Here is a 115,343-nt window from a genome sequence, read left to right as displayed (position 1 = left end):
ACCTCTCCCCGTCCGTTTTTATCTTCCCTGCATCCAGCAGTAATCGAATAGCTTCAATACGCTCCTTTTCGGTACCGGTTTTGAGGTTCGTCACCAGCTCGCCAATGTTCTTATGTTCCATGGATAGCGATTCGACGATCTCGGCAGTGATGTTCTCGGAGGTTTCGGCCTTGTTCTTTTGGCGCTTTTCTTCCAGGCAAACGTCACACACGCCGCATTTAGGGGCGGTTTCGTCAAAATAAGCCAACAGCATCTGGCTGCGGCATTTTTTATGTTCGGCGTAGGCAAAAACGGCTTCCATTTTATTGCGGTAAACGATTTTGCGGTTTTCGATATAACGCTTATTGATGATCAGCTCGTTATGCTGTAACCGTGGCTGTAGCCAGGTAACCTGCGGCAGATCGGTTTGCTGCAGGTAGTGCAATATCCCTTCTTTTTCCAATTGCTTCAGGCCCTCTATCACCTGTTGTACGCTTAGGTTGGCGCGCCTTGCCAGGTCGAACTCCCGCAGGCGCACATAATTCTCAAAAGCCCCGCCGTACGACCGCAGCAGGGTTTTGATGAATGGGTCCCAGCCGGAATTTTGTACCTGGAAATTATACAGTTCCTCATTCCGCACCTCGAACCGGAACCGTGACGGCAGAAAAACGCTCTCGTTAAAGGCCAGGTATTCATCCTGCTCCAAAAATTTAAGCGCATTAATGGTTTTGGTGGGGTCGAGCTTATTACGCGTACAAAAATCTCCCAGGTCAAGGTCAAAGCTTACGCCCGCCCCGGTGCCATAAGCCAGCTGAAAATAGCTTCCTAATTGATGATAAACCTGCCTGATCTCATCCACCGATGGAAAGCTGGACTCGAACTTCTTTTCATTTTTCAGGCGGTCGGCATAGTTGTAAAGCAGTACCGCATAGGCCTTTTGTTCATCGCGCCCTGCCCTGCCGGCTTCCTGGTAATAAGCCTCCAGGCTTTCGGGCATATCCTTGTGGATCACAAAACGGACATCCGGCTTATCTATCCCCATCCCGAAGGCGTTAGTGGCCACTATAATGCGGGTATGATTCCTTTGCCAACTATCCTGCTTCGCTGATCGTTGTTCCATCGTCAGCCCGGCGTGATAAAAATCAGCGCTTACATGGTTCTCGCTATAAAATTTGGCTATTTCTTCGGTTTCCTTGCGGCTGCGCACATAAACTATGCCGCTGCCTTTAACTCCGCGTGGGATATCCAGCAGTTTGCGCAGCTTGTTTTCCTCGTTCTGCACCACGTAGCTGATATTACGCCGTTCAAAGCTTTGCTGGAAGATATTCTGTTCTTCGAAAAGCAGCTTCTGCTGTATGTCCTCCCTTACCTCTGCCGTTGCGGTTGCTGTTAAGGCAAGCACAGGAGCATCAGGGTGCAGCTCTCGCAGCTCAGCAACATGCAGGTATGGTGGTCGAAAATCATAACCCCATTGCGATATGCAATGCGCCTCGTCAACAGCTATCAGGTTCACGTTCATGTATTTGATCCGCTCGCGAACCAGTTCAGACAACAAACGTTCGGGCGACAGGTAAAGGAATTTAAAACCGCCGTAAACACAATTATCCAGTGCGATATCTATCTCGCGCTTGCCCATCCCGGTTACGATGGATATGGCCGGAATACCTTTCGCTTTCAGGTTTTCCACCTGGTCCTTCATCAGGGCAATAAGCGGCGAGACAACAATGCATAGTCCCTCTTTCACCAGCGCCGGCACCTGGAAACAAACCGACTTGCCCCCGCCGGTTGGCAGCAAAGCCAAAGTATCGCGCCCCAATAAAACAGATTGAATGATCTCCTCCTGCAAAGGCCGGAAGTGCTCGTATCCCCAATAGTGTTTTAGTGTTTCCTGGATGGTCATACTGAATGTTGAATGTCGCCCGCAAGTTGGCGGATCGAAATTTTACGAAGCTAAGATAAATTCGAAATCGAACATTCAAAATTCGAAATCCGCCGAAATGCCTCAATATTTCTAACTTCGCAGCGTTAACTTTCTATCATTATGAAATATATTCTCGCTATTATACTCCCCTTCCTAACTGCCAATATCCTTTATGCCCAAAAATGGAACGTGGAAAATCCGCCCGGCCCATCAAAAAAAGTCACCATAACTACCGATGAAGGTACCTGGATGGACCTGGATGTTAGCCCAGACGGGCAGAATATCGTTTTTGATCTTTTGGGCGATATTTATACTATCCCCGTAAAGGGTGGAAAAGCGACTACGCTCAGCAGCGGCAAAGCATGGGAAGTACAGCCACGTTACAGTCCGGATGGTAAGATGATTGCCTACACCAGCGACAAAGACGGCGGCGATAACATTTGGGTAATGAACAGCGATGGCACTAATAAGCATCCTATTACCAAAGAGACCTTTCGGTTGTTGAATAATCCGTACTGGACACCCGACGGGCAATATATTGTGGCCCGTAAACACTTCACCGGCACCCGCTCGTTGGGAGCAGGCGAAATGTGGATATACAACATCAATGGCGGCGACGGGATACAACTAACCAAACGCAAAAACGACCAGCAGGATGCCGGTGAACCCATTGTATCGCCCGATGGAAAATATATTTACTGGAGCGAGGATATGACCCCTGGCCCCGATTTTGAATATAACAAAGATCCAAATAAGGGTATTTATGCCATCCGCCGCTTAAACAGGGAAACCGGGAAGATAGAAGAAGTAGCCGGTGGCCCAGGCGGGGCATGCCGCCCGCAAATATCGCCCGACGGAAAGCTGCTTGCGTTTGTTAAAAGGGTGCGGTTAAAATCTGTCCTTTACCTGCAAAACCTGGCTACGGGCGAAGAATGGCCGGTGTATGACGACCTGTCTAAAGATCAGCAGGAAACATGGGCTGTCTTTGGGGTGTACCCAAATTTCAACTGGACGCCCGATAGCAAAAACATCATTTTTTACGCCAAAGGGAAAATATGGAACCTGGACATTACCACACTTAGCGCCGAACAAATACCTTTCGAAGTAACAAGCCAGCAAAACATTACCGAAGCGCTTCATTTTAATCAGAAGGTTTTCCAGGATGAGTTTACTGTAAAAATGATACGCCAGCTTACCACGTCGCCCGATAGCAACCTGGTCGCCTTTAACGCCGCAGGGCACATTTATACCAAGACACTCCCGAACGGGGTGCCCCAGCGGATAGACACCCTGAACGATTTTGAATATGAGCCGGAGTTCAGTCCTGACGGCAAGTCGCTGGTTTATGTGGATTGGACCGACGAACTCAAAGGTTCGGTAAACCGCGTCGACCTTACAACACATGCCATAACGCGGCTTACGGTCGATAAAGGCTTCTACTACTCACCAAAGTTCTCGCCCAGGGGTGATAAAATAGTTTACCGCAAAGGTGAGGGCAACGAGGTTTTGGGTTTTGCCTTTGGAAAAGATCCCGGCATTTATATGATACCTGCTATGGGCGGGACGCCTAAAATGGTGCTTGACCACGGTATAAGGCCGCAGTTCTCGGCCGACGGTTCCAGGATATATTTCCAGGGATCGGAAGGCGAAAATAAGGCTTTCAAAGTGATCGACACTACCGGGGCAAACGAGCGAACGCTTTATACATCAAAGTATACCACACAATTTGCTCCCAGCCCTGATGGCAAATGGATGGCTTTTACCGAATTGTATAACTGCTACATCACCCCCATGGTAAATACAGGCAGCCCTCAGGATCTGTCGGCCGCAAACAAGGCCATACCGCTGAGTAAACTTACGCGCGACGCCGGCACCTACCTGCATTGGAGCAAGGACAGCCAAAAGCTGATGTGGACCCTGGGGCCAAGATATTTCGTGCGCGATATTAAAAATGCTTTCCCATTCGTGGATGGCGGGAAAGACAAGACCCCTGTTATCGACACCGTAGGAATTGACATCGGCCTTAAATTAAAAACCGACGTACCAACCGGCAAGATCGCCTTTAAGAATGCGCGGATCATCACCATGAAGGGGGATGAGGTGATCAGGAACGGCACCATCGTTATCGATAAAAACAAAATAGTCGCTGTCGGCAAAACTGAAGACGTGCAAGTGCCGGCCGACGCAATGGTTTATGACGCCACAGGTAAAACCATTATGCCGGGCATTGTGGATGTCCATGCGCATCTGCACCCCAGTCCCGATGGAATATCGCCGCAGCAGGATTGGAACTATTATGCTAACCTGGCATTTGGGGTAACTACCGCCCACGACCCTTCGTCCAACACTGAAATGGTATTCAGCCAGTCGGAAATGCTGAAAGCCGGGAACATGGTTGGCCCAAGGGTATATTCAACCGGTACAATATTATATGGCGCCGACGGCGATTTCAAAGCAGTCATCAACAGCCTTGATGATGCCCGGTCAAACATCCGCAGGCTAAAGGAGGTGGGGGCATTTTCTGTAAAAAGCTACAATCAGCCCCGCCGCGAGCAGCGTCAGCAAATTATTGAAGCTGCCCGCGAGCTGCAAATGGAAGTAGTGCCCGAGGGTGGTTCGACCTTTTTTACTAATATGAACATGATCCTCGACGGGCATACCGGTATCGAACATAACATACCGGTTGTGCCTATTTATAAAGACGTAAAAGCTTTATGGAACGCCAGTAAATCGGGCTATACCCCTACGCTTATCGTCTGCTATGGCGGTCAGTTCGGTGAAAATTATTGGTACGACCGTACAGAGGTATGGAAGAACGAACACCTGCTGAACTTTACCCCAAGAACTATCGTCGATTCCCGCTCGCGGCGCCGGTCTACATCGGAGTATGGTGACTACGGGCACATCGAGGTATCAAGATATGTAAAGCAGATAGCTGACGGCGGCACCAAAGTGAACCTCGGTTCGCATGGGCAATTACAGGGCCTTGGCGCACATTGGGAGTTGTGGATGCTGGCGCAGGGCGGCATGTCGCCTATGCAGGCTATACGCTGTGCAACTATCAACGGTGCTTCTTACCTGGGGATGGAAAAGGAGATCGGTTCGCTGGAAACAGGTAAACTTGCCGACCTGATCGTGCTGAATGATAATCCGCTGGAAGATATACGCAACAGCCAGAAGATCAAATATGTGATGCTGAACGGCCGGCTTTATGATGCAGATTCGATGAATGAAATTGGCAACCGCGAAAAACCGCGGCTGCGTTTCTGGTGGCAAATGAACCGTGGCGAAACGGTAAATTTACCGGTCGGCAACCTGGAAACCTATCAATTTACCAGCCAGGACGGCGATTGACAGCCCACACCCCAAACCCTCCCCTTGCAGGGAGGGCTCTTACTACTTGAGCCGGCAATAAGCATTGGATGTTTAACGATGGCTTAACCATTGATAAAACGCGGGAAAATCCCCGTTCCATTGCTTCTCGTTGTGTTTGGCTCCTTTTACCACCACTTCGGGAGTATTTTGTTCGCTTATCCCCTTGGCGCGCACAAGGCCTGCCATTTTCTTCATGTCGGCAACCATGCTGTCGCTCTCTGAATCGCCGCATACGAAATATATCCGGGTATATTTTTTCAAAGACCTCAGTTTTGCATAGTCGTATATAGCAGGCGGCAGCCAGAACGAAGGTGAAAATACGCCCGCATTACCAAACACATCCGGATATTTCAGGATAGCATACATCGATATCAGCCCTCCCATTGAACTGCCCGCTACGGTTGTATTACGCGGGTCTTTTTTAGTACGATAATGCCCGTCGACATAAGGTTTTAGCGTCTTCGCCAGGAAATCTGCATACCCGCTCCCTTCGCCTTTGCCATATTTGGTGTCATAAGGGTCATATTCAGAAAGACGATGCTCGCCGCCATGGTCGACACCCACAATAATGCACTGATCTTTTACCGGCAGCTTATCCATTATCTCATCCACGCCCCATTCGCCATAACCCGAGGTATAAGCGTCAAAAAGGTTCTGCCCGTCCTGCATATAGATAACCGGGTATTGTTTATGAGATATTTCATAATCCGCAGGCAGGTAAATCCACACGCGGCGCTGCCTGGCTAACTGAGGTATCTCAAATTTTTCGCTAAGTATATGCACATTCGCACTTGCTGTATGTTTCTTCTCTTCAGCCTTAAAGTTGTCCTGCCAGCCCGCAATGCTGATGGTTATTGTAGTATCGTGTTTTAATGTAAAACTGCGGTTATCAACGGGCTTTCCATCGCTTGTACATTCCACGGTTTGCCAGTTCCCCCGGGTGACTTTAAAGTTAATGATACCCGGCTTCATCGTCGTGGTAACCGCGAAATTTCCGTTGCCTTCAGAGGGTATTTCATAACGGGCATCAGAAGGGTTCCAACCATTAAAATCACCGGCCAGGAACAGGTGTACACTAGGGTCTTTGGATAATGGTATTTTATTGATTTTAAAGGTAACCCGTAACTGTCCAAACAGCAAAAAGTTTTGACAAAAAAGCAAAAACGCGCAGAAAAATATTTTTTTTATCATTTTAAATTGTCTTTTTAACAGTTATTTCTCCGGGAACGTTCCCGGGAACGTTTTCATTAAAGTAAAATTATTAAATGTGTAATTTTGACACTTATATTCGCCCGAAAAGTCATTTTATTTATAAAATTTCGCACAATTTTTGAAAAAAAGCCAATAAAAAACCACCCCTAAAATATTTCTCTAAAGTTAAATTTTCATCGCCTAATCGGCCGAAAATTATCTCTAACATAAAATTTGGAATTATTACTTCTTAGTGTAAATTAGTCACACGCTGTTAAAGCGAAGTTAACAAACCAATTTTACAACGGGCGATAACCGCCGATTTTATTCACACACAATAAAAGTATGAGAAAAAATTACTCAAAAAAGTATTTGCTTCTTTGTGCGTTTTTAATGATGTCTGTCATGGCATTTGCACAAAAAGGAAGCATAAAAGGCAAGGTGCTGGACGAGACCAGCCAGCCCCTTCCCGGTGCCTCGGTAAGCATTGACGGCACCACGCTCGGCGCCACTACCGACGCCAACGGAAATTACACTATTGCAAGTGTAAACCCGGGCAATTACACCCTAACCGCAAAATATATCGGTTATGTGCCCGCTAAGCAAACCATTACAGTAGGTTCATCCGTACTTACTGTAAATTTCGGTTTGAAAGCTGAAAGCACAAACTTGAACGAAGTGGTAGTTATCGGTTACGGCAGTCAGCGTAAAAAGGACCTGACCGGTTCAGTTGTTGCAATTACTGCCAAAGATTTCAACCAGGGGCCCGTTACAACTCCCGAAGCTTTGATAACCGGTAAAGTTGCCGGTGTCGAAATCACGTCGAACAGCGGTGCACCCGGCGCAGGAAGCACCATTCGCATCCGCGGCGGTGCTTCGATTACAGCCAGCAACGACCCTCTGATCGTTATCGACGGTGTTCCTGTAAGCAATTCCGGCATAGCTGGCATCGATAACCCTTTGGCAACCATCAACCCGGATGATATCGAATCCTTTAACATCCTGAAAGATGCTTCTGCAACGGCTATTTACGGTTCGCGCGCATCAAACGGGGTTATCATCATCGTTACCAAAAAAGGTAAAGCCGACAATAAGTTGAGAATCAATTTCAGCACTGTTAACTCTTTGTCAAAGATCACTAAAGAAGCACCGGTATTAACTGCCGCCCAATTTCGTGATGTAGTTAACAGCCCGCAGGCTAATTTAAATGCCGACCAGATAGCCGAGTTGGGAAATGCAAATACCGACTGGCAAAAGCTGATTTACCGCCAGGCTTTCTCTACAGACAATAACATCAGTTTTAGCGGTGGTGTCAAAGGGCTGCCCTATCGTTTATCCATAGGTTACCTTGATCAGGATGGCGTTCTTAAGAGAGATAATCTGAAAAGGACCACCGTAGCGCTGAATGTGAACAAATCATTTTTGAATAATAGCTTAAAGATAGACCTTAATTTAAAAGGCACCTACACCGACCGCTTGTTTGCTGCCCAGGGAGCCATAGGGGCTGCAGTAAGTTTTGATCCTACTCAACCGGTTTATTCGGGCAACCCCGACAAATTTGGAGGATACTACGAATGGCTCGATGATAATGGCAACCTCAATGGTCTTGCAGGTAAAAACCCTGTAGGCTTGTTAAATCAATCTACTGGTCATGGATATACCAAACGCGGTTTAGGAAGTGTGTCATTTGATTACACCTTCCCATTCCTGAAAGAATTGGAATTTAATGCTACTTTCGGTGGTGATGAAAGTGAAGGTATGGGGAATAACACGACTGCCCTTTCCGCAGCATCAGCTACTACAGCTACTACTACCGGATCTTATTCTCAATATTACAGTAAAAATTACACCTACAATGCCGATTATTATTTAAAGTACTCCAAGGATTTTAAATCGATCAGTACTCACGTAGATGCACAGGTAGGTTACTCTTATCAGTATTTCCATTTCTTTACCAGGCCCGAGGCCACTTATGCAGGCGATAAAACTACCGTGATATCGCAGGCCGCCAATATTTTCCCTGGTCAATATTATATCGAGTCGCCGTTTGCACGCTTAAACGTTAGCGTTATGGATAAGTATTTGCTTACAGCTACTATCCGCGATGACCGCTCATCACGCTTCTCCAACCTTAACCGGAATGGATATTTCCCTTCTATAGGTTTGGCATGGCGGATTAAGGAAGAAGACTTTCTTAAAAGCGTCGATTTCCTTTCTGATTTAAAACTTAGGGTTGGCTATGGTATAACCGGCCAGCAGGACATTGGTCCGCTATTCGGTTATTTAGCAGTTTACGAACCAAGCAATAACTCGGCTCAGTACCAGTTTGGCGATACTTATATCAATACATTGCGTGCCGATGCTTACAACCTGGCGTTAAAATGGGAGCAAACAGCTACTACCAACGTCGGTATCGATTATGGCTTCCTTAACGGACGCATCTCTGGCGCCATCGATTATTATTATAAAAAGACCAAGGACTTGTTGTTCGACACACCTGTGCCCGACGGTACTAACTTAACCAACCACGTTATCGCCAATATAGGTAACCTGCACACCCAGGGTATTGATTTTGCTATTACGGCAGTACCGGTGGATAACAAAGATTTTAAATGGACCTTCGGATACAATATCTCGTTTAATAAAATTACTGTCGATAACATTTCAGCAACAAAGGATCCTAACCAAATTATTCCTACAGGTGGTATACCAGGTGGTGTAGGTAATACCATCCAATTGCTTAAGGCAGGATATTCTCCCTATGCTTTCTATGTATATCAACAGGTGTATGGCACCAACGGAATGCCGCTTAATGGTGTATATGTTGACAGAAATGGAAACGGATCTACATTAGACGACAAATACCTTTACAAACATCCGAACCCTACCGTATTTATGGGCTTCAACAACAATATAAACTATAAGCAATGGGGCCTTGGCTTTACTATGCGTGCAAACCTTGGCAATTATGTTTATAACGCTGTACAGGCAAGCAACGGTGCTTATGCCGGGTTAAAATTTCAGGGATACCTGAATAATATTCCTAATAGTATTTTGAAAACCAATTTCCAGCAATATCAGCTGTATAGCGACTACTATGTAGAAAATGCTTCATTCCTTAGGATGGACAACGCTAACTTGAGCTACAATTTTGGTAAGGTTGCAAAAGTTGCGTCACTAAAGGCAAGCTTTAACGTAGAGAATGTATTTGTGATAACCAAATACACCGGACTGGATCCTGAAATTTCTTCAGGCATAGATAATAACATCTACCCGCGTCCGCGTGTCTTCTCTTTAGGGGTTAACTTAACATATTAATATAAAGATATTTACAATATAAATAAATCATGAAAGTAAGAAACATCAAACTACTGGCGGCTACTATGGTAATAGCTGGCTCAGTAACTATTACTTCGTGTAAAAAGAATTTGGAGCCTATTGGGCAAGTAACTACTGCAAGCGTTTATAAAGACTTCGGTAATTATCAGCAGGTGCTGGCCAAATTATACACGGCGTATGCATTAAGCGGGCAACAGGGCCCCGCAGGAAACCCTGATATTGCTGGTATCGATGAAGGCTTTGGCAACTATCTGCGCGAGTATTTCAACATGCAGGAATTGACCACTGATGAAGCTCAGATCGTGTGGAACGACGGAACAGTTCATACCCTGCATGATATGAACTGGAATAACCAGTGCGAATTTATCCGTGCAATGTACGACCGTATCTATTACGAAATATCTCTTGATAACGAGTTTATCCGTAATACCACTGATGCCGAATTAGCTAAGAACGGGATAACAGGCAGCGACGTAGCCACAGCAAAACAGTACCGTGCCGAAGCACGTTTTTTGCGGGCACTTAGTTACTGGCATGCTATCGATCTTTTCGGCAGCGTTCCAATGGTTACTGAAGCCGACAATGTGGGCGTGTTTTTTCCAAAACAGGCTTCGCGTACTGATGTTTTTAATTACATCGAGAGTGAATTAAAAGCCATTGATGGAGACCTGGGCGCCCCGCGATTCTCTTACGGTCACGCTGATAAAGCAGCCGCCTGGACACTGCTTACAAAGCTTTATCTGAATGCTAAAGTATATACAGGCACCGACCGCAGTACAGACGCAATTACTTACGCGAAAAAAGTGATCGACGAAGGTGGTTACACGTTGGAACAGCACTTTAAAAACCTTTTCCTGGCCGACAACAATAATTCAAATGAGATCATTTTCCCTATCGAATCCGATGGCCTTCATACGCAAGGCTATGGCGGTATGACTTACCTTATTCATGCTTCGGTAGGCGGGAAAATGAACGTGGCCGACTTTGGCATCAATTCACAATGGTCGGGCTTGCGCACTACCCCTCAGTATGTTGCGCTGTTTTCCGATCCAAGTGGCAATACTGATAAACGCGCCATGTTTTTTACAGACGGTCAGAAAAATGACATAGCCGACGAATACACCTTTACGGATGGATACGCGATCACCAAGTTCAAAAACCTGACCTCGACCGGTGTAGCGGGCAGCGACCCGACCGGAAATTTCGTGGATACCGATTTCCCGATGTTCCGTCTTGCGGACGTGTACCTGATGTATGCCGAAGCTGTTTTGCGCGGTGGTTCAGGCGGTGATGCAGCAACAGCGTTAAATTATGTAAACCTGGTGCGTACCAGGGCTTATGATGGCGATACTGCAGGAGATATTACCGCCGGTCAGCTTACTTTGCCATTTATGCTGGATGAAAGGGGCCGCGAGCTTTTGTTTGAGGGTCACCGCAGAACGGACCTTATCCGCTTCGGTAAATTTACCTCGGGCGATTATACATGGCAATGGAAAGGTGGTACCCATACAGGTACAGGTGTAGAAGATTACCGCAACCTGATGCCAATACCGTCAACTGATATTATAAACAACCCTACCTTAAAGCAAAATCCGGGCTATAATTGATCGGGATCATAAACAGGTAAGTGTTTTAAATTAAAAGAGATAAAATGAAAACATTATTAACGAAATTTTTAGCCATCTGCAGCATCGGGCTGCTGGTGCTGCCGGCCTGCAAAAAAGATGAGAAAAAGGTGTATGCGACAAATGTAGCTACATCGGGGTTGCAGGCGTCGTCAACCACTATAGTGTTGACCAAGGCTGATCTGACAAAAACCGCGGTAACCTTTAACCTGACGCAGGCCGATTTTGGGTACTCTGCAGCGATAAATAACGTGTTGCAGATAGACGCTCCTGGCGATAACTTTGCCAATCCGAAAGAGTTTACTATTAGCGGTAAAACTGCTACGCAGGCTTTTACAACGCTCGATTTTAATAACCTGGTATTGGCGTTAAACCTGCCAACCGGAGTTGCTTCCCCGGTTCAGGCACGTATTAAATCTTCTATAAGCGCAACGGTTGATCCGGTTTATTCGAATGTAGTTTCATTAACTGTGACCCCATTTGCTTTGACGGCATTTATTTATGTTCCAGGAGCATATCAGGGTTGGAACCCGGCAGTGGCCGACAGTTTGGAATCTGCGACGGGCAATGGCGTTTATACCGGCGTGATCAACTTTACCGGAGGCGACTTGAATTTCAAGATTACCTCTAACAGGGATTGGAACCATACGAACTATGGCGATGCAGGTGGTGGTTCAGTTAGCTCATCTGGAGGTAACTTGGTGGCACCTGCAGGTGGCAATGTTAAAATAACTATCGACCTGAATGCCAATACGATCGTAATGACTCCCACTCAATGGAGTATCATTGGTGATGCTACGCCAGGCGGTTGGGGAGGCGATACCGATATGCAGTTTGACAATGCACATCAAATGTGGGTGGTTACTGCGAACCTTACTGCTGGTGGTAATATTAAGTTCCGTTTGAATCACGATTGGGGTACTAACCTCGGTGGTGCTGATGGAAGTCTGTCTCTTAACGGTGCAAATATTCCCGTTGATGCAACCGGCAGCTATAAGATCACACTTGATGTGAATGCAAACACCTATACTATTACAAAACAATAAGATAATAACAGAGAGTTGATTGATTGAAGCCCGTTCCCGGTTATACCGGGGCGGGTTTTTTGTTTGAACACGCTCACATTACCTGGGATCTTCAACATAATGAATGCTAAATGAAAAGGCTCCCGAAGTTTAAAACTCCGGAAGCCTCCTTTATAAATTTAATAGGCTATGATTTGTAAACCATCAGCCATGAACTAAAATTACCGGCTCTTTATATCCACATACTCCCTGTTCACCTGCCCTACATATATCTGGCGCGGGCGGCCAATAGGTTCCTTATGTTCCTTCATTTCTTTCCATTGCGCTATCCAGCCGGGCAACCTGCCAAGGGCAAACAACACGGTAAACATATCTGTCGGGAAGCCCAGCGCACGATAAATAATACCCGAATAAAAATCGACATTAGGGTAAAGTTTACGTTCGATAAAGTAATTGTCTTTTAAGGCTACCTCTTCCAGCTTTTTGGCTATCTCCAGCACCTCATCATCTATGCCCAATTTTTCCAGGATATCATCACAGGCCTTTTTAATGATCTTCGCACGCGGGTCAAAATTCTTGTACACGCGATGGCCGAAGCCCATCAGGCGGAAAGGGTCATTCTTATCCTTGGCCTTTTTTATCCATTTATCGGTGTCGCCTCCATCTTCTTTTATCTTTTCCAGCATTTCTATCACGGCCTGGTTGGCCCCGCCATGCAGCGGTCCCCAAAGGGCCGATATACCTGCCGATACCGACGCATATATATTCGACTCGGACGAGCCTACAATGCGCACGGTTGAAGTAGAACAATTTTGCTCATGATCGGCATGAAGGATAAGCAACGTATTCATGGCGCTCACGATAACCGGGTCAATCTCGATCTCTTCTGTACGCTGGCCAAAGGTCATGTGCAGAAAGTTGGTTACGTAATCATATTTGTTCCGGGGGTAAATAAATGGGTGCCCCAGGGATTTTTTATATATCCACGAAACTATCGTAGCCATCTTGCCCAGCATTTTGATAATGCTCAGGTCGAGTTCCGCTTCGCTTTGGTTCGATTTTAACGACTCGGGGTAAAATGCCGATAGCGAACACACCAGCGACGATAATTGACCCATTGGATGTGATTTTGACGGAAAGCCATCAAAAAACTTCTTCATATCCTCGTGCACCAAAGTATGGCGGCTGATATGAAGCTGAAAATCTACAAGCTGCTTTTCGGTTGGCAATTCGCCATAAATAAGCAGGTAGGCAACCTCTATAAAACTGGACTTTGAAGCAAGCTGCTCAATAGGGTAACCGCGATATTTTAAGATGCCAAGCTCGCCGTCCAAAAATGTAATGGCGCTTTGCGTGGCACCGGTATTCTTATAACCAATATCAAGCGTTACGTAACCCGTTTGATCGCGCAGTTTTGAAATATCGATGGCTTTTTCGCCTTCGGTTCCTTCAATAACCGGGAAATCATAGGTCTTATCTCCTATTTTTAATTGTGCAGTTTCCGACATAGATGTTTTCTTTAGCGTAGCAAATGTAAATAAATCCGTGTTATATACGGCCGGGCAAGGTTTACTAATTGTAAAAAAGTTGATTGGCAACAGGCTGAAAGTCCGGACGTCCGAAAGTTGCCTTTTTTAATAAGCATTACTTACGAAGCTCGGCCTTGTGCACACTTTCGGACTAATTGGACCTTATGGCCTCAACAGGATCGAGCCGCGAAGCCGAATAAGCAGGTATGATGCCCGAAATGATACCAATAATGGTCGAAGTGCTCATACCAACAATAATATTCTTTACATCCAGCACTACCTGGATATCAATGGCCGCCTTTACGGCAAAAGTGGCCAGGTAAACCATCCCCAAACCTATAGCGCCGCCAAGCAGGCAAAGGATAATAGCCTCGAGCAGAAACTGGAGCAGGATGAAGTAATTTTTTGCGCCAAGCGATTTTTGTATGCCGATGATATTAGTACGTTCTTTTACCGACACAAACATGATATTAGCTATGCCGAAACCACCAACTAATATTGAAAAGCCGCCGATTATCCAGCCCGCGGTATTTAGCACACCAAATATCTGGTCGAGCTGGTTGGAAATCAACGTAGCCCTGTTCAAAGCAAAGTTATCCTCCTGCCCTGGCTGTATGCGCCTTATGGAACGCATCAATCCTTCCAGTTCGCTTTCCACGTCCAAATCTGTCAGGCCGGTTTTGCCCTTGACAATAATGGTGGGCTGATATTGATTGGCTTGCACGTCTATTACATCCCTGGCAAAATTGAGTGGGACTAATACCGAATTATCGTCCGAGTTGCCGAACATATCCTTACCCTCCTTGGCGAATACACCGATCACCGTAACATAACGGCCCATAACTTTTATTTGCTTGCCGATGGGACTGCCAGACGGAAAAAGATTAGAGGCAATATCATAGCCAATAATGGCGACAGGTGCACCGGTACGTGAATCGATCTCGGTAAAATAACGACCTTCATTCAGGTCAAAGTTCCACACCTTGTCATGATCTTGCGTCACAGCGTTTATTTGCGCTCCCTCAGCGGTGTGGTCCTGGTATTTAATGGTGCGGTCGCCGATGCCGATTTCATAACTTATAGCCAGAGCGGTCTGACTGCGGCGCTGCAGCTGGTCAAAGTCCCTCAGCTTGGGATCGGGGCGCTGAAGATACTTCCACCAGGGGAAATCATCCCCACCTATCCAGGGCCATTTTTGCACGTAAACACTGTTACCACCAAGTTTGTTGACACTCTTTTGAAGATTAGCCCGCAGCGTATCTACAGCTGACAATACACCGATGACCGTAAAAATGCCTATGGTAACCCCCAGCAGCGACAACAGGGTGCGCAGTTTATTTTGCCTTAAGGCATCAAATGCAAAACGGAAACTTTCCCGCGAGAGTTTTAAAATGATCATATAGTCAGTATTACACCGATTTTATTTTGATTACACCTATCATGTTCCTGGCATGATTGTGTTTATTGTAAATCAAATTTGAAAAAATGCTGTTACTTATTTAGACGATGGGTTGCTAATTAAGTTACACAAGTATATACTTTAGTTTTAAATAACCGGTTTAAGTTTTAATAACCGGTTTAAAAAATCGGGTGTAATCAATACTATCGTAATTGGTGTAATCCTTAAAAAAATAATCAGCGAAATCGTCAAATATATTCGTACATTTGCGCCCTAAAAATCCATTAGATAAAGCATGAAATTATCTCAATTTAAATTCAATCTCCCCGAGTCATTAATTGCCCACACACCTGCCGGTACACGCGACGAAGCGCGCCTGATGGTATTACATAAAGATTCGGGTAAAATTGAGCATAAAATATTCAGGGATGTGCTGGACTATTTTGATGATAAGGATGTAATGATCCTTAACAACACCAAAGTATTCCCTGCACGCATGTACGGTAATAAAGAAAAAACCGGTGCTACTATCGAAGTGTTCCTGCTAAGGGAACTGAACAAGGAATTACGCCTGTGGGATGTACTGGTTGATCCGGCACGTAAAATACGCGTAGGTAACAAACTTTATTTCGGCGACGACGATCTGCTGATAGCCGAAGTTGTGGACAATACCACCTCGCGGGGCCGCACAATCCGTTTCCTGTTCGACGGGACCGATGAAGAATTTCGTCGTAATGTGGAAATATTGGGCGAAACACCGCTGCCAAAATACATTAAACGCAAAGCAACTCCCGAAGATAAAGAACGCTATCAGACTATTTTTGCCAAGCACGAAGGCGCAGTTGCAGCACCTACCGCAGGATTGCACTTTAGCCGCGAGCTGATGAAACGCCTTGAACTGAAAGGTGTCGAGTTCGCCGAAGTTACATTGCACGTTGGCCTGGGAACTTTCCGCCCGGTTGAGGTAGAGGACCTGACCAAGCATAAAATGGATTCGGAGCAATTTATTATCGAGCAAAAACAGGCTGATATCGTAAACCGGGGTATAGAAGCGAAAAAACGCATCTGTGCTGTTGGGACTACTTCCATGCGGACCATTGAGTCGGCGGTATCTGCCAGCAAAACTTTGAAACCTGCTAACGACTGGACCAGCAAATTCATCTTCCCGCCGTACGAATTCAGCATTGCAAACTCGATGATCACCAATTTCCACACCCCTGAGTCAACTTTATTGATGATGGTTTGTGCTTTTGGCGGTTATGAAAACGTGATGCATGCTTATGAAGTGGCCGTAAAAGAGAAATACCGCTTTTACAGTTATGGCGATGCCATGCTGATGATATAATTGGTTGATCGGTCATTTGTCATTGGGTATTTTTTTAATTAGCTTAACACGGTTATTGTCGCGAATTGACTAATGACTAATGACTAATGATTAATGACCACAAATACTACGCTATAATAGTGGCAGGTGGATCGGGCACCCGCATGCGATCTTCGGTTCCCAAACAGTACCTGTTATTGAATGGCATTCCCCTGTTAATGCATACTATTAACGCATTTGATGCATGTGCCACAAAACCGGGCATTATTTTAGTACTGCACCCCGATTCGCACGACTACTGGAACCAATTATGTGAAGAGTATAATTTCACAGTTCCGCACCAATTGGTAAGTGGCGGCGAAACACGTTTCCATTCTGTAAGGAACGGGATAAATATGATAGAAGACGACGATGCTATAGTCGCTATACACGATGCTGTGAGGCCTCTGGTAACTTGTGCTATCATTGATGAATCGTATGAATGCGCAGAAAAGTACGGTAACGCTATTGTTGCGGTTAAAAGCCGCGATTCGGTCCGACAGATCCGGGACAACCGCTCACAAAGCCTTAACCGCGATAATATTTACCTTATACAAACGCCACAAACCTTCCAGGCAGCCCAGTTAAAAAACGCATACAAACAGGTTTACCAGGAAAGCTTTACCGACGACGCCAGCGTTGTCGAACAAACCGGCGTTAATATCAACCTGATTGGCGGTAGTCATCAGAATATTAAGATAACTTTTCCGGAAGATATTGCTATTGCAGAGTTCCTTTTAAAACAATAGCCACTCCCCTGTAAAGGAATGGCTATCATTATTTTGCCGGCGCCCGGTCAGGCTCGCCTGATGACGCCAAGCAGCAACGCGATGATTGCAATAACTAAAAGCACGTGGATTATTCCACCAGCTGAATAAGCAAAAAATCCTATTGCCCAACCTATTATCAGGATGACGGCAACGATGTACAATAAACCTCTCATAGTATAAATGTTTTGATTAGATAATGTTTTTATCATAAACTCAAAACATTCCAAAAGGTTTTATAAAACAAAAAGCCCCGAAAGTTCAGGGCTTCGTTAGTCATACCGGGATATTAGTATTCGTCTTCGTTGAAGAAAAAGTCGTCTTTTGTTGGGTAATCAGGCCATATTTCCTCTATATTCTCATACGGTTCACCGTCGTCTTCCAGTGCCTGCAGGTTTTCTATAACCTCGACAGGCGCCCCGGAACGGATAGCATAATCGATCAATTCATCCTTTGTTGCCGGCCATGGTGCATCTTCGAGGTGTGATGCTAATTCAAGTGTCCAATACATATATTTAAATCTATAAGGTTATATTTTAAATTTTGGCAAAAGTATAATATTTTTAAATTGATTATCAAATAAATTTTTCCAAAAATTTACACACGGGGTATCCACTGGTTTTCGGGTATTTTTTGCTCATTCCCTATCTTCCTGCCGAGTGTAAAAAGATAGTCGCTCAACCTGTTCAGGTAGATGATCACCTTCTCGTCGACGCTGCTCTCGTTAGCCAGGTGCACAGCAAGCCTTTCGGCCCGGCGGCATACACAGCGCGCAATATGGCAAAACGAAATGGCATTATTGCCACCAGGCAATATAAAATGACGCAATTCGGGTAATCTCTCGTTCATCGCATCCATCTCTTGCTCCAGCAGTTCAATATCTGCCAAATGCAGGTCGGGGATCACCATTTTTGATTTTTCCGGGTCCGATGCCAGCGACGATCCGATGGTAAATAACCGGTCCTGCACCTGTTTTAGCAATTCCTTGTCATGTTCGGCTATATCCTGGTCGCGTATCATCCCGACATAGGAGTTCAATTCATCCACCGTGCCATAGCTTTCGATACGCAAATGGAATTTAGGCACACGCGTACCACCGATGAGCGATGTTAACCCTTTGTCGCCTGTTTTTGTGTATATCTTCATTTTGATTTCGAAATCCGAAAGTACAATTTCCGGTTTACTTATTAAATCTGTTAGCTATACGATTGAAAACTCTTAAGAGTTATTAATGTTATTAAATTTGATGCTTTTAAATACTCCTGTTGAAGCAGTTTGTCCCATGAAAGTATTCCGATCTGTATATAAGCCCACTTTTTTATTACTGCCCGCGCTATTTTTTCTGAGCTTTAAATGCGGCGGCGACGATCGCACACCAATCGTGGCGGCCAACATTCCGGTTCGAAGTTTCCTTAGTGAGAAACAATTTAACGATCTGTTTCCGCTTCGCGACAAATTTTACACCTATGCTGCTTTTATGAGAGCCATCAATAATATGGGGGCTATCAAAATAAAAGTTGCCAAACGCGCAGTATCGGTTTACCAGATCACTCGTACGGATAAAAAAACGGGCAAATCCGTGGTAGTGCGGCAGGATGAGGATTGGAACGAGGATTGGGCAAAAAAGAAGCCTGATAGTATTTACTTAATCGACTATGGGAATTTCTGTAGCGAAAAAGACCTGCGAACGAATAAAAAAGAACTGGCGGCCTTCTTTGCCAATATCGCCCATGAAACACGCCATGGCGAGAACGGCAAATACAACGATGGCCTGATGTACATTCACGAGAGCAATACCTCATTGCCTTACATTGCCGACAACGATAATTACCCACCTGTGGCCGGTAAGAAATATTATGGACGCGGACCGCTTCAATTAAGCTATAACGGTAATTATGGGTACGCGTCCGACTGTATTTTCGGCGATAAAAAGATTCTTTTAAATAATCCCGATCTGCTTGAAACCGACCCGGTGGCAGCATTTGAAGCAGCTATTTATTTCTGGATGACGCCGCAAACCTATAAGCCCTCGGCGCACGATGTAATGTTAGGTAAATGGCAGCCCAAAGCCGATGATAAAGCCAAAAACCGTAAGCCCGGTTTCGGCATGACCATCAACATCATCAATGGCGCAGTAGAGTGCGGACAGGGGGAAAATGTGTTCAGCATGAATGACCGTATCAGCTTTTATCAATATTTCCTGAAAAAATTGGGGGTTAGCGATCCTAATTGCGCCTGCTCATGCGGGAGTATGGCGGCATATAAATAATGACTATGCCGGAAAATTAGGAAAATGAGCTCTGAATACTTTTCTTAATACTTGATCCCCCATGATGTCACTATGGAGTCAGCTTGTTTTACGGTGATCTTCGTATCTTCCTCTGAGGGCGAACCATCTATCGGGTTCCGGGCGCCTTTGAACATACAACCCCATTCACTTATTTGTTCTTTTTCGTTAAAATAACAGGAAATGTATACTTCTTCATTGTAGTCGACACCGTCTCTGCGGTACTTTTTAGGGCCCTCGAAACGGTTTTCTTCACCATAGATTTTATTATCCTTTATCGTTATTTGTTTATGGATGAAACCCACACCAGTTAAACTTTCTTCCGGCGCCCATCTAATGATCCCCTGATCGTCCTTAACCAATTTCCAATTGGATTGAAGCGCAGGCAGTCCCAATTCTTGCCTGTTTTTATTAAAATCAGTGCCATATTTTTTTTCAGGGTTGTCAGAATTGCAGGATGCAAAAAGGACGATTAACAAAATTACCAGGTATGGTTTCATTGTGACAGATAATTTAATATAAAATACCCCCAACGCTTTCTTCTTCAAACCGATCAGTTTAAGCGCCTCGGCTTAAATTAACAACAAATCCTTTAAATCTCAAAATCGTGTCTTATACTTGTGTATGAACTACCCGTTTGATACCGTCGGCCTCAATAGCGAAACCATCGACATGTTTGATGAGACTTACAAGCTGTTGAAGTCAAAATTCAAGATCGAACTGACTGGCAACATCGACTTTCGCTTGCAGGATTTTGAAGTATTTAGAGGATGTAATAACGTCAATATCCGGGGCTCCTATGTTATCAAAAACTCACGCACTGATTGCTATATACTTTTTGTTGAAATCCATAAAATAAAAAAGGGCGGTCTCGGAACTGTACCACCTACATACGATTATTACGAATACCAAACCTGGGCGCTGGCCTATGTAAAAAAGGACTTTGGCCGTGTCTTTATCCGTCCGGAAACATTAGCCGATAAGATAGTCGAGTTGGTACACCCAGTAGAGCTTGATTTTGCAGACGATAAGGCTTTTAGTGATATATTTTACGTATTAGTGAATGACCGGTGGAAGGCCGAATCAGCAATGGACCGTAATTTCAGAAATGCAGTAATGGATGTGCGGCACGAAGACATTCTTATAGAGATTATCGATCATACCCTCATCATCGGGCACCGGCACCAGGTATCGCCCGAAAGCTCGCAGCAATTAGCCGATTTTGTAGCAAGGATTTGTTCAACCTGCTGATAAAAAAATCCCGGCTACTTTTACGTAACCGGGATTTATATCAATAACAGCTCACGCCTTAATTATTCAGTTTGATCAGGTTAATCGTCAGTTTCTTTTGTTTCTTAAAATAATTAAACTGCATAACATAACCAGCTTTCGCCGGGAACAAGTGTGAAAGATCCGCTTTTTCATTTTTGATGGGAATTTTATCAGAACTAAATTTACCATCCTTGTACTTTATCTGCCCAAAATTATCGGTTGCTTTTGCATCGGCATCGAGTTTATCATGATCAATAAAGCTGAACGTCAACTCTGAACTATCTTCATTTTTTAACGTGTACATATAATCCATCCAGCCCCACGATTCGGCGGCCATAGCTAAAAGATATGGGGACATTAGGCCTATGTAAGACGGGAAGTGCCCCGTACTGGTCTTGCCTTTGGGTATCTCCTGCGCTTGTAATACATTGCCATCCATATCAATTTCCATAACAACCATATTTTCAAGCTGCAGTTTGATAGGCCCGCCCGCTGTGCTCCGGGCAAATGCCGAAAATGCCGCCATAGCTATGCCACCAGCATCTGTACCCTTTTTAAATTTCTCGGCCACAACAATATTGGTGTTATTTTTTGTGCGTACAATGTCATGAATGTAGATATAATAGTCATCCTGTAAACGGTGATCAGCAATTGGCAAATATTTTCCCAGTGATTCCTCGAACGTTTTAAAATTGCTTTTCAAAAGCTTTCCCTGTTTATCTACTTCAATAAACGCCAAACCATCCGGAGCGGTTGTATAGGTTTTTGCCGTTTTATAGTTCAGTCCCACAATTACAATTTTATCTTTTTCAAAAATTGCATTAATTGGTACAACATGATTGTCTCCGAATTCGGTCGACATATCAAATAAGACGTGTCCGTCTGCTGTGCTGTTGGCCAGGATGGAATGATCAGTCTTTGTATTATACATTCCCTTCTCAACCCGTGATACTCCGGTCAAAATCACATCGTCGTTTGCGTTCAGATACCCGGGGATCATAACTTTGGATTTCCCTTCAGGCTCATAGGTTTGCTGCCACACTTTTTTTGTATTCCCGTTTATATAGCTAACGATAAAAGCATTATTGGGGTCATTAAATACATAATCGACAAAACCATTATTATTGGCTATGTTTATTTCGGGAGTAGCCATTGAACTGTACTTCTGATAATCGCCGCCGGTTGGTTTATAATTTACCTTTATGGTGCTCGAAGAAATTTCTTTGGCTTGCTGATCGTAAACTTTTAATTCAATCGTTTTTGTCTTTTCATCCCAAAATTTAAAACAAAAATTGTTGCCGTCAAATCCGCTGCTAACCAATTCCCATTCTTTAGGTCCGAGTATATCTTTGGCACCCAAATCGTTCAGATTAGCGTCAACCAGGTTTAGCCGGTATAGTACAGTTTTCCTGTCAACCTTGTCAAATTCGTAGAAACTGAAGTATCCTTCAATCACATTATTCTTTTTAATGACGCCAATATTACGTAGCGTGATGTCCTTTACGCCGTCGAATGCTTTGGATGCATCCTGGCCAAATCCCTTAAAGCTTAACAGCATAAGGGCCATAATAGCGAGTTTTATTCTCATGATCAATTGTTTAGGGTGTTGTAATCGTTAATAGTTTGTTTGGGGGCTGTGATTAAAGCTTTATTGTTATTGTAATAAATATAAGTAATACGGATCAACTTATCCAGGCTTATTCTATCCAATAATTGCAGCAGTTTGGCATATTCGTCTTTGTCATCATCTGTAGCATACGGACTGTTTACCACCGTGTACAAGATATGTGAGCGCTGATACTTACAGAGTGAAACCAGTGTTTCAAATATTGCCGTTTTAATGTTATTATCTGATGGAAAGATGGCATCGTTTTCTATAAGCTGGTACAAATAAAATCCGTAATTATCTTTTTCCTTCGAATAAGCGGCTTCATCAAAAAGGGCTATTCGTTTAATAGCTGACAGCCTTGAGATATTTCCGGTAACAAATTCCGCTCCGGGCTTTGGATTATCATTGAACGAAGCCAGCATGATCGCTTTACGGCTTGCACAGTCGGGATGTGTTTTCAACGAATCCGCTGTTTCCTTCTTTTCATTCCCGCCGAATCTCATTTGCTTTACCGGTTTAAACCAGCCGGTGTCCAGGTCCATTTTTTCCTGGTCAAAAAATTCTTTTATGGTACATGCTGTAGTTTTATTTTCAGCTGAATCGAGCAGATCGAACAACCGGGCGACATTTTTACCACTATAACCCGTATTGCGGAACAAGATCATTCCCAACGAATCTGCCGCCCGTTCCTGCGAACGCGAGTGCCTTCTGCGGTCGAATACATCAGCCATTAGCAATCCCTCCAACTGAGTATTAACACCGTAACGCTGTTTTTTTATTGCCTTTACGCGGGCTAAAAACTCGGGCGAATTAAGCTTCTCCAATTGTGCTACGATAGCTTTATTGCAGTGCTGCAGCAGGCAATGCCCAAGTTCATGACAGAATACCATAGCCAGCTGATCTTCGTTTTCTATTATACCAAGCAAACCAAGGTCGCAAATGACGGTTCCATCTTCATAACTGTAAGCGTTAACCTCGGCCGACCGGTCGATAAAAAAGTGATACCGGCTTTTATCCAGCGAGTTCTTTTCAAGAATGTTGTTTAAAATGGAATTAAGGTACGGGTATGCTTGGGTATCGAAAAGAAAGCCCTTTTCATTTAGCTGCTTTATCAATGCAGAATTTTTTTCTTCAATGATCTTGCTGTATTGTTTTTGCAGCTTCTTGTTTAGGCCCGATGTGTTTTCTAATGCGGTCTGCGCTAAAAAAGCCTGGTAACCCTCAATATTTGTATAAAGGTAAGTATTGCTTTGCGCAGTTGCACACAGGCCAAACAGTGCAAACAAAGCAAATAAAAAGGCTCTCTTTAAGAGGGAAATATACAATTGTGATGCTGGCTTTTTATCACGGTAAAAATATCATTTTTTTGTCAGATAGCCATCATACATCATAAAATTCCATTGTTAAGCAGGTTCGGTATGCCTTTGCACCCGCTGAATATTCGGATTAGCATAATCATTCTCGATCAGGCCATCGCGCATCCTCACAATGCGGTGGGCATGCAGGGCAATATCTTCCTCGTGTGTCACTAAGATGATGGTATTGCCTTTTGCGTGAATATCTTCCATTAGCCCCATAATTTCTATGGATGTCTTGGTATCGAGGTTACCGGTAGGCTCATCGGCAAGAATGATAGACGGGTCATTGATCAGGGCCCTTGCCACTGCAACGCGCTGGCGCTGCCCACCCGAAAGTTCGTTTGGTTTGTGATCGATACGATTACCCAGGCCTACATTTTCCAAAGCATGTTTAGCGCGGTCCTGCCGGTTTGCTTTATTTATACCTGCATATATTAAGGGTAAAGCCACATTATCTAACGCCGTGTTACGCGGCAGCAGGTTGAAAGTCTGGAATACAAAGCCTATTTCCTTATTGCGCACATCGGCCAGTTCATTGTCGGTCATGTGGCTCACGTTGGTTCCGTTAAGGATATAATCGCCCTTGGTAGGTGTATCGAGGCATCCGAGAATATTCATCAGGGTAGATTTTCCTGATCCGGAAGGGCCCATCAGGGCTACAAATTCACCTTTATTAATGGTTAAGGATACCGATTTAAGCGCATGAATAGTCTCTGCACCTATCACATATTTACGCCCGATATCTTTAATAGTAATTAATGGCTCCATCCGTTTTTATTTGCTTTGACTGTAAGGTGGCAGTAAATGTTACAATCTTTTTTAGCCAAAAGTCCTGATAGTATCCCAAATCTGACTTTCGGACTTATGCGGACTTTCGGACTTGCCGACTTACTTCTCGATCACCTTAGCAACCAGGAAATAATTCTCATCATGCTTTGGCGCATTCTTCAAAGCCTCCTCATGGGTTATTTCCTGTTTCACTACATCCTCCCGCAGCACGTTTATCTCATCGGTCATATAAACTAAAGGTTCCACGCCAGATGTATCGACCTCGTTCAATTTGGCCATAAAATCCAGTATCTTGCCCATATCCTCCATCATGGCTTCTTTCTCACTCTCCGCCAATTCCAGCCTGGCCAGATGGGCCACCTTATCTACCGTTTCCTTATCAATGGTCATGTCCAGTCAATTTTTGATTGATGATGTCGTAAACTTTGTTTCTTAATGCATCCGCGTCATCAGGGTTCATTCCCGCTGTTTCTATCGGCTTGTGAACAAATATATGACAAATACCCGGCCTGCTGCCAAATTTCAGGCCGGTATCCCACAATATATGCCATGCGTCGGTTATCGTTACCGGCACTATAGGCACGCCAGCCTCAATAGCCAGCCGGAACGGCCCGTTCTTGAACGGCTGTAACCGGGGCGGGTAATCGTCAGCAATACCTCCCTCGGGGAAGATGATCATTGTCGTTCCCTCAACCAGTTTTTCGGCAGCTTTTTTAAAAGCGCGATAGGCCGACATTTTACTTTCGCGGTTAACGGGAACATCTATCGTCCTGAAAAACAAGCTGGTAACGGCACTTTCGCTTAACTCTTCTTTTCCCATAAAGCTGCAATCGCCGCTGATCATGGCACACATGGCCGAAATGTCGATACTGGCTGCATGGTTGGGGCATACCACGTAAGTTTTATTCCAGTCGATGGGCACCTCATATTCAAAATGGTAAAATATCCCGGCAATAGCCGAACTTACAGTAGCGATAACGCGCCGCATCCTGACAATGGACCGGTACCGCCGCGGGTTCCGTGCCAGGAAATAGAGATAAGGATAACATATCATGTAGAAGAGACCTACAGCAAGCCTGTAGAAATGTGCATGCGCCTTCTTCAATATCAATTTCATCGGTACCAAAAATATAAAAAATCCTTACTTTCGCCCCATTATGGAAACTGTCGTTAGTGGTATTCGTTCAACCGGGAAATTGCATTTGGGAAATTATTATGGAGCTATCCAAAACTTCGTAAAAATGCAGCACGAGTATAATTGCTATTTTTTTATTGCCGACCTGCATTCGTTAACTACCCATCCTACCCCTGCCGACCTGCATGGCAACATCAAACAGGTTTTGGTGGAGTACCTGGCGGCTGGTATCGACCCCGAAAAGGCGACGATCTATATCCAGTCGGATGTGCCGGAAATTGCCGAGTTGTACCTGTATCTGAACATGAATGCTTACCTGGGCGAATTGGAACGCAGCACCTCTTTTAAAGATAAAGTGCGTGCGCAACCGGATAACGTTAATGCAGGCTTGCTAACCTATCCTGTTTTAATGGCAGCGGATATCATCATCCATAAAGCAACCAAAGTGCCTGTAGGAAAGGACCAGGAGCAGCACCTGGAAATGGCCCGCACCTTTGCCAATCGCTTTAACCGCTTGTACAACAAAGAATATTTCCCCGAGCCGTATGCTTTCAATTTCAGCGATAAACTGGTAAAAATTCCAGGGCTTGACGGCAAAGGTAAAATGGGCAAATCCGAGGGCGATGCTAACGTTGTGAATTTAGCCGACGAGCCGGAAGTTATCCGCAAAAAAGTTATGCGCGCGGTTACCGACAGCGGCCCAACCGTCGAAAATCAGGAAAAGCCTGTCGAGATCCAAAACCTGTTCGACCTGATGAAGGTAGTTTCTACTACCGATACTTACGAGTATTTTGACAAGCTATACAACAATTGCCAGATACGCTATGGCGACCTGAAAAAACAATTGGCCGAGGATATGATAGTAGCCACCGCCCCTATCCGCGAAAAAATAAACGCCATTGCTGCCGATGCGCCTTATTTAAGGCAGGTTGCCCGCCATGGTGCTATTAAAGCAAGGGAAAGCGCTTCCAAAACCATTAAGGAAGTAAGAGAGATCATTGGTTTCCGGAGTTTCTGATAGCTTATAGTTCATAGATGATAGTTCATAGTAAAAATACCAATTGACAAGCAGCAGCAATGAACCATCAACTATTATCTATGAACCAAAAAATGTATATTCGTCAGATTAGTTAACTGAATTTTGGTTCCGTGAACCATCCACCATCAACCATGAACTAAAGGATGCACATAGCAGTTGTAGGAAATATCGGCGCCGGGAAAACTACGCTCACCGAATTACTGGCAAAAAACTACGGGTGGACGCCCCTGTACGAAGCGGTGGATAACAATCCTTACCTCGAGGATTTTTACAGCGACATGAAACGCTGGAGCTTTAACCTGCAGATCTATTTCCTCAACAGCCGCTTTAAACAGATCATCGATATTCAAAAAAACGGCCGCGACATCATCCAGGACCGCACCATTTACGAAGACGCCTACATATTTGCCGAAAACCTGCACGATATGGGCCTGATGACAACCCGCGACTACGAAAATTACGAGGCTATATTCACCAATATTACGTCGTTCATCAAACCGCCAGATCTGCTGGTTTACCTTAAAGCATCGGTACCTACCCTGGTTAATAATATACACCGCCGCGGCCGCGAATACGAGATAGGCATCCGGCTCGACTATTTATCCAAACTAAATGATAAGTACGACAAATGGATAAAAAACTACAAGCTGGGCAAATTATTGGTATTAGATAAGGACAAGCTGGATTTCGCCAACAATACCGAAGACATGGCGACTATAGTCGAGAAGATTGAAAGGGAAATAAACGGCTTATTTTAATTTTAGATTTTAGAATTACGATTTACGGATATCTTCAAATAGTAATTCAAAATCGTAATTCGTAACTCATGAAAATCCTCGGCATCATTCCCGCCCGCTACGCATCCACCCGCTTCCCCGGTAAGCCGCTGGTTGATATTGCCGGCAAAAGCATGATACAGCGGGTTTATGAACAATCAAAAAAGTGCCATTTATTAACTGATGTGATCGTAGCCACGGATGACGAACGCATCTATTACCACGTAACCGGGTTTGGGGGCAAGGCCGTGATGACTTCGACTGAACATCAAAGCGGCACCGACCGTTGCGCAGAGGTAGCCGGGAAATACCCGGAGTTCGATATTATCATCAACATACAAGGCGACGAGCCTTATATCAACCCGGAACAGATCAGCAATGTCGCCTTATGCTTCGATAACGCTGATACACAGATAGCCACGTTAGTCAAAAAAATACAAACTGAGCAAGAACTGTTTAACCCTAATTCACCTAAAGTAATCCTCAATAAAAATTCAGAAGCTATTTATTTTTCACGCTCTCCCCTGCCGCATATCCGTGGGCACGAACAGGCTGACTGGTTAAACCACTTCGCTTACTATAAGCATACAGGCATTTACGGTTACCGGGCCGATGTATTGCAGCAGATAACCAAACTACCCATATCATCGCTGGAAAAAGCCGAAAGCCTGGAACAACTGCGCTGGGTTGAAAACGGCTACCGCATTAAAGTTGCCAAAACCGAACTGGAAACCCATGCAATAGATACGCCGGAAGACCTGGAGAAATTGTCTGAACTTTGACTTGAATGATTGAATGAAAGCTATGACTCGGGTGGCAGCGATAATGTTGCGAATCACAGTCCGTCAAAAAATCAATACAACCATAGTTCAAGAACAATCATAGTTCCGACAACATTTCCACATCTCACAACCTTTTCAACAATTACAACCAATCCAACTATTTTTCCTACTTTTGTATCCCGTACACAAACATTCGGTACAGGCATAAAAACCGGTACTAAATACAACTGATCATCATGACTAAATACATTTTTGTGACGGGCGGCGTTACTTCGTCGTTAGGTAAAGGCATTATTTCAGCCTCGTTAGCCAAGCTCCTCCAGTCCCGCGGGTATCGCGTAACCATCCAAAAATTCGACCCCTATATCAACATTGATCCGGGTACGTTGAACCCTTATGAACATGGCGAATGCTATGTAACTGAAGATGGTGCGGAAACCGACCTGGACCTTGGGCACTACGAGCGTTTCCTGAACACCCCTACTTCCCAGGCCAACAACATTACTACCGGCCGTATTTACCAGAACGTGATCAATAAAGAGCGCGAAGGTGCTTTCCTGGGTAAAACCGTACAGGTAGTGCCGCACATTACCGACGAGATCAAAAGAAACATCCGCATTTTAGGCGAAAGCGGCAATTATGATATCGTAATTACCGAATTAGGCGGAACGGTAGGCGACATCGAATCGCTGCCGTATATCGAAGCTGTGCGCCAGTTTCGCTGGGAAATTGGGTCGAGCAATTCGCTGGTTATCCATTTAACCCTGATACCCTTCCTGGCCGCTGCGGGCGAACTGAAGACCAAGCCAACCCAGCACTCCGTTAAAATGCTGCTGGAATACGGGATACAACCCGACATCCTGGTTTGCCGCACCGAACACCCTATAAACCAAGACATCCGCAAAAAAATAGCCCTTTTCTGCAACGTAAATATCAACGCCGTTATTGAATCGATCGATGCGTCGACAATATATGATGTTCCGTTACTGATGCTGAAAGAGCAACTGGATAAAACCGTATTGACCAAATTAAAATTATCACATTCTACTGAGCCCGACCTGGAGAGTTGGAAAGATTTTTTGGGACGGTTAAAAAACCCTACGTCAGAAGTACGCATAGCCTTGGTAGGAAAATATGTAGAGCTGCCCGACGCTTATAAATCCATCACAGAATCGTTCATTCACGCCGGATCAAAAAATGAGTGCAAAGTAAGGGTGGAATATATCCCATCGGAACAACTGACGCCGGCAAATGCTGTGGAACGCCTGCGTAACGTGCATGGCGTGCTGGTTGCACCCGGTTTCGGCGAGCGCGGATTTGAAGGAAAAATTGAAGCGATACGTTATGTACGCGAAAATAATATCCCATTCTTTGGCATCTGCCTGGGTATGCAATGTGCGGTGGTCGAATTCGGCCGAAATGTGCTTGGCTTAAAAAATGCCAACAGTACCGAGATGAACGAAAATACGCCGCATCCCGTTATCGCGATGATGGAGGAGCAGAAAAAAATCAAGAACAAGGGCGGCACCATGCGCCTTGGCGCTTATGCCTGCGAATTAAAGAAAGGCAGTAAAGCTGCTGCAATTTACGGCAAAACACATATAAGCGAACGTCATCGCCACCGTTACGAGTTTAATAATAAGTACCTTAAGCAATACGAAGAGGCCGGTATGATACCTTCCGGCATCAACCCGGATAACAACCTGGTTGAGGTTATAGAACTAAAGAAACACCCGTTTTTTGTAGGTGGGCAATTCCACCCCGAATTAAAATCAACAGTTGCTAATCCTCACCCACTTTTTGTTAACTTTGTCGCCGCTTCGCTGGAGTATGCCCGCAGGAAGTAATAAAGTACGATAACAATAAAATGGATAAAAATACATACACAGGTTTCTTCCTGATAGTTTTAATAGTGATAGGCTCTTACTTTTTGTTAAAGCCTTCCGACGCCGAGATAAAAAAGGAGAAACTGCTACAGGATTCGCTAAAAAAGGTAGCCGCAGCCACCGTAAAAACACCGGCTAATACCTTAAAAGCCGATACTTCAAAAACCGCAGCAAAGGTTGACACAACAGCCTTAAAAGGTGTTCCTTTTGGAACGGCTTCTATGGGTACCGAAAAATTCGTCACCATTGAAAACCAGGAACTACGCGTAAAATTAAGCACTAAAGGTGGGCGTGTTTACTCCGTCGAACTTAAAAATCATAAGACATTCGATAAAAAACCGCTCATCCTTTTTGATGGCGACAAAAATGCTTTCGGATTGACTTTCAGGGCACAAGACAAGCCTATCAGCACCACCGACCTCTATTTCACATCAACTTCGGAAGGGTTTACCGTAGCCGAAAAGGACTCGTCGTCGCTTACTATGCGTTTGAGCTATAGCCCTACACAATATATTGATTATATATATTCGTTAAAAGGCACCGGGTTCAAATTAGGGCTTACTATCAAAACTACAGGTCTCGATAATATAATAGCCAATAGCAATACCCTCAACCTGGGTTGGTCTGCCAGCCTCCATAAACAGGAAATGGATATGAAGCAGGAGCGGCAGTATTCTGAGATCTATTACAAAAATTCTGAAGATGAGATAAACGATTTTGGGGATACAAAAGATGACCAAAAGACGGTTGCCGATAAAAAATTAGATTGGGTAGCATTCAAAGATCATTTCTTCTCTAATGTCCTGATAGCGAAACAGGGGGCTATCGACAAATCGGACATGGCTGTAAATACCGATGTAAACAGCGCTACCGACGTAAAAGAGATGAAAGCCAGCCTGGTATTTACCCGCGGCACAGATGGCAGCATTCCTTTGGAATTTTATTTTGGGCCAAACCAATACAATCTGCTAAAAGATCAGGGTAATGACCTGGAAAAGATCGTTAACATTGGCTGGGGGCCCCTGAAATATATTAACAGGTTTGCTACAATACCTATTTTTAACCTGCTGAAAAAATTCAACTGGAATTACGGCCTTGTTATTCTTGCACTCACGTTAATTTTGAAGTTGGTGCTGTCGCCGCTCACTTATAAGTCCTATTTATCTATGGCCAAGATGCGTATCCTGAAGCCGGAGATGGACGAGATAAAGGCCAAGGTTGGCGAAGATAACCCCACCCTGCTACAGCAGGAATACATGAAATTGTATAAAAAAGCCGGCGTTAACCCACTGGGCGGATGTTTACCTTTATTATTACAAATGCCGATAGTGCTGGCATTTTTCCGGTTTTTCCCAAGTTTGTTTGAACTGCGGGGACAAAGCTTTCTGTGGATGCATGACCTTTCAACCTATGATTCGGTTATCACTTTTTCACCTATATTCGGTACGAGTCACCTCAGCTTAATGTGTTTGCTGATGACCATATCTACCCTGGTTTATACTTATTTTAACAACCAGATATCAGGCGCTACGGGCCAGATGAAATATATTGGTTACATCACTCCTATTATCTTCCTGGTTACGCTGAACAATTATCCGGCTGGTTTGAACTACTATTACTTCCTGGCGAACATGCTGACATTTACGCAGCAATACCTCATCAGGCTGATGGTAGATGACAAAAAGATACATGCCCAGATACAGGAAAACAAAAAGAAACCCGAAGAGAAGAAAAAGAAAACCGGTTTCCAGGCACGTATGGAAGAGATGATGCGCCAGCAGCAACAAGTACAGGGGAAGAAGAAATAGGTTAGTCAGCAAGTCGGAAAGACCGCAAGCCCGAAAGATATATAAGACCTGGTTAAATGCCGGGTCTTTTTTGTTAACTTTCTTTCGGACTTTCTGACTTATGCGGTCTTTCGGACTTTAAAAAATCACTAAATTTGGCCCTATGTACGCCATTGTGGATATCGAAACTACAGGGGGGCATGCCAACGCAAACGGCATTACCGAGGTAGCGATATGCCTGCACGATGGCAATAAGGTAACACAACGTTACAGTACCTTAGTAAATCCGCAAAGGGATATTCCGGTGTACATCCGCGCACTGACAGGCATTACCAATGAAATGGTGCAAACGGCCCCGCCGTTTGAAGACGTGGCGGCAGACATTTATCACCTGCTGCACGGCAAAATATTTGTTGCACACAACGTCAATTTTGATTTTTCCTTTATCCGCCACCATTTGCAGGTGGCCGGGTACGATCTGCAATGCAATAAGCTTTGCACCGTAAGGCTGGGGCGTAAAATAATGCCAGGGCTGCCTTCTTATAGCCTCGGCAAATTATGTCATTATCTCGGTATCGAAAATGACAGCCGTCACCGTGCCGCCGGCGATGCCGAAGCTACGGCTACCCTATTTTCGCTATTGCTGCAGAATGATTCGGAAAATCACATTACTCAGGCGCTGAAACAGCGTTCGCGCGAACAGGTGTTGCCACCTAACCTACCTAAGCAGGATATTGACAACTTACCCTACGCACCCGGTGTTTATTACTTCCATGACGAAAAGGGAAAAGTAATTTATGTGGGCAAAGCAAGGAATGTAAAAAAGCGCGTAGCAAGCCACTTCAGCGGGAACAATGCAGGCTACCAGCGCCAGGAATTTCTCAGAAACATTCATCACATCTCCTTCCAGGACTGCGGCACCGAACTGGTTGCCTTTGTGCTGGAAGCGATAGAGATCAAACGCTTGTGGCCAAAGTATAACCGGTCGCTAAAACGCTATGAACATGCTTATGGCATTTATGCTTTCGAGGACCAGCGCGGCTACATGCGTTTGGCGGTCGACAAACGACGTAAAATGGCCGCCCCGCTGTACACCTGCAATTCGCTGCTCGACGGCCGTAATATATTAACCCGGCTAATAGACGATTTTGAGCTTTGCCCGAAATTGTGTTTTATACAAACCAACCATGAGCCTTGTACGGGCGCCGGGGGGCATGTATGTGCTTGTGAAGGCATAGAAAACCCCGACAGCTACAACCAAAAAGTGCAGTGGGCCATTGATAAATTAAGGGACACTTTACCGACTTTTGCTATACGCGATGAAGGCCGGCGGAACGACGAGCATAGCTGCATACTGATTGAAAAAGGTCAGTTTTACGGGATGGGCTATATTTCCCATTACTTTGACGCCGATAGTCTGGACCAGCTTAAAAACCACCTTACCCCCTATCCCGGCAATGATTATATACGGAACATGGTTTCAAACTACGCCATGAAATATCCTGAGCGGATGATGGTTTTTGCCTGATTTAAAACTATATTGTTTAATTCATATCCTTTCACACAATATCTTTTTCCGCGGGTTTATAATAGACATTAACCAATAAACATCCTATTATGAACAGCATTAATCAACAGCAAATAGAAGAAAACATCGAAAATTTAGAAGGAACCGCAGCCATCGATAAAATAAAAGAACTGGTTGGCAAAACTTCCACCTGCTTCTTTTGCAGCAACATTAAAACCGGCATTCCTTTTTCAACCCGCCCAATGTCTGTGCAAAAAGTGGATGATGATGGAAATCTTTGGTTTCTAAGCGCCGATGATAGCAATAAGGACATGGAACTGAAAACCGACCCGTTTGTTCAGTTGCTTTTCCAGGGTTCACCACATTCCGATTTTCTAAATCTTTACGGGATTGCCAGCGTCAGCAAGGACAAACAAAAAATAGAGGAAATGTGGGAGCCTATTATGAAAACCTGGTTCACCGGAGGCAAGGACGACCCGCGTATTTCCGTTATCAGGGTAGAACCTTCAGAGGCTTACTATTGGGACAATAAACACGGTAACGCGGTTGCATTTTTGAAAATGATGGTTGGCGCGGCCATCGGCAAAACTCTGGATGATTCGATTGAAGGGAAATTGGAAGTTTAAAAGAATCAGGAGTTGCAGGAAACTTTCGAAGTTTTGAAAATTTCGTGAGTCTTTCCAATCCTGGTTCTCAATTAAACTACCCCGGCTTTTTCCAGCTCCGCTGCCATCTGTTGCTGAACTTTCATCGCCTCGGCCCGCGCCGCTTCAGCAAAATCCTTTCCATCAGAGGCGTAGATGATAGCCCTGGAGGAATTGACGATGAGCCCGCAATCTTTGGTCATACCATATTTACAAACGTCTTCCAAACTCCCACCCTGCGCACCTATACCGGGCACAAGCAGGAAATTGTCGGGCGCATATTTCCGGATATTGGTAAACTCGGTGCTTTTGGTAGCACCCACAACATACATGATACGATCGGCGCCCGCCCAGGTATTGGCCTTTTGTATCACTGTTTCATAAAGCGGACCATTACCGGTGTCCAGGTATTGAAAATCCTTACTGCCAACAGACGAAGTTAGCGCCAGGATGATTACCCACTTACCTTCAAATGCCAGGAAAGGGGTCACGCTGTCACTACCCATATAGGGAGCCACGGTTATAGCATCAAAATCCATTCCTGCTGCGTCTTTATCAAAAAAAGTTTTGGCGTACATGCCCGATGTATTGCCGATATCTCCCCGCTTTGCGTCGATAATACTAAGACAATCTTTAGGCAGGTATTCGCTTGTTTTGATAAGGCTTTGAAGGCCAGCGACACCATGTCTTTCGTAAAAAGCAGCATTGGGCTTGTAAGCAATACAAAGGTCGCGCGTAGCATCAATAATGCGCTTGTTAAATTCGAACAACGGATCAGGATATTCCTTTAAAAATGCAGGTATCTTGTCAATATCGGTGTCAAGACCAACACACAGGAAAGATTTCTTTTGTTTTATCTGCTGGATTAACTGCTGACGCGAAAGCATTTACGGGAAAATTTATTTTCGAAGGTCAAAAAAACTAAAAAATAACCTAAGTGTTAACTGATAAAAGATATTTTTTCAAAATTTTTGATTTCTGAATTTTTATGAGTAAAATTGCAGCGTTATCCTTTGAATTTTTCTTGCACTAAAGAAACAATTTAAAATTCCACCATACTCATTAATTTTTAGATATTGCAAGGCAAGCTGCAAGTTAATTTCTCTTAAAAGTATATTCCTTTTGAACTATAATTTATCCCATGTTTGATACATCAGAATTGAACGACAAACTCGTGTCCGAGTTGCGTGACATTGCAAAAAGCTTAGGTATTGCTGAGGCTGAAGAACTCAGGAAAGCTCAGCTGATAAGCAATATAATAGAACAACAACAACTGATAGAAGTTGCCCGGCAGCAACAAGCCATAGTAGCCCAAAATTATTCAGAAACTAAACCAGCCGACGCTCCACCTGAAGCTACGGCTGCCGAAAAACCCCGTAAAAGAACACGTACCCTCAAATCAGCCAGCAGCAAACCACGGGTCGAGGTCCCTTTGGACGATACCAACCTGTTTGACGAGGCTGACGATGAAACCCCGGCAGCCGAGGAGGCTGATGAGGAAGTTGCTTTTGTACCTGCAGCAACCGGGCAACCCAGCCAGGAGCCCGCAGAAACTGCTATAAAATCTGAAGAGGTTGGTGCTGAAAGCCGCCCGCAAAAATTTGAGCGCCGCTTTAACAACGGGCAAAATCCTAATCAGCAAAAAAACCAGGAAGCAATCAATCTCGATTTCGACAATGTCATCGTTAACGAAGGCGTACTTGAAATTATGCCCGATGGTTATGGGTTCTTAAGATCGTCTGACTATAACTACCTTACTTCTCCCGACGATATTTACGTATCGCAATCACAGATAAAACTTTTCGGCCTAAAGACCGGCGACACCGTTCGCGGCAGCATTCGCCCGCCGAAAGAAGGTGAAAAATATTTCCCGCTGGTACGTGTGGAAGCCATTAATGGCCGCGTGCCTGCCGAGGTTCGCGACCGCGTTCCTTTCGACCACTTAACGCCGCTGTTCCCGTCCGAAAGATTGGAACTGTTTACCGATATGGGCAACTATTCCACTCGTATCATGGACCTCTTCTCGCCTATCGGTAAAGGCCAGCGCGGTTTGATAGTGGCGCAGCCAAAAACAGGTAAAACCATGTTACTGAAGGATGTGGCCAACGCTATTGCGAAAAACCATCCGGAAGTTTACCTGATCATCCTGCTGATAGACGAACGTCCCGAGGAAGTAACCGACATGGCCCGCAGCGTGCGCGCCGAGGTGGTTTCGTCAACATTTGATGAGCCTGCCGAGCGCCATGTGAAGATAGCGAATATCGTACTCGAAAAAGCTAAGCGCATGGTTGAATGCGGTCATGATGTGGTTATCCTGTTAGACTCAATTACCCGCCTTGCACGCGCTTACAATACCGTAGCGCCTGCTTCGGGCAAAATATTATCAGGTGGTGTCGATGCTAATGCGTTGCACAAACCGAAGCGCTTTTTTGGTGCTGCGCGTAACATTGAAGACGGGGGCTCGCTCACCATCATTGCAACTGCACTGACAGAAACCGGCTCGAAAATGGACGAAGTTATCTTCGAAGAATTTAAGGGTACCGGTAACATGGAACTACAGCTCGACCGTAAATTATCCAACAAGCGTATATTCCCTGCCATTGATATTACCGCATCCAGCACACGCCGCGATGATCTGCTGCTTGACCGTGAAACGTTGCAGCGCGTATGGATACTGCGCAACCATTTGGCCGACATGAACTCGCAGGAAGCGATGGAATTTTTGCAGAGCCAGATAAGAGGCACAAAAACCAACGAAGAATTCCTAATCTCGATGAATTCTTAATACTTTTGAGGTTATGAAATCATGGGTGTTTTCCTGTGATTTCATAATTACTTAATATAAGCTGGATACCTTCGGGCCTAAAATGAATAAGCGCATAAGCAAGCACCTGCCCAATACCATTACCTGTGCTAACCTGTTTAGCGGCTGCGTAGGGATTGTATTTGCATTCCAGGAAAACCTGATATTCGCAGCGTATGCTTTGTTCCTTGCGGCTATCTTTGATTTTTTTGACGGATTTGCATCCCGCGTGCTAAAATCGTTTTCAGGCATTGGCAAAGATCTCGATTCGTTAGCTGATATGGTAAGCTTCGGCTTTTTGCCTTCAGCTATCCTTTACGAGCTTTTCCTGCAATCGCCGCAAATACAGGGGATAGGCCCCTATTTGAATTTTGCTGCATTTTTAATCGCTGTCTTTTCGGCACTCAGGTTAGCCAAATTCAACAATGATACGCGCCAGGCCGATTCTTTTATCGGGCTGCCTACACCTGCGAATGCTATACTGATAGCTTCTATCCCACTGATACTGGACCACCATCCTGAATTTTCGGGATATATATTGAACCAATATATCCTGGCAGTGCTGGTTATCGTTATGTGCACTTTACTGGTGGCCGAGCTGCCCCTGATGTCGCTGAAATTCAAAAACACAGATTTTAACAAGAATATTTATCGGTATTTGTTACTGCTGTTCTCGGCAATATTGATACTATTTTTTAAATTTGCCGCGGTACCGGTGATCATACTAATGTATATCACGCTATCTATTATTCAATTCAAATTTTCCCATGATACGGTGATAAGCGGTCACCAAAAAAACAAATAGCCGCGCAGCACAGTTATCATTACCAGGTAAAACACAAAGCTAAAATGACAAAGTTCCAGGCCGAAATAGACGTAATGCCCAAAAAGGAAATACTCGATCCGCAAGGTAAAGCAGTAACAGGAAGTATGAAAAACCTGGGCCTTGCTGAGATACAAAACATTCGCATCGGTAAGCATATCTCGCTTGAGATAGAGGCAGACAGTGAAGAAACTGCACATGCAAAAGTGGAACAGGCGTGCAAAAACCTGCTGGCTAACCTGATTATGGAAAGTTATAGCTTTAAAATAGAGAAAGTTTAAAGTTCGGCTTCTTTTTCCGCTTTTACGCGTGTAAGTTCTACCATGTTGGCGTTGATGAGGCTACTCACCTGGTCGAATTTTTCAGCAATAGCACCCGGATCGCTTGCGCCTGCCTTACATAGCGCTTCAATTTCCTGAAGCAGCTCCTGCGAGATCAGCATACCGAAAAAACCCATAGACGGTTTCAATTTATGCGCCGCTGCCGCTGCACCCGGCCAATCTTGTGCTTTTAATGCATCGTCAATACTTCCGAGCAATTCTGGCGCCTGCTGCAAAAGCATATCGATGGATTCGATAATAAACTCATTGCTCCCGTCGGCAATTTCATACAAGAAAGAAAGATCAATATCCTGGCTCAATGGGTATATGTACTTTAGGTTATTTGAATTTCAAAATTATAACTTTTTTACGTGCAAATCGCTTTTAAGTTCGCTTTTGAGCTCAAAAATACTCTTATTTAACACCGGGTGAATAAAATGAGGCGTTATCTCGTTCAATGGTTCCAGCGTAAACATTCGCTTATGCAGTTCAGGGTGCGGTATGTTAAGATCGGTTTCACTGATGATTTCCTGCCCATAAAACAATATATCGATATCGATGATCCGCGAGCCCCATTTTTCTTCCCGCTTCCGTCCCATAAGCATTTCGATATGGAGTATTTTTTCAAGCAATACCCGTGCAGGCACGTCAGTTTTTAAATAAAGCACCTGGTTAAGGTAATCTGGCTGATCTGTTTTACCCCACGATTGTGTTTCGTAAACGGAAGACACTGATATAATGGGCGCTACATCGGTTTCTATGTGGTCCCGTGCATTGCTTAAAAATGCCTGCCGGTCGCCAAGGTTGCTTCCTAAAAGCAAAAAAACATCAATCATTGTTGTAACAAATATTATAGATTAACCTCTTAACATTATATATATCGAATTGCTAAGTTTGCATAGATAAAAAGATTTAAAATATTTAATGAAACAATTCTTCAAATTTGTTTTCGCCACGATGGTGGGGATAATTTTAACCAGCATTATTTTTATCGTAATAATTGTTGGTTTGATAGTGGCAGCGGCGAATGGTGATAAACATACTGAAGTTACAGAAAATTCTGTTCTCCACATCGATTTCAACAACGCAATTCCTGAACGCACACCCAAAAACCCGATAGCCGACCTGCTTGGCCTTGAAAATGACAAGGCCATCGGGCTCAATGATATACTGGCCAATATCAAAAGGGCCAAACACGACGACAACATCCGCGGTATTTTTTTAGATGAAAGCTACATGCTTTCAGGCCAGGCCACTACCGAAGAGATCCGTAACGCCCTTATCGATTTCAAAAAATCAGGAAAATTTGTTGTCGCCTATTCCGAAGTTTATACCCAGGGATTTTATTACCTGGCGTCGGTTGCCGACAAGGTTTACATCAATCCAAAAGGCATTTTTGAATTCAGGGGTTTCAGCTCACAGATCACCTTCCTGAAAGGTACGCTGGATAAACTGGGTATCGAAGCCCAGGTTATCAAGGTTGGAACCTACAAAAGCGCTGTAGAACCGTTTATTCTTACCAAAATGAGCGATGCCAACCGGATGCAGGTTAACTCCTATCTAGGATCGCTGTACGACCATTTTCTTTCAGGTATCAGCGAGGCCCGAAAGGTAAATAAGGACTCATTGTTTAGCATTGCGAATAATTTAAAAATTCAATTTCCAGAAGATGCTTTGAAATATAAGCTGGTTGACGGGCTGAAATACCGCGACCAGGTACTGGACGAATTGAAAGAACGTACCGATGTCAGCAAAAAGTCTTCCCTGAATAATGTCGATATAGCCGATTACACTGGAAGCAGCAACAAATCTGACGATAAAAAAGATACCAAAAACCACATCGCCATCATCTATGCCTCGGGCGAGATACAAGGCGGGGACGGTGACGACAATACGATCGGCTCCGACAGGATTTCGGAATCGCTCCGTAAGGCCAGGCTCAACGATAAAGTAAAAGCTGTGGTACTACGCGTTAATTCGCCGGGCGGCAGTTCCCTTGCGTCGGATGTGATCTGGCGCGAAGTGGCGCTCACCAAACAGGTAAAACCTATCGTAGTTTCTATGGGCGACCTGGCGGCTTCGGGCGGTTATTACATCTCCTGCGCTGCAGACTCCATCTTTGCCGAACCAAATACAATAACCGGGTCTATAGGTATTTTCGCTATCATCCCCAATCTTCAGAAATTATTCAACGATAAACTCGGTATGACATTCGACGGGGTAAAAACAGGTAAATTTGCTGATCTGGGCGACGTAAGCCGCCCGCTTTCGCCCGAGGAAAAACTTATTCTGCAAAACAGCGTGAACCGGGGCTATGACGAATTTACCAAAGCCGTAGCCGACGGCCGCCATAAGACACAGGCTTATATCAACAGCATTGGGCAGGGCCGCGTATGGACCGGCACCCAGGCCGTGAAGATAGGTTTGGTTGACCGTTTGGGTAATATCAACGACGCCATTAAGTCTGCTGCTAAAAAAGCTGGCATTAAAGGCTATGTGGTAGACGCCTACCCCGATCAGAAAAGCATTTTCAGCAAATTCGGGAGCAATATGAGCGCTGAAATGCGTACAAAGGCTGTAAAATCGGAACTTGGTGAAAATTACCGTTACTACGAACAAATAAAGGGCATTACCCAAATGATGCGTACACCACAAATGCGCATGCCTTATGATATTGTTATTCGATAGCAAATAGATCATGGTTCATAGATCATAGTACTTGCAGGTTGTTAATTTGCATTTGGTTCAATTTTGAGCCCGGTCGCAATTTTACCATGTACTATGAACTATCATCAACGAACAATTTGTACTTTTACGGGCCCGATCAATGGAAAATAAACCAATAGCCCGTACCCTCCGACTTTTATCGCAGCTGATGGAATTGCACGATGAAAACCCGTTCAAGATAAAGTCGTTGGCCAACGCTGCATTCAAAGTAGATAAACTGCCCTTCCCTATTGCGAAAAAAAGCCCTGCCGAGATGGAAAAGATCGACGGAATCGGCAAAAGCACCGCAGGGAAAATTGTTGAGCTGCTCGAAACCGGGCATATTGGAGAGATGCAAACTCTTTTGGCTGCTACTCCCGAAGGGATTGTCGAAATGCTGGGGATCAAAGGCATTGGCCCCAAAAAGATCGTTACGATTTGGAAAGACCTGGGTATAGAAACCGTTGGCGAATTGTATTATGCCTGTAACGAGAACAGGCTGATAGAGGCCAAAGGCTTTGGCCTGAAAACGCAGGAAGAGATAGCCAAAGTCATTGAGTTCCGGATGGCCAGCAATGGCAAGTTCCTTTACGCAAGAGTTGAGGCTGAAGCCAATGAATTATTTAAAAAGATAGGATCGCTTTTACCGGGCGCCAAAGTCAGTTTCACAGGCGAGTACCGCCGGTGTAGCGAGATCATTACCGAGCTTTCTTTTTTGGTGGGCACACCAGATATACAAGGAGCAATAAAGGCGCTGACCGAAGCTGCGCTTTTCCTTGATATTTCAGAAAACGAAACCGGAATTAAAGGAGAAACGGAAAATAAGTTGTTGGTGCGGATCGATGCTACAGCAGCTTCGTCATTCTATTCCGAATTATTCAAACAAACCGGAACCATTGAGCATGTTGGGGCGGTGACTGCCAGGCTGACCGGTGATATTGAGCAAGCCGAAAGCGAAGAAGCCATTTATGAAAAAGCGGGGCTGCAATGGATGCCGCCTGAACTACGCGAAGGCGATACATTTATTGGAAAGGCTGCTGTTAATAATCTTCCTGAACTGATCACCTATACTGATCTCAAAGGCACCCTGCACAATCATAGCACCTGGAGCGATGGCGTGAACGCCCTGGAAGAAATGGCCCTTTATTGCCGCGACCAGCTAAAACTGGAGTATTTGGGCATGTGCGATCATAGCCGCAGCGCGTTTTACGCCAAGGGTCTGAGCATAGAACGGGTTTTACAGCAACATGAAGAAATAGATAGCCTGAATAAAAAGCTAAACGGCTTTCATATTTTTAAAGGGATCGAATCGGATATTTTGAACGATGGTTCACTGGACTATCCCGACGAAATATTAGCACGGTTTGATTTTATTGTAGCTTCTGTACATTCGAACCTGAAAATGGAAAAGGAAAAAGCAACTGCCCGTGTGATAAAAGCAGTAGAAAATCCATATACCACCATACTCGGGCATCCTACGGGGCGGTTGCTTTTAAGCAGGAAAGGATACGATCTCGATTTCAAAAAGGTGATCGATGCCTGCGCTGCCAATAGTGTGATAATAGAGGTTAATGCTAACCCGCTACGGCTCGACCTGGACTGGCGCTGGCACCAATATGCTTTAGATAAAGGCGTTATGCTATCCATCAACCCGGATGCACACCGTAACGAAGGCTTCCTGGATATGCATTATGGCGTATTGGCAGCAAGAAAAGGTGGCCTGAATAAGGAAATGTGCCTGAATGCGTTTACATTGGAAGAGATAAAGAAAGTTTTTGAAACGAAAAAGAATAAAGTAATAGCCTGAAATGCTGGTAGAAAAAGTACGTCGCATACAACAAATGCAAAAACCGCCTGCTATCCTGGTCATAGGCGACCTGATGATAGACCACTATATTTGGGGCGATGCGACGCGGCTATCACCCGAGGCGCCGGTGCCTATCGTCAATGTCAAAAATGAATCCACCACGCTCGGCGGCGCGGCTAACGTGGCACAAAATTTAGTTGCTTTAGGTGCTAAAGTAACCCTGAGCGGCGTAACCGGCAACGACTCATTTGGTATGCGGTTGAAAGAGATCATGGTTGCCGAAGGTTTGGAAACCGACGCGATTGTTGAAGACGCCAGTCGCCCAACTACCGTAAAAACCAGGGTTTTGGCGGGAAGTCATCAATTGGTACGCGTGGACAGGGAAATAACCGACCCGATCCGCAGTGAACTTGAAGATGAACTGGCTGATAAACTGGATCATTACATCAATGAAGCTGATATTGTGCTTTTTTCAGATTATGGCAAGGGCCTATTTTCAGAAGGATTTACTCAACGACTTATAGAGCTCGCAAAAAGCAAGCGCAAAAAAGTGATCATCGACCCGAAAGGGTATGATTACGGAAAATATAAAGGCGCATTCATTATCAAACCCAACCGCAAGGAACTGGCAGAAGCCGCCAAAACCGGGCAGATCAAAAACATGGATGATCTGCAAAAAGCTGCGAAGATCGTTCTGCAGCAAACCGGTGCCGAATACCTGGTGGTTACCCTGTCGGACGAAGGCATTATCATATTAGATGAACTTACCCACAAGTTACTGCCTACCAAAGCTACCGCAGTTTTTGACGTCACTGGCGCCGGCGATACGGTTTTAGCTACGATGGCTTATTTTATAGCTTCGGGCCTGAGCATTGAAGAATCTTGCGAGCTGGCTAACCATGCAGCAGCTATAGTTATACGGCGCGTAGGCAGCGCCACAACTAGAATTGATGAAATTATTGCCGATATTGGTAATTAGTGATTGACTAATGCCGGTTGACCAATGACTGAAAACATGATAATTGAAGAATTAAAGGACCATCAGCAATTGATACAAAAAGTGATCGATACACTGGAAAGTGATATCGGAAAGGCTTGTGAAATGATGGTTTCGGCATTGAAAAATGATTGCAAAATATTAATAGCAGGCAACGGCGGCAGCGCCGCTGATGCCCAGCATATTGCTGCCGAACTTAGCGGGCGGTTTGTACGCGACCGCCGGGCATTACCCGGGATAGCTTTGACTACAGATACTTCTGCCCTCACCTCTATAGCCAACGATTATGGTTACGACCATGTGTTCTCACGACAGGTTGAAGCCCTTGGCCGTAGCGGCGACTTATTCATTGGTATATCTACCAGCGGCAATAGCCAGGGAATATTAAATGCATTTGAAGCGGCAAAGAAAAGAGGGTGCCATACGCTGGGTTTATCCGGAAGGGATGGCGGCAAAATGAACAACCTTTGCGATCTGAATATTATTGTACCATCAAATGTTACAGCCAGGATACAGGAGATGCATATCCTTATCGGGCATATCCTGTGCAAGGCGGCTGACGATTCTTTCTAACAGCATGAATCACGACATCGAAAAAAAACTGCTCGATAAAATAAGTGATCTTCAAAAGCTGAAGGCCACCGTTATCGCATGGAAAAGCGAGGGCAAGAAAATTGTATTCACCAACGGTGTTTTCGATCTGTTGCATATTGGCCATATTACCTATTTAGCTAAGGCAGCTGAGTTAGGAGAAAAGCTGATAATAGGCCTAAATTCCGACAACTCAGTAAGGCGAATTAAAGGCGAAGGTCGCCCTATTAATGATGAAAACAGTCGTGCCGCACTACTGGCTGCCTTATTCTTTGTCGATGCCATAGTATTGTTTGGCGAGGATACGCCGCTAAATCTGATTACAGAGCTTTTGCCAGATGTTTTAGTGAAGGGAGCGGACTATGCTGTTGAGAACATCGTAGGCGGCAAAGAAGTTATAGCCAACGGTGGTGACGTAAAAACGATCGACTTTGTTGAAGGTTACTCGTCCACCTCCATAATCCAAAAAATAAGGAACCAGGTAAGCTGAGCTTATGAAAATATTGGTCATCCGGTTCAGTTCGATGGGCGACATCATTTATACCACGCCGGTGGTGCGGTGTCTTAAAACACAATTACCGAACGCCAAGGTACACTTCCTCACCAAGCCTGCATTCAAATACATTTACGACGATAACCCTTACGTAGATAAATTACTATTGTTAGAGCCTGAATTGTCTCAAACCATCGATGAGATCAAAGCCCAAGGTTACGATCTTATTATCGATCTGCATAACAACCTGCGCACTGCAATCATAAAATTAAGGACCGGGATCAAATCATCAACCTATAAAAAACAGCCCGTACGTAAGTGGTTAAGCCTTAAATTCAGGTTGAAACTGGTGGAACCCATCCACCTGGTTGAACGTTACCTGAAAGCGGTTAAGTTTTTAGGCGTAACGAATGATGGCAAACCCATCGACTATTATATCAAAGCGCAGCACGATCTCAATAAACTACTACCCGCAACTCATCGGGACAATTATATCGCATTTGTTATTGGGGCCACCCACTTTACCAAGCGCATGCCCAACGAGAAAATCATCAGTATTTGCCGGCAAATCGATCGCCCCATCGTGCTATTGGGCGGCGAGGATGTAAAAGCAAACGGTAATGAAATAGCAGCTGCTATTGGCGGGAGTATTTATAATGCCTGCGGCATCACTACGCTCGATGAATCCGCTTTCCTGGTTTCAAAAGCGACCCGAATACTTGGGTTCGATACCGGGTTAACCCACATTGCCGAAGCGTTTGATAAACCCATAGGTTCAATTTGGGGAGGAACGGTTCCCGAATTATTAGGTGTTCAGCCTTACATGGTAAAAGACGCCGAGGTTATCGGTATAGACCTTTCATGCCGGCCGTGCTCCAAATTCGGTCTTGAAAAATGCCCGCTCGGACATTTCAAATGCATGAAAGATATTTCGGATCACATAGTCGCGGGTTTTGCTAATCGCCCTTAATGAATACTTGCAGGGACAATATTTTCTTTTATTAAATTAAATAATTAGTTTTGATGTAATTATTTAACCTAAATTTTACAACCTAAATTAATCATGAAACAAACACTTTTACTTGTAGCCCTTTGTGTGGCTTCCCTGGCAACTTTTGCCCAAACAACTACAACTTTTGGCATTAAAGCCGGCATCAACTCGTCGAAACTTACAGTTTCTGCAACAGGTGGCTCGGTATCAACCGAATCATTGGTCGGATTTCATATCGGCGGCCTGGTCGATATAGGCACCGATAATTTTTCCTTTCAGCCAGGTGTATTATTTAGCACTAAGGGCGGAAAAAGCTCATCTGAAGGCGGCACCAGCAAAGCCACTTTAAATTACATCGAGATCCCGGTAAATTTTCTGTATAAAGTTCCAGCCGGCGAAGGGAAAGTATTTTTTGGCGCCGGCCCTTACTTTGGTTACGGCATATCAGCAAGCGGAACCGATGCTGACGGAACTAAAGAAACCGTGCATTTCGGCAGCACCTCAGACGATGTTAAAAATCCCGACTACGGTGTTAACTTTTTGGCAGGCTACCAGTTTAGCCAGGGCTTTGCTATAAACGTTAATTATGGCCTTGGCTTAGCCAACCTATCAAACGACGATGCAGGCGTAAACCTGAAAACCAAAAACCAGGTGCTTAGCTTTTCGTTAAGTTATTTTATCAAATAAAACTATTTCAGCTCGTATGGTATTATATTCGTATCATACGAGCTGATTAATGAAAAAGCTTCTTTTAATACGCCACGCCCGCGCTACTCACGATCTTGACTTTGAAGATTTTGAAAGGCCTCTCAAAAAGTCAGGTATACGCGACGCTGAACTTATGGCCGAAAGGCTGCTTGCTGAAAAGCTTGTGCCCCAAAACCTGGTGACCAGTCCCGCTCTCCGTACGCTGAGCACCGCAGATATTTTTACCCAATTTTTGTCGTTACCTAAAGCCAAGGAAGACATTCGCATCTATGAGGCAAACCGTCCTGCTTTATTACAAGTGATAAACGAGTTTGACCAAAAACAAGATTTTATGGGCTTAGTAGGCCACAATCCTACGCTCGAGCAAATCATTTATTACTTCACCGGTCAATCGCTCGACTTTCCAACCTGTGCCATCGCCCTCATCGGGTTTAAACTGGATAGTTGGGAAATGATAAGTGCCGGGACTGGCACCGTTAAATGGTATAGCTTTCCAAAGGAGGATATTAATTGAGCGTGTAAGTTTTGCCCGGCAGCGAACGGATATAACCCTGCATTTCCATATTCAGCAGGTTCATCGCCAGCTGGCTCATAGGCATATTTACCTTTAAAGTAAGGTCGTCTATCGCTAATGGCGATTTGTGTTGATGGATAACATCAAAAATAAGCCTTTCTTCGGTTGTCAGGTCCATCGCAAAAGCCAATTGCTTTTTGGGCTTTGCATCTTTACTGCTCTCCCAGCCCAGGCTGTAAGCCAGGTCGGCCGCGCAGGTAAGCAAAGCGGCCTTATTATTTCTTACCAGGAAATTACATCCTTCCGAATATTCGTCATCTATCCTTCCCGGGAACGCAAATACATCCCGGTCGTATGAATTGGCAATTTCAGCAGTGATCAGCGCCCCGCCTTTTATGCTTGCCTCAACTACCACAGTAGCATCAGCCATACCGGCAACAATACGGTTCCGTTGGGGGAAATTCTTCGCATCAGCTATGGTACCCGATGGATATTCCGTTAGTATTCCCCCATTTTCCATCATCTTTTGAGCTGTTGAACGGTTTGCCGCCGGGTACATCATTTCAAGGCCATGCCCCAAAACCCCTACCGTCTGCAAGCCTTGTTTCATACTTTCTTTATGGGCTGCGGTATCTATCCCCGTGGCCAGCCCGCTCACCACCAAAACATTATATTGCTGTAATTCTTCAACCAATTGCCGGCATAACTGCCTGCCGTAATCCGTCGCCCGTCGTGTACCTACAATACTAACCACGTGAAGTTTGTTCAGATCCATATCGCCTTTGGCATAAAGTAATATGGGGCTGTCGATACAGTTTTTTAGTCGTTTGGGATAAGCAGCATCTGTATAAAAGATAGGCGTTATTTCATTCATTTCAATAAACCGTATCTCCTCTTCGGCCCGGTACAACACGTCGGTCAGACTGAAAATATCGGTCCGTTTTTCGCCGATCCCGGGTACCTTAAGCAATTTGGCTTTAGGCGTTTTAAATATTTGTTCTGCATCACCAAATTGGGAAAGCAAAGCTTTGGCGGATGCAGGGCCTATATTTCGAAGAAACGTTAAACCGATTTGGTGTAATAGCGACATAGATTTAGATAAACAGCGCCAATTTATGGAAAATCTTGATTTGCTCAAATTTTTAGCAAAAAATATTCCTGCACTCTTAAACTCTCAACCAGTTTCAAACTCAAATCACTGTAATTGAAACCCTTTTATAATTCAATTAAAATTTGATAAATTGGCATTACCAAAAAATTTAATACGCTAAAGCCATGTCACAGTGCCGAAAGGAAAGGGGTTTCAGGGTTATCCCCAAATACCTGGTGATTTTTTCCATCGGGTTATCTTTAATTTTTTTTTCCGGAAATGTTTTTGGACAGGACAGTTCCCGTCAACGTCCTGAACCGCCACCGCACCCAAAGCATAAATCATTGAAGGAAATGCTTGATAAGATCAACATCTTTAAAAAGAAGAAGAAGGATAATCCTGATAATAAAAATACAACAACCGAAGTTGAAGATAAAAAACATGACGAACCTGCCCCACCGCCACCACCCGAACCAGTAAAACCAAAGGCAACGGTTAAATCCACACATAAATCGACTAAGGGGAAGAGTAAAAAGATAACGAAACCAGCTGCTAAAAAGCTAACGCAGCCTGTAATTTAACGGTAAAAGGCAGGAAGGGTTAAAACTGGTCAGGCGCCTTTTATATAGATCACCTGCTTGGTTTCGAAAAATTCTTCGGCGAAGTAATCATTAAGGTGGTATTGACGGACAACCAGCTTTGATTCGGCAATTTCCTGTTGCAGATCGCCTCCCTTTAGGTAAAGGATACCATTAAATAGCTCGTTTTTGGATTCTTTGTTGAATTTTCCTTTTACCCATGGATAAAACTCTTTTAGCTGGGTAACAGCCCTCGATACCACAAAATCAAATTTGCCGGGCACCTGCTCGGCGCGGATATGTTCAGCCTTAAGGTTTTGCAGACTGATGGCTTTGGCAACTTCATTAACTACTTTGATCTTTTTGCCGATTGAATCCACCAGGAAAAATTGTGTTTCAGGAAACATAATGGCCAAAGGGATTCCCGGGAAACCTCCCCCGGTCCCTACGTCCAGCACACGTTCACCGGGTACGAATGGCATCACTTTAGCTATCCCTAATGAATGCAGCACATGCCGTTCAAACAGCAAATCAATATCTTTTCGCGATATCACGTTGATCTGGCTGTTCCAGTAATTGTATAATTCGGGCAGTTGTTCGTATTGCTCCTTTTGCCGGGATGTTAAGTCGGGGAAATATTTAAAGATGATGTCAGATGTCATCCCTGTTAAAACGGTTTATGATATTGCCCAGCAAGTACCTTGCTCTGAAAAGCTGCGCCTTTACTGTGCCAAGCGGAAGATCGAGTTGCACAGCGATCTCTTCATATGACAATTCATCAAAATAACGCAGGGTTATCAGGTTGCGGTAGCGCGGTGGAAGACCCTCTATCAATACTTTTAGCTCCTGTGTCTGCTGTTTTTTTATCGACGTTTCTTCCGGGTTCAACACATCGGCTTTTATCTGCAGCGTTTTTTCTTCGCCGTCATCATCCACCATGCCATGGATCGACATGGTATTTAACTTTTTCTTCCTGATAAAATCGATACAGTTGTTAGTAGCAACGCGGAACAGCCATGTACTAAAGGCATAATCAGGCTGATATTTCTCCAGTTTTTCAAAGGCCTTGGCAAACGTTTCCACTGTAAGGTCCATTGCATCTTCTTTATTATTCACCATTTTCAGGGCCATAAAGTAGATGGAATCTTTGTAGCGGTGCATCAGGTCGGCATACGCCTTTTGGTTTCCTTCGCGGGCTTTTACCACAAGGTAGAAGTCGTTCTTAGCATTCTCGGTAAAATTTGCGTTTATTTCCACTGCGTAGTTTTTATAAAAGTGCCTATCAATCCAAAAATATTTAAATAAACGTAATAAACAAGGTCAAAGAAAGGCAAATACCATATTAAATTTTTGCCGTCCAGTTTCCTGAATATTTTATAGTACAAAATTAATTGGGCAATTATTCTGAATAAGAGCAAACCCAGTGCCAGCAATGGGTCGTGGGTTAATATTAAACTGATGACTACTAAGATATAAAAAAACAAGCCGGAAAGTGCATCAAAACTCAACATGCGGCGGTGTTTGTTCTGGTACATTTTGCCTACGCCCATATGGCGGCGTTTTTGACGATACAAGGCTGACATGGATTCTTTTGCCGGACTGTATGTAAAAGCTTCAGGGTGTATTTCAATGGCTATATTTTCCCGCGTCGCATTCTCATTTACAAACAAGTCGTCATCGCCCGACATCACATGCATGTGTGATGCGAAGCCTTTATTTTTAAAGAACAGCGTTTTAGTATAAGCAAGGTTACGCCCTATACCCATATAAGCATTGCCGGCTAAGGCTGCTGATAAGTAGTTTATGGCGGTCCTGATAGTTTCAAAGCGGATAAAAGCATTTAGAAAACCACTCGTACCAGAATAGGGCGAATAGCCCAGCACAATTTCTGTGGGACCTTCAAAATTTACGGCCATGCGGCTGATCCAGTTTGACGAGGCCGGTTTGCAATCGGCATCAGTGAACAACAAGTGTTCGTTTTTTGCCGCCTTAATACCCATGGTCAATGCAAACTTCTTACCCGTTTTAAATCGGTCGTTTTCTGTTACAACGGCTACTTTAAGATGCGCGTATTTTGCACACAGTTCCTTCAAAACTTCTTCGGATTCATCGAGCGAACAGTCGTTAACAACCACCACTTCAAAATCGGGATAGTCCTGTTCTAAAATGGCGGGAAGATTAGCGGCAAGGTTTTGCTCCTCGTTACGCGCACTAATAATAACGGAAATAGGGATATTACTTTTCTTTAATTCAGCGAGGGGTTCATAAGCAGCCAGCCGGCGATGGTAATAAACAAGGTAGTATAGCTGGACTATAAAACAAATAAATAATAATGCGAGTAAAGTTCCGGGTAAATATGCTTCCAAATCAGATCGTAATATCAGGCAAAGTTGTTAAAAATCAGTGAAAGATTAAGTTGAAATTTAGATTAAGTTGATTTGATTAAGCCGGTTAGATGCAAAACGCGCCAAATATTCACCCCGATCAACTTAATCAACATAAATGACTAATTTTGCCCCCTCGAAATGAAATTTAATTTAACTGCACAAGACCCGCTTTCCAAAGCCCGCGCGGGCGAGATCACAACCGATCATGGTACTATACAAACACCTATCTTTATGCCGGTGGGTACTGCCGGAACGGTTAAGGCTGTGCACCAGCGTGAGCTGAAAAATGATATTGAAGCGCAGATCATATTAGGCAACACCTATCATCTTTATCTAAGACCGGGACTTGATACCCTCGAAAAAGCAGGCGGGCTACATAAATTTAACGGATGGGACGGCCCTATCCTTACAGACAGCGGCGGTTACCAGGTGTACTCGCTTACCGATGTAAGGAAAATAAAAGAAGAAGGCGTCACTTTCCGTTCACATATCGACGGCTCAAAACATTTGTTCACGCCCGAGAACGTAATGGATACCCAGCGCACCATCGGCGCAGATATTATTATGGCCCTTGATGAGTGCACACCTTACCCTTGCGAATATGGCTATGCGCGCAAATCTATAGAGATGACGCATCGCTGGCTCAAACGCTGCTGCGACCGTTTTGATAGTACCGAACCTAAATATGGGTACACCCAAACCCTCTTCCCTATTGTACAGGGGTCGGTTTATAAAGATCTGCGTATAAAATCAGCGGAAGTTATCGCATCCTTTGAACGCGAGGGTAATGCTATTGGCGGTTTATCGGTAGGCGAACCTGCGGAAGAAATGTATGCCATGACAGAAATTGTATGCGATATATTACCGAAGGAAAAACCACGTTACCTGATGGGCGTTGGCACACCGGTAAATATTTTGGAGAATATAGCGTTAGGTATTGATATGTTTGACTGTGTGATGCCTACGCGTAATGCCCGTAATGGCATGCTTTTCACTAAAGAGGGCATCATCAATATACGTAATGAGAAGTGGAAAAATGATTTTACACCGATAGAAGCTGATAGCGACCTGTTTGCGGATGTATGCTATACAAAAGCTTATCTTCGTCACCTGGTGCATTCCGGCGAAATATTGGGCGCACAGATAGCTACCTTGCATAACCTGCATTTTTACCTGTGGCTGGTGAAACAAGCGCGCGAGAAAATTATTGCCGGTGAATTTTATGACTGGAAAGAAAAAATGGTTAAACGCCTGGGCCAACGATTATAAATGAAACGTTTGTTTAGTAAATATCTTAAAGTGATCGACTGGTACATTATCAATAAGTACCTGGGCACTTTTGTATTTACCCTTGGCATATTTACTGTTATTACTGTGGTTTTTGATATTGCCGAACACATCGATAATTTTTTAAAATCGGGGGCAAGCCTGCACGATATTGCTTTCAAATATTATGCAGGCTTCATCCCTTTTTACCTGAACCTGCTCGAACCTTTGATCAATTTCATTGCAGTTATCCTGTTTACCGCCAGGATGGCCAACCAAACGGAGATTGTACCGATATTAAGTTCCAAAGCGAGTTTTGCCCGGTTTTTACGGCCCTATTTTGTTTCGGCTTCGCTGATATTTATTGTATCGCTGTTTGCTAACATCTATCTTATTCCTTTCACCAACAGGTTAAAGGTTGATTTTGAGAATAAAAATTTCAGCGATGGCAGCGATCCATCCAAAAGCGAGGTACACATGCAGTTGGATAAGCATACTTTCGTTTTTGTAAAATCATTCGATAACTCGTCAAAAACAGGCTTTGAATTTATTATGGAGAAGTTTAACGGTGATACCATGACCGAAAAATGGGTGGCCCAGAATATTTCATACGATTCGCTCAAACGCAAATGGACCCTGAAAAACTACAGCCTGCGCCGTATCAAAGGTTTAAAGGAATCGATGATATGGCACGGCACGTCTAAAGACACCACACTGGATATGAAACCCGTGGACTTCGAGATCAGGGACAACGCCTATAGCGCCATGTCGACCCAACTGCTCAACAAAAATATCGAAAAGGCTAAATTGCGTGGTACCGGCGAACTGATGGATATGGAATTTGAAAAATACAATCGCTTCGTATATCCGTTATCCACCTACGTGCTCACGCTAATTGGCGTTTCTATGTCGTCGCGCAAGGTGCGCGGAGGGATAGGACTGCCCCTTGGTATCGGTATCCTGCTTTGTTTTGCCTATATCGTGGTCGAGCGGTTTGCGCTTGTATTCTCTACAAAAGGCGGTGCGCCGGCTTTACTATCAGTATTTGTACCTAATGTATTGTTTGGTATATTGGGTTACTTTCTGTTATTAAAAGCGCCAAAGTAAATGCCTTCCGAAACCGAACCGGCTACCCTAAATAAGAACCTGGTCATCCTGCATTTTACTGTTTTCATCTGGGGTTTCACGGGTATATTAGGCAAGCTTATCAGCGTGTCGGCGGTGCACCTGGTATGGTACAGGGTACTCATCGCATCCATATCTCTATTCTTTTATTTCCGGTTTAACCGCACCGAATTTAAGGTAAGCAGAGCCGCCTTTTTCAAGCTGGTCTTAACCGGCGCGCTGGTTGGCGCACACTGGATATTATTCTTTCTGTCCATCAAATTATCTACCGTTTCGGTGGCCTTGGTATGCTTCTCATCCCTTACATTATTCACTGCCATACTCGAACCACTCATCAATAAAAACCGGATATCCGGGCTCGAGATCATTTCTGGTTTACTCATTATCCTGGGTATATTTATCATATTCAAATTTGAAACACAATACACTAAGGGCATTATTGCAGGTATCATTTGCGCCGTTTGTGCGAGCCTTTTTTCCATCATCAACGCCCGCCAGGTAAAACATTACCAGGCACCTGTCATCGCCTTTTATGAGCTGTCGGGGGCCTTTGTGTGGATATCGTTATACCTTGCCTTCACCAATGGATTCAACCAATCAATGGCGCTTTCCCGCTCCGATTTCGGCTATCTTTTCCTGCTGGGAACGGTGTGTACATCACTGGCTTACGTTGCCGGAGTATCGGTAATGCGCGAGCTTTCACCCTTTCGCGTGGCGCTCATCACTAACCTTGAACCCGTTTATGGGATTATCATGTCGTTTCTTTTCTTTGGTGATATGAATAAAATGACAACTGGTTTTTGGGTCGGCGCCATCATTATTTTATCTACCATCTTCCTGTTTCCTGTCGCTCAAAAGCAATTGGCGAGAAGGAAAAAATAGTCATCGCTTTTCATTTTTGTATACGGTCCTACCCGCGGCGGGGTAGGGCAGGTGCGGTTCATGCGTATCATCCTCACGCATTTTAAAGCGATTTAAGCTATTCTGGTCATCACCTTTACTTAACCCCGGCGGGTCAGTTTAAGTGGATTAAAGGGGAATTTATAAATTGCCTTAGTGTAAAATAACCATCAATATTAGCGACCGTTAAATTCTGCTAAATAAGAGCAATTTTCGTGATCAATGCAAGTAAAAATTTTCGCTTTGTAAATTTTTAAATAATTTTATTTTACTGATAATCTTATAATTATATCAAATATATAAATCAACTGTTTAACAAAAGCGGCTTAACTAAATTATCAAAAAAACTAATATTTTTAGCAATTATTCAATAGTGGGGTATTTTTACTATTTATATATTTATTAATCAATTATTTAACATTGGCTATATACATAAAAACTTCATTAAAGGTAATTAACCGCAAATACGCAATCAAAGTGTATCAAAACGGAAATTGTGAGTTTTGGAAAAATCGCCGGAGTGCCACGCGTACCAGCAAAAAAATTCGAGGATGTATTTTCCGGTGTTTCGTACGCGAAATTTTCACATGAAAAATTGACGCCGGTTCGTCAAAAAAAATAAGAGAACGCTTTGCTTAATTTTTCTGGTTTTTCAATTCGATAGAAACGCTTATATATTTTACAGCCTTCGCTCCCACTCCCCTTCCCTTTTTGTAGATTAGTATTTCATTGCCGGGTCACATTTTTAAACGATATAAACCGAATCATTTTTTCACCGTTAATTTGAAATAGACATGAGAATAAAAACAATGCTGATCATCATCATTACGATACTGCTTACCGTAGTGATCATGCAAAATAGCGAGCCTGTATTTTTCAATGTGTTGTTTGCTACTTACCACATTTCGAAATTGGCTATGCTCCTTTTTGCCGCGATAGCCGGCTTCATCATCGGGGTGCTCGTCGGTAGGCCTGGGCGACCAAAGTATATCCCGGGGCAAGTTGAAGATGCCGATGCTAAAAAGGACCATCCTAATACACTAAGCGACGAAGACAGGGATTACATCAGTTAAAATAACAAAACAATCTACTATATGAAAATCGGGTTTATTGGCCTCGGGAATATGGGCCTTCCAATGGCGAAAAATTTAATAGCTGCGGGCTATCATCTGCAGGTGTACAACCGTACGGCTGAAAAGGCCGACGACCTTGAAGCGTCGGCAATTACCAAATGCAAAACGCCTGCGGAGGCTGCGGCTAATGTGGCTGTGGTAATTACCATGCTTTCGGACGACGATACCGTTAAAGAAAGTGTTGTCGGAAAAAATGGGATCTTAAACACTCTTCAAAAAGGCGGGCTTCATATCTCAATGAGCACCATCTCGCCGGATATTGCTCAATTCCTTTCCGATCAGCATAAAGCCGCAGGGAGCTCATACCTCGCTGCGCCCGTATTCGGTCGCCCTGAAGCCGCGGCTGCAAAGAAATTATGGGTATGCGTTTCGGGCAGCAAAAAAGATAAGCAAACGGCAACCCCTATTCTGGAATGTCTTGGGCAGGGCGTGGTTGATTTTGGTGAAGACGCCGGTGGGGCCAATGTCGTGAAGATAGCAGGCAACTTCATGATCATGTCGTCACTCGAAATGATGGCAGAGGCATTCACCCTGGCAGAGAAGTTCAACCTCGACCGCACCAAAGTGGCTGAGTTCTTCGGTTCTACGATATTCAACGCGCCTATTTATCAAAACTATGGCAGGCTGATCGCTAATAAACAATACGAACCGGTAGGGTTTAAAGCAAAACTGGGTTATAAAGATGCCCGCCTCGCATTCAAATTGGCCCAGCAAAGCGAAACGCCTATGCCCCTGGGCACACTTATCCATAATCGTCTTTTAACAGCTGTAGCTAAAGGCCTGGGCGACCGGGACTGGGTTGAAGCCGTTGGCCGCGGGGTAACTGACGATGCAGGCGTGTAAATCAAATATTATAAAACACCTGGTTTGTTTTCTCCAGTGATGACAGATCAGGTGTTTTATCAAATATCCCGAAAACGGAGGCCCCGCTCCCGCTCATACTGGCGTATATCGCGCCTGCCTCATACATAGCCGCTTTTACGCCTCTTATTACTGCGTGGTTTTTAAACACCGATTCCTCAAAATCATTTTTGATGCTGTGCTTCCATTCGTGAATGGGTAGGCTTACAAGTTCTTTTAAAGACAACTCTGCCGGCGCGGGCTTAACTCCCCGGTACGCTTCGGACGTGGAAACATGCGCAGGAGGCATTACCAACGCAATGTGATACCCGGACAGATCGAGGTTTACCGGTTCAAACCTATCCCCCTTTTCAAATGCAAATACTGGTTTGCTTTCGATAAAAAACGCACAGTCGGCGCCCAGTTGCCGGGCGTAGTGCAGTTTCTGTTCTGTGGCCATACCTAATTCAAATAGCTGATCGATCAGCTTAATAAAGAAAGCCGCATCGGCCGAACCGCCGCCAAGCCCTGCCCCTATCGGGATGTGTTTATGCAGGTGAATAGTTACCGGCGGCAGCTCGTAGTCATTTTTGATGAGATGATAAGCCTTAATGCAAAGGTTATCCTCTACCCTGCCGGGAATACCCAGGCCTGATGATTGAAAACTCAGCTCCTTGCCTGCCAATGCTTCCAGGGCGTCATATATTTTAACCGGATAAAAAATTGTTTCGATATTATGGTAACCATCGGGCCGGCGGCCTGTTATATTAATGCCGATATTGATCTTGGCGTTCGGGAATACGATCATCAGATTGATTAACACGGCGTGTATTTTTGCACATCCGTAGGATACCAAAAATAGATTATTTTTATTTGTATCGGGAAGTTAGATTCAGTTGATTGAGTTAAATGGTTGATTAAGTTATGATCGGCCGATATTTAAAAATAACAATTCAACTTGATCCAGCATAATCAACTTAATCAACCCAATAATGAAACAATACCTTGATTTGATGAAGCATGTGCTGGATAACGGCGCACAAAAGCACGACCGTACCGGCACCGGCACTTTAAGCGTATTTGGCTACCAGATGCGTTTTAACCTGCAGGACGGCTTTCCGCTGGTTACTACCAAAAAGCTTCACCTGAAATCGATCATACACGAGCTGATATGGTTTTTGCAAGGCGACACCAATATTGCTTACCTGAAAGAGAACGGTGTACGCATATGGGACGAGTGGGCGGATGAGAACGGCAACCTGGGACCTGTTTATGGCTACCAATGGCGTAACTGGCCAAAACCCGACGGCGGGCATATCGACCAGATAAGCCAGGTGGTGAACCAACTCAAAAACAACCCGGATTCGCGCCGCATCATGGTGTCGGCCTGGAATGTGGCCGATGTGGAACGCATGGCGCTCCCTCCTTGCCACAGCCTTTTCCAATTTTATGTAGCTGATGGCAAATTATCCTGCCAGCTATATCAGCGCAGCGCGGATATATTTTTGGGCGTACCTTTTAATATAGCATCATACGCTTTGTTGACTATGATGATGGCCCAGGTGTGTAACCTGCAGTACGGTGACTTTATCCACACCTTTGGCGATGCACACCTGTATAATAATCACATTGAACAGGCAAACTTGCAGTTAAGCCGCGAACCCCGTCCGCTGCCGACAATGAAGATAAACCCGGATGTAAAAGATATTTTCCAATTTAAGTTTGAAGATTTTACACTGGAGAATTATGATCCATGGCCGCATATTAAGGGAGCGGTAGCTGTATAGTTCATTTGTTAATTAGTTCATTGGTTGATGGGGAATAGTCCCGACTATATTAAGACGCTTTTTCCTGACTTGTTAAGCCTGGATAAGGCATTGAATTGCGTTCATGTTAAAAATCGGCCCGGTTTAGAACAAATAAGGCTGGAATATCTTATACAAAAGATCATCAGTGAAGATAATGTATTATTAACGCTCCTCGCCTCTCATTAATCATCAAATCAATGACAATATCTGCCATCGTCGCCATAGGCGAAAATAACGCCATCGGTAAAAACAATCAGTTGCTATGGCACTTGCCGGCCGATTTGAAACATTTCCGGGTGGTTACTTCCGGGCATACCATTATTATGGGCCGAAAAACATTCGATTCGGTGGGCAAACCGTTACCCAATCGCCGCAACATCGTTGTAACCCGGCAGGACATCAAAATTGAAGGTTGTGAAGTAGTGAAATCGATTGACGAAGCAATAACCTTATGCCAGGGCGAGTATGAAGTATTTATTGGCGGCGGCGCCGAAATTTACCGCCTTGCGATGGATAAAACCGATAAAATTTATCTTACCATTGTTCATAAAGCTTTTGATGCGGATACCTTCTTCCCTGATATTGACCACAAAAAGTGGATCGAAACCAAACGCGAAGACTTCCCGGCTGACGAAAAAAACAATATCCCATACTCATTTATCACCCTCGAACGGCCCTAACACTCAATGCCTTTATTTTGTTTGAATATAAAATTTTATGCTTATAAAATTTTATTAGATTTGCCGTCTTATTTAAAAAGCTTATAAACTAATTTATTACATATTATAATTTACAATGCAAGGTAAAGGGGTTATCAAATTTTTCGCCATCTTTTTGGCGATAGTCTGCTTATACGAGATTTCGTTCACGTGGGTGGTGCGCAAGGTTAAGGACGATGCCGTAGCATATGCCAAAGGTGATACAACAAAGCAAAAAGCATATTTAGATTCCATATCGACCAAACCGGTATATCCTATCCTCGGGCATACCTATCAATATTGCGAGAATCACGAATTAGCCCTCGGTCTCGACTTACAAGGTGGCATGAGCGTAACCATGCAGGTTGCGTTGCGCGATCTGGTGCAGACGTTGGCCAACAAAAATCCCGATCCTACTTTTAACCAGGCTTTAGATAAGGCAGATATTGACAGCAGAACCAGTCAAAGCGACTACATTACACTATTTGTAAAGGAATACGAAACGCTTAATCCAAACGGCAAGCTGGCAGCTATTTTCGCTACACAGGATAACCGTGAGCACCTGAAATTCAGTGACGATAATGCCAAAGTTGAGACTTACCTGAAGGAACAGGCTGATGTGGCCGTACAGCAAACCTATACGGTTATCAATACCCGTATCGACCAGCTCGGTGTCACCCAGCCCAATGTTCAGTTGTTAAAAGACCGCAACCAGATATTGGTAGAACTGCCGGGCGTAACAGAGCAGGAGCGTGTAAGAAAACTATTGCAAGGGACCGCCAAGCTGGAATTTTATCGGACATTTACCAACACCGAGGCCTTTGCTACGCTGAATAGCATTAACTCGCTATTGGCAGCAAAAAACAAGGCTGCTAAAACTGATTCAACCAAAACTAATGCTAAAGCAGACACCGGGAAAGCCGGCAACAAGGTTGCTGAAGCCAAGAAAGACACGTCAAAAGGTGCGCTTTCGTTGTTGAATAAAGTAAATAAAAGCGCCGGGAAAGATACATCGTCATTAGCGGGTAAAGCTTCCAGGAGTGCGCAATTTCCGTTGTTTACGCTCCTGAGTCCTAATTACGTTCAAAATCCAAACACCGGCCAAGTGCAGAAATCGCCGGTAATTGGTTACGCGCTTAAAAAAGATACTGCTAGGGTTAATGCAATCCTTAAGATGCCGGAAGTAAAGGCCCTGATGCCCCAAAATATGAAATTGCTGTGGGGCGTTAAACCCATTGAGGATAAAACCGATAATTCCAATAACCAGGATAAACGTTTCGAACTTTATGCCATGAAACTTTCAGGCGCCGATAATGGCGCTGTGCTTACAGGTGATGTGGTAACCGATGCCAGGAGCGAGATTGATCCTGTTAAAGGTTCCCCGGAAGTGAGCATGAGCATGAACCCGCAGGGTGCCCAGAAATGGAAAGAAGTAACAGAACAGGCGGCTCCAACGAATGATGCTATTGCCATTGTGCTCGACGATAACGTTTATTCGGCCCCCGGAGTTGAAAACGCGATAACCGGCGGCGAATCGAGGATCATGGGTAACTTCACTATTGAAGACACAAAAGACCTCGCCAACGTACTGAAAGCCGGTCGTCTCCCCGCTCCCGCAGTTATTGTTGATGAAGATACGGTAGGTGCAACATTAGGCCAGCAGGCTATCAACGCTGGTTTATTGTCATCTGTTTTAGGTTTTGTGGTCGTGCTTGTCTTCATGATTGCTTATTACAATCGCGCGGGTACTATAGCGGTAGTTGCTGTTATCATCAACGTATTCTTCCTGATGGGCGTGCTCATTAGTTTAAATGCCGTATTAACTATGCCAGGCGTGGCCGGTATCGTGTTAACGTTGGGTATATCGGTTGATGCCAACGTGCTTATTTACGAACGGGCACGGGAAGAACTTGCCCTGGGTAAATCCATCAAGCTGGCAGTAGCCGATGGTTTCAAACACGCACTTTCATCTATCCTCGACTCCAACATCAGTACCTTCCTTACCGGTTTGATATTATTCGTATTCGGCAGTGGTCCTATCAAAGGCTTCGCGGTGGTGTTGATGATCGGTATCGCAACTTCGCTATTTTGTTCGTTGCTGATTTCTAGGCTCATATTTGAATGGATGATCTCCAAAGGCTGGGATATTAAATTTTCGAACCCATGGAGTTCACACACCTTTAAGAATGCCAATTACGCCTTCGTTAAAAACCGTTTCAAATTTTATATTTTCTCGGGCGCTTTCATTATTGCCGGGCTTATATCCATGTTTACGCAGGGCTTTAATTACGGTGTCGATTTTGTCGGTGGACGTACATACATCGTTCAGTTCAACAACAAAAACGTAACAACTGAGACCGTCCATAAATCCATCGATGGCCCATTGGGCGTCAGTGAGGTAAAGACCTTCGGCAAGGATAAAATAAGCATTACTACCAAATACCTGATCGAAGAAAATACCACTTCGGCTGATACTAAGGTTAGGCAAACGCTGATCAATGCTTTAGGGCAAACCCCGGAAACCAAGATCACCGACAAGAACATCATTAAATTCCAAAAAGTGAAAGCTACCATAGCAGAGGGCTTGAAACAATCGGCTTTCTGGACGGTATTCATTGCCATCATCGTCATATCGGCTTATATACTTCTCCGGTTCCGCAAATGGCAGTTCAGCCTCGGGGCGATGGTAGCTACCGCGCACGATGCTTTGATGGTATTATCTTTCTTCTCGCTGTTCAAGAATTTTATTCCATTCCTGGATATCGACCAGTCGTTCATAGCGGCCATATTGACAGTTATCGGTTACTCGATCAACGACACCGTAGTGGTATTCGACCGTATCCGCGAGTTCCTGGGCCTGCACCATTCTGCATCTGACGACCCTGAGGAAGTTATTAATCATGCTATCAATAAAACGCTGAGCCGTACCATTATCACTGCTTTAACGGTGTTATTCGTACTGATAGTGTTATTTGTATTCGGTGGCGAAGTTATCCGGGGCTTCTCATTCGCCTTATTGGTGGGCGTTTGCTTCGGTACTTATTCGTCTATTTGTATCGCTACTCCGGTTATTGTCGACTTTGGCAAAAAAGACCTCAAGTAAAAGTCATCTTTCATATTATCGAAGGCTCCAAACAACATTTGGAGCCTTTTTTGTTATCTATATGGTAACATATTCATTTAAATATGAAAGCGACAGACACATCAAAATACCCACGGGTGGTAATTATAGGCGGTGGTTTTGGCGGCCTTGAGGTAGCTAAAGCCCTTGCCAACAAACCGGTAGAAGTGCTAATGATAGACAAGCATAACTACCATACTTTTCAACCGCTGCTTTACCAGGTTGCAACGGGCAGCCTCGAAGCAGAATCTATAGCATTCTCACTGCGAAAAAACTTCGATGACCAGGAAAATTTCCGTTTCAGGATGGCTGAAGTGACCAGCATAAACCCGGAAAAACATATCATTGACACTACTACCGGCGAAATTCCATATGATTACCTGGTAATTGCCACAGGATCCACAACAAACTTCTTTGGCAACAAGGACATCGAGCACAATGCCATGCCGATGAAATCGATCCCTGAGGCATTAAACCTGAGATACCTGGTATTGCAAAACCTGGAGGAAGCGGAACTGCTCAAAACCAGGGAAGAACGCGAACCTTACCTCAACTTCGTACTGGTAGGCGCGGGCCCTACTGGTGTTGAACTGGCGGGTGCACTTGCCGAATTGAAGAATCACATACTCAGCAAGGATTACCCTGAACTGAACAAGCATGAGATGAAAGTTTACCTTGCCGATTTTTTGCCAAAGGTACTGGGGCCTTTTTCAGATGAGGGGTCGGCTGCTGCCAAAAAATTCCTCGAGAAAATGGGTGTTGAGGTTATGCTGAACGCAAAGGTTGAGAGTTATGACGGCAGCGTAATTACCTTTGAAGGCGGCAAAAAAATTCGTACTAAGAACGTCATCTGGTCGGCGGGTGTAATGGGCGTTATTCCTGGTGGCATTGACAAGGGCCTTGTGGAAAAAGGTAACCGCATCCGGGTGGATAACATATGTCGCGTGGCAGGATACTCCAATATATTTGCCATTGGTGATGTGGCGGCCATGATAACGCCTGACACGCCAAAAGGGCACCCCGGTGTTGCACAAGTTGCCATACAAATGGGAAAGAATGTGGGCAAAAATATTGTACGAATCATTAACAATGAGCCGGCAGAACCATTTAAATATTTTGATAAAGGATCATTAGCAACCATCGGGCGCAACAAGGCTATAGCCGACCTGGGCAAGTTAAAATTCCAGGGCTTTTTCGCCTGGCTGATATGGATGTTCGTACACCTGATATCACTTTTAGGTTTCCGGAAGAAAGTGGTTGTATTCATCAACTGGGTGGGAAGTTACCTCAGTTATAATGGAGGGTCGCGTTTGATCATGAGGCGATACGTTAAGGAGGCGGCTCCGCAGGATGCTGAAATGATGTCGCATCCGGATTAAACTTTATTTCGCTATCACGGTCAAATTACAGCGTTACAGCACCTATATTTAGCATTTAGTAATCCCGCCATGAAAACTTTAATACTCAGCATTGCGTTAATGTTCGCACTTTCCATTGTCAATGCCCAGGACGATGGCAACAGCGTTGTACGTACCTACCAGGTCGATCACGGACGAAACGCGCCGATAGCCACCGTTCATGATTCTATCAGGCTGCAAATCGATAGCAACATGGCCTGGTATCAAAAAACCTTTAAAACGGACAGCGATATTAAAGTAAGTAAGATTTTTTTGCGCGCCCTGCAATTTATGGCGGCAAAGAACTTCCAGCAAAACTATGGTTACGAGCCAGAGGGTAAGATGATATTTACAACCACACAGGACCTTAATCCGACCCAGCCGGGAAACTACGACGAATTGCAAATATATACGGTGCAGTTTGCCGTAACTATCGACATAAAAAATGCCAGGTATCGTACAACCATTCACAATGTAACGTTTTATTTGCCGTCGGAAACCGGCAACAGGCGGCTGACCTTAAAAGAAATGAATCAACGGGCAGTGTTCGGGAGCTCCAGGTCGGTGCGTAAGGAAGCTGCCCGTATCATGGAATCATTCGAAAGGTATCTCGTAGGCCTCACCAACGAACTTTATGTTGAGGTTGAACATAAAGCTATAATTTACGACCCAAAATTCTGACATTCGTATCAATGTCCTCCACAATACAAATTACCGAATGTCCGCGCGATGCGATGCAGGGCCTTGCTCATTTTGTGCCGACGGATATAAAAGTGACATATATTAACCTGCTTTTACAGGTAGGTTTTGATACAATAGATTTTGGAAGCTTTGTTTCGGCGAAAGCCATCCCCCAAATGAGGGACACGGCGGAAGTGCTGAAAAAGCTCGATCTGAGCAACACCTCGTCAAAACTGTTAGCTATAATAGCTAATCACCGTGGAGCCGAAGATGCATCAAAATATGAGGAGATCACTTACCTGGGATTTCCCTTTTCCATATCCGAAACTTTTCAGCGGCGAAATACCAATACAAGTGTAAACGAGGGTTTTGACACGGTAAAGAGGATCAATGAATTATGCCATAAAAGCGGTCAGCATCTTCTTACCTACCTTTCAATGGGATTTGGAAATCCTTATGGTGATGTATGGCACGAAGAATTGGTATTATACTGGGCTGAAAAGCTGATCAATGAAGGGATAAAGTATATCTCACTGGCCGATACGATCGGCATAGCCGAACCTGCACAGATAGAAAATTTATATAAGGCGCTTTCAAACCGGTTTTTGGGAGCAATATTCGGCGTGCACTTACATTCGACCCCCGATACCTGGTTTGAGAAGATAGATGCGGCTTTTAAAAGCGGCTGTAAACGATTTGACACTGCATTAAAAGGCTATGGAGGCTGCCCGATGGCGAAAGATGAGCTTACAGGCAATATTGCAACCGAAAATGCAATTGCTTACCTGCAACAACAAGGCATCGATACAGGGCTTAATTTGGACAAATTAAAGGAGGCAATGGAATACTCCGGAAAAGTGTTTATGCATTCCTGACCATCTTGTAATGCCTAATCCCGGCTTCTTCAAACTCGGGCCCGGTTTTTACAAAGCCGAAACGTTCGTATAAGGTTACTGCTGCAACTTGTGCATGCAAATAAACATAGTCCGCATCGGCTGGAAGATCAGCTAATACGGCTTTCACTAATGCTTGTCCCACTCCATCGCCACGGAAATCTTTTTTTACCGCAAAACGCTCTAATTTATAACCCTTATCTGTTTTACGCCAGCGCGATGCGCCGGCGGGAATACGATCTACAGTTGCCAGGAAATGGTTTGATTCGTCCTCGTGTTCCCATTCCAGTTCGGGTGGACAATTTTGTTCGCCTACAAAAACTTCGCGCCTGATGGCAAATACTTTTTCCAGGTCGGATTGATCAGTTACTTTTCTTACTTGTATGTTTTTTGGCATTCATATAGGATTTTCGCGTTCTGTATTGCCCCAGCTTCATCTGGTGGTTCTCCTCAGCTGCATCGATCGAATGGGTACAGGTAATGTCCTCCTCTTTCTCGGCCAGGTCAGACAACTGTACATAAAACTTGTGTAGCTGATCAAGCTCTTCTTCACTAAGGTCCTCAATATCAACTATACGGTTACTTGACCCCTGGTGTGACGCCAGCAGCTCATTCAGCTTCAAATGTATAGCTTTTGAATCTTTATTTTGTGTTTTCTGTATCAGGAAAACCATCAGGAAGGTTATTATCGTAGTACCAGTATTAATAACCAATTGCCAGGTATCAGAATAATTAAATATAGGTCCGGTAACTATCCATCCCACAATAACAAGCATTGCCAATATAAATGCCGCCGAACTGCCGGTAGCATTTGTAGCCCAATTCGCAAACTTTTCGAACAGGTTCTTTTTCTTCTTTTTATAGATCATAACGCAGATAAAACAAAAAATGCCCGCACAAGTTTGTGCAGGCATTTTATCCGCAGTAAAAAACTACAGTTTTTTGTTTACATCAATGCAATTCAAATCTTCGAAAGCGGCCGACAGGCGTTTTACAAAGTTTTCCTCGCCCTTGCGGAGCCATACACGCGGATCGTAATATTTCTTGTTCGGCGAATCTTCACCATCCGGGCTGCCGATCTGGCTCTGCAAATAGCCTTCTTTTGATTTATAATAATCTTTAATACCCTCCCAGAATGCCCATTGCATATCGGTATCGATATTCATTTTGATAGCGCCGTAAGAAATAGCTTCGCGGATCTCTTCCTGGCTCGAACCTGAACCACCGTGGAATACAAAGTTGATCGGTTTTTCGGCAGACAGGTTAAATTTCTTTTTAACATACTCCTGCGAGTTATGCAAGATCACCGGTTGAAGTTTTACGTTACCTGGCTTATATACACCATGTACGTTGCCAAAAGCAGCGGCTATGGTAAAACGCGGACTTACTTTTGAAAGCTCCTCGTATGAATAAGCTACATCTTCGGGTTGTGTATATAAGCGTGAGCTATCAACATCGCTGTTATCCACTCCGTCTTCTTCGCCGCCGGTAACACCTAATTCGATCTCGAGGGTCATGCCCATCTTGGCCATACGTTCCAGGTATTTAGCAGAAATCTCGATGTTCTCGTGGATAGGCTCCTCTGAAAGGTCAAGCATGTGCGATGAGAACAGCGGCTTTCCGGTCTCGGCAAAGAATTTTTCACCGTGATCAAGTAAACCATCTATCCAGGGCAATAACTTTTTAGCACAATGGTCGGTATGCATAATTACCGCTACGCCATAATGTTCGGCCAGTAAATGCACGTGTTTAGCGGCTGATACTGCACCTAAAATGCACGCCTGCAATTTAGAGTTGTCCAACGATTTTCCGGCATAAAACTGCGCGCCACCGTGCGACAATTGGATAATAACAGGCGAATTAACTGCTTTCGCTGTTTCCATTACACCGTTAACGGTATCGGTACCTATAACGTTTACTGCCGGCAAAGCGAACTGGTGTTTCTTTGCTATTTCAAATAACGCCTGCACCTGGTCGCCGTGCAGTACACCTTTATAATCTTTTAAATTCATGAGCATGATTGTTTCGGGCTTCGAATTTATAAAATTTATTAGTACGAGGTGGTATTTATTTGAATATTATTAAGTAAGTCTATAAATTATATCAACATTTGTAAACAATCATAGGCTTGTTAAGCTTATTATAATTCTATCACATCATTAATATTTTTTGTTTCTTTGCACTTGATTGGAGATAACGAATGACCTGGTTTAAAAGAGAATCAAAAGGCATTATAACCACGACAGAGGAAAAGAAAGAGGCCCCTGATGGTATCTGGAATAAATGCCCAAATTGCAAAAAGCCGCTTCACTATACCGAACAGGTTGAAAACCAATATGTTTGTCATTACTGCGGGTATCATTTACGCATCGGCTCAAAGGAATATTTTTCCATCCTTTTTGATGATAATCAATTTACAGAGCTTGATCCGAACCTAAAATCGGGCGACCCGCTGCACTTTGAGGACACTAAAAAATATACTGACAGGTTAGCGGAAACTATAAAGAAAACCGGGCTGAATGATGCTTTACGCGCAGCTGCGGGTAAGATCGACGGACAGGATATCGTTATCGCCTGCATGGATTTTAACTTCATAGGTGGTTCGATGGGTTCGGTTGTTGGTGAAAAAATAGCGCGGTCGATAGATCATAGCATCGCTAATAATGTTCCATTCATGATCATATCCAAATCAGGCGGTGCGCGTATGATGGAGGCGGCATTTTCGCTGATGCAGATGGCTAAGACTTCGGCAAAGCTCGCGTTGCTCGCTAAAGCTAAAATACCTTATATCTCGTTACTTACCGACCCGACGACAGGTGGCGTTACTGCATCGTATGCCATGCTGGGCGATATTAATATTGCCGAGCCCGGATCGCTTATTGGCTTTGCCGGACCAAGGGTGATCAAAGAAACCATCAAAAAAGACCTGCCTAAAGGCTTTCAAACTGCTGAATTTGTACAGGAACATGGCTTTCTTGATTTTATAGTTGACCGCAGGGAAATGAAGGAGAAATTATCGACCTTTTTGAAATTAATGGCCGGTTAACTAAAAATATAGATCAAGAAAAAGGCTTTGATGTTCGTCAAAGCCTTTTTCTTTTAAATGCGCCTGTTAAGCGCCCGACAGGCAATTGCTTACCTGAACCAGCGAGCATGAAACGCCAAAAGGTTTCTTTGCTCTATTTACCCGGTTGTTTGAATCCCGGTTTCTCTTTATGTTCCCCGGCCCACGGTGCCGTCGAGGGCACCGCTCCCGGTCGATTCCTTCGGGGGCAGATCGGCAAAACTACCGTCTTTATGTAAAACTTTGGTTTTGTTGTCCTTTGCAGGCCCCTTAGTTTCTATGGTAGCTTTCTTGTTAGCTTGGTAGTTCTTTCTGTCACTATTATTCTGCATTTCATCAGCAGTATCCAAATATTCACTCATAATTTTATAATTTAACCAACAAAGGCCATCTCGTCAATAGCCTTTGTTGTACATCACACTTAACAGAATTGTTATATGGCTTCGGTGCCGGGCTCATGACCTATCATGCGGCCGGTAGTTCTTCCTTGCGGGCGGCTCTCAAAATCTGATTTGGAAGGGCCGACAGAAGGAAATTCCTTTTTATTAGGTGGAGTTACATCGTTTCGTTCGGTAAAAGAAGAGTCCGCGCCGTTCTCCTGGGAAGATGCTGATTCACTCTCACGAGGATATAATATTTCGTCTTTTTGACCTTTATCCGGTCTCCTGGAAGGGTCTTGCTGGTTAGCTTTTGACCCGCTTTTTCCTGATGTATCTTCGGTAGTTATCATAGGTTTTATACGTTTTAGTGTATAAGTAAGTAACCCCTATGATTGCCTTATTGTTTTCTTTTTTTCTTACAAAGAAATTAATTATACTTAATTATGCATAGGCCATGCATAATTCCTTTAGTTTAGATACGGTATAGTCCACTTCTTCTTTAGTGTTATACTTGGAAAAGGAGAAACGCACCGAAGGGCCCGCGCCAATGCCGCCAATGGCGTTCAGCACATGTGAGCCTATATCTGTGCCCGAACTGCATGCGCTACCTCCCGAAGCTGATATACCCGCAATGTCCAGGTTAAATAACATCATATCGGCCATATCGCTGCAGGGAAACGAAACATTGAGTACAGTGTATAAGCTTTTATCCACATCTGTCTCGCCATTGAACTTAACGCCAGGGATACTAGCCTTCAACTGCCCGATCATGTACGACTTCAGGCCTTGTATATACTGCTGGTGCTGCTCCATATCAGCGTAAGCCATTTCAAGCGCTTTCGCCAGCCCAACGATACCATAAACATTTTCGGTACCGCCGCGCATATTACGTTCCTGGGCGCCACCGTATATAAACGGCTTTATCTTGACTTTGTGATTGACGTACAAAAACCCTATTCCTTTAGGGCCATGCAATTTATGAGCTGCACAAACCATAAAATGGGTCTTCAGTTTGCTTAGATCATGGGCAAAATGTCCCATTGTCTGCACGGTGTCCGAATGATAAATAGCGTTGTATTGCTCGCACAGGTCGCCTATGCGCTCCATATCGCTAAGCGTACCCAGTTCATTATTTGCGTGCATTAGGGATACAAAGCTGCGGTCATTTTCTTTCAGCAGCCTTTCAAGGTGATCATAATCCACAGTGCCCTTGCTGTCCACGTCCACATAACTCAGCTTGATGGTACCGGCTTTTTGCATAGCCTCCAGCGTATGGATCACAGCGTGGTGCTCTATCTGGCTCGAAATAGCATGGGTAATTCCATTATCCACAATGCCGCAACGGATAGCCGTATTATCAGCTTCTGTCCCCCCCGATGTAAAAAATATTTCAGACGGGGAAGCATGCAATAGGTTAGCTATGGTTTTGCGTGAACGTTCGATAAGTGTCCTAACCTCGCGGCCATGGCCATGTATTGATGACGGATTACCATAGTGGTTCTCCATTACCTTATACATTTCCTTTAAAACTTCAGGGTCAATAGGGGTTGTGGCAGCATTATCGAAATAGACACGCATCGTTTAATTATTGAGTTAAGAATTATTGAGTGACCGATCTTCCGGACTTCCGGTCTTGCCGACTTTCGGACTAAAAGATCAATCTTTCAAATGCAGAATATCCTTTATATCCGCTATCATTTTATTGGCGATGTTATCGGCTATAGTTTCCGAATTTCCTTCCGAATAAATGCGGATGATGGGTTCTGTATTTGAACGACGCAAATGTACCCATTCTTTGTCAAATTCTATCTTCAAACCATCAATTGTGGTGTGCGGATGATTTTTGTATTTCTCCTCCACTTTAAGCAAAAGAGCATCAATATCCATTTCTGGCGTTAAGGTGATCTTATTTTTCGAGATGAAATAACCCGGGTAACTACTCCGTAAACTGGAAACCGACTTGCCATACTTAGCAAGGTGTGTCAGAAATAATGCTATACCGACCAAAGCATCACGACCGTAATGCAATTCGGGATAAATAACGCCTCCGTTGCCCTCGCCACCGATCACGGCATTTACATCCTTCATTTTATTCACCACATTCACCTCGCCTACCGCAGCAGCATGGTATTCACCACCCGCCTTTTCGGTTACGTCGCGCAGGGCGCGTGTGGATGAGAGATTGGAAACCGTATTACCTTTTATATTTTTCAACACATAGTCGGCCACAGCCACCAGGGTGTACTCTTCGCCGAACATATTGCCGTCTTCACAAACAAAAGCCAGGCGGTCAACGTCAGGGTCGACAGCAATACCTAAGTGAGCTTTTTTCTTTACCACCTCCTGAGATAACGCGATCAGGTTTTCAGGCAGCGGCTCGGGGTTATGCGGGAAATTTCCATCGGGCTCGCAAAATAGTTTATGAACCGTTTTTACGCCCAATGCTTCCAGCAAAGCCGGAATAAATATGCCGCCCGTTGAATTAACGCAGTCGATAACAACACTAAAGTTCGCTTTTGCGATAGCTGCGACATCAACCAGTGGCAAAGCAAGTACCTTGTCAATATGTTTCTGCAGGTAACTGCCATCAAGGGTTACTTTTCCAAGATCGTTCACATCGGCATATTTAAAGTCGCTGTTTTCGGCAATGGAAAGTACTTCCTGGCCTTCGGCATCGCTGATAAATTCGCCTTTATCATTTAATAATTTCAGCGCGTTCCACTGCTTGGGATTGTGGCTGGCGGTAAGGATAATGCCCCCGGCGGCTTGTTCATCAGGAACGGCAACCTCCACCGTTGGTGTAGTAGAAAGACCGATATCGATAACATCTATGCCCAGTCCCTGCAAAGTACCCACTACAAGGCTATTAACCATATTGCCAGACAACCGCGCATCGCGCCCCACAACAATTTTCTTTTTCCCTGATTTTTTGATTGCCCAGGAGCCGTATGCTGATGTAAATTTTACGATATCCAATGGCGTAAGACCATCGCCTGCTGCGCCGCCTATGGTACCGCGTATACCTGAAATTGATTTTATTAATGTCAAAATGTAAATGTATTGGTGTGCAAAATTAAAAATATTTGGACGACAGCCGCACAAAATCGATCCGATAAGGCCTTATTTTGCTGACGGTACTGAGGGGCAATTAAATAACACCGTGCACCTTTAATAGTTTTTAAGTCATAACGCAGCTGCTGCTATAAGTTGTATGTGATAATTAACTATTTTTGGCTGATACAATATGATTGAACACCTGGTACAATTCGACCGGCACCTACTCCACTTCATTAATCATGATCTTGGTAACCCGTTCTTTGATTGGCTGATGCCCATTTTGCGCAATGCCCGGACGTGGATACCGCTGTATATTATTGTTATCGCGCTCTGCATATGGAAGTATAAAAAACAAGGTGTCATTATTATCGCGCTAATGGCCTTGAGCGCAGGCATTGCCGATTTTACGAGCGCACATCTTTATAAAAAGGAAGTTCATCGGCTGCGCCCATGTAACGATCCTGAGATAGCGTCCACTGTTGTTTTAAGGGTGAACGGCTGCGGAACAGGTTTCAGTTTTCCTTCCACCCATGCTACAGATCACTTTGCTATGGCTATTTTCATAGCATTTGTGCTTTACAAAAGATGGCGCTGGATATGGCTATGGGCAATACTATGGGCCGGGCTGATTTGCTTCGCACAGGTATACGTTGGAGTGCATTTTCCTATTGATGTCACGGTCGGCGCACTTTACGGGGCCTTAGTCGGTTGGATAATGTCCCTGTTGTTTAAAAAAACACAACCTGGTTTTTGATGGATATCTGGAAGATAATTGTGTTGTTCCTGGGCGCCTTTACCGGCGGTATATCCGTATTTTTCTTTAAGGGCGACAATCATAAAACCCTAAAGCTCGTCTTGTCATTCAGCGGGGCATTTCTTTTTGGCATTACCGTTTTGCACCTGATACCTGATGCCTATCATGGCAATGACAATTACGTTGGTGTGTTTATCCTGATCGGCTTTCTGTTCCAGATCGTCCTCGAGCAGCTTTCGGAAGGTATCGAACATGGCCATATCCATAAGCCCGGTCCCGAACATTTTTCCTTTCCGCTTGGCATTCTCGTCAGCCTCTGTATCCATGCCTTCCTGGAGGGTATGCCACTGGCCGAGGGCAACCAAAATCAATTAGTCTTTGGTATTGCCCTGCATCATATACCGGCTGCATTTGCGCTCGGCACGGTGTTATTGGCTAACAGGCAAACTAAAGGGAAGACGATATTTTTTATTCTTTTATTTGCAATAATGGCACCTGCGGGGTATTTCTTTAGTAACGAATTAAGCGCCGGGGGCATAGGAAATCTTCAAAAATATTACGGCCGCATTATGGGCGTGGTCATCGGTATTTTCCTGCATATATCTACGACGATCCTGTTCGAATCAAGTTCGGATCACAAATTCACGGTACGCAAAATGGTGGCCGTGCTGCTGGGTATGGGAATTGCGCTGGGCGCTTTTTTCGCAGAACTGTAATTTGAGCTGAAAGCTTTTTTCGGCCCAATTTATCTGCTTTCTGCTTTGGTCTTTTAGCTTCGCGTTTACCCACGAAGCTTATCCAGCAGGTCACTCAATTTCCCTGCTTCTTCGTCGGTAAGGTTACTTTTCAGAAATTCTTTCGTTTTGAATTCCGAATCCATTTTGGCGAGTGTTTCAAGACCCAGATCACTGATGCGGATATCTACGGCACGGCGGTCTTTATTGTTGGTACAGCGGGACACCAAACCCTTTTGCACAAGCCGGTCGACGATACGTGAGGCATCGGACATCTTATCCAGCATGCGTTCTTTTATTAGGTTCACGGTAGCCGGATTGGGATATTGACCCCTTAGAATACGGAGCACGTTGAATTGCTGGCTTGTTAGTTTATGTTTCTCAAAATGACAACGCCAAACATTATTCAGCCAGCCGTAGGTGTAGTTGATATTGATTACGGCCTTATGATAATTATCCTCGAAATTCGTGCTTTGTATTTCCTCGTCGATACGCATGATACCTGCCTCATTTTTTGCAAATGCAAAGATGAGGAATTATTTTTTAACTTGTTTGGTTTCTTTAGGTCTGCCATAATCCCAGGGACAATGCAGGCATTTGTTTTTACAGCAATATCCCCGTTTCAGGTGGTATTCTTTCGTAAACACAAAAAAACCATCCTCATTGATGTAATAGTCGACACCTTCTACCAGCATTCAGTTCAATATTTTTACAAAAATACGATCGCCAAAATGTTTTCGTAAATGATTACCGTCACCGTGCAGCGTCCACACCTGCTTTGGTGCTGTCTTTTCAACTGTTTGTAATATATCGTTCCAATCGGCATGATCAGAAATAAACAGGGTATCATTTTGGTTCACCTGTAAATTTTTCCAGCCCGAAGCGAACAGCCGCTTCACCCCCACTGCCCTATAATAACTTTCAAACGTAAACGGCGGAACGATGTAGACGTACTCTTTCTGCTCTTTCATCAGCTTACGGCTATATAATTGATGCTTACCAATATCGACACCCATCTTTTGATAAACTCCATTTAAAGGCATTATACTGTGATGTATCAATAAGGTCTTTTGCGGGACATGCTCATTTATCAAATTGATCAGCCGCTGGCTTTTTCCCAGGCCATACGCACCTAAAAGGATATTGACTTTGATATCATTTAATTTTCCGATCTCTTCTATTGGGTCGGGATGTAAAATAGCAGGATTAGCAAAAGTGCTTTCGGTGATCAGCACATCCGTTTTCACCCATTCCAAAGGCTCACAGGTGGCGTCAGGCTGCAATTTATAATCCCCGGTGTACAGGTATTTCACTCCCTGATGTTCCATCAGTATTTGCGCCGAACCCAGCATATGCCCTGCCGGGATGAACGTGATATGCACACCGCCTATGGTAAATGGTTTATTATAACCTGCAAGGTTAAAAAACTTAGCGGCGTTTTTGCCGTATCGCTGTTTCATAAATAACGACGTGGCCTCGGTACAGTAAACTTCGTTATTCCCGGGTATGGCATGATCGGCATGGGCATGCGATATCACTGCGGTTTGTACCGGCTTAACAGGATCGATATAAAAATTCCCATATCTGCAATAAAGGCCGTTAGTGTCGAAATAAAGGAAATCTTCAAGTATCATTTTCGGTGGTCATTGGGCATTAGCAAGGTCTGTTTCAAATGTCTAATGACCATTGACGAATGACAAAAATCGTTCATGCAAGGCCAAAATCTGTGGGATAACCAACTCCGTGTCATCGTTCCTGATCACAAAATCGGCCAGTTCAATTTTCTTTTCTTCAGAGAATTGGCGCGCGTCGCGGCTCAATATTTCTTCCCGGGTAAATCCATCGCGCTGCATTACGCGCTTTATGCGCAGTTCAAGCGGAGCCGTCACAATAATTGATCTATCACACATTTTATAGGAGTCGCTTTCAAAAAGCAACGCCGCCTCTTTCATTATATACGGAGCATTTTTTACCTGAGCCGCCCACTCGTCAAAAGCTCTGAAAACGGCCGGGTGCACCAACGAGTTAAGTTTAGCCAACTGTTCTTCATCATTAAACACAATTGAGGCAATAAACTTGCGATTGAGCGTACCGTCATTAAAATAACTTTCCCTGCCAAAAGTTGCTTTTATTCCATCCATCAAAATAGCGTCCTCCACCATAACCCTTTTTGCAGCGTCGTCGGCGTAAAAAACAGGAATCCCCAATACCTCGAATACTTTGCTTACAGTGGTTTTGCCACTGCCAATATTACCGGTGATACCTATTTTGAGCATTATTTACGGATGATAAAGTCAACATTTTGAGGTTCTATCTTCACGATCTTACAATAAGGCGGGTAGCGTGTCAATTTTACGGGCAAAGTACTGTAGCCGCGGTTGTGCCATAGGTCAAGGTCAGCAGCAGCTTCAAAAAAGTCTTCGTCCATTTCAGGATATTTCCTCAATGAGGTCGTAAAGGTAATTTTGACTTTTTGCGGGAATATCTTTACGCGATAGAAATTGTGGTTATTAACCAATTTAACAGGTATCTGCACCGTCTTTTCGGTAAACTCGTCAACAGGTATTCTTACCCTTACCGATTTGGGGTAGATGCTAAGGTTACCTTGCTTGACAGGTTCTAATGTAAGATTGGCCCGTATGGTCTCGTTGACGCTATCAAGTACCAGCGAATCTGTGTTCCACGATTTAATATTATCGATCACGTTATCCGGACCACTTACCGTTACGTATGACGGTTCAACCGTAATATTATTCGATTGTGCAAACTGCCGCTGGTAATGTATACCTGTAATTAAGTTAACAGGCACCCGCTTTACTGTTCTGCCTGAGAAATCGAAATAAAGCGTATCAGGGCTAAAAGAGACGATGGGCTGATCGAAATCTGTTCTATTGTTTATCTGTTTTAGCTGAGAACTCAGTACCACATAATCCTTGCTTTCAAGCGATTTCAGGTCAACCTCGATATTCTTATTGGCGTATTCCATTTTCTGGAACAATATCTCCCAGCCGGTGCCTTTTAACGTTGCCTTAATCGTATCGGCCTGTAGCGGATGGAATGCTCGTTTTTGAGGTGAATTTTTGTAGACAAGCACCTCATTAACTGTAAAACTATAGGTATCAGAGAGTGTATAGAACACCCAAACCAGGACGGCGAGCACCACGCAGGTAAAAAATGCCGACAAACGTCTTCTTTCTGATGCTGATAGTTTTATTAAAGCCATCTATTAAAATGCTTAAAGCTGAAAGCAAAAAGCCCAAAGCTGAAAATTGAAATTTAGCTAATTTTCATACTTATAACTTCCTGCTTCCAGCTTTTATTTCAGCCTTCTGCTTTTTAGAGCTTCCCTTATCAGGCTTTGGCCTTTTCTGTCTTTGTATCGGTCTTGGCGACAGGTGGAGGCGTGTTCAGCGCTTTAGATGCTTCAAGTGATATAGCTGATTTATCGAAACGTATCTTGCCGCCGCCTTCAGTTTCAACCAGGAATGTAGCTTCAGCAACATCTGCAATACGGCCATGTATACCGGCTGTAGTTACCACCTTATCACCTTTCTTAAGCTCCTGTACATATTTTTTCTGATCTTTTTGTTTTTTGATCTGTGGACGTATCATAAAAAAGTAGAATACCACGATGATCAAAACCAGGGTGATCAGCTGCCCGCTGGCAAAACCACCGGTTGCACCGGCTGCCTGTAATAGAATTGTTGTTGTCATTTTATTGATTAATTAAGGGTCACCTCACCTATCAGGTGCACAATGTTTTGCGCCGGATTGGTGTTGGCGGTTACTAAAATTTGTTTATCCTGCAAGCCAACTTTCCCGGCGCTGTTAAAAGTGACTTTTATTTTTGAGCTTTCACCCGGTTTTATCGGCTCTTTCGGCCATTCAGGTATGGTACATCCACACGATGCTTTAGCATCGGTAATAATAAGCGGGGATTTGCCGGTATTGGTAAACTTATATTCGTACGTTATCTTTTCGCCGTCTTTTATTTTGCCGAAATCGTGTGTCTCTTTTTCAAATTTCATTACCGGTTTATCGGCCGGACTTGTCGCGTTGGTATCATTCGACGCCGTGCTGCCCGATTGATTGTTGCAGGCAACCATTAACATGCCCGCGGCCATAAGTGCTAAAAAAAGTTTTTTCATTGTATTTAAAAAATTTTAAAATCAGACCGCATCAATAAATCATTCGTCTATCAGTCCCCTTCCCACTTTCCTGATAGTATTATCGGCTTTCAATTCGTATAAAATCTTGTCTAAGATACCGTTTATAAATGAATTACTCTTTGGCGTGCTAAACTCCTTTGAAATCTCGAGGTACTCATTAATAGTAACTTTAACCGGGATGGATGTAAAATTAACGAACTCCGTAATAGCCATCTTCATTAAAAGCGTATCCATCATTGCAATGCGGTCGGGCTCCCAGTTTTGCGTTTTTTTGCCAATCATATCCTGGTACTCTGCATCATACCTTATCGCCTGCCGGAATAGTTCAATAATAAACTCCCGGTCTTCGTCCCAATTACCTGTTACCTCGGCCAATTTATTTTGAGCCGGGTTATCGTATGAGAAGTTTTTGAACGTCTTGGCTATCAATGCCTGCAATACATCTTTATCCACGGGCCAGAAGATAAATTTATCTTCAAAAACCTGCTCCGCGAGCAATGATTTCAGGATCACCTTTTTAAAGATGAACTTGATTATGTCCTTATCACTATGCAGTGTATCGTCTGTCTTTTTCAAATAATCGCCATATTCCGATGAGTTTTTTAGAATAGTGAAAAGCGATTTGGCCAGTTCCGGGTCGAAACTCCAGGATATCTTATATTTTTTTACTGACGCCAGGTATTCATCATTTTTATTTAGCGATGTAATGAACCTGTTTTCAAGCAATTTGAGTTTTGGCGCCAGGTCATCAGCCGTTGGCAAGTGCTTATGTTTTCTTTCTTCTGCGTCGGTCTGGGCATAGCTTACAACTTCGGATATTAACGAAAGCATCCAGATGTACATCTCGTGTACCTTTTCGACGCTTTGCAGCAAGTTCTTTTCATGCTGCTTAATGTCCTTATTGTCTGACTGATGATAGGCGTAAAGCGCCTGTAAAACTTTTACCCGTAGATGTCTTCTGTTTAGCATGGTAATAAAGAACGGTTTCGACCCACCCTGCGGCGGACTGTTTATGATTTAATAGGTTGATTTTACTTTCTTAATATCTGCAATTCGTTTTTCTGCAATTTTGTTTGCTGCCTCAATGGTCGAAATCTTTTCGGCCTTTGAAAGCTTTAAAACGTTTCTCGTCGCTTCATAAATATTCTCGGTTAGCTGCAGGGTGCGTTTTTTACTGAACCCCATTAACTCCGAATAGCAGTTGATAACACCGCCTGCGTTTATAACGTAATCAGGTGCGAACAATATCCCCTTTTCAAGCAGCATACGCCCTTGTTCGTACTCATCATCCAACTGGTTATTAGCCGAACCTGCAATGATAGAATACTTAAGTTTATCAATTGTTTGCGCGTTGATGGTAGCTCCCAACGCGCAGGGCGAATAAATATCAGCTTCGATATCAAAAATAGTATTATTTGATATTGCCTGGGCGCCATATTTTTTCGCCACCTGTACGGTACGCTCCTCGTTTATGTCGCTCACATACACCATGGCATTCTCATCTCGCAGCAAGCGCACCAGGTTTTCGCCAACATGGCCTATCCCCTGCACCACTACCGATCTGCCAGCTATACTATCGTTACCATACAGCTCTTTTACTGCTGCTTTTATGCCCATAAATACCCCAAGCGCAGTAATTGGTGACGGATCTCCGCTACCGCCTATCGATTCGGGCACACCCATTACATATTGGGTCTCCATGCGGATATATTCCATATCACGTGGATTGGTGCCCACGTCCTCAGCAGTAATAAACTCGCCGTTCTGGTTTTTGATGAAACGCCCGAATTTGCGCAACAAGGCCTCCGACTTGTCCTTGCGTGCATCACCTATAATAACTGCTTTGCCGCCCCCAAGGTTCAGACCGGCAACGGCCGCTTTATAAGTCATGCTTTTTGATAAACGAAGTACGTCGTTAAGGGCATCTGCCTCTGTTTTATAAGCCCACATACGTGTGCCGCCTAAAGCCGGCCCCAACGTAGTATCATGAATAGCGATTATGGCTTTAAGACCAGTATGCGGATCATTGCAAAAGACAATTTTTTGATGTCCGAAGGCATGCATCTGATCAAACAGTGATTCGCTGGCGTTTTGGGCTGACATTATTAGTAGTAAATGTACCCGTTCAGGGTACCGACAAAAGTATAGGTTTTTTTGATTGCCACAAACTTAATTTAGCTTCTGGTTAAATAGATTGACATTTTATATTTCACTATTTTGCTTAAATGCTTTGATCAGCAAGGGAAACACCTACCATAATAACAGAAAAACCGGTGCTCTGCGGGGCGCCGGTCTCTCGATCTACATTTTATCTATTTGTTTATAGCGATACTACGATATTTGAACCTACCGACGCGCCATTTTCCACAACTTTAGCCAATGCTGTCGGAACGCCGCTGACAGTTACACCACTCATGGTTACGTTATTTGTTACCAGGCCGCTTTGGGCGCTGTATATTGTAATTACGCAAGATTTAAAATTAGTCACCGAACCGCCCGTCATGCTAAAATTGCCCGGGCAGGTATCCAGCATCACGGCCATCGATGCAATACCATTCCCGATGAATGTAGTATTTTGCACCTTTACTATATTGGTATTCATCAGGTTGATCGCCTTACCGCTTTTTGCCGCAGTTAAAGTACAACTGGTGATTGTAATGTTCTGGCAGCCTTTATAAGCCTCAATACAGTCAGATCCTGTACCCGAAACAATATCTCCATTAAGGGTAATGTCGCTACTGCCGTATGTACCGTCCAAAAGTATCCCGATATTGATAGCACTGGTAATTATGTTGTTTTTTGTAGAACAAAGTTTACAGTCTGCAAATTCCAGGGCCTCGGCGTCTGAGCCGCTGAATTTATTTGCCGATACAGTTATCCCTGATGACCGCACTACGCTGCAACCTATTGAGCCTGCGATGAATGTGTTATTACTGATCACACTGTTAGTCATATAACGCACTTCGATCCCCTCAGCGCTCCAGTCTGCCGGCTTTACAGGCATCTTGAAAACATTGCCTGTGATGGTCCAATTTGAAGTTACCACCGCGGGATTATTTGAACTGCCCCTGATAGCTACTCCCGATTCCGAAATTGTAGCGGCAGGCAACATGCTTTGATCAACTACATTATTACTGAAAACACCACCTGAGGTATTTCCTGTTTCGGCGTCAAAATAAAACCCCATATAGCCATTTGTGGTAATAGTACAATTAGTAATTGAAGGGTTATTGCGCGCGCCAACCACTACAATGCCGTAGGATGGGAACGATGATATAGTTACATTTGATATAGTTGCATTGTCGGCATATATGGCCATGCCCTGAACCCCATTTGGGTTTCCTAACGCCGAACTGCTCCAAATCCCGGTTACACTACCGTTTGTTACAGTCGCCCCCGAGGTCACAAGGGCAACTCCCGTGCCGGATGTGCGGGTCATGTGAATAGTCGATCCGTTTAAATCAAAGTTATACGTTACCCGCAGGCCTGTTACATTATAAGTTTTGCCAGGTGTTAGTGTTACATCACCTACATTCAGGTATTTCTGCAACACCTGGGTATCGTCATGAACGCCATCGGCATAAACTCCTGTCATCATAGTTGGGGTAGCAGTGGTTATAGGCGGCGGAGTTGTGGTTGTTGGCGGGGTTGTCGGCGTTGTTCCGGTACCACCCGATGTAGGAGTAGTTGTTTTAACAGTCGCGCTGCCCGAAGTTGCTGACACGGCTCCCGTAGGTGTTGATGTTTTAGTAGTTGCGCTGCCACCAGTAGTTGGACCAGTTGTAGTTTTAGTTCCGGTTGAAGCACCGTTAGGTACCGAACTGCCTGCTGCGCCTGCAACTGCTGCAGTATCAGTGCTGGTTGTGCCAGTAGATGTTGTTTGCTGCGCCGGAGTGATCGGATCAAGCCCGTCTTTCTTACAGGAGAAAGATAGTATCAAACAAAAAAGTCCCAAAACCGCTGTAATCTTCCTCATACTTTGAGTAGTTTGAATCAATCAGGTAGAATTGGGTACTTATACCAGCTTTATTACTCAAAAGTTGCAAAAAAATAGAGGGATTTTTCTTAATAATTAATATTTTTTTTATTTAATACATTGATTATCAATGATATAAAAAAAGTCACCTAAAGTGACATATATTTTTTTAAATACCTTAAATAAGGCATAAAAAGGAGTGTTTCTGAGGGAAATTCAATAAATATTCCCTTGAAAACACGGAGCTTAGGAAACTAAATGCGACTTATTAGGTAAAGGTGCGGACGAAATAAAAAAAGGCCGGCATCTAATTGATACCGGCCTTCCGTTGATGTTTATTTAATTACTTTTAAAGCTTAACCAAGATGTTTGCTCCAAGATAGGTGCCGTATTCAAGCACCGAGAGCAGCCCTTTGGGCACACCACTGATAGTAACTCCACTCATGGTAACATTGTTTGTTGTCATGCCCTGTTTGGAATTATATATACAGATCACAGCTTGCTTGAAATTACTTGCCGAACCTCCCGTCATTGCCAGGTTGCCCGGGCAATTATCTAACATAATAGCAGCTGCTGCCGTACCGTTCCCTTTAAAGGTTACATTTTGAATTTTAACCTGGTTTGTACTTTGCAGGTTAATTGCTTTGGTATTTGCACTCGCTGTTAAAGTGGCGCCATTAACAATAAGGTTATAGGTATTGTTGTAAGCATGTATGCACTCTTCAACTGTGCCCGATATTTTGTCGCCGGTTAGGGTTATGCCATTGCAGCCCGAACTACCGTCAACGAGTATCCCAACACCGCCAGAGCTTGTAATCGTATTATTTTGAGATGAGCAACTTTTGCTGTCGGCAAACTCCAGTCCTTCTTCAATTGAACCGCTAAATTGGTTCCACGAAGCTGTAACGCCCGAGCACCTTACGATACTACAACCGATTGAACCATTTGTAAATGTATTAACGCTTATGGTGCTATTTGTCATGTATCGTACTTCCATGCCCTCAGCATTCCAGTTTGAGGGCCTATATGGCATTTTAATAACGTTACCTATAATTGACCAGCCGGAAGTTATGATACTTGGATTATTGGAACTTCCCCGGATAGCCACGCCGGATTCATTGATTGCCGAAGCAGGTATCGCACTACGGTCGACTGTGTTGTGACTGAACACGCCGCCAGAGGTGTACTTAGTTTCAGCATCAAAATAAAAGCCCAAATAGCCTGTATTTTTAATAAGGCAATAGGTTACCGATGGCTTGTTAACAGCGGCCACCAATATGCCATAGGCAGGGAATGATGCAACTGTTACTTTTGAGACCGAGCAATTATCTGCTGCGATGTACAAACCGGCAGCACCGTTAGCATCTGCTGCCTGCGATGTGGTCCAGCTTCCTTTGATAGTGCCATTGGTAATGCTGGCGCCATAACCGGTCATGCGGATAGGGTACCCATATTTGGCAGTGACATAAATAGTTGCCCCATTTAAATTTAATGCATGAGTAATCCGAAGTGAGCTTACATTATAAGTTCTTCCGGCCACCAGGGTAACATTGCCTGCATTTAACTGGTTTTGCAATGTGTAGGTGTCGTCGGTAGTGCTTGCGTTACTAAGCAACGCGTCGTTTTTAAACGCACTTGAATCTGATGTTGATGTAGTAGGTGTAACGTTGTTGTCTTTCTTGCAGGACGCCAAAGAAAGTCCAAGGATCAGGCATAGCGATCCCAAAAATGCTGCTGTTTTTTTCATTTTAATTAATCAGGTAGTTTGCCAGCCTTTTTTTAAGCGTACAAGGCGGCAAAAGTTAAAAAATCTGTTTTTTGATGTTATTTAATTATAGATAGTAAAAGATAACGGATCGCGATTTGCGAGAGAACGATCTGTAATCAGTTATTTTCTGGAAAAAAGATTTGATGTTACCCTTACGGGATGATATTCTATTTTATGGAAAAACCCTGAGCGTAATAGATGCAACAGAGTCACGGGGTGCCTGGTCTGTTTCATTAGTTAATTAATTTAAGGATGGACAAATGTACGAATCATTTTCAGAAACACCACCTCAATAGTTAATTTTATTTCCAAATAATGGTTATATTTTAATTATAAATACATGTAATAATATCCGATATCAATGAAAATAGCGGCATCATATTTACTATACAGGCGACAGAGGGCGTTTTGGGATATTACAATATTGTATAAAGTACACTAAAACGAATCGTCAAGAAATTGTTAAAATATCAACGGCTGACCAGACCAGCGCTTGACTCAGGCCCTCCCTCTTTAAAAAAGCATACCTTTGTTAATACCGGATGAGAAGTCTTGCATACCTCAATAAGTTTCTTTACAAATACCGCTGGCGACTGATACCAGGGATCTTATTCGTTATTATATCCAATATCTTTGGTGTACTGCCGGCTAAAGTGATCGGTATGGCCTTTGACCTGGTTCGCGAGAATATCTCTGTCTACCAGCTTTTCGCCGGCTTTGACAGGCAATCCATGATCTACAGCATTTTTGGTTATAGCCTGCTGCTTTTTGGCGTACTGGTGCTCCTGCTGGCCTTACTCCGGGGGCTGTTTCTGTTCTTTATGAGGCAAACTATTATTGTAATGTCGCGGCACATCGAGTACGATCTGAAAAACGAAATATACGAACACTACCAACAGCTTTCGCTCGCGTTTTATCGCCGTCACAATACAGGCGACCTCATGAACCGAGCAACCGAAGATGTAAGCCGGGTGCGCATGTACCTGGGTCCTGGCATTATGTATACCGTTAATACGGTCATATTATTTATCATGGCCATTGCCATTATGCTTACAGTGAATATTAGGCTGGCTGTATTTTCAATACTTCCCCTGCCTATCCTGGCGGTGACGATCTATTATGTAAATAACATCATCAACTTCCGCAGCGAGAAGATACAACAACGGCTGTCGGCATTGTCAAGTTTTGTGCAGGAGAATTTTTCGGGCATCAGGGTGATCAAATCCTATGTGCGCGAAAATTCTGTGCGGGAAAGCTTTGTTCATGAGAGCGAAAATTATAAAACGCACTCCATGGCGCTGGTTAAAGTCCAGGCGCTTTTTTATCCTACTATGCTGCTGCTGGTGGGCCTTAGCAACGTTATCGTGATGTATGTAGGTGGCGTGGAGGTGATGAAAGGCAACATAACCCCAGGCAATATTGCTGAATTTATCGTTTACCTTAATATGCTTACGTTCCCGGTAATGGCGTTGGGATGGGTTACGTCACTGGTTCAGCGCGCCGCGGCCTCGCAAAAACGCATCAACGAATTTCTGCACGAAAAGCCCGAAATTACGTCACCCAACGTTCCGGCTGTTATAATAAAAGGCCGTATCAGCTTTAAAAATGTTTCATTTACCTACCCGGATACAGGTATAAAAGCATTAAAGAACGTCACGTTTACTGCTGAACCAGGCGAGATGATAGCCATAATAGGCCGAACGGGATCGGGGAAATCGACCATTGCCAATTTAATTATGCGGATGTACGATTGCACGGGCGGAGAGATCGATATAGACCATGCCCCCATCCGGCAATTAAACCTCGACAGTTACCGGTCACAGATAGGTTTTGTGCCGCAGGAAGTCTTCCTATTTTCAGATACGATAGCGAATAATATCGCCTTTAGCGCTGATAACTTAGACATGGCCAAAATTGAACAGGCGGCCCGGGATGCAGCAGTGTACGGCAATATTATGGAGCTTGAAAAGGGCTTTGAAACTTTGATAGGCGAACGTGGGGTTACGCTGTCAGGCGGACAGAAGCAACGGGTTTCCATTGCAAGAGCCATTATGAAACATCCCCAGGTACTGATCTTTGATGATTGCCTCTCTGCGGTAGACACACGCACCGAGGAAGAAATATTGAGAAACCTTGGAGGCATTATGCAGGGAAAAACAAGCATCATCATAGCTCACCGCATCTCGACCATCAAAAACGCGGATAAAATTTTGGTGATGGATAACGGCGAAATAGCCGAACAAGGCACCCATGATGAGTTAATGGAGCGAAGGCAGATTTATTTTGAGTTATACGAAAAACAGCTGCTGGAGGAAGAAGAAAACGCCTGATCGTTAACTAATACTATAAAAATATCGACTATTCATTGAAAAAAACACAACAATATTGTTTTTAATACTTGTACTTTGAAAATTTATTTATATTTATGCCGGGTAAAAAACAAATTACAATTATTTAACATGGGTGATTTTGACAACAGAGAACGTGAAGAGGTTTTTTCGAAAAAGGTTAGGGCTGGGAAGCGGACTTATTTTTTTGATGTAAAGGCGACACGATCAAACGATTATTATATTACCATAACCGAAAGCAAAAAACGTTTGGAAGATGGTGTATTCATCAAACATAAGATCTTCCTTTACAAGGAGGACTTTGAAAAATTTGCCGAAGGTTTGAAAGACACGGTGGAATATATCAAAGCCAACCAGGAAGTTACCGAAAAAAGGTATGAATTCAGCGAAACGCCTGAAGTGGCTAAAACCGTAGATGAGGACGACTTTTCCTTCGAAATTTAAAAGCTAACTAAACTAATACATGATACGAACCCGCCCGAAGCGGGTTTTTTTATTTGGCATGCATCAACGAACCGAATATGAGCATCGCTATATTGAAATAGATCATCAGTCCGGTCACATCAACCAGGGTTGCTACAAACGGAGCCGACGATGTGGCAGGGTCGAAACCAAGTTTCTTAAGTGCGATAGGCAGCATAGATCCCGCTAGTGAGCCCCATAACACCACGCCAATCAGTGCAAAACATACGGTAAAGGCCATTAACAGCCAATGTGCGCCATAAACATTGCTGAATGTGGTCCATACTGACACACGTAAAAATCCAATAATTCCCAATATAACACCAAGCATAAGGCCCGAGAGTATCTCGCGCCGCATAACCCGCCACCAGTCAGCCAGCTTTACTTCGCCCAAAGCCATCGCCTGGATAATTAATGTCGAAGCCTGCGAACCGCTGTTCCCTCCGCTTGAGATGATCAGCGGGATAAAGAATGCCAGCATAGTTACGGCCTCCAGTTCGCCACCGTAGGATTGCATCGCGGTGGTAGTCAGCATTTCGCTCAGGAAAAGAATGATGAGCCATCCTATGCGCTTTTTAACCAGCCTGAACAGATTAATATCAAGGTAGGGCTCATCTAATGCTTCGGTACCACCTATCTTTTGAATGTCTTCGGTATATTCTTCATTGGCTATCCAAAGAATGTCGTCTACTGTTACGATGCCCAGCAGGATGTCTGCATCGTCGGTCACGGGTAGCGCCGTGCGGTTGTTCATCCTGAACACATTAATAGCTTCTTCCTGCGGGTCGTTCACGTTTAATGCGATCAGGCGGCTGTCCATCAGGTCATTTACCTTGGTTTCCGGGTCGGCCAGCAATATCTCACGTATCCTGATGTCATCGATCAACGCCCCATTGCTATCTATAACGTAAACCACATCGATGGTTTCAGAGTCCCTTCCATATTTGCGTATGTGCGCAAATACCCGCTCCATGTTCCAGGTCTTTTTTACTGTAATATAATCGGGGGTCATCAGCCTCCCTACGCTATCCTCTTTATAACCTAATAAGCGCAAAGCTTCCCTGCGGTCGTCGGCAGGTAACTGCTGTATTAGTACCTTTACGGTATCGCCATGCATTTCGCTGAATAGTGCGGTACGATCATCTGGAGGCAACTCATAAATAAGCTCGCGTACTTTAGCTCCTGAAACTTTTTTTAATATCCTTTCCTGGGTTGGAAAATCAAGTATGCGGAAAACATTTACCGCGCGGTTAATTAAAAGCAGATCAATAAATAAAGGGCCATGTTCCGGAAATTCACCTATCAGAACCTCTACGTCCGATATGTTCAGGTTGTTTAAATATTCCCGGAGTGCTTCTTGATCGCTATTCTCCAGCAATAGTTCTATCTGTTCAACCATTTCTTCCATAAAAAAGGCCCTCGTGTTTACATTGGTGAGTACTTAAATTTGCTGCGGGTAACGCAGGCAAAAGTCGTTTATTTTTTCAAAAATACAAGCCCGGTTTTTTCTTTTATCTTTGCGCCCGAAATAGAGCCGGGATACAAGGATCGGGTGCCATGACTATACAGATGACAGCCTGATCTTGACTCATGGTTCTGAATCTTGATTCTGAAAAAAATATGGGACTTCAATGCGGGATAGTAGGATTGCCAAATGTGGGTAAATCAACACTTTTTAATTGCTTATCAAATGCCAAGGCACAGGCGGCCAATTTTCCGTTCTGCACAATAGAGCCTAATGTGGGTGTGATCACAGTACCAGATGAGCGCCTTACCAAATTGGTTGAAATAGTCGAACCCAAAAATACCGTTCCGAATGTTATCGAGATCGTTGATATAGCGGGCCTCGTAAAGGGCGCCAGCAAGGGTGAAGGCCTCGGTAACCAGTTTTTAGCGAATATCAGGGCGACCAACGCTATCATACACGTGCTCCGCTGTTTTGATAATGACAACGTGATCCATGTAGACGGTTCTGTCAACCCTATTCGGGATAAAGAGATCATCGATACTGAATTGCAGTTAAAGGATCTTGATTCGATCGAGAAAAAGATCAACAAGATCGAAAAAATGGCTAAGACAGGCGGCGATAAGGAAGCCAAAAAGGCTTTTGATGTACTGACCATTTATAAAAATCATTTGCTGTCCGGAAAATCTGCCCGTACCGCTCCTGTTGCGGAAGAAGACAAAGAATATATCGAGGATATCTGGCTGCTGACAGCCAAGCCGGTGCTTTATGTTTGTAATGTGGACGAAGGTTCCGTCAACACCGGCAATGCTTACGTTGAAAAAGTAAAGGCTGCTGTAAAGGAAGAAAATGCTGAAGTGTTGATCATTTCGGCGCAAATCGAATCTGAAATAGCGCAATTGGAAACCTATGAAGAACGCCAGATGTTTCTTGACGACTTAGGTCTTGCAGAATCGGGCGTAAACAAACTGATCAAGGCCGCTTACAGGCTGCTTAACCTGGCTACCTATTTTACAGCAGGCGTGCAGGAGGTTCGTGCCTGGACCATCACCCAGGGCTTTACCGCCCCACAGGCGGCAGGCGTTATACATACCGATTTTGAAAAAGGATTTATTCGTGCCGAAGTTATCAAATACGAAGACTTTGTGAAATATAATGGCTCGGAAGCTGCTATTAAGGAAGCCGGCAAAATGGCCATTGAAGGCAAAACCTACATTGTGCAGGACGGCGATATTATGCATTTTAGGTTTAACGTATAAAAAGATCTTATTTTTATCAAAAAGGCTTAGAATTCATCTAAGCCTTTTTTATTTCTGCTCCGCGGCCGATAGATCGTGAAAAAATGTATCGATTACATTTATTCTTATGGAATTGATATTGTGATTAAAAAAATAATTTAAATTCGCTGTCACTATTCACCAGTTTTATAAACTTATTCTTAAGCTAAATCAAAAGGCATGCTGCTATTAGGTATCGATATTGGCACTTCATCCATCAAAGTTTCGGTGGTCGATCCGGAAACGCAGGCAGCCATAGCTTCAGCCCAATACCCTGATGAGGAAAGCCCTATACTTGCACCCCAACCCGGCTGGGCCGAACAATCGCCAGATATGTGGTGGTTGCAGGTGCAGCAGGCCATTCAATTGTGCAATAAAAGCGGCAAATATGACCCCAACGACATTTCGGCCATAGGGATTGCTTATCAGATGCATGGGTTGGTATTGGTAAACAAAGATCAGCAGGTATTAAGAAACAGCATTATTTGGTGCGACAGCCGTGCGGTGGAAACAGGCGAAAAAGCTTTCAAAGCCATCGGTGAAAAGAAATGCCTTGAACGCCTGCTTAATTCGCCGGGCAACTTTACTGCATCCAAGCTGGCCTGGGTAAAACAAAATGAACCGGATGTTTATGACCAGATCGACAAGATCATGCTGCCTGGCGATTTTATCGCGATGCGGTTGACCGGTGCAATAACCACATCCGAATCTGCCTTATCAGAGGGTATATTTTTCGATTTCAAAGAAAATAAGCTCTCGAAAGACATCATCAAATATTTTGGATTCAGTACTCCGTTTTTCCCTGAAGTACAGCCTGTATTTTCCAATCATGGTGAATTATTACCTGCAATAGCAAAAATATTGGGCCTGAAGGCTGGCATACCTGTGGCCTATAAAGCAGGTGATCAGCCCAATAATGCTTTATCATTAAATGTACTTAACCCGGGCGAAGTAGCCGCAACAGCCGGCACGTCGGGAGTAATTTATGGTGTAAGCGACAAACTTGCATACGACCCGCAATCGCGCGTAAATACGTTCGCGCATGTTAATTATACCGAAAAACAAAAACGCCTGGGTGTATTGCTTTGCATTAACGGGACAGGCAGGTTATACAGTTGGGTTAAAACACTGTTTGGTCCATCGGTCAGTTATACGCAAATGAACGAAAAGGCGGCGCAGTCCCCTTCCGGAAGCTACGGACTGCGTATTTTACCTTTCGGTAATGGTGTGGAACGGATGCTGAATAACAAACCGATTGGCGCTCATTTTCACAATATCGACCTGAACGTACATAGTAAAGAGCATATCATGCGTGCCGTGCAGGAAGGCATTGCCTGCGCATTTCGCTATGGCCTGGATATCATGCGCGAAAACGGCATGAATCCATCCGTCATCCGTGCCGGCAAAGCCAACCTTTTTCTGAGTGATCTTTTTGCTGAAATATTTGTAAATGCCACCGGCGTGCCGGTCGAACTTTATAAGAACGACGGCAGTGTGGGTGCGGCACTGGGCGCCGGCATCGGATCGAAAGTGTTTACTTCGCCTGCTGAAGCTTTTAGCAAAATGGAAAAGATAAAAGTAATTGAACCGGCATCGAACAATAAGTTTGAACCGGTATACCAGGATTGGAAAAATCTGCTGCTGGAACACCTTAAAATCAATCAATAATTCAATAAATCAATCATTCAATAACTAAGACATGATACTCACTGGTGAAAAAGAATTTTTCAAAGGCATAGGACAGGTAAAATACGAAGGTCCGCAAAGTGATAACCCATTGGCATTCCGCTGGTACGATGCGGATAAAATGGTTGGCGGAAAGACCATGAAGGACCACCTGCGCTTTGCCTGCGCTTACTGGCACTCCTTCTGTGGCTCGGGTGCTGATCCTTTCGGCGAACCAACCCACCTTTTTCCGTGGAATGAAAAGGCTGACGCGGTTGAAAGGGCCAAAGATAAAATGGACGCAGCGTTCGAGTTCATTACCAAGATGAACCTGCCCTATTATTGCTTTCATGATGTTGATGTAGTTGATTACACCAACGACATCAACGAAAATGACAGGCGCCTGCAGGCTATGGTTGAATATGCTAAGCAAAAGCAAGCCGCCAGCGGTGTCAAGTTGCTTTGGGGTACGGCTAACCTATTCTCTAACCGCCGCTATATGAACGGCGCTTCTACCAACCCCGACTTTCATGTGCTGACACATGCCGCAGCCCAGGTTAAAGCCGCATTAGATGCAACTATCGCTTTAGGTGGCGAGAATTATGTATTCTGGGGCGGCCGGGAAGGCTATATGACTTTGTTGAATACTGATATGAAACGCGAGCAGGAACATTTTGCGCAATTCCTTCATCAATCAATAGCTTATGCACGCAAGCAGGGATTTAAGGGAACGTTCTTCATCGAGCCTAAACCATGCGAGCCAACCAAACATCAGTATGATTATGACGCAGCTACCGTGTTGGGTTTTTTGCAGAAATATGACCTGTTGGACGACATGAAATTGAACCTGGAGGTAAACCACGCTACTTTAGCCGGTCATACGTTCCAGCACGATCTGCAGGTGGCCGCTGATGCCGGTTTGTTGGGTTCGATAGACGCCAACCGTGGTGATGCGCAAAATGGATGGGATACCGATCAATTCCCTAATAATATCAATGAAGTGGTGGAATATATGCTAATCATACTGGAAGCCGGTGGGTTTGCTGGCGGCGGCATCAACTTCGACGCCAAGATTCGCAGAAACTCAACCGATACAGCTGATCTTTTCTATGCGCATATTGGTGGTATGGATATTTTTGCAAGGGCGTTGGTGATAGCGGACCAGGTACTACAAAAATCGGATTATAAAAAGGTAAGGAAAGACAGGTATGCTTCGTTCGACAGCGGAACAGGCAAGGCCTTCGAAGAAGGAAAAGTATCGCTTGAAGCACTTAGAGATTACGCAGTAGCTAATGGCGAACCAAAAACCATCAGCGGCAGGCAGGAATACCTGGAGAACCTGATCAATCGTTACATATAAGTTTCCGTTCTAATTCCGGGGCAAATTGATATATTTGCCCCGGTTATTGTTCCCGTAGTTCAACGGATAGAATGTCAGATTCCGGTTCTGATGATATGAGTTCGAATCTCGTCGGGAACACGTCAAAATATAAAGCTGTCTTAATCAGGACAGCTTTTTTTATGAATGAGCTTTAATTAAATCTGATCTTATCAAATCATACCTTTGCTCGGTTAGCTCTTTATCAAATGCCTTTGATGGCTTCTCTTCCGTAAGTTGAAAACCATACCTTTTATATAACGCGGTAGCTGTCTGTTGTTCATTGGTGGTCCACAAATAAGCAGCGGATAATCTTTGCTCCTTTAAATACTCCATAAAGCTATCCATTAGTTTTTTACCTAATCCCATTCCACGGTATTCCTCCAGCAGGATAAAGTATCGGAGCTGCGCACTTTGGCCGCGATTTACTGCGGCAAGGAAACCCACAATCTTACCCAGATGCTCACATATCCATACCCTGTCCTTATACGGATTATACTGATGTGCAAATTCGCCCAGGCTTTCCAATACATAACCTTCGAAATTTAACCCATAGCTGCATTCTTCGGCATATACCTTTCCATGCAGGAAAGCTATATAACCAAGGTCGCCGGGCAACAACGTCGTACGAATATTGATCTCGTCCGGCTTAATCTTTTTGCCGGGCTTCAACGCTTCCATTATGCCCGACATATCCAGGCCCAGTTTTTTCTTTTGACCGTTTGACAACGGAGCGATCAGATTATTTATTTGTTCGTTCGAGGCCTTGTTGAGCATTCCGAACTCCTTCTCCCCTTTTTCTGTCAATGAAAGTATAACTGCCCGTGCGTCGTTACCTGATCGTTTACGAATAATGAGCTTATCTTTTTCAAGTTTTTTTAGCAGGCGGCTCAGATAACTTTTGTCGATATGCATTTTATCGATTATTTGAGATGCCTGAATATTTCCCGCGTTATTTATCTCGAATAGAATGCGGGCTTCGACAAGCGCGTAGGGACTATCCAGCAAATGCTGGTCGAGCAGCCCGATAATATCCGTGTAGAAGCGATTAAAGCTCCTGATGTCACGAATAATGGCATTATGATCATTCATGATACAAAACTGCAATAAATAGTTGACTTTGTCAACTATTTATTATCAAGCCATCAGCTCGTGAAGAAATTCCCGTGTAAGCGGTTTGATTATGAACGAGTCGACAAAAGAATAGGTCTTTGACTTTTTAATATCATGCGGAGCGATAGATGAAGAAACTATATAGACATGAATGGCCTTCCGAAGCGAATCGTATATTTTTTTGTAATCATTTAAAAAATCCCACCCATTGTAGCCCGGCATGTTTAAATCGACAAAAATATAATCGGGCAGTTGTTCGGGATTTTCCTTGTTCTCTTCAAGGAAATCAAGTGTGGCTTTGGCATCTGTGCTTGAAACTACATCCTTTACAACGCTGTATTCTCTCAGCATTAATTGGGAAATTTTATGGTACATGGGATCGTCGTCGATCAAAATAAGCTTGCTCATAGGTTTATAGGTGAAAGGAAAGACGGGGGGAGACCTTAATATAAAGATAAGGTATAAAATTGCCAAAAGGCAAACAACTTTTGCACATATTAACAGCTAAGAAATTTCTATATTAACTATTAATACACACAAAAGTTGTTGCATCACTAAACTTTTACTTTCTTCCAGTTTCCGCGTTTAAAAAGCAGGTAGCTGGTTATCGCAATAAACGTTTGAGAGATTGGAATGGCAATAAATACGCCTGTTGTTTCCCAATGAAAGGTTTTGGCCAGCACATATGCCAGTGGCACCTGGAACAGCCAGAAACCGATGAAATTCAATTTAGTTGTCGCCCAGGTGTCGCCCGCTCCGTTAAAAGCGCTCATCATTACCATACCGATACCATAAAAAATATAACCCGTACTCATAATTAGCAGGGCTTTAGAGGCTATTTGGCGTACCGCTGCATCATTTGAAAAAATTGCGGCGAGCAGGCCGCTGGCTGCCAGGCTTATAAGCGTTACAAAGCCCATATAGATCATATTGTATTTTATGGTTTTGTATACTGAATCCTCCGCACGCTCAGGCTGTTTTGCTCCCAGGTTTTGGCCTACCAGCGTGGCCGCAGCATTGCTCATGCCCCATGCCGGCAGCATGAAAAACAGCAATAATCGGATGGCTGTTTGGTAACCTGCCGACCCCTCATCGCCGCCTACGTTGGCCACCAGCCCTGATAAAAATATCCAGCTGCACGATCCGATGGTAAACTGGAAGATGCCGGGCAGCGCTATCTTCAATATTGCTTTGGCCTGCTCCCAATGGGGCCTTAAATATGCGATTCGCGCCTTAATCAGGTTTCTGCCATTGAAAAGGTGATAGACCTGGTAACATACGCCGATGCCACGACCGATAGTTGTGGCAATAGCCGCACCAGTTACCCCCAGACCAGGAAACAAGCCCAGGCCATTAACCAATAACGGGCAAAGGATAATATTAGCAATATTGGCTATCCACAAACTACGCATGGCTATGGCCGCGTTACCTGCACCCCGGAATATACCGTTGATCAAAAACAGCAGCACGATGATGATCGTCTCGCCCATCATGATACGGGTATAATTTACGCCCATCCGTATCGTTTCGGCAGTTGCGCCCATGATCTTCAAGATATCCGAAGCAAAATAAAATCCGGCGCCACCGATCAGAATATTGATAATTAAAGCGATGGAAATAGTCTGCATACCTGCTTTTGCCGCGTCTACGGGATTATGTTCGCCCATGCGTCGGGCTACAACGGCGGTGGCGGCCATGCTTAAACCGATTGCCAGCGAATAGATGATAGTCAGTACCGATTCGGTCAATCCCACGGTTTGTACAGCATAACTGCTGTTTTTTAAATGGCCCACAAAAAAGAGATCGACTATGGCAAATACAGATTCCATCACCATTTCCAGCATCATCGGGATGGCCAATAACAATACCGCGCGGCGTATACTGCCTTTGGTAAAATCGTGATTTCCGCCTTTTAGGGCTTGTTTTAGAAGTGAGAATGTCCTCGATAGCTTACCTGGAGCCGGTTGAAATGTTGTCATGAAAAATAGAGTAACGTAAAAAATGAAACCAGTCAGCCAGGGGCTGACGAACAAAGAAGCGGATGTGGTAGTCCAGGTTAGAACCTTAGACGGACTGCTGCTATTATCATGGCGCGGCGTTATTGGAGTGACAAAGGTATGCGATTAGTTTTTTAAGTTCCTAATAAAATAAAAACTTGTCGTAAACACGCCTGCGCCGGGTGTGTTTGCTCAAAAAAGGCTCCGTACAAAGAGCCTTTTTTAACATTATGAATTGGAGAAGGTGATCTATTCGCTTCTTAAGCTTTTAACCGGATTTGTGACCGCAACTTTAATTGTTTGATAACTGATGACCAATAAAGCGATCAATAAAACAGCGAAAACGGGCATTACCAATAGCCACCAGCTAACCGAAATATGGTAGGCATAACCGTTGAGCCATTTGTTCATGATAAACCAGGCTAATGGTACGGCCAGCAATGCGGCTATGGCAATCAGTTTAACAAAATCTTTTGCTAATAAGACAAACAACTGCCGAAATGCAGCGCCAAGCACTTTTCGGATGCCGATCTCTTTGGTACGCTGCATAGCCACCAGGTAGGCAAGGCCGTAAAGGCCAAGGCACGCGATCAATATGGACAGTATGGTAAAATAATTAAAAAGCCTTATAGTGGTCATATCCTTTTGATAGGTGGAGTTGAAATCTGCATCCAAAAAATTACTATCGAACGGAAAATCCGGAAAATAGCTATGCCAGGTATCCTGTACTTGTTTAACCTTGTTCGGGTCTATTTTTACTAAGATCGACATCGGCTTCATAGAAGTGTATACCATCACAAGCGGTGCGATTGGATTATGCATAGAAGCATAATGAAAATTTTTGACAACGCCCACTACCGTTCCCTTATGATCAAATCCTTCAATGGACTGCCCGACCGGGTTCTTCCACCCTACCAGGCTTACAAAAGCTTCGTTTACAATAAAAGCCTGCTTCTTGTCGGTAGGCATATCGGCCGAAAAATTACGCCCTGCTACGAGATGCATGCCCAGCAATGGCATAAATTTTTCATCCACAGAAAAGTAATTGGACATGGTTTCCCTTTTAACGCCGTTCACGGTAGTCAGCGTAGTTGCTTTGGGGGCCATATCCGTATTCCCGGCAGAGAAGCCTGTCTGGATAGCTGTTGCTTTAACTGCACTCATTTGTTTTAAGGCATTATCGAACGCTTTGACATTAAGCAGCGCCACCGAATCATCGGGCAAGGCAATATTCAAAACCTGGTTACGGTTGTATCCCAACGACTTATGTTCAACATAGTTTATCTGCCGGTTCATAATGAATGCGCCGGCTATCATGACCGTCGCGATGGCAAATTGGGTTACAGTGATCACTTTTCGCAAGGTCAGCCCCTTAGACATTTGCCTGAAGTTGGCCTTCAATGCCGTTACCGGCTGAAAGGCAGACAATACAAATGCAGGATAAAGGCCCGTCAACAGCGAGGAAGCCAGTACAACGGCGCAAATCGCCCAAAAACTATAGGTCGACCAGGTGAGCCCGACCTTTGCCTGGAGCAAACTGTTTAAAAACGGCAGCATCGCAAACATCAATCCTAAGCCTATGGCCAGCGCAATGGTAGTGACGAAAAATGATTCAAACAGGAACTGCCTGATAAGGGCCGGCCGCAGCGCTCCGTTTACTTTGCGTACACCAACTTCTCTTGCTCTTTCAGTAGCCCGAGCTGTAGACAGGTTAATGTAATTCAGAAGGGCAATAACCAATATCACTACAGCCAGCACCGAAAAAATATAGATGAGTTGTTTATCCCCTTTTGGCGTATCGCCCAGGTAGCCTGTGGCAAAGTGTACATTGTTAAGCGGCTGAATGGTAAACTTGATGGAATATTTCACGGCGCCCATTTTGTTTAGCTCGGGCTGGATGTCGTGTTTGGATATCACATCCAATTTCCTTTGAAAATTTACCAGGTCGGGTTTTTGCTTGAAAAGAACAAAGGTATATACCGCAAAATCATCCTCCATCCATTTGGTTATTTTTGAAAACTCCGGCGACAAAAGTGCGCTAACCTTCAGGTCAGAATTTTCGGGCAAATCCTCAAGCACCCCGGTCACCTGGTAAAGCACCTTGTTAAAAGTTATGTTTTTACCCACGGCGCTTTGATCGCCAAAATATTTCTTAGCCAGTGATGCGGAAAGCACCATTTTATGCGGACCGGCAAGCGCCCGTTTGGGATCGCCTTCCTTGAATTTCCAGCTGAAAACGTCAAACACATTTGCATCGGCCTTGTAAACATGGTCCTCTGTAAATAAATGGTCGTTCACCTTCATTACCGCACGCGCGGGTTCAAAACGCACGGCGGTCTCTATTTCAGGATAAGTTCTTAAAGTAGCTGCCAAAAGTGTTGGCGAAGGCGCCGCGGCTACATTATCATTCTCCGGGGTGCGCATAATATTTGCTACGCGAACTATCCTGTTCTTTTTGAGGTTGTAAGTATCAAAGCTTAATTCATAATTCACATAAAGTGATATAAGCAGGCAGGCAGCAATGCCGATGGACAGGCCGCCGATATTGATCAGCGAGAAAACTTTGTGGCGAAGCAGGTTTCGCCAGGCGATCTTTAGGAAATTTTGGAGCATACGGAGAGGCGTTTGATTATCAAATGTAAACAGCGAAACACTGATCGCACACTGATTAACAACTGTTTAACACATTTTAACAACAATTAACAATTGCACCCGGGCAGATATATATTAAATATTGGCGGTGATTTTAAAAATTATATTTAATATTATGCTTCAATAACCAACCACATAAACCATGCGATACCTGTTCATTTTTCCTGCCGCCCTGCTGGCGCTTGCATCATGCAAACAAAAAACTGAAACTGCTGAAACGGCATCAACTAAATCGCCCCTGAACGGCTCATGGCGGTTAGTTAGCAGTAAATCCATCACCAAAGACACCGTTGATACGTCGCCTAAAGCCGGCATTGAAACGGTAAAATTGTACAACGACACCCATTTTACATTTTTTACCCATGACACAAAAAAGGGGAAGATAGACACACCTATTTTTACGGCCGGCGCGGGAACTTATACACTTTCGGGTGATAAATACACCGAATACCTGCAATATTGTAACGCCCGCGAATGGGAAGGTCATGATTTTGATTTCACTATGGCCCTGAAAAACGACACGATGACCCAGCGCGGCGTCGAAAAAGTTCCGGGTGTGGTGGATCATGTCATCATAGAGACATACGTGAAGATGAAATAAACCAAAACCGAAGCAGCGACGTTACTTAATAAAGTGTATGCCTGATATAAAACAAATCGCCGACAAGCTGATCAAGCTTTGCAACGAACAAAAGTTCGTAGAAGCTTACCGTGAGCTATTTGGCGAGGAAGCCGAGAGCATCGACCCCTTATACCCGATAATGCCCCCGGCGAGGGGGCTTATAACTTTGATAGAACGCGAAAGGCAGTTTTTAGCCAAGGCGCAGATACATAGTATCATCTTCTCGGAGCCGTTAATAAGCGGCAGCTATTTCACCGTCAAACTAACCATGAGCTTTACCCACGCAGACCGGGGCGAGGTAAACATGGAAGAGCTTTGCGTTTACCAGGTTAAAGGCGGCAAAATAATAAGCCAGCAGTTTTTCATTGGCTGACAGGGCTTGCCAAAACACCGCTTTCCTGTCCCGGTTTGCGTTTTAGAATAAGCGCAGCAACCAGCGAAACCAACACGCCTACAGGAAATATCTCTATTAAGGTCATAAATGCGTGGACAAGCGGGTTATGGATCAACTTTTTCAGCTGTTCATATTCCTGCGACTTTGCTTGTACCTGTGCTAATGGAGCACCCGCTGCTTTCAGCTTGGCTACCTGGTGAATTTCACATTTGTCGTAAAAATCGGGAAAGAACACGTAGTATTCGATCATCCATCCCATAACGTATATGGCCGAAGCGATCAGCGTTATACCGAAACCGATCTTAAAGGCCTTGCCAAACGAGATAATGCCGCCATTTTTATCGCGGCTCACCTTTATATTCACAAAAATAAGCGAAAACCCCACCAGCATGGTGGTGTATCCAAACACCATGCTGCCCGCGCTATCGGTATCGTAGATCATAGCCATACCGGTGAGCATAACGCCGGTAACCAATAGCCCGGCTATTGCACCGTAAATAATTGTCTTTTTCATTGCCTTAAAGTTTTTAGTTGGGCAAAATTGTGTAAGGAACTGCAAATCGCGGTCATACTTTCGGGTGATTTTAAGCAGCAGCACCCGATTTAGTACTAAAGTATGAATATTTAGGGTATAAGCCCAAGCCTTTTGCCGGTCTCCACAGCCTGGGTGCGACGCCTCACATCCATTTTACCGAATAGCTGCGCCGAATGTGTTTTGATGGTATTGAGCGAAACAAACAGCTTGTCTGCTATTTCCTGGTTGCTCAGGCCTTCGGCCATTAATTGCAATACTTCCAACTCACGTTTGCTCAGGTTCAGGCGTTTTAGTTCGGCCTCATTAAGAACAAATTCCGTAGACGGCGACAGGCGTACTTCCTTCTCGATAATTACTGTCTCCACTTTTGGTCTGCGTAGTTTTGCGGCGATCCAGATACCCAGCCCGGTAAACAATAGTGCGATGATGCCGATGTAAGTGTCCATTTGATCGTCAGCCAGCACATAGCGTATTTCGAACCATCTGATAATAAAAATGATAGCGGCCAGCGCAATGCCGTAAAGAATGGTTTGTTTATAGCGGGATAGGAATGTCAAAATTCAATTTTTATCCGGAAATAAAAATGCTAAAAAACAACGTCATTTCGAACGATAGTGAGAAATCTTAGACTACCTATAAGCCGGGGCACTCGCTTGTATAAGATTTCTCCGCCTATCGGCGATCGAAATGACAACCGGTGAAAGCCTTACAATACCTGTTCGTTATATAATTTCTGTAACGTTTCAGCCGGATCCTCACATAAACCAGGGTGCACTTTGGAAGTTTGCACCACGGTACTGCGTGTTGCTGTAAGCCATCGAAAACGCGAAGCCAGGTCAAGCTGAGCTATCGGTCCGCCATCTTTACTGCCACGACATATTTCAGCAAAAGAATGCAGATGAGCTTTAATTTCGGCGACATCGATACGGTTGGAAAATGAACACAGGCGGCTCTCATCGATGGTGCACAAGCATTGCAGAAATTTGAGTTTAGGACAATAGAGTATCACTCCTGCATTCAGGAATTCCTCGCGTTCTACCTGGGGCACCACGCGGATAACGGCGTACTCAAACAAGTTGCTCTCTTGCATTTTGTGCTTCCTTTACAAAAATACCCGATGCGGCTATACGTGTATTTAAAAATTGAGTGTAAATATCCCGTACTTCATCCGGGCTTTCCTGCCATTCGCTTTGCAGCCATACATCCGGAATGAGGGAGACGATAGCATCTATACGTTCCGGTGTCAATATTTGCTTTAATTCTTCATCGGCCCCTTCCAGTTCCGTTGCCCTTGGTAGTAAAACATGATCTTTCACCTGCAAAAATGGCCTCACAGCCTGCTCCTGCCAGTTATCCCATGAATGGTGGAAATATAAGGCGGCGCCATGGTCTATCAGCCAAAGTTCCTTGTTCCAGGTGAGCATATTGGTATTGCGTGGTGTACGGTCGACATTGGTCAGCAAACAATCCATCCATACGATCTGCGATGCCAAATGGTAGGACACATGCATTACCGAAGGATCGAACGTAATAGCTCCTGATAAATAATGTAATCCTAAATTCAGTCCCACACTGGCTTTCAGCAGGTCCTGTATCTCTTCATCCGGTTCGGAGCGGCCGAAAGCTGTATCGAGATTGGCAAAAACGAGTTGCGGAACCTTAAAACCCAACGCCCGGGCTATTTCTCCACCTATCAGTTCGGCTATTAAAGCTTTCACGCCCTGCCCCGCACCACGGAATTTGATCACATAAAGGAAACCATCGCCGGCTTCGGCGATAGCAGGCAGCGAGCCTCCTTCGCGCAACGGGGTTACATAGCGGGTTACGTTAACGGTGCGTAATTCGGGTTTGATGAAATTCATTTTTCAGCCGGCAACAAAGCTATAAAATATGACGGGTAAAAAAACAAAAGCCACCCCGCATTACCAGGGTAGCTTCATCAGTTTAGTTAGGGTCAATTATTTTTTTTCAGCTACCTTATCCAGCAGCAAATATCTCGGCCGGTCGGTAGCCTGTTGCGCGCCGCTGGTTACGTCGATGATCATGTGGTGCATTATGCCATCGCTTTTATTGGCGGGCCATTCAGGCAAACCACTGCCGTTCGGGTTACCGGTTTTGATGAAGTTGGCGAAGTAATCTTCCATAGTTGCCGAAACTTTAAAGTCATCAGCGCCCCAGTCATATACCTTGTTGCCATTAAGGTTGCCCAGCGCGTATTCAATTTCCGAAGCATGTGAAGCGCCTGGGTATGGCGCAGGCTGAGGATTTGGCTTTTCATTGGCATCGCCTTTGGTTACACCGCCTGCCAGGCCTGCCTTAGCATTGCCCATGGCAGCAACCATTTTTGGCCGCGGGCGCGAGAAGATATAGCTGTAAACCGGCTGTCCGCCAGTTTTTGCGCTTTGCTCTTCCCACTTCCAGGTACTGTAAACGATAAACCGATCACTTGCCAATTCTGTCGCCGATTTGATCACCTCCTCCTGGGTCGAGCTGGGATAGAGTTTTAACACTTCATCAGCATCATTCGGGTAAAACTGCTTTACTTTTTTTACAAAATTTTCGGTTGTCGGTGCATCGCCGTACATAAAAGCCTGGTACGGTATCTCGGCCGAATTCCACCCGGCTAATAAGGGCACGTGCATCTGCTCGCCTGCTGAGAATATCTCAGAAACCTGCTTAGGCAGAAAATAACCGTCCACGATCAAAGCCATGCTCCAATTGCCTGCTTTTGAGGCGATATCCAGGAGTTTATCAGCCGGGATCGCTCTCAGGTCGGCTAACGACGAAGCGCCTGCTTTTTGCTGAAAGGACGTCCCATTTTTTTCGGCGTCTGCTAAAGATGAAAGATGCAGGATACCACCGCTTTCTCCTATTGCGCCGGCAAATAGTCCTTTATTTAGGGGCGAGGCCATCTGATCGCACACGGAGATAGAACCAGCTGACTCACCGGCTATGGTTACCCTTTTCGGGTCACCACCAAAAGCTGCTATATTTTTTTGCACCCACTCTAAGGCGGCATGCTGATCCATCAGACCGTAATTACCTGAAGCGTGATGAGGCGATTCTTTAGTAAGTTCGGGATGCGACAGGCAGCCGAAAACACCAAGCCGGTAATTTACCGTAACTGCCACAATACCTTTGGTGGCCATGCTCTCGCCGTCGTAACGCGACTCAGACCCATCGCCTGCAACAAAGCCGCCGCCGTAAAAGTAAACCAGCACAGGTAGCTTCTCTTTTGCCGATCTGGCAGGCGTCCAAACGTTCAGGTAAAGACAATCTTCGCTCATGCTGTCGGCGCGAAACATCATATCACCAAAAACATTCTTCTGCATGGCATTATGACCAAAATGATCGGCCTTGCGGATACCACTCCAGTTTTTTACGGGTTGCGGGTCTTTCCAGCGAAGGTTGCCTACCGGAGGCTGCGCAAACGGAATACCTTTAAACATATTAATCCTGGTAGCCGGATCGGTAACTCCTTCTAACACACCGTTAGCTATCTTAATTTTCGGCCCCTGGGCCAAGGCGGTCATGCTTAAAAGGGGCACAACCAACAAAATGGTAATATAAATTCTTCTCATGGTAAAAATGGTTTGGTTATAATTAAGGGTGATTTTCACTTATTGTAATAATTTGTTACAATAATAATTTATTACTTTCTTTATAGCAAATTTTTCATACCGGTTTAAACCATTTATGACGCAAGAGAAAAAGGAAAGCGAAACTAACCCCGCCGGCAGCGGTTATCTGCCCGGCCTCGCTATTGACGCGGTAATATTTGGTTTCCATGACCACCAGCTAAAAGTTTTGCTGATGGAATACAAAAGGTCGAAAATATTTGCCCTCCCCGGCGGGTTTATCCGCAATGACGAGGATCTGAACAAAGCTGCTCACCGGGTTGTCTCCGAACGTACAGGCCTTCAAAATATTTATTTGGAGCAGTTTTACGTTTTTGGCGATTTTGGACGATCGGATCCGAGGCCGATGAAATCCATTATGACGGCTATCGGCTTAAAACACGACGATACCCATTGGCTTTTGCAACGTTTTGTTTCGGTTGGTTACTATGCTTTGGTCGATTTTACAAAAGTTACCCCCATGCCCGATAAAATATTTGATGGCTGCGCATGGTATCCGCTTGGGGAGATTCCCGATCTGATGCAGGATCACGCGCTGATAATTAAGAAAGCGTTGGAAAGTCTCCAGGCAGATCTCGACCGTAAATTGGTGGCCTTTAACCTGATGCCGGAAGAATTTACCATGAACGAATTACAAACAGTTTATGAAACCATCCTCGACAGGAAGCTCCTGCGACCGGCTTTCCAACGTAAAATATTAAGCCTGGGCCTGCTGGAACGAGTTGCCAAAAAATGGACCGGTGGTGCGCATAAAGCGCCTTACCTATATAAGTTTATCTCGTAATTATCCTTTCTGGCTTAGTTTCTTATCAAAATTCAATTTTGATAGTACTATGTATTGGATAGTACTATTATTTTACATATCATTGTATCATTAAAACTGACTGATATGAAAAATTTAAAAATGACCGCTTTTGCAGCATTGGCTTTTATGCTTGCTTCAACCTGCCATTTCGGGCGGCATACAACCATTGTTGAAACCGGCGATAATTACCATTTGCGCATCGAATACGCAGGAAAAATACATTTCAATTACGATGGCACAGCGATCAGCGACATCTCGAGAGGAGGCTACGTTAAATATGAGAGAAATGATGAGACACTTGAGGCGAAGAACGATGGCCACGGAGGTGTGAACTACGAATTGTACGACCACGGCGAACAGGTAGACCCGCAAGCCGAAGGAAAGGCTTTTATAGCCCGGGCGGTTAGAGTGATGCTGCAAAAGAACCATCGCCCCAATTGGAAATGATCAAGCCCGTACCAATATGGTGCGGGCTTGATGTAAAGACAGGTTTTATATTTGGGCCGAGGCCAGTCCCGGGATCGCGCAACGCTTTCTATTTTTTCACAGCATAACCCAATCCAATATTCACAGAAACAAAAAATGCGCTTTGATTTTTATTGGGCCCGTTATTTAGTTTATAATTATCCTCGACACGCCAGTTACCGTGGGCTGCATTGATATAATAGCCGGCGCGGATACCAATAGGTATACTGCGTTTAACGGTAAAGCAATCCATCGTTTTCTCTGAAAGTGGTATCAGATAATCCAACCCGCCTCCCAGTTCGATGCCAAAATTGGGCTGATAAAAAGTTTTGCTGGCGCTGGTGTTCAGCAACTCGTCCGAAAAATCAGATGTATTCCTGATCGCCCTCTTGTCCTGGATGTGCAGCACAGCGGCTGATAAATTTACCCCGGCGAACGGGAAAAGCCTGACGTCAGGATTATTAACAACGTTGTAACCAAGCCTGGCAAAAGCCTGATACTGATTAAACTTAGCCTTTATATCGTTGCCCGTAGATGTGGATACCGGTGTAAATCCAATTCCATCTTCCAATATCCATTTATTGTGAATGTGATTCATGGAGGCGTTGATCCAAATGTTATTGCCTGATAATGTCCCCAGCCCGTTTGGTGCAAGTATGCGGTTAAGCTGGGAAAAGTACGTGTAACGATAAGTGCCCTGTATCTGAAAGGTGCCCGCGATACCGTTCATACCGTGATGGAACCATCCACCGGATTTAACGGTGTCTGTGTTTTGTGCTTTAGCAGTTAGGGAAGATAGTAATGCCGATACGGCAATAATAGTAATTGTTAATCTTTTCATAATAGGTGAGTATAATTAATTTACCAATAGTTAAACCCTATAACATACAAGGATGGGGTAATTGTTTCGGATAAATGAAAATAGCAGGTAATTCAGCCGCGCCTTTTTCCAAAGACCGTGTTCATCAAGTATTTGCCGGTGTTCATGTAAAATATTTTCGTGCCTGTTTCAAGCAGGTTTTCTTCGTGATATAATTCGAAAGATCAATTTTAAAAAATAGAAATCATGAAAGATCACCACCACGAACATGGACCGTTACCTGAAGAACAAAACGGCAATAACGACGGCATAGACCGCCGGGGATTTTTAGAGTGCATGGCATGGGCCGGCACGGGAGTATTATGGATGATGTCGGGCGGTATACTGAAATCGTTTGGTATGAGCCAGATGATAGACCATACAACCGGCAACATAAAAAACGGGCTCATAATCCCTAAATCAGATTTCACGTTCGTTCAGATCAGCGACAGCCATATCGGCTTTAACAAAGCTGCCAATCCAGATGTGGTTGGGACTTTGCAGGCTGCCATTGATAAGATCAATACTATGCCGAAGGCACCTTCATTTGTACTGCACACCGGCGACCTTTCGCACCTGGCACAGGCCGCAGAGTTTGATACGCTGGACCAATCGCTAAAAAGCGTTAAAACGGATAAGATATTTTACGTTCCGGGTGAACATGACCTGACAGATAACGGGAAACTTTACCTGGAGCGTTACGGAAAAGGCACCAAAGGCGGCGGCTGGTATAGTTTTGACTCGCACGGTGTTCATTTTGTCGGGCTGGTTAATGCCCAGGTGCAGGTTGACGGTGGTTTGGGCACACTTGGCGCCGATCAGCTAAAATGGCTCGAAGACGACCTAAAAGGTCTATCATCAAGCACCCCTATCGTGGTGTTTGCCCACATACCGCTTTGGGCAGTTTATCCGCAATGGGGCTGGGGAACAAAAGACAGCGAACAGGCGCTGGCTTTACTAAGACGTTTTGGCTCAGTATCCGTTCTCAACGGGCATATTCACCAAACTATACAGAAAGTTGAAGGTAATATTACCTTCCATACGGCCATGTCGACCGCCTTTCCGCAGCCTGCGCCCGGCAGCGCCCCATCGCCCGGCCCGATGAAAGTACCCGCCGATAAACTGAAAAGTGTTTTGGGTTTAACAAATGTGCATTACCAGGAGCATCACCACACCCTTGCGGTTACCGATGTGCCGCTGATGGAAGCTGAAAAAACAAACGGATAAGATGAAAAACATATTATTATTGATTGTTGCAGGGTTGTCCTGGGAAATGGGCCTGGCACAGTACAGGCCCGTTGACCAGGGTTCGTCTATAAAATTCACCATACAAAATTTTGGCTTCGATGTAGACGGTTCATTCAGCGGCTTACATGGTATGATCAGTTTTGATCCGCAGTACCCGGCAAACGGGCATTTCGACGTCGATATCGATGCCAATACGATCAACACCGGCAATGGTTTAAGAGATAATCATTTACGCGGGAGCAGTTATTTCGACGTAAAAAAATATCCGCGGATACAAATAGTATCAGCAAAAATATCTCCCGCAGATAAAAAAGGGGTATTCCTTTTCGCCGGAAAACTTACCATCAAAAGCACCACGAAAGATATTTCCTTCCCGTTTGAGGCCATGCCCTCGGGTGAAGGTTATTTTTTTAAGGGAAGCTTTAAGATCAACCGGAAGGATTTCCAGGTTGGGGGCACAAGTACCATATCCGATAATTTGGAAGTGCAATTGAATATCGCAGCACAAAAAGAAACCGTCCAGTCAAAATGAAAAGGAAAGCGAAATTAATAGTAATAGCGGGATTATGCGGGCTGGTCATTCTTACCACTGCTGCCACCAATATAAGCAAGCCTGACGAGCCGTATACCAACCTGCAGGTTCTGCCAAAGGATATTAGCCAGGCTGATCTGAAAAAGATCATGATAGACGATTTTGAAGACTCCATAGGTGTCTCGTGCGGCTTTTGCCATGCGCAAAAAAAGGACTCGGATGAACTGGACTACGCAAGCGACGCCAAGCCTGAAAAACAAATAGCGCGGCAAATGCTAAAGATGACGCTCAACCTTAACCGCGACTATTTTAAAATAGAAAACCCCGCGATGGGTATTAAAGGCAATGTGGCAGTTACCTGTAACACTTGTCACCGTGGTGACACCTTTCCGGATGACGGCGCAGGTGCCATTAATTAATTACCATATTTTAACGTAATTTGATTTAAAATCCATTGCGGATAACTGACAACAGACCATTATTGCTGGTGAAAATAAATAAAGCGATATACCATTGCATTTTTTGGCTGCTTGCATACTTTTTCTGGATATATATTTTCAGGAACAGTACGCTGGTGCTGGCGCATACTATCACTATCCAGTTTTGTTACCTGGTATTTATTGCAGCCAATTATTACTTTAATTCGCTGTACGTTATACCTTTCCTGCTGAACAGGAAAAAGTACGCCCGGTTTTTTGCTGCCTTTTTGGCGGCCATCATCGTTACGGCCTGGCTGAGAGTTCCGGTATCGTACGTGGTACGCAAGTACCTTTTCCGCGTAAATGATACGCACTTTAATAGCCTGGATGTTTTTTACGAATCGTTCATCAACATCTTTTTCTGGGTGTTTTTTATTGTTGCGGCCAAAATGGTGATCGAGCGCATACGTTCGCAGGTTTATATTGAACAGATAGAAAAAGAAAAAGCAGCCAACGAGCTTAATTTTTTAAGGGCCCAGTTCAATCCGCATTTCCTGTTCAATTCCATTAATTCAATTTATGCGCATATTGATAAATCGAACAAAGACGCGAGAGGTATGTTGCTTACCTTTTCGGAAATGCTGCGGTATCAGTTGTATGAATGTAACGTGGAGCTGATAGAGATTGAACGCGAGCTTAACTACATCAAAAATTACATTTCGCTGCAAAAATCGAGGATAGACGAACGGATAAAAGTTTGCTTTTCGGCCGAAAACATAGACAATGCGTTTAAAGTACCGCCGCTTATCCTGATAACCTTTATTGAAAATGCTTTTAAATACGTAGGATTTAACGAATGCAGGGAGAATCGGGTCGAAATATGCCTGAAATACGAAAGAGGTGATCTTGTGTTTAGTGCATTTAATACAAAAGACAGCTTTATTAACAAAGCGCAAGGATCGTCGGGTCTTGGGATAGCCAACACCAAAAGAAGGCTTGAGCTATTATATCCGGGTAAACACTTACTGGAAATACAGGATACTGAAAACGATTATACCGCCCGTTTAACCATTTTGAATATATGACACTGAATTGTGTAATTATAGACGACGAGCCCATAGCGCGCAAGCTTTTACAGGAATATATTGAAGAAACGGATTTCCTGAAATTGGTTGGCACCGCTGAAAATCCGTTAAAAGCGGTAGGGCTGTTAAGTGCGCAGGATGTTGATCTTATTTATCTTGATATCAATATGCCGAAAATGAGCGGAATGGAGTTTCTTCGTTCAACATCCAATCTTCCGATGGTTATCATGACCACTGCTTATGAGCAATACGCACTGGAGGGTTTTGAAATGGCGGTGATAGATTACCTGGTAAAGCCCTTCCCGCTGGAGCGTTTCCTGAAAGCCTCGCAAAAGGCCCTGGAGTACAAATCGTTGAAAGAGAAGAAAATCGCCGAAACGCCGGACGGCAAGTACATTTTTGTAAAAAGTGATGGCAAGCTTGAACGCGTGGTACTGGACGAGCTTATTTATGTGCAGGCTATGTCAAATTATGTGATACTGCAAACTACCCGGGCAAAACTGATCGTATACCTCACTGTTAAAGGTGTTTTGGAAAGTTTGCCACCTGATAAATTCATACAGGTGCATAAAAGCTACATTATGAACATCAATATGATCAATTCGATCAACGGCAATACGATTTACATCGGTAACGAGCAGGTGCCGATTGGCCAAAGCTTTTATGACGGCCTGATGGATAAAATTCTGAAAGGGAAATTCCTGAAAAGATAGCAGTTTTTAGACCGATACCGGCCCTCTTTTTATCCTGTGGGCTTCTTTTAACAAAGCAACCAGCGTGTCCAGTTTCATTGGCTTGGATATGTAATTGTCCATGCCATGGCTCAGGCAAATATCACGATCTTCCGAAAGCGCATTTGCTGTCATTGCAATAATGTATGGCTGCTCCAGTTCCAGTTTGCGTATCGTCCTGGTAGCCTCGTAGCCATCCATTTCGGGCATCTGGATATCCATTAAAATGATATCGTAACGTTTTCTTTTAAGCTCGTTTACTGCCTCAAGGCCATTATTGGTAACCAGCGCGGCGTAGCCCAGTTTAAGCAAGATACGCTCGATAAGTTTTTGATTAACCGGGTTATCCTCGGCAATGAGAATATCCATTTCATATTGCTTGCCAAAGCTTGCATCGAGCACATTATTTTGCTGGACATCCTGTGCCACCGTTTCTCTGCGCTCACCCAGTTCGGTGCAAATGCTCTTCAATAATTGATTTTGCTTAACCGGCTTGGTAAGCACGGCCGAGAAAAGGCCGGGGTATTTTTTACGGCTCTCGTCGTTGATGGAACTCAGTATGATCACCGGAACGGGGCGCGGCGAGTTCTTGATAGCACGCGCCAAACCAGCACCGTCTGTCTCCGGCATTTGCATATCTGAGATCACAAGCTGTACCGATTTATCAGATGCCAGCACCTCCAGGCACTCTTTAGCTGAAGAGCAGGTTACCGGGATAAGCTTCCAATGTTCCAGTTGGGCCTTAAGGATGACAAGATTAGTTTTGTTATCGTCGACGATAAGCACTTTTTTGCCTTGTATATTATCAAAACCAGGCATCAAAATATTTTCGGCTACAGACTTGTTGCTTGTTTTAGCGCGAATGGTGAAATTAAACACCGAGCCTTCGCCTACTTTACTTTCAACCCACACATTGCCGCCCATCAGCTTAACCAGGCGTTCGCTGATAATAAGGCCCAGGCCTGTGCCGCCGTATTTGCGCGTGGTTGATGAATCAACTTGTGAGAAAGGCTTGAACAGGGTTGACAGCTTCTCCTCGGGGATGCCTATACCAGTGTCCTTTACGCTGAACGCTATCTCAATTTCATCATTTGAAACCGCCTGCGACAAAGAGGCCTTAATAAATACTTCACCTTTCGAGGTAAACTTGATGGCATTATTGATCAGGTTGATGATTACCTGTTTAAGGCGGAGACTATCCCCTATCACAAAACGCGGAAGGTTAAAATCAACCTGGTATATAAGGTCGAGGTGTTGTTCGGCAGCTTTTTGCGAGAACATATCCATGATCTCTTCAATGCTTTGGCGGAGGTCGAAATCCTCTTCCTCAATATCCATTTTACCCGATTCGATCTTGGAAAAGTCGAGGATATCATTGATCACATTCATCAGGCTGTCGCCGCAATTAATGATAGTTTCAGTATATTCCCGTTGCTCCTCGTTTAGACGCGTTTCGGCCAGCAGCGACGCCATACCTATTACGCCATTCATCGGCGTGCGTATCTCGTGGCTCATGGTGGCCAGGAAAATACTTTTTGCCTCGTTTGCCTTATCAGCCTCCTGTCGTGCCTTAAATTCCTGGTTCTTCTGATCTTCTAATTCTTCTGATTGCGACTGCAGTTCCTCGTTCAACGCCTGCAATTCATCAGATTGTGAAAGTAACTCTTCATTTACTGCCTGCAACTCTTCGGACTGTGACTGCAACTCTTCGTTTAAAGCCTGTAAGTTATCTGATTGCTCCTGTAATTCTTCGGCCTGCCGCATTACAACAGTGGTACGTTCTCTCACCTGTTGTTCCAGGCGCGCCTTTTGTTTGATAATGCTGTGAACCCGGTACCGGTAAATGCCGTAAATAGAACTTAAAATAAAAAGGCCGGTCAGCGTTTCGAACCACCATGTGAGCCAAAACGGAGGCACCACCGTTACTTTTAGCGTAAGTACATTGGGCGACCATTTACCGGCGCTGTTCTGGCTCTTTACTTTAAATACATATTCCCCGGGGGGTATATTGGTGTAAACTGCCGTATTTTTATCTTCTACATAATTCCATCCTTTATCAAAAGGCTCCAGTATGTAAGCATATTTCTTTTTATCAGGCGACAAATAGTCCAGAGAAGCATATTCAAATGAAAGTACCGATTGATCGTGCGATAGAGTGATAGACCTGGTCTCAGAGATATCTTCTTTTAAAGGCGACTTATCATTATCGCCCCGGGACACTTCAACGTCTTTATTAAAAATCTGGAACCTTGTTAATACCAGGGGCGGGTTATATGGGTTGTCAACGATCTGATCGGGGAAAAATGAGTTGAACCCGTTTACGCCGCCAAAGTAGAAGGCTCCCGTGCGGCTTTTGAGCGAGCTATGCTGCTTGAACTCATCGGCTTGCAGGCCGTCTTCTGTAGTAAAATTCCTGAATTTGCGGGTAACAGGGTCGAACATCGACAGGCCATTGTTAGTGCTCACCCACATATGTCCTTTATCGTCCTCCAAAATGGATTGCACATAGTCATTCGGCAGGCCATCTTTTGTTTTATAGATGGTAAAGTGTTTGGTTTTCAGATCGAAAACATCCAATCCACCCAGGGTACAAATCCAAATACGGCCTGAATGGTCCTCATAAATATCGAACACCGTGTTATTGCTGATACTGTTCCTGCTATCGTCATGTTTAAAGCTTGTACAGGTATATGACTTTGTATCGAACAAACACAAACCGGCATCGTCTGTAGCCAGCCAAAAATTGCCCTTGCTGTCGCAAAGCATGGCGTTTATCCGGTCGCTGCCCAAACTTTTTGGATTGGCAGGATCGTTTTTAAAATGGGTAAAACTATTCGAGTTAGGGTCGTACAGGTTCAGGCCATCACCAAAGGTACCCAGCCATATCCTTTTGTCGGGTGTTTGAAGTATGGCATATACATTGTCGCCGCTCAGGCTTTTCGGATCAGCCGGATCATGACGGAAAGAGCGGAAAGTACCTGTTTTAGGATTCATCACGCTTACCCCGTTGCCCCATGTGCCTATCCATAAATTCTTCTGATCATCCTGCTTAATGTCGAGTACATTGTCACCGGCTATACTGTTTTTGTTGCCGTCCTGGTGCCTGAAAGTAGTAAAACTGTTTTTCTTCAGGTTGAACACATCCATACCCCCGCCATCAGTGCCAACCCAGATATTGTAATCATCATCCTCAAAAAGACTTAACACAAAGTCGTTTGAAAGGCTATTTGGCAATGAATTATGTTTGTAATGTATAAAGTTACCAGTATTCTTTTTGTACAGGCTAAGCCCCCCGCCGTACACACCTATCCACATATTGCCGTGGCGGTCTTTAGTGATGATATCAACCGAATTACCGGTAAGGCTGGTGTTATCGACATCATCGTGCTTATAACTAAAGAATTGTTCCCACGCGTAGGTATATATGCTCAACCCACCGTTTTCGGTACCTATCCATAAGTTGTGGTTGTCATCTTCAGCAATGCTCTGGATGCTATTATTGATCAGCGAATTGCTATTTTTCGCGTCATGCATAAAATGCCTGAACGTTTGCGTTTTGGCATCGTACAGATTCAGGCCCGTTTCCTGTGTCCCTATCCAGACATGTCCGTCGCTATCTTCGTATATCGCGGTAACCTTATTGCCCGAAAGTGAATTTTTATCGGCGCTGTTATGTTTAAAGCTAACAAACGATCTCTTTTGGCGATCATATAAGCAAAGGCCGTCGTTCACAGTACCTATCCAGATGTTATTGTGACTGTCCCTGGCGATGGTCATTATTTCGTTGTCGCTAAGACTGTTAGGATCACCGGGATTGTTCCGGTAATGTTTAAATATCCCGTTGAAAGGGTCATATACATCAACGCCATCGTGCTGGGTGGATACCCATATTTTTCCGTAATCGTCAATAACAACCTTACTGATAAAATTGCTTGCAATACTGTTCAAACTTTTAGCATCGTGCATAAAACGGTGAAAGCGATTAGCCTTCCTGTCATATTTGTTGAGGCCCCCCCCTACTGTTGCTATCCATAAATTACCCTCACGGTCTTCGGCAATATCCTGTACGTAGTTATTGGCAATCGAGGTGGTATCTTTTACATCATTTCGGAATACACGGAATTTGTAACCGTCATAACGGTTTAGTCCATCGGCTGTACCTATCCATATAAAGCCGCGGCTATCCTGCAGTATACTGTTGGGATTCAGCTCGGATAAGCCATTCGCAGTGCCTAAATGAGAAAAATGCAGTTGTTGTGTTTGCGCAAACGAAAACACCGGGGCTGCTAAAAATAAGAGCACTAACCAACACCTCAGTTCCTTCGACACAACGGTTCTTATTACATTAACGGCTTTAACCATCACTTTTAATAAAGTTCTAATTATCAGGGGTATTTATCTGCACATTTATACGAAGTGGAAAGCTTTTGGTTATATTGACGATCTAAATATTTACTTTAGCTAAGCGTACAAATAACACTTTGACACTCCAAAAGATCATCGAAAAAGTATAAAATGAGTATAATCAACATAAGAAAGGACATTGAAACCCGGGAAGATATCCGCCTGCTTGTTGAAAACTTTTATCGCAAAGTTGCCGATGATGAGATAATCGGTGAGATATTCAGGGATGTGCTCGTCTTCAAATGGGAGACCCATATACCCGTTATGATCGATTTTTGGGAAACAGTGCTATTAGGCGGCGCGTCTTATCGGGGAAATACCATGCGCGTGCATATCGACCTTGACAAAAAACACCGGCTATCGCCTGTACATTTTGAACGATGGAAAAAACTTTTCTTCGAAACCATTGATGAGCATTTTGCCGGCATAAAAGCCGATGAGGCAAAAAAAAGATCCGAACTAATGGAAACATTGATGCTAACTAAGATCGGTCAGAGCAGGAATCCCAATTTTATACAATAATTACAGCCCCCTTTTAAGTATTACTACCTGACCAAATACCGTGTAAACACGGTTGCAAGCCTTAAGCCTATATTTTAACTTTAGCTAATCTACTAATAATCAATATTTTCTTTATTTTTATTTAATAATATTGACTATTAGTATAGGTAATTGCTTTATCTGGATCGGATATGGGTAACTTTCTTGCAAAAACAAAAAATCAGTTAGGCATTATTATTACTGTAATGTTCCTTGTACTGCTGGGTGCGGGTTATTTCTTTGTCTACATACCCGCAAATGAAAAAACGGTACAACAGCGCCGCTTTACATCGCTTCAAAAAATTGACAGTAACATCCATTCGAAGATAGATAACAGTGGCAATTTCCTCGCAACACAGCTTCACTCTTTCGACCATACGCCCGCGTACAAAGCATTCGTTACCAATTACTCAAAAAAAAATTTCACCCTGCTTTATGATCCGTCTTTACCCGGCACACCAAATAGCACAGGAAAAAATGATAAGCGCGACCATGGGCCGGTTGTCGACACAAGCGTAGATGTTTTTGTCGATAATAACGCCCAAAACCTGATACTGATCAAAAGCCGGCAGGGCGATACAAATGCCCGGCTGGGTATCCAATTTAAATTTAAGCAGTTTATCCAGTCACTTTTGCCGCATAATGTTTTCGACCAGTACATCGTATTTGCCAATAATAAAAAGCTTTATGAAACATTCCCCTCAGGACTTACTTACCAGGTACCCGATTCGCTGCTGCAGGTGGTCAATAAAATATCCTCGCCCGGCGTCCGAAGCCTGAAAATAGGAGGCACTGATTACAAGGCCTTTACGCAGCCTGTAAATGTTGGCAATGGCAACGAACTGCTTGTTGTTGGCCTGGTACTGAATGAGAGCTATCAAAAGGAAAAAAATCAGCTCCCGCTTGGTGTGGTGCTGTTTCTGTTAACCATAGCCATCGTGATGATCGTTTGCCTGCCCTGGATAAAGTTGTATAACATGGGTAATAAGGACAAGCTGACCGTGAAGGACGGCATCGAAACTGTATTGGTGTCGATGGTGCTAATGTCGTTGCTGTTCTTTGTGTTTTTTAAGTACGGGCCTTACCTGAACAATGACAAGTTCAAGTATAAAAATGGGTGGTTTTCTGCAGAAAGCTACTCGGGGAATGTATTGGCCGGCAAAATATCAGATGCCTTTGAAAATGAGCTAAAGGCTGTTTCAAATCTCCTGGACTCCGCTGATAGCCTTTACAGCCACGATCACATCCTTAAAGGCCACGGCTGGAAGGATAATTCTGATTATTACACCCTGCTTAAAAAAGCCCCGGAGAGAATTGCCGCAGATCAGCTTTTCTGGATGGATGTCCGCGGTAACGTTGTATCGCATTTGACAAACGGTACGCCTATACCAGATAGCAGCAATTTTAAGAATCGCGATTATTTTCAAAGAACTAAAAACAGCCAGCCGAACCATATTGGGCAGCCTCAGTTTTATGTGGACCAGGTAGTTTCAAGGGTCAGTAATTCCTTCACATCGGTTGTCGCAAAAAGTTCGAAACTGGAGAAGGTCGTCGCTATGTCCTTCACCGCCAAAAGTCTCGACAGCGTGGTGATGCCGGATGGATTTCAATTCGCGGTTATAGATGACAAAGGGAACGTGCTATACCATTCGCAAGCCGACCGAAACCTGAACGAGAACCTGGTAAATGAATTTGGCGAAAAAAGTCAGTTCCTGGGCTGTATGGAAGCGAA

109 protein-coding genes and 1 tRNA gene (2 of these 110 cut by a window edge) are annotated in these 115,343 nt (G+C 44.2%); 59 read left to right on the top strand and 51 right to left on the bottom strand.

The genetic code is table 11. The features are described 5' to 3' along the window. Positions 1-1,879, bottom strand: the 5' portion of a protein-coding gene (locus VL525_RS03480) for an ATP-dependent DNA helicase RecQ (RefSeq protein ID WP_325383395.1). 11 nt of this gene lie to the left of the window's left edge; 1,879 of the gene's 1,890 nt are visible here — the first part of the coding sequence; its start codon is at positions 1,877-1,879; its stop codon lies off the left edge, out of view. A 141-nt stretch (positions 1,880-2,020) separates the two neighbouring features. On the opposite strand from VL525_RS03480, the gene VL525_RS03475 reads away from it, so the two are divergent. Further along, complete coding sequence (locus VL525_RS03475) at positions 2,021-5,254, top strand: amidohydrolase family protein (RefSeq protein WP_325383392.1); 3,234 nt, start codon at positions 2,021-2,023, stop codon at positions 5,252-5,254. A gap of 72 nt (positions 5,255-5,326) precedes the next feature. On the opposite strand, the gene VL525_RS03470 is transcribed toward VL525_RS03475, so the two are convergent. Next, entirely contained in the window at positions 5,327-6,466 is a 1,140-nt protein-coding gene (locus VL525_RS03470; protein WP_325383390.1) for an alpha/beta hydrolase, read from the bottom strand. A gap of 405 nt (positions 6,467-6,871) precedes the next feature. Between VL525_RS03470 and VL525_RS03465 the strand changes: the two genes are divergently transcribed. From VL525_RS03465 to VL525_RS03455, 3 genes are read left to right on the top strand one after another with little or no spacing between them, the layout of a single operon-like run. Next, complete coding sequence (locus VL525_RS03465) at positions 6,872-9,784, top strand: SusC/RagA family TonB-linked outer membrane protein (protein ID WP_325383388.1); 2,913 nt, start codon at positions 6,872-6,874, stop codon at positions 9,782-9,784. Between the two features lie 29 nt (positions 9,785-9,813). Beyond that, complete coding sequence (locus tag VL525_RS03460) at positions 9,814-11,412, top strand: RagB/SusD family nutrient uptake outer membrane protein (protein ID WP_325383386.1); 1,599 nt, start codon at positions 9,814-9,816, stop codon at positions 11,410-11,412. Positions 11,413-11,456: 44 nt separating this feature from the next. Next, the gene (locus tag VL525_RS03455; RefSeq protein ID WP_325383384.1) at positions 11,457-12,476 is read left to right on the top strand and encodes a SusE domain-containing protein; all 1,020 of its coding nucleotides are present in this window, start codon (positions 11,457-11,459) and stop codon (positions 12,474-12,476) included. A gap of 200 nt (positions 12,477-12,676) precedes the next feature. Here VL525_RS03455 and VL525_RS03450 read toward each other — a convergent pair whose 3' ends face one another. Both VL525_RS03450 and VL525_RS03445 read right to left on the bottom strand, forming a co-directional pair. After that, positions 12,677-13,963 carry a citrate synthase gene (locus tag VL525_RS03450; RefSeq protein ID WP_325383382.1) on the bottom strand — a complete coding sequence of 429 codons (1,287 nt, stop codon included), beginning with the start codon at positions 13,961-13,963 and terminating at the stop codon, positions 12,677-12,679. A gap of 172 nt (positions 13,964-14,135) precedes the next feature. Next, entirely contained in the window at positions 14,136-15,383 is a 1,248-nt protein-coding gene (locus tag VL525_RS03445; protein WP_325383380.1) for an ABC transporter permease, read from the bottom strand. A gap of 295 nt (positions 15,384-15,678) precedes the next feature. Between VL525_RS03445 and queA the strand changes: the two genes are divergently transcribed. Next, positions 15,679-16,728, top strand: coding sequence for a tRNA preQ1(34) S-adenosylmethionine ribosyltransferase-isomerase QueA (gene queA, locus VL525_RS03440; protein ID WP_325383378.1), 1,050 nt, complete (start codon positions 15,679-15,681; stop codon positions 16,726-16,728). An 86-nt stretch (positions 16,729-16,814) separates the two neighbouring features. Next, the gene (locus VL525_RS03435; protein WP_325383376.1) at positions 16,815-17,495 is read left to right on the top strand and encodes a 2-C-methyl-D-erythritol 4-phosphate cytidylyltransferase; all 681 of its coding nucleotides are present in this window, start codon (positions 16,815-16,817) and stop codon (positions 17,493-17,495) included. Positions 17,496-17,542: 47 nt separating this feature from the next. Here the strand turns inward: VL525_RS03435 and VL525_RS03430 are convergent, their stop codons facing one another. The 3 genes from VL525_RS03430 to VL525_RS03420 all read right to left on the bottom strand — a co-directional run bounded on the left by VL525_RS03430 (position 17,543) and on the right by VL525_RS03420 (position 18,659). Then, positions 17,543-17,689, bottom strand: coding sequence for a lmo0937 family membrane protein (locus VL525_RS03430; RefSeq protein WP_325383374.1), 147 nt, complete (start codon positions 17,687-17,689; stop codon positions 17,543-17,545). A gap of 113 nt (positions 17,690-17,802) precedes the next feature. Continuing rightward, the gene (locus VL525_RS03425; RefSeq protein WP_002996718.1) at positions 17,803-18,024 is read right to left on the bottom strand and encodes a DUF2795 domain-containing protein; all 222 of its coding nucleotides are present in this window, start codon (positions 18,022-18,024) and stop codon (positions 17,803-17,805) included. Positions 18,025-18,110: 86 nt separating this feature from the next. Next, on the bottom strand, positions 18,111-18,659 hold the full coding sequence (locus tag VL525_RS03420) for a cob(I)yrinic acid a,c-diamide adenosyltransferase (protein WP_325383329.1): 549 nt from the start codon (positions 18,657-18,659) through the stop codon (positions 18,111-18,113). A 136-nt stretch (positions 18,660-18,795) separates the two neighbouring features. On the opposite strand from VL525_RS03420, the gene VL525_RS03415 reads away from it, so the two are divergent. Continuing rightward, entirely contained in the window at positions 18,796-19,782 is a 987-nt protein-coding gene (locus VL525_RS03415) for a chitinase (protein WP_325383327.1), read from the top strand. Between the two features lie 44 nt (positions 19,783-19,826). Here VL525_RS03415 and VL525_RS03410 read toward each other — a convergent pair whose 3' ends face one another. Next, the gene (locus VL525_RS03410) at positions 19,827-20,300 is read right to left on the bottom strand and encodes a hypothetical protein (RefSeq protein WP_325383325.1); all 474 of its coding nucleotides are present in this window, start codon (positions 20,298-20,300) and stop codon (positions 19,827-19,829) included. 124 nt (positions 20,301-20,424) lie between these two features. On the opposite strand from VL525_RS03410, the gene VL525_RS03405 reads away from it, so the two are divergent. Continuing rightward, on the top strand, positions 20,425-21,051 hold the full coding sequence (locus tag VL525_RS03405) for a hypothetical protein (RefSeq protein WP_325383323.1): 627 nt from the start codon (positions 20,425-20,427) through the stop codon (positions 21,049-21,051). 58 nt (positions 21,052-21,109) lie between these two features. Here VL525_RS03405 and VL525_RS03400 read toward each other — a convergent pair whose 3' ends face one another. The 5 genes from VL525_RS03400 to VL525_RS03380 form a co-directional block, all read right to left on the bottom strand. Beyond that, entirely contained in the window at positions 21,110-22,660 is a 1,551-nt protein-coding gene (locus VL525_RS03400) for a DUF6770 family protein (RefSeq protein WP_325383321.1), read from the bottom strand. Between the two features lie 2 nt (positions 22,661-22,662). Next, positions 22,663-24,006 carry a M48 family metallopeptidase gene (locus VL525_RS03395; protein WP_325383319.1) on the bottom strand — a complete coding sequence of 448 codons (1,344 nt, stop codon included), beginning with the start codon at positions 24,004-24,006 and terminating at the stop codon, positions 22,663-22,665. 78 nt (positions 24,007-24,084) lie between these two features. Further along, complete coding sequence (locus VL525_RS03390) at positions 24,085-24,807, bottom strand: ABC transporter ATP-binding protein (RefSeq protein ID WP_325383317.1); 723 nt, start codon at positions 24,805-24,807, stop codon at positions 24,085-24,087. A 120-nt stretch (positions 24,808-24,927) separates the two neighbouring features. Continuing rightward, on the bottom strand, positions 24,928-25,218 hold the full coding sequence (gene gatC / locus VL525_RS03385; protein WP_325383315.1) for an Asp-tRNA(Asn)/Glu-tRNA(Gln) amidotransferase subunit GatC: 291 nt from the start codon (positions 25,216-25,218) through the stop codon (positions 24,928-24,930). Further along, a complete protein-coding gene (locus VL525_RS03380) occupies positions 25,208-25,945 on the bottom strand; it encodes a lysophospholipid acyltransferase family protein (protein WP_325383313.1) in 738 nt (245 codons plus the stop codon). Before VL525_RS03380 ends, gatC begins: the two co-directional genes overlap by 11 nt. 40 nt (positions 25,946-25,985) lie before the next feature. Between VL525_RS03380 and trpS the strand changes: the two genes are divergently transcribed. The 7 genes from trpS (at position 25,986) to VL525_RS03345 (ending at position 34,387) form a co-directional block, all read left to right on the top strand. Continuing rightward, positions 25,986-26,981, top strand: a complete 996-nt coding sequence (gene trpS, locus VL525_RS03375) for a tryptophan--tRNA ligase (protein WP_325383311.1) — start codon at positions 25,986-25,988, stop codon at positions 26,979-26,981. A gap of 164 nt (positions 26,982-27,145) precedes the next feature. Beyond that, the gene (locus VL525_RS03370; protein ID WP_325383309.1) at positions 27,146-27,760 is read left to right on the top strand and encodes a deoxynucleoside kinase; all 615 of its coding nucleotides are present in this window, start codon (positions 27,146-27,148) and stop codon (positions 27,758-27,760) included. 68 nt (positions 27,761-27,828) lie between these two features. After that, positions 27,829-28,560: a 3-deoxy-manno-octulosonate cytidylyltransferase gene (kdsB, locus tag VL525_RS03365; protein ID WP_325383307.1), complete on the top strand. Its 732-nt coding sequence runs from the start codon at positions 27,829-27,831 to the stop codon at positions 28,558-28,560. Positions 28,561-28,796: 236 nt separating this feature from the next. Further along, positions 28,797-30,407, top strand: a complete 1,611-nt coding sequence (locus VL525_RS03360; protein WP_325383305.1) for a CTP synthase — start codon at positions 28,797-28,799, stop codon at positions 30,405-30,407. Positions 30,408-30,427: 20 nt separating this feature from the next. Continuing rightward, on the top strand, positions 30,428-32,254 hold the full coding sequence (gene yidC / locus VL525_RS03355) for a membrane protein insertase YidC (protein WP_325383303.1): 1,827 nt from the start codon (positions 30,428-30,430) through the stop codon (positions 32,252-32,254). 142 nt (positions 32,255-32,396) lie between these two features. After that, entirely contained in the window at positions 32,397-33,761 is a 1,365-nt protein-coding gene (locus tag VL525_RS03350) for an exonuclease domain-containing protein (RefSeq protein ID WP_325383301.1), read from the top strand. Positions 33,762-33,850: 89 nt separating this feature from the next. Then, positions 33,851-34,387, top strand: coding sequence for a pyridoxamine 5'-phosphate oxidase family protein (locus VL525_RS03345; protein ID WP_325383299.1), 537 nt, complete (start codon positions 33,851-33,853; stop codon positions 34,385-34,387). 71 nt (positions 34,388-34,458) lie between these two features. Here the strand turns inward: VL525_RS03345 and pyrF are convergent, their stop codons facing one another. Beyond that, positions 34,459-35,292 carry an orotidine-5'-phosphate decarboxylase gene (gene pyrF / locus VL525_RS03340; RefSeq protein ID WP_325383297.1) on the bottom strand — a complete coding sequence of 278 codons (834 nt, stop codon included), beginning with the start codon at positions 35,290-35,292 and terminating at the stop codon, positions 34,459-34,461. A 254-nt stretch (positions 35,293-35,546) separates the two neighbouring features. Here pyrF and rho point away from each other — a divergent pair, with 254 nt between their 5' ends. The 3 genes from rho (at position 35,547) to purS (ending at position 38,312) form a co-directional block, all read left to right on the top strand. Next, entirely contained in the window at positions 35,547-37,190 is a 1,644-nt protein-coding gene (rho, locus tag VL525_RS03335; protein WP_325383295.1) for a transcription termination factor Rho, read from the top strand. Positions 37,191-37,272: 82 nt separating this feature from the next. Further along, positions 37,273-38,013, top strand: coding sequence for a CDP-alcohol phosphatidyltransferase family protein (locus VL525_RS03330; protein ID WP_325383293.1), 741 nt, complete (start codon positions 37,273-37,275; stop codon positions 38,011-38,013). Positions 38,014-38,057: 44 nt separating this feature from the next. Beyond that, positions 38,058-38,312, top strand: coding sequence for a phosphoribosylformylglycinamidine synthase subunit PurS (purS, locus tag VL525_RS03325; RefSeq protein ID WP_325383291.1), 255 nt, complete (start codon positions 38,058-38,060; stop codon positions 38,310-38,312). Here purS and VL525_RS03320 read toward each other — a convergent pair. After that, positions 38,309-38,671 carry an Hpt domain-containing protein gene (locus tag VL525_RS03320; RefSeq protein ID WP_325383289.1) on the bottom strand — a complete coding sequence of 121 codons (363 nt, stop codon included), beginning with the start codon at positions 38,669-38,671 and terminating at the stop codon, positions 38,309-38,311. The genes purS and VL525_RS03320 overlap by 4 nt on opposite strands. Positions 38,672-38,707: 36 nt before the next feature. Further along, on the bottom strand, positions 38,708-39,187 hold the full coding sequence (folK, locus tag VL525_RS03315; RefSeq protein WP_325383287.1) for a 2-amino-4-hydroxy-6-hydroxymethyldihydropteridine diphosphokinase: 480 nt from the start codon (positions 39,185-39,187) through the stop codon (positions 38,708-38,710). Between the two features lie 88 nt (positions 39,188-39,275). Here folK and sppA point away from each other — a divergent pair, with 88 nt between their 5' ends. From sppA to VL525_RS03275, 8 genes are all read left to right on the top strand, one after another. After that, positions 39,276-41,039 carry a signal peptide peptidase SppA gene (gene sppA / locus VL525_RS03310; protein WP_325383285.1) on the top strand — a complete coding sequence of 588 codons (1,764 nt, stop codon included), beginning with the start codon at positions 39,276-39,278 and terminating at the stop codon, positions 41,037-41,039. A 139-nt stretch (positions 41,040-41,178) separates the two neighbouring features. Next, a complete protein-coding gene (locus VL525_RS03305) occupies positions 41,179-42,864 on the top strand; it encodes a helix-hairpin-helix domain-containing protein (RefSeq protein ID WP_325383283.1) in 1,686 nt (561 codons plus the stop codon). 1 nt (position 42,865) lies between these two features. Further along, positions 42,866-43,843: a D-glycero-beta-D-manno-heptose-7-phosphate kinase gene (gene rfaE1, locus VL525_RS03300; protein ID WP_325383281.1), complete on the top strand. Its 978-nt coding sequence runs from the start codon at positions 42,866-42,868 to the stop codon at positions 43,841-43,843. Positions 43,844-43,867: 24 nt separating this feature from the next. Then, positions 43,868-44,434, top strand: coding sequence for a D-sedoheptulose 7-phosphate isomerase (gene gmhA / locus VL525_RS03295; RefSeq protein WP_414684723.1), 567 nt, complete (start codon positions 43,868-43,870; stop codon positions 44,432-44,434). A 4-nt stretch (positions 44,435-44,438) separates the two neighbouring features. Then, a complete protein-coding gene (gene rfaE2, locus VL525_RS03290; RefSeq protein ID WP_325383277.1) occupies positions 44,439-44,942 on the top strand; it encodes a D-glycero-beta-D-manno-heptose 1-phosphate adenylyltransferase in 504 nt (167 codons plus the stop codon). Positions 44,943-44,946: 4 nt separating this feature from the next. Continuing rightward, positions 44,947-45,915 carry a glycosyltransferase family 9 protein gene (locus tag VL525_RS03285; RefSeq protein ID WP_325383275.1) on the top strand — a complete coding sequence of 323 codons (969 nt, stop codon included), beginning with the start codon at positions 44,947-44,949 and terminating at the stop codon, positions 45,913-45,915. 93 nt (positions 45,916-46,008) lie between these two features. Further along, positions 46,009-46,623, top strand: coding sequence for a porin family protein (locus tag VL525_RS03280; RefSeq protein ID WP_325383273.1), 615 nt, complete (start codon positions 46,009-46,011; stop codon positions 46,621-46,623). Positions 46,624-46,672: 49 nt separating this feature from the next. Beyond that, on the top strand, positions 46,673-47,158 hold the full coding sequence (locus VL525_RS03275; RefSeq protein ID WP_325383270.1) for a SixA phosphatase family protein: 486 nt from the start codon (positions 46,673-46,675) through the stop codon (positions 47,156-47,158). Here the strand turns inward: VL525_RS03275 and dprA are convergent. Next, positions 47,151-48,248 (bottom strand): DNA-processing protein DprA, encoded by a 1,098-nt coding sequence (dprA, locus tag VL525_RS03270; RefSeq protein WP_325383268.1) that lies wholly within the window; start codon positions 48,246-48,248, stop codon positions 47,151-47,153. The genes VL525_RS03275 and dprA overlap by 8 nt on opposite strands. 185 nt (positions 48,249-48,433) lie before the next feature. Between dprA and VL525_RS03265 the strand changes: the two genes are divergently transcribed. After that, positions 48,434-48,829: a hypothetical protein gene (locus VL525_RS03265; protein WP_325383266.1), complete on the top strand. Its 396-nt coding sequence runs from the start codon at positions 48,434-48,436 to the stop codon at positions 48,827-48,829. 29 nt (positions 48,830-48,858) lie between these two features. On the opposite strand, the gene rsmG is transcribed toward VL525_RS03265, so the two are convergent. Genes rsmG through VL525_RS03250 form a run of 3 tightly spaced genes read right to left on the bottom strand, consistent with a single transcriptional unit; the run spans position 48,859 to position 51,192 of the window. Further along, entirely contained in the window at positions 48,859-49,488 is a 630-nt protein-coding gene (gene rsmG / locus VL525_RS03260) for a 16S rRNA (guanine(527)-N(7))-methyltransferase RsmG (RefSeq protein ID WP_325383264.1), read from the bottom strand. Next, the gene (locus VL525_RS03255; protein WP_325383262.1) at positions 49,478-50,083 is read right to left on the bottom strand and encodes an RNA polymerase sigma factor; all 606 of its coding nucleotides are present in this window, start codon (positions 50,081-50,083) and stop codon (positions 49,478-49,480) included. Before VL525_RS03255 ends, rsmG begins: the two co-directional genes overlap by 11 nt. Next, positions 50,074-51,192 (bottom strand): glycosyltransferase, encoded by a 1,119-nt coding sequence (locus VL525_RS03250; RefSeq protein ID WP_325383260.1) that lies wholly within the window; start codon positions 51,190-51,192, stop codon positions 50,074-50,076. Before VL525_RS03250 ends, VL525_RS03255 begins: the two co-directional genes overlap by 10 nt. A 159-nt stretch (positions 51,193-51,351) precedes the next feature. Between VL525_RS03250 and tgt the strand changes: the two genes are divergently transcribed. The 5 genes from tgt to VL525_RS03225 all read left to right on the top strand — a co-directional run bounded on the left by tgt (position 51,352) and on the right by VL525_RS03225 (position 56,480). Beyond that, positions 51,352-52,482 (top strand): tRNA guanosine(34) transglycosylase Tgt, encoded by a 1,131-nt coding sequence (gene tgt, locus VL525_RS03245; RefSeq protein ID WP_325383258.1) that lies wholly within the window; start codon positions 51,352-51,354, stop codon positions 52,480-52,482. After that, entirely contained in the window at positions 52,483-53,586 is a 1,104-nt protein-coding gene (locus VL525_RS03240) for an LptF/LptG family permease (protein ID WP_325383256.1), read from the top strand. Further along, a complete protein-coding gene (locus VL525_RS03235) occupies positions 53,587-54,486 on the top strand; it encodes a DMT family transporter (RefSeq protein ID WP_325383254.1) in 900 nt (299 codons plus the stop codon). Between the two features lie 812 nt (positions 54,487-55,298). Beyond that, positions 55,299-55,577 (top strand): LapA family protein, encoded by a 279-nt coding sequence (locus VL525_RS03230; protein WP_325383252.1) that lies wholly within the window; start codon positions 55,299-55,301, stop codon positions 55,575-55,577. 21 nt (positions 55,578-55,598) lie between these two features. Next, a complete protein-coding gene (locus VL525_RS03225; protein WP_325383250.1) occupies positions 55,599-56,480 on the top strand; it encodes an NAD(P)-dependent oxidoreductase in 882 nt (293 codons plus the stop codon). 1 nt (position 56,481) lies between these two features. On the opposite strand, the gene ispE is transcribed toward VL525_RS03225, so the two are convergent. Further along, a complete protein-coding gene (ispE, locus tag VL525_RS03220; protein ID WP_325383245.1) occupies positions 56,482-57,300 on the bottom strand; it encodes a 4-(cytidine 5'-diphospho)-2-C-methyl-D-erythritol kinase in 819 nt (272 codons plus the stop codon). Positions 57,301-57,469: 169 nt separating this feature from the next. Here ispE and VL525_RS03215 point away from each other — a divergent pair, with 169 nt between their 5' ends. The 6 genes from VL525_RS03215 to VL525_RS03190 all read left to right on the top strand — a co-directional run bounded on the left by VL525_RS03215 (position 57,470) and on the right by VL525_RS03190 (position 65,057). After that, positions 57,470-58,264, top strand: coding sequence for a thymidylate synthase (locus tag VL525_RS03215; protein ID WP_325383243.1), 795 nt, complete (start codon positions 57,470-57,472; stop codon positions 58,262-58,264). A 218-nt stretch (positions 58,265-58,482) separates the two neighbouring features. Further along, entirely contained in the window at positions 58,483-58,965 is a 483-nt protein-coding gene (locus VL525_RS03210; protein WP_325383241.1) for a dihydrofolate reductase, read from the top strand. A 115-nt stretch (positions 58,966-59,080) separates the two neighbouring features. Then, positions 59,081-62,086 (top strand): protein translocase subunit SecDF, encoded by a 3,006-nt coding sequence (gene secDF, locus VL525_RS03205; protein ID WP_325383239.1) that lies wholly within the window; start codon positions 59,081-59,083, stop codon positions 62,084-62,086. Between the two features lie 83 nt (positions 62,087-62,169). Beyond that, the gene (locus tag VL525_RS03200) at positions 62,170-63,483 is read left to right on the top strand and encodes an NAD(P)/FAD-dependent oxidoreductase (protein WP_325383237.1); all 1,314 of its coding nucleotides are present in this window, start codon (positions 62,170-62,172) and stop codon (positions 63,481-63,483) included. 69 nt (positions 63,484-63,552) lie between these two features. Continuing rightward, complete coding sequence (locus VL525_RS03195; RefSeq protein ID WP_325383235.1) at positions 63,553-64,182, top strand: hypothetical protein; 630 nt, start codon at positions 63,553-63,555, stop codon at positions 64,180-64,182. A gap of 11 nt (positions 64,183-64,193) precedes the next feature. Continuing rightward, complete coding sequence (locus tag VL525_RS03190) at positions 64,194-65,057, top strand: hydroxymethylglutaryl-CoA lyase (protein ID WP_325383233.1); 864 nt, start codon at positions 64,194-64,196, stop codon at positions 65,055-65,057. Here the strand turns inward: VL525_RS03190 and VL525_RS03185 are convergent. The 3 genes from VL525_RS03185 to fbaA all read right to left on the bottom strand — a co-directional run bounded on the left by VL525_RS03185 (position 65,044) and on the right by fbaA (position 67,087). Beyond that, positions 65,044-65,472 carry a GNAT family N-acetyltransferase gene (locus VL525_RS03185; protein ID WP_325383231.1) on the bottom strand — a complete coding sequence of 143 codons (429 nt, stop codon included), beginning with the start codon at positions 65,470-65,472 and terminating at the stop codon, positions 65,044-65,046. The genes VL525_RS03190 and VL525_RS03185 overlap by 14 nt on opposite strands. Beyond that, positions 65,438-65,944 carry a low affinity iron permease family protein gene (locus tag VL525_RS03180; RefSeq protein WP_325383230.1) on the bottom strand — a complete coding sequence of 169 codons (507 nt, stop codon included), beginning with the start codon at positions 65,942-65,944 and terminating at the stop codon, positions 65,438-65,440. The genes VL525_RS03185 and VL525_RS03180 overlap by 35 nt, the downstream gene beginning before the upstream one ends. A gap of 63 nt (positions 65,945-66,007) precedes the next feature. Next, positions 66,008-67,087: a class II fructose-bisphosphate aldolase gene (gene fbaA / locus VL525_RS03175; protein WP_325383228.1), complete on the bottom strand. Its 1,080-nt coding sequence runs from the start codon at positions 67,085-67,087 to the stop codon at positions 66,008-66,010. Between the two features lie 188 nt (positions 67,088-67,275). Between fbaA and accD the strand changes: the two genes are divergently transcribed. Continuing rightward, the gene (accD, locus tag VL525_RS03170; RefSeq protein WP_325383226.1) at positions 67,276-68,121 is read left to right on the top strand and encodes an acetyl-CoA carboxylase, carboxyltransferase subunit beta; all 846 of its coding nucleotides are present in this window, start codon (positions 67,276-67,278) and stop codon (positions 68,119-68,121) included. 167 nt (positions 68,122-68,288) lie between these two features. Here accD and VL525_RS03165 read toward each other — a convergent pair whose 3' ends face one another. The 4 genes from VL525_RS03165 to glmM form a co-directional block, all read right to left on the bottom strand. Continuing rightward, entirely contained in the window at positions 68,289-68,501 is a 213-nt protein-coding gene (locus VL525_RS03165) for a hypothetical protein (protein WP_325383224.1), read from the bottom strand. Positions 68,502-68,572: 71 nt separating this feature from the next. Continuing rightward, positions 68,573-68,869, bottom strand: a complete 297-nt coding sequence (locus VL525_RS03160; RefSeq protein ID WP_325383222.1) for a hypothetical protein — start codon at positions 68,867-68,869, stop codon at positions 68,573-68,575. A 91-nt stretch (positions 68,870-68,960) separates the two neighbouring features. After that, positions 68,961-70,097: a cysteine desulfurase family protein gene (locus VL525_RS03155; RefSeq protein ID WP_325383220.1), complete on the bottom strand. Its 1,137-nt coding sequence runs from the start codon at positions 70,095-70,097 to the stop codon at positions 68,961-68,963. Positions 70,098-70,175: 78 nt separating this feature from the next. Continuing rightward, positions 70,176-71,567, bottom strand: coding sequence for a phosphoglucosamine mutase (glmM, locus tag VL525_RS03150; protein ID WP_325383218.1), 1,392 nt, complete (start codon positions 71,565-71,567; stop codon positions 70,176-70,178). 196 nt (positions 71,568-71,763) lie between these two features. Between glmM and VL525_RS03145 the strand changes: the two genes are divergently transcribed. Together VL525_RS03145 and VL525_RS03140 are read left to right on the top strand one after the other, a co-directional pair. After that, the gene (locus VL525_RS03145) at positions 71,764-72,330 is read left to right on the top strand and encodes a phosphatase PAP2 family protein (protein ID WP_325383216.1); all 567 of its coding nucleotides are present in this window, start codon (positions 71,764-71,766) and stop codon (positions 72,328-72,330) included. After that, the gene (locus VL525_RS03140) at positions 72,330-73,046 is read left to right on the top strand and encodes a ZIP family metal transporter (protein ID WP_325383214.1); all 717 of its coding nucleotides are present in this window, start codon (positions 72,330-72,332) and stop codon (positions 73,044-73,046) included. The genes VL525_RS03145 and VL525_RS03140 overlap by 1 nt, the downstream gene beginning before the upstream one ends. A 65-nt stretch (positions 73,047-73,111) precedes the next feature. Here VL525_RS03140 and VL525_RS03135 read toward each other — a convergent pair whose 3' ends face one another. The 11 genes from VL525_RS03135 to VL525_RS03085 all read right to left on the bottom strand — a co-directional run bounded on the left by VL525_RS03135 (position 73,112) and on the right by VL525_RS03085 (position 82,956). Then, positions 73,112-73,561, bottom strand: a complete 450-nt coding sequence (locus VL525_RS03135) for a MarR family winged helix-turn-helix transcriptional regulator (RefSeq protein ID WP_325383212.1) — start codon at positions 73,559-73,561, stop codon at positions 73,112-73,114. A gap of 39 nt (positions 73,562-73,600) precedes the next feature. Then, positions 73,601-73,759: a DUF5522 domain-containing protein gene (locus VL525_RS03130; RefSeq protein ID WP_325383210.1), complete on the bottom strand. Its 159-nt coding sequence runs from the start codon at positions 73,757-73,759 to the stop codon at positions 73,601-73,603. After that, positions 73,760-74,698 (bottom strand): MBL fold metallo-hydrolase, encoded by a 939-nt coding sequence (locus tag VL525_RS03125; RefSeq protein WP_325383208.1) that lies wholly within the window; start codon positions 74,696-74,698, stop codon positions 73,760-73,762. It abuts the gene before it with no gap. Positions 74,699-74,740: 42 nt separating this feature from the next. Beyond that, the gene (gene coaE / locus VL525_RS03120) at positions 74,741-75,340 is read right to left on the bottom strand and encodes a dephospho-CoA kinase (RefSeq protein ID WP_325383206.1); all 600 of its coding nucleotides are present in this window, start codon (positions 75,338-75,340) and stop codon (positions 74,741-74,743) included. Next, a complete protein-coding gene (locus tag VL525_RS03115) occupies positions 75,340-76,287 on the bottom strand; it encodes a CdaR family protein (RefSeq protein WP_325383204.1) in 948 nt (315 codons plus the stop codon). The genes coaE and VL525_RS03115 overlap by 1 nt, the downstream gene beginning before the upstream one ends. A 128-nt stretch (positions 76,288-76,415) precedes the next feature. Continuing rightward, positions 76,416-76,778: a preprotein translocase subunit YajC gene (yajC, locus tag VL525_RS03110; protein ID WP_325383202.1), complete on the bottom strand. Its 363-nt coding sequence runs from the start codon at positions 76,776-76,778 to the stop codon at positions 76,416-76,418. Between the two features lie 8 nt (positions 76,779-76,786). Then, the gene (locus tag VL525_RS03105; protein WP_325383200.1) at positions 76,787-77,212 is read right to left on the bottom strand and encodes a DUF1573 domain-containing protein; all 426 of its coding nucleotides are present in this window, start codon (positions 77,210-77,212) and stop codon (positions 76,787-76,789) included. Positions 77,213-77,251: 39 nt separating this feature from the next. Further along, complete coding sequence (nusB, locus tag VL525_RS03100) at positions 77,252-78,202, bottom strand: transcription antitermination factor NusB (protein WP_325383198.1); 951 nt, start codon at positions 78,200-78,202, stop codon at positions 77,252-77,254. Between the two features lie 48 nt (positions 78,203-78,250). Continuing rightward, positions 78,251-79,336 carry a Glu/Leu/Phe/Val dehydrogenase gene (locus tag VL525_RS03095; RefSeq protein WP_325383196.1) on the bottom strand — a complete coding sequence of 362 codons (1,086 nt, stop codon included), beginning with the start codon at positions 79,334-79,336 and terminating at the stop codon, positions 78,251-78,253. 217 nt (positions 79,337-79,553) lie between these two features. After that, entirely contained in the window at positions 79,554-81,209 is a 1,656-nt protein-coding gene (locus VL525_RS03090) for a right-handed parallel beta-helix repeat-containing protein (RefSeq protein ID WP_325383194.1), read from the bottom strand. A gap of 349 nt (positions 81,210-81,558) precedes the next feature. After that, complete coding sequence (locus VL525_RS03085; protein WP_325383190.1) at positions 81,559-82,956, bottom strand: right-handed parallel beta-helix repeat-containing protein; 1,398 nt, start codon at positions 82,954-82,956, stop codon at positions 81,559-81,561. Between the two features lie 563 nt (positions 82,957-83,519). Between VL525_RS03085 and VL525_RS03080 the strand changes: the two genes are divergently transcribed. After that, positions 83,520-85,307 (top strand): ABC transporter ATP-binding protein, encoded by a 1,788-nt coding sequence (locus VL525_RS03080; protein WP_325383188.1) that lies wholly within the window; start codon positions 83,520-83,522, stop codon positions 85,305-85,307. Positions 85,308-85,436: 129 nt separating this feature from the next. Then, positions 85,437-85,769: a DUF3276 family protein gene (locus VL525_RS03075; RefSeq protein WP_325383186.1), complete on the top strand. Its 333-nt coding sequence runs from the start codon at positions 85,437-85,439 to the stop codon at positions 85,767-85,769. Positions 85,770-85,818: 49 nt separating this feature from the next. Here VL525_RS03075 and mgtE read toward each other — a convergent pair whose 3' ends face one another. Further along, a complete protein-coding gene (mgtE, locus tag VL525_RS03070) occupies positions 85,819-87,195 on the bottom strand; it encodes a magnesium transporter (RefSeq protein WP_325383184.1) in 1,377 nt (458 codons plus the stop codon). Positions 87,196-87,407: 212 nt separating this feature from the next. On the opposite strand from mgtE, the gene ychF reads away from it, so the two are divergent. From ychF to VL525_RS03050, 4 genes are all read left to right on the top strand, one after another. After that, positions 87,408-88,511: a redox-regulated ATPase YchF gene (gene ychF / locus VL525_RS03065; RefSeq protein ID WP_325383182.1), complete on the top strand. Its 1,104-nt coding sequence runs from the start codon at positions 87,408-87,410 to the stop codon at positions 88,509-88,511. Positions 88,512-88,709: 198 nt separating this feature from the next. Next, positions 88,710-90,197, top strand: a complete 1,488-nt coding sequence (locus VL525_RS03060; protein ID WP_325383180.1) for a xylulokinase — start codon at positions 88,710-88,712, stop codon at positions 90,195-90,197. 31 nt (positions 90,198-90,228) lie between these two features. Next, the gene (gene xylA, locus VL525_RS03055; RefSeq protein WP_325383178.1) at positions 90,229-91,554 is read left to right on the top strand and encodes a xylose isomerase; all 1,326 of its coding nucleotides are present in this window, start codon (positions 90,229-90,231) and stop codon (positions 91,552-91,554) included. Positions 91,555-91,602: 48 nt separating this feature from the next. After that, positions 91,603-91,674: transfer RNA gene (locus VL525_RS03050), tRNA-Arg, on the top strand. Positions 91,675-91,713: 39 nt separating this feature from the next. Here VL525_RS03050 and VL525_RS03045 read toward each other — a convergent pair. The 3 genes from VL525_RS03045 to VL525_RS03035 form a co-directional block, all read right to left on the bottom strand. Further along, positions 91,714-92,664 (bottom strand): helix-turn-helix domain-containing GNAT family N-acetyltransferase, encoded by a 951-nt coding sequence (locus VL525_RS03045; RefSeq protein ID WP_325383176.1) that lies wholly within the window; start codon positions 92,662-92,664, stop codon positions 91,714-91,716. Between the two features lie 45 nt (positions 92,665-92,709). Then, on the bottom strand, positions 92,710-93,093 hold the full coding sequence (locus tag VL525_RS03040) for a response regulator (RefSeq protein WP_325383174.1): 384 nt from the start codon (positions 93,091-93,093) through the stop codon (positions 92,710-92,712). Between the two features lie 146 nt (positions 93,094-93,239). After that, positions 93,240-94,664 (bottom strand): MATE family efflux transporter, encoded by a 1,425-nt coding sequence (locus tag VL525_RS03035; protein WP_325383172.1) that lies wholly within the window; start codon positions 94,662-94,664, stop codon positions 93,240-93,242. A 22-nt stretch (positions 94,665-94,686) separates the two neighbouring features. On the opposite strand from VL525_RS03035, the gene VL525_RS03030 reads away from it, so the two are divergent. Beyond that, positions 94,687-94,812, top strand: coding sequence for a hypothetical protein (locus VL525_RS03030; RefSeq protein ID WP_325383170.1), 126 nt, complete (start codon positions 94,687-94,689; stop codon positions 94,810-94,812). A gap of 119 nt (positions 94,813-94,931) precedes the next feature. On the opposite strand, the gene VL525_RS03025 is transcribed toward VL525_RS03030, so the two are convergent. Further along, entirely contained in the window at positions 94,932-97,295 is a 2,364-nt protein-coding gene (locus VL525_RS03025) for an ABC transporter permease (RefSeq protein ID WP_325383168.1), read from the bottom strand. A gap of 181 nt (positions 97,296-97,476) precedes the next feature. On the opposite strand from VL525_RS03025, the gene VL525_RS03020 reads away from it, so the two are divergent. Together VL525_RS03020 and VL525_RS03015 are read left to right on the top strand one after the other, a co-directional pair. After that, a complete protein-coding gene (locus VL525_RS03020) occupies positions 97,477-97,935 on the top strand; it encodes a hypothetical protein (protein ID WP_325383166.1) in 459 nt (152 codons plus the stop codon). A gap of 37 nt (positions 97,936-97,972) precedes the next feature. Next, the gene (locus VL525_RS03015; RefSeq protein WP_325383164.1) at positions 97,973-98,329 is read left to right on the top strand and encodes a SnoaL-like domain-containing protein; all 357 of its coding nucleotides are present in this window, start codon (positions 97,973-97,975) and stop codon (positions 98,327-98,329) included. Here the strand turns inward: VL525_RS03015 and VL525_RS03010 are convergent. The 5 genes from VL525_RS03010 to VL525_RS02990 form a co-directional block, all read right to left on the bottom strand. Further along, positions 98,319-98,864, bottom strand: coding sequence for a DUF4199 domain-containing protein (locus tag VL525_RS03010; protein WP_325383162.1), 546 nt, complete (start codon positions 98,862-98,864; stop codon positions 98,319-98,321). The two genes, VL525_RS03015 and VL525_RS03010, sit on opposite strands and share 11 nt — an antisense overlap. Before the next feature lie 110 nt (positions 98,865-98,974). Then, positions 98,975-99,442, bottom strand: a complete 468-nt coding sequence (locus VL525_RS03005; RefSeq protein WP_325383160.1) for a response regulator transcription factor — start codon at positions 99,440-99,442, stop codon at positions 98,975-98,977. A gap of 149 nt (positions 99,443-99,591) precedes the next feature. Beyond that, a complete protein-coding gene (locus tag VL525_RS03000; protein ID WP_325383158.1) occupies positions 99,592-99,975 on the bottom strand; it encodes a DUF3037 domain-containing protein in 384 nt (127 codons plus the stop codon). After that, positions 99,953-100,747, bottom strand: a complete 795-nt coding sequence (locus VL525_RS02995; protein WP_325383156.1) for a HipA family kinase — start codon at positions 100,745-100,747, stop codon at positions 99,953-99,955. Before VL525_RS02995 ends, VL525_RS03000 begins: the two co-directional genes overlap by 23 nt. Before the next feature lie 96 nt (positions 100,748-100,843). Continuing rightward, positions 100,844-102,466: a carboxylesterase/lipase family protein gene (locus VL525_RS02990; protein WP_325383154.1), complete on the bottom strand. Its 1,623-nt coding sequence runs from the start codon at positions 102,464-102,466 to the stop codon at positions 100,844-100,846. A gap of 115 nt (positions 102,467-102,581) precedes the next feature. On the opposite strand from VL525_RS02990, the gene VL525_RS02985 reads away from it, so the two are divergent. Together VL525_RS02985 and VL525_RS02980 are read left to right on the top strand one after the other, a co-directional pair. Then, positions 102,582-103,307: an NUDIX hydrolase gene (locus VL525_RS02985; protein WP_325383153.1), complete on the top strand. Its 726-nt coding sequence runs from the start codon at positions 102,582-102,584 to the stop codon at positions 103,305-103,307. Between the two features lie 105 nt (positions 103,308-103,412). Continuing rightward, on the top strand, positions 103,413-103,775 hold the full coding sequence (locus VL525_RS02980; RefSeq protein ID WP_325383152.1) for a hypothetical protein: 363 nt from the start codon (positions 103,413-103,415) through the stop codon (positions 103,773-103,775). An 88-nt stretch (positions 103,776-103,863) separates the two neighbouring features. On the opposite strand, the gene VL525_RS02975 is transcribed toward VL525_RS02980, so the two are convergent. Further along, positions 103,864-104,634, bottom strand: coding sequence for a hypothetical protein (locus tag VL525_RS02975; RefSeq protein ID WP_325383151.1), 771 nt, complete (start codon positions 104,632-104,634; stop codon positions 103,864-103,866). Positions 104,635-104,859: 225 nt separating this feature from the next. On the opposite strand from VL525_RS02975, the gene VL525_RS02970 reads away from it, so the two are divergent. The 5 genes from VL525_RS02970 (at position 104,860) to VL525_RS02950 (ending at position 108,649) form a co-directional block, all read left to right on the top strand. Continuing rightward, entirely contained in the window at positions 104,860-105,879 is a 1,020-nt protein-coding gene (locus VL525_RS02970; protein WP_325383149.1) for a metallophosphoesterase, read from the top strand. A gap of 1 nt (position 105,880) precedes the next feature. Continuing rightward, positions 105,881-106,432 (top strand): YceI family protein, encoded by a 552-nt coding sequence (locus VL525_RS02965; RefSeq protein ID WP_325383147.1) that lies wholly within the window; start codon positions 105,881-105,883, stop codon positions 106,430-106,432. Then, positions 106,429-106,851 carry a c-type cytochrome gene (locus VL525_RS02960; RefSeq protein ID WP_325383145.1) on the top strand — a complete coding sequence of 141 codons (423 nt, stop codon included), beginning with the start codon at positions 106,429-106,431 and terminating at the stop codon, positions 106,849-106,851. The genes VL525_RS02965 and VL525_RS02960 overlap by 4 nt, the downstream gene beginning before the upstream one ends. Positions 106,852-106,919: 68 nt before the next feature. Then, on the top strand, positions 106,920-107,936 hold the full coding sequence (locus tag VL525_RS02955; protein WP_325383143.1) for a sensor histidine kinase: 1,017 nt from the start codon (positions 106,920-106,922) through the stop codon (positions 107,934-107,936). Further along, complete coding sequence (locus VL525_RS02950) at positions 107,933-108,649, top strand: LytTR family DNA-binding domain-containing protein (protein ID WP_325383141.1); 717 nt, start codon at positions 107,933-107,935, stop codon at positions 108,647-108,649. The genes VL525_RS02955 and VL525_RS02950 overlap by 4 nt, the downstream gene beginning before the upstream one ends. 6 nt (positions 108,650-108,655) lie before the next feature. Here VL525_RS02950 and VL525_RS02945 read toward each other — a convergent pair whose 3' ends face one another. After that, the gene (locus VL525_RS02945) at positions 108,656-112,969 is read right to left on the bottom strand and encodes a hybrid sensor histidine kinase/response regulator (RefSeq protein ID WP_325383139.1); all 4,314 of its coding nucleotides are present in this window, start codon (positions 112,967-112,969) and stop codon (positions 108,656-108,658) included. Between the two features lie 213 nt (positions 112,970-113,182). Here VL525_RS02945 and VL525_RS02940 point away from each other — a divergent pair, with 213 nt between their 5' ends. Both VL525_RS02940 and VL525_RS02935 read left to right on the top strand, forming a co-directional pair. Next, complete coding sequence (locus VL525_RS02940; RefSeq protein ID WP_325383137.1) at positions 113,183-113,593, top strand: group III truncated hemoglobin; 411 nt, start codon at positions 113,183-113,185, stop codon at positions 113,591-113,593. A gap of 170 nt (positions 113,594-113,763) precedes the next feature. Beyond that, positions 113,764-115,343: the beginning of a hypothetical protein gene (locus VL525_RS02935; protein WP_325383135.1), read on the top strand. Its footprint extends 2,527 nt past the window's final position; only the first 1,580 of its 4,107 coding nucleotides appear in the window; it begins with the start codon at positions 113,764-113,766; its stop codon lies off the right edge, out of view.

This window comes from Mucilaginibacter sp., assembly GCF_035492695.1.
Lineage (GTDB): Bacteria > Bacteroidota > Bacteroidia > Sphingobacteriales > Sphingobacteriaceae > Mucilaginibacter.
This window is presented reverse-complemented; position numbering and strand designations above follow the sequence as displayed.

Excerpts from the sequence above, each read along its gene's own strand:
- VL525_RS03475 (WP_325383392.1), top strand. The coding sequence starts at position 2,021 with ATGAAATATATTCTCGCTATTATACTCCCCTTCCTAACTGCCAATATC.
- VL525_RS03470 (WP_325383390.1), bottom strand. The coding sequence starts at position 6,466 with ATGATAAAAAAAATATTTTTCTGCGCGTTTTTGCTTTTTTGTCAAAAC.
- VL525_RS03465 (WP_325383388.1), top strand. The coding sequence starts at position 6,872 with ATGGCATTTGCACAAAAAGGAAGCATAAAAGGCAAGGTGCTGGACGAG.
- VL525_RS03460 (WP_325383386.1), top strand. The coding sequence starts at position 9,814 with ATGAAAGTAAGAAACATCAAACTACTGGCGGCTACTATGGTAATAGCT.
- VL525_RS03455 (WP_325383384.1), top strand. The coding sequence starts at position 11,457 with ATGAAAACATTATTAACGAAATTTTTAGCCATCTGCAGCATCGGGCTG.
- VL525_RS03450 (WP_325383382.1), bottom strand. The coding sequence starts at position 13,963 with ATGTCGGAAACTGCACAATTAAAAATAGGAGATAAGACCTATGATTTC.
- VL525_RS03445 (WP_325383380.1), bottom strand. The coding sequence starts at position 15,383 with ATGATCATTTTAAAACTCTCGCGGGAAAGTTTCCGTTTTGCATTTGAT.
- queA (WP_325383378.1), top strand. The coding sequence starts at position 15,679 with ATGAAATTATCTCAATTTAAATTCAATCTCCCCGAGTCATTAATTGCC.
- VL525_RS03435 (WP_325383376.1), top strand. The coding sequence starts at position 16,815 with ATGATTAATGACCACAAATACTACGCTATAATAGTGGCAGGTGGATCG.
- VL525_RS03430 (WP_325383374.1), bottom strand. The coding sequence starts at position 17,689 with ATGAGAGGTTTATTGTACATCGTTGCCGTCATCCTGATAATAGGTTGG.
- VL525_RS03425 (WP_002996718.1), bottom strand. The coding sequence starts at position 18,024 with ATGTATTGGACACTTGAATTAGCATCACACCTCGAAGATGCACCATGG.
- VL525_RS03420 (WP_325383329.1), bottom strand. The coding sequence starts at position 18,659 with ATGAAGATATACACAAAAACAGGCGACAAAGGGTTAACATCGCTCATC.
- VL525_RS03415 (WP_325383327.1), top strand. The coding sequence starts at position 18,796 with ATGAAAGTATTCCGATCTGTATATAAGCCCACTTTTTTATTACTGCCC.
- VL525_RS03410 (WP_325383325.1), bottom strand. The coding sequence starts at position 20,300 with ATGAAACCATACCTGGTAATTTTGTTAATCGTCCTTTTTGCATCCTGC.
- VL525_RS03405 (WP_325383323.1), top strand. The coding sequence starts at position 20,425 with ATGAACTACCCGTTTGATACCGTCGGCCTCAATAGCGAAACCATCGAC.
- VL525_RS03400 (WP_325383321.1), bottom strand. The coding sequence starts at position 22,660 with ATGAGAATAAAACTCGCTATTATGGCCCTTATGCTGTTAAGCTTTAAG.
- VL525_RS03390 (WP_325383317.1), bottom strand. The coding sequence starts at position 24,807 with ATGGAGCCATTAATTACTATTAAAGATATCGGGCGTAAATATGTGATA.
- gatC (WP_325383315.1), bottom strand. The coding sequence starts at position 25,218 with ATGACCATTGATAAGGAAACGGTAGATAAGGTGGCCCATCTGGCCAGG.
- VL525_RS03380 (WP_325383313.1), bottom strand. The coding sequence starts at position 25,945 with ATGAAATTGATATTGAAGAAGGCGCATGCACATTTCTACAGGCTTGCT.
- trpS (WP_325383311.1), top strand. The coding sequence starts at position 25,986 with ATGGAAACTGTCGTTAGTGGTATTCGTTCAACCGGGAAATTGCATTTG.
- VL525_RS03370 (WP_325383309.1), top strand. The coding sequence starts at position 27,146 with ATGCACATAGCAGTTGTAGGAAATATCGGCGCCGGGAAAACTACGCTC.
- kdsB (WP_325383307.1), top strand. The coding sequence starts at position 27,829 with ATGAAAATCCTCGGCATCATTCCCGCCCGCTACGCATCCACCCGCTTC.
- VL525_RS03360 (WP_325383305.1), top strand. The coding sequence starts at position 28,797 with ATGACTAAATACATTTTTGTGACGGGCGGCGTTACTTCGTCGTTAGGT.
- yidC (WP_325383303.1), top strand. The coding sequence starts at position 30,428 with ATGGATAAAAATACATACACAGGTTTCTTCCTGATAGTTTTAATAGTG.
- VL525_RS03350 (WP_325383301.1), top strand. The coding sequence starts at position 32,397 with ATGTACGCCATTGTGGATATCGAAACTACAGGGGGGCATGCCAACGCA.
- VL525_RS03345 (WP_325383299.1), top strand. The coding sequence starts at position 33,851 with ATGAACAGCATTAATCAACAGCAAATAGAAGAAAACATCGAAAATTTA.
- pyrF (WP_325383297.1), bottom strand. The coding sequence starts at position 35,292 with ATGCTTTCGCGTCAGCAGTTAATCCAGCAGATAAAACAAAAGAAATCT.
- rho (WP_325383295.1), top strand. The coding sequence starts at position 35,547 with ATGTTTGATACATCAGAATTGAACGACAAACTCGTGTCCGAGTTGCGT.
- VL525_RS03330 (WP_325383293.1), top strand. The coding sequence starts at position 37,273 with ATGAATAAGCGCATAAGCAAGCACCTGCCCAATACCATTACCTGTGCT.
- purS (WP_325383291.1), top strand. The coding sequence starts at position 38,058 with ATGACAAAGTTCCAGGCCGAAATAGACGTAATGCCCAAAAAGGAAATA.
- folK (WP_325383287.1), bottom strand. The coding sequence starts at position 39,187 with ATGATTGATGTTTTTTTGCTTTTAGGAAGCAACCTTGGCGACCGGCAG.
- sppA (WP_325383285.1), top strand. The coding sequence starts at position 39,276 with ATGAAACAATTCTTCAAATTTGTTTTCGCCACGATGGTGGGGATAATT.
- VL525_RS03305 (WP_325383283.1), top strand. The coding sequence starts at position 41,179 with ATGGAAAATAAACCAATAGCCCGTACCCTCCGACTTTTATCGCAGCTG.
- rfaE1 (WP_325383281.1), top strand. The coding sequence starts at position 42,866 with ATGCTGGTAGAAAAAGTACGTCGCATACAACAAATGCAAAAACCGCCT.
- gmhA (WP_414684723.1), top strand. The coding sequence starts at position 43,868 with ATGACTGAAAACATGATAATTGAAGAATTAAAGGACCATCAGCAATTG.
- rfaE2 (WP_325383277.1), top strand. The coding sequence starts at position 44,439 with ATGAATCACGACATCGAAAAAAAACTGCTCGATAAAATAAGTGATCTT.
- VL525_RS03285 (WP_325383275.1), top strand. The coding sequence starts at position 44,947 with ATGAAAATATTGGTCATCCGGTTCAGTTCGATGGGCGACATCATTTAT.
- VL525_RS03280 (WP_325383273.1), top strand. The coding sequence starts at position 46,009 with ATGAAACAAACACTTTTACTTGTAGCCCTTTGTGTGGCTTCCCTGGCA.
- VL525_RS03275 (WP_325383270.1), top strand. The coding sequence starts at position 46,673 with ATGAAAAAGCTTCTTTTAATACGCCACGCCCGCGCTACTCACGATCTT.
- dprA (WP_325383268.1), bottom strand. The coding sequence starts at position 48,248 with ATGTCGCTATTACACCAAATCGGTTTAACGTTTCTTCGAAATATAGGC.
- VL525_RS03265 (WP_325383266.1), top strand. The coding sequence starts at position 48,434 with ATGTCACAGTGCCGAAAGGAAAGGGGTTTCAGGGTTATCCCCAAATAC.
- rsmG (WP_325383264.1), bottom strand. The coding sequence starts at position 49,488 with ATGACATCTGACATCATCTTTAAATATTTCCCCGACTTAACATCCCGG.
- tgt (WP_325383258.1), top strand. The coding sequence starts at position 51,352 with ATGAAATTTAATTTAACTGCACAAGACCCGCTTTCCAAAGCCCGCGCG.
- VL525_RS03240 (WP_325383256.1), top strand. The coding sequence starts at position 52,483 with ATGAAACGTTTGTTTAGTAAATATCTTAAAGTGATCGACTGGTACATT.
- VL525_RS03235 (WP_325383254.1), top strand. The coding sequence starts at position 53,587 with ATGCCTTCCGAAACCGAACCGGCTACCCTAAATAAGAACCTGGTCATC.
- VL525_RS03230 (WP_325383252.1), top strand. The coding sequence starts at position 55,299 with ATGAGAATAAAAACAATGCTGATCATCATCATTACGATACTGCTTACC.
- VL525_RS03225 (WP_325383250.1), top strand. The coding sequence starts at position 55,599 with ATGAAAATCGGGTTTATTGGCCTCGGGAATATGGGCCTTCCAATGGCG.
- VL525_RS03215 (WP_325383243.1), top strand. The coding sequence starts at position 57,470 with ATGAAACAATACCTTGATTTGATGAAGCATGTGCTGGATAACGGCGCA.
- VL525_RS03210 (WP_325383241.1), top strand. The coding sequence starts at position 58,483 with ATGACAATATCTGCCATCGTCGCCATAGGCGAAAATAACGCCATCGGT.
- secDF (WP_325383239.1), top strand. The coding sequence starts at position 59,081 with ATGCAAGGTAAAGGGGTTATCAAATTTTTCGCCATCTTTTTGGCGATA.
- VL525_RS03200 (WP_325383237.1), top strand. The coding sequence starts at position 62,170 with ATGAAAGCGACAGACACATCAAAATACCCACGGGTGGTAATTATAGGC.
- VL525_RS03195 (WP_325383235.1), top strand. The coding sequence starts at position 63,553 with ATGAAAACTTTAATACTCAGCATTGCGTTAATGTTCGCACTTTCCATT.
- VL525_RS03190 (WP_325383233.1), top strand. The coding sequence starts at position 64,194 with ATGTCCTCCACAATACAAATTACCGAATGTCCGCGCGATGCGATGCAG.
- VL525_RS03185 (WP_325383231.1), bottom strand. The coding sequence starts at position 65,472 with ATGCCAAAAAACATACAAGTAAGAAAAGTAACTGATCAATCCGACCTG.
- VL525_RS03180 (WP_325383230.1), bottom strand. The coding sequence starts at position 65,944 with ATGATCTATAAAAAGAAGAAAAAGAACCTGTTCGAAAAGTTTGCGAAT.
- fbaA (WP_325383228.1), bottom strand. The coding sequence starts at position 67,087 with ATGAATTTAAAAGATTATAAAGGTGTACTGCACGGCGACCAGGTGCAG.
- accD (WP_325383226.1), top strand. The coding sequence starts at position 67,276 with ATGACCTGGTTTAAAAGAGAATCAAAAGGCATTATAACCACGACAGAG.
- VL525_RS03165 (WP_325383224.1), bottom strand. The coding sequence starts at position 68,501 with ATGAGTGAATATTTGGATACTGCTGATGAAATGCAGAATAATAGTGAC.
- VL525_RS03160 (WP_325383222.1), bottom strand. The coding sequence starts at position 68,869 with ATGATAACTACCGAAGATACATCAGGAAAAAGCGGGTCAAAAGCTAAC.
- VL525_RS03155 (WP_325383220.1), bottom strand. The coding sequence starts at position 70,097 with ATGCGTGTCTATTTCGATAATGCTGCCACAACCCCTATTGACCCTGAA.
- VL525_RS03145 (WP_325383216.1), top strand. The coding sequence starts at position 71,764 with ATGATTGAACACCTGGTACAATTCGACCGGCACCTACTCCACTTCATT.
- VL525_RS03140 (WP_325383214.1), top strand. The coding sequence starts at position 72,330 with ATGGATATCTGGAAGATAATTGTGTTGTTCCTGGGCGCCTTTACCGGC.
- VL525_RS03135 (WP_325383212.1), bottom strand. The coding sequence starts at position 73,561 with ATGCGTATCGACGAGGAAATACAAAGCACGAATTTCGAGGATAATTAT.
- VL525_RS03130 (WP_325383210.1), bottom strand. The coding sequence starts at position 73,759 with ATGCTGGTAGAAGGTGTCGACTATTACATCAATGAGGATGGTTTTTTT.
- VL525_RS03125 (WP_325383208.1), bottom strand. The coding sequence starts at position 74,698 with ATGATACTTGAAGATTTCCTTTATTTCGACACTAACGGCCTTTATTGC.
- coaE (WP_325383206.1), bottom strand. The coding sequence starts at position 75,340 with ATGCTCAAAATAGGTATCACCGGTAATATTGGCAGTGGCAAAACCACT.
- VL525_RS03115 (WP_325383204.1), bottom strand. The coding sequence starts at position 76,287 with ATGGCTTTAATAAAACTATCAGCATCAGAAAGAAGACGTTTGTCGGCA.
- yajC (WP_325383202.1), bottom strand. The coding sequence starts at position 76,778 with ATGACAACAACAATTCTATTACAGGCAGCCGGTGCAACCGGTGGTTTT.
- VL525_RS03105 (WP_325383200.1), bottom strand. The coding sequence starts at position 77,212 with ATGAAAAAACTTTTTTTAGCACTTATGGCCGCGGGCATGTTAATGGTT.
- nusB (WP_325383198.1), bottom strand. The coding sequence starts at position 78,202 with ATGCTAAACAGAAGACATCTACGGGTAAAAGTTTTACAGGCGCTTTAC.
- VL525_RS03095 (WP_325383196.1), bottom strand. The coding sequence starts at position 79,336 with ATGTCAGCCCAAAACGCCAGCGAATCACTGTTTGATCAGATGCATGCC.
- VL525_RS03090 (WP_325383194.1), bottom strand. The coding sequence starts at position 81,209 with ATGAGGAAGATTACAGCGGTTTTGGGACTTTTTTGTTTGATACTATCT.
- VL525_RS03085 (WP_325383190.1), bottom strand. The coding sequence starts at position 82,956 with ATGAAAAAAACAGCAGCATTTTTGGGATCGCTATGCCTGATCCTTGGA.
- VL525_RS03080 (WP_325383188.1), top strand. The coding sequence starts at position 83,520 with ATGAGAAGTCTTGCATACCTCAATAAGTTTCTTTACAAATACCGCTGG.
- VL525_RS03075 (WP_325383186.1), top strand. The coding sequence starts at position 85,437 with ATGGGTGATTTTGACAACAGAGAACGTGAAGAGGTTTTTTCGAAAAAG.
- mgtE (WP_325383184.1), bottom strand. The coding sequence starts at position 87,195 with ATGGAAGAAATGGTTGAACAGATAGAACTATTGCTGGAGAATAGCGAT.
- ychF (WP_325383182.1), top strand. The coding sequence starts at position 87,408 with ATGGGACTTCAATGCGGGATAGTAGGATTGCCAAATGTGGGTAAATCA.
- VL525_RS03060 (WP_325383180.1), top strand. The coding sequence starts at position 88,710 with ATGCTGCTATTAGGTATCGATATTGGCACTTCATCCATCAAAGTTTCG.
- xylA (WP_325383178.1), top strand. The coding sequence starts at position 90,229 with ATGATACTCACTGGTGAAAAAGAATTTTTCAAAGGCATAGGACAGGTA.
- VL525_RS03045 (WP_325383176.1), bottom strand. The coding sequence starts at position 92,664 with ATGAATGATCATAATGCCATTATTCGTGACATCAGGAGCTTTAATCGC.
- VL525_RS03040 (WP_325383174.1), bottom strand. The coding sequence starts at position 93,093 with ATGAGCAAGCTTATTTTGATCGACGACGATCCCATGTACCATAAAATT.
- VL525_RS03035 (WP_325383172.1), bottom strand. The coding sequence starts at position 94,664 with ATGACAACATTTCAACCGGCTCCAGGTAAGCTATCGAGGACATTCTCA.
- VL525_RS03030 (WP_325383170.1), top strand. The coding sequence starts at position 94,687 with ATGAAACCAGTCAGCCAGGGGCTGACGAACAAAGAAGCGGATGTGGTA.
- VL525_RS03025 (WP_325383168.1), bottom strand. The coding sequence starts at position 97,295 with ATGCTCCAAAATTTCCTAAAGATCGCCTGGCGAAACCTGCTTCGCCAC.
- VL525_RS03020 (WP_325383166.1), top strand. The coding sequence starts at position 97,477 with ATGCGATACCTGTTCATTTTTCCTGCCGCCCTGCTGGCGCTTGCATCA.
- VL525_RS03015 (WP_325383164.1), top strand. The coding sequence starts at position 97,973 with ATGCCTGATATAAAACAAATCGCCGACAAGCTGATCAAGCTTTGCAAC.
- VL525_RS03010 (WP_325383162.1), bottom strand. The coding sequence starts at position 98,864 with ATGAAAAAGACAATTATTTACGGTGCAATAGCCGGGCTATTGGTTACC.
- VL525_RS03000 (WP_325383158.1), bottom strand. The coding sequence starts at position 99,975 with ATGCAAGAGAGCAACTTGTTTGAGTACGCCGTTATCCGCGTGGTGCCC.
- VL525_RS02995 (WP_325383156.1), bottom strand. The coding sequence starts at position 100,747 with ATGAATTTCATCAAACCCGAATTACGCACCGTTAACGTAACCCGCTAT.
- VL525_RS02990 (WP_325383154.1), bottom strand. The coding sequence starts at position 102,466 with ATGAGAAGAATTTATATTACCATTTTGTTGGTTGTGCCCCTTTTAAGC.
- VL525_RS02985 (WP_325383153.1), top strand. The coding sequence starts at position 102,582 with ATGACGCAAGAGAAAAAGGAAAGCGAAACTAACCCCGCCGGCAGCGGT.
- VL525_RS02980 (WP_325383152.1), top strand. The coding sequence starts at position 103,413 with ATGAAAAATTTAAAAATGACCGCTTTTGCAGCATTGGCTTTTATGCTT.
- VL525_RS02975 (WP_325383151.1), bottom strand. The coding sequence starts at position 104,634 with ATGAAAAGATTAACAATTACTATTATTGCCGTATCGGCATTACTATCT.
- VL525_RS02970 (WP_325383149.1), top strand. The coding sequence starts at position 104,860 with ATGAAAGATCACCACCACGAACATGGACCGTTACCTGAAGAACAAAAC.
- VL525_RS02965 (WP_325383147.1), top strand. The coding sequence starts at position 105,881 with ATGAAAAACATATTATTATTGATTGTTGCAGGGTTGTCCTGGGAAATG.
- VL525_RS02960 (WP_325383145.1), top strand. The coding sequence starts at position 106,429 with ATGAAAAGGAAAGCGAAATTAATAGTAATAGCGGGATTATGCGGGCTG.
- VL525_RS02950 (WP_325383141.1), top strand. The coding sequence starts at position 107,933 with ATGACACTGAATTGTGTAATTATAGACGACGAGCCCATAGCGCGCAAG.
- VL525_RS02940 (WP_325383137.1), top strand. The coding sequence starts at position 113,183 with ATGAGTATAATCAACATAAGAAAGGACATTGAAACCCGGGAAGATATC.